This window comes from Vibrio ziniensis (assembly GCF_011064285.1).
Lineage (GTDB): Bacteria > Pseudomonadota > Gammaproteobacteria > Enterobacterales > Vibrionaceae > Vibrio > Vibrio ziniensis.
Map to the genome: position 1 here is coordinate 979,752 of NZ_CP049332.1, position 115,343 is coordinate 1,095,094.

The window sequence follows — 115,343 nt, forward strand, 5'->3', positions numbered from 1 at the left end:
TAATAATCCAGAAGATGGAAGTAACTGGGAGTTATTGTGTCTCTATTGTCACGATCATGAACATAGTAAGTACCTAGAACATGAACGTTACGGCAGCGAAATCAAGCCCGGTGAAGATGAACATCGAGGAGCTACATATAATCCGTTTGCTGACTTAGCGAAGATGATGAAGAAATAATTCAGGTTTTGCGGTGTTCAATAGCATATGCACTGCCTCAACACCCCAAAGTTTCATTAAGATATATATTGCCCTTAAAGGTTACTCAAGTCAGAAGACATAGCTTTGAAAGTAATGCTGCTAGTTTAGGGGAGGTTTACATTGTGATGTGGACTATGAGCAAAATCATGCAGTTAACAAAGGGCAATATAGTCCATCTAATAAATAACCTTCGATAGATTGTTTATAAGTATTTGTTGTTATATGCAGCTTTTATTTTGGAGGACTGTCAGTAACTCATCTAATGGAAGAGAACGATAGAAATACCAGCCTTGTACGTAGCCAGTGAAACAGTGCTCTTTGATCATGTTATATTCGCGCTCAGTCTCTACTCCTTCAAATACCACGTCTTTACCTAAACTAGCGACTAAGTCCATAATCGCACTAGCCATCCCTTTCTTAATGTCAAAATTTAACGCATTTACGAATACGCGATCGATTTTTATATAATCAAAGTTGACTTCCGTTAGCCAAACTAAGTTGGACACGCCAGTACCAAAATCATCGAGTACTACCATAAAGCCTAACGAGCGAGCTCGGTCTGAAAAATCAGCCAAAGAACAAAGGTCGACGTTAATTCTCTCTGTTATTTCTATTTTAATCTGGTTAGGATTAACGGCCGTCTTGGTCACTACGTGATCAAGAAAAGACAAGAATTCATCATCTAATATTTCGTAGCTGCCAATGTTAATACACAATGCGAATGTTGGATCCTTACGCAGTATTGGTGCGATCTCGTTTATTGAACGCTTAGCAGTGAAATGAGCCAAATCAGGATACAAAGACAATTTTTCTGCAATATTGATGAACAGATCCGGTGAAACGCGTCCGTATACTTCATCTGTCCATCTTACTAAACTTTCTACAGCTTCAATTTTTCCATTCTGTATGTTCACTATTGGCTGGTATTCCATAAAAAGAGAACCATCTACAAGCGCTTTTCTAAAGCGAGCTTCAATGGTTTGTCTGTTTGCCAGCACTAACTTAGCTAGATGGGTAATTAAGTAACAGAATGTGAGTACAATTAGAAATACGATGAGTTTGGTGCGGAGGCTGTAAAAGGTCAGTCCTGCATTTGAGTTTACTGTTTTTACGCAATACCCGTAATGGTCACTACAGATATTGGTTTCAAGAACTAAAGAAAGGAAACTACTTGAACTCACTTTGGGTGAGTAAGTATCAAACACAAAGTCTGAAACGCTGGAGTATATCTTAAAATGATACACAGGGAGTTTTTTTAACTGGAATGAGTAGGGGGTCGTAATGTTTACGGCAAAAAAATTGCCTTTTACTGTAATATTGTAGCGCTGGGTTATGTGGTACAAATTTGTTTCATCTGAGTAAAACTGATAACCATTCTGTTCACCTAAGCGTTGTGCTTGGATCTCCGTTGGTTCGATCGCTCCCCAGTTAGCGGTGCAATACACAGTATTATCGATAATGTATCCTGCATCGAAAATTTCAGTATTCTGTTGAACAAGTTCTCTCAATTTGTTGATGTTACTTTTTGTACATTGGAAATTTGGCAATTTATTGGAAGTAGAGAGTACGGTTACCAACTGAGAAGTAACAGTTTCAGCGCTTTCTAAGACCTCTGTGGCGAAATCTTCTTGTTCTAACTTTTGTAATTCGTAGGAAAACAGCGTTGCTATCAAAAGCGACACTATGAAAGACAATGTGAAAATACAGCACAGCACCAATCTCGTTTTCAATATGCTCACAAATCAATCTTCCTTGGAATAAATACTCGAATTCTTAACAGTAAATGTTTGAAGAACACTGTATGACATTAGCGCGAAGATATTCACTTAGTCTATGATTGGATGAAGTATTTCCGTGATGCTATTCAAATTAGAGCTTTTTAGTCTGAAAGTTCAGTGATAAGCAGGATCTTTATGACGTCGAATATGACAGGGTGGATAATATTTGAACATCAAGAGGTTTCGATTTGGCCTTAGCGTGAACTTATAATATTGAAATATTGGCTGGGAATGGCGGGTGACTCCTATTATGACAATCTTACTGTCAGTCAGTACTACTGTTGAATCATTCTCCCGCTAATTTCATCATTGAGCTAAGTTTGTTGCCTACATCCTCACCGTTTTTATTTCAGTCTGAAATCAAATCAAAACAAAATAAACGCGCATAAAATTGAGATAAATTTATGCGCGATTTAGAACGATAGCTTCTATCAGATTTTAAAGCGTCCGATTTGCGTTTCTAGCTGAACAACTAAGTCTCTTAAAGCGTGTGCTTCATTTTCGCCAGCTATTGCATCTTGGGCGAGGCCGTTGCTCAGCTCACGTACGGATTCCGTATTGGTATTAATTTCTGAGGTGACTAAAGACTGTTCCTCCGCAGCAGACGCAATTTGAGTCGCCATGTCACTAATCATGCTTATTGCTTTACTAATTTCCTGCAATTGATCTCCCATGTGTTGAACATCATTAACGCTGGTAGTGACTAATGAATGGCTGTGAGTCATGGCTGAAACTGCATCCCCCGTCACTCTCTGTAATCCTTCGATTTTTGATTGTATCTCTTCAGTAGATTGATGTGTTCTTTGCGACAGTACTCTTACTTCGTCTGCAACAACAGCAAAACCACGGCCATGCTCTCCGGCACGGGCGGCTTCTATGGCTGCGTTGAGGGCTAGTAAGTTTGTTTGTTCAGCAATCGAACGAATGGTAGAGAGGATAGTTGATATTTCATGGGTATGGTTTTCAAGGTCGCCGATAATTTTGGCAGAACTATTAAGTTCCGATGCCAACTGATTGATTGAACGAATGCTTTTTTGCATTTGTTCATAACCATGCTGACCAAGTGTAACGGATTGATTGGCACTTATGGCGGTATTCTCGGCGTTGTTTGCTATCTCGGCTGTTGCCGCTGCCATTTCGGTTACCGCGGTTGCGACCATTGTAATTTCGTCTTGTTGCATTCCCACTCGTGAGCTGCGTGTTGACGCAGATTTTGCTGAATGATCTGCATTTTTGTTGATGGATAACGTGATATCACGAACGTTCAACATAATGGTATGTAAACTGTCCACAAACTTATTGAATTTTTCCGCTAAAATACCCACTTCGTCTTTGCTGTTGACATCGAGTCGTTGAGTAAGGTCGCCATTCCCTTCTGCTATATCGGTCAAGGCAAGGGTAATTTGGGACAGCCCCTTGAGCTGCCTTGCAACAACCGTAGAGGCAATAAGTCCAAGTACGATTAAAATTCCTGCTGCTATTAACAACTGATGTAATAAGGTGGCTTGGATCGGTTCTTCTAAGGTTTTCTTATCCAGAACCATGACTAACACCCAGTTCGTATGAGCGATTGGTTCACTAACAAGGATCTTTGTTCGACCTTCTAGCTGAATTTCAAACTGTGAGCGGTTATCAATCGACTTTTTAAGTTCATCCCAAGTGAGATTCGGGTGGATATCCGTAATGGGTTTTAGAACCAATTTTGAATCATTGTGGGCAATAATATTACCTTTGGCATTGACTAAAAAAGCATAGCCATTACCCGGAACGGCAATTGATAGTATATCTGACGCCAGCTTATTTAGTGCCAAATTTGAGCCGACAACTCCTATGATTTTGCCATTAACTATGACTGGAGAAGCCAGAGTTACTACCAGTGACTTCATTGTAACGCTAACGTACGGTTCAGTAGTGACAGCTTGCTTTTCTTGCATTGCAAGTTTATACCAATCTCTAACTCGAGGATCATAACCAGCGGTGTTGAGTGAAGGATCTTGCCTAAACATTTCACCTTGTTCATTACCATAGTAGCTGAGACCAAATCCACCTGAAGTCATGAGTTGACGAAGATGAGGAACTAGCTCTATATCGGGGTTAGCGGTAATCTCATTTTTCATGCCTTCAACGGCCTGTTGTTTATCATTAAACCAATCACTGATTCCACCGCTATATGCCTTTAGTGTGTTGTGGCTTTCACTATAGATGCTTTTCCAACTCTCTTCTTTACTGGACTGAAAACTCACGATAACCAATGCTATTGCGGTAATGGCGATAGCAATGAGTGTAGATAATAAGACCTTTGTTTTAAGCGTCAGACTCATAGGTTTCATTCCTTACATTGCTTAGGATAAGTAATTATTTGTTTTAATGATTTATCACTCTATAACAATTATATGAATGATGTATGCCGTTTGTTTTTTTATTAGTGAGTTTTGTGCGTTTGGTTAACTCTCCATGCACCGGACATGGAAGCATTTTAGCCATATGTGTTGATAGAGTTTTTGTGATTCGATGATTCGTTAAAGGGGTTAATAAAAATAATATTAATTGTTATAGGCAATTGAGGTCTAAAATTAGAGAAATGGTTTGGAAGGTGGCTATAAAGCAATTATTTTATCGATGGTTTAATTTAATCTTCTGATAAATATATAAAATTTAACGCGTCAGTCTAGTGGTTAGCTCTTAATCGAGTATCTAAGGCAATATGTTAGGAGGTTGATATGGCAGAATATCGACATGCATTGCCTCAGCTTAAGAATGATTTCTTTATGACTGATGGCGGATTAGAAACCACACTTATTTATTTAGACAATTGCGATCTTCCTTATTTTGCAGCATTTCTGTTACTGCAGTCGGATGATGGAAGGCGAGCACTACGCAAATATTTTAACTCCTATGCAGAGATAGCAAGAAAGCACAAAGTTGGCCTTATTTTAGAAACACCTACATGGCGTTCTAATCCCTATTGGGGAGGTTTGCTAGGGTATGATTTGGCGCAACTTGAGAGGGAAAATAGAAAAGCAGTAAGTCTTTTGTTGGAAGTGCGTAAACAATATCAATCTGCAGATACTCCCATTGTCATCAGTGGCTGTATCGGCCCAAGAGGTGATGGTTACGTTGCTAATGAGTTGATGTCCTCTGAAGAGGCACAAGACTACCATGATTTCCAGATTCAAACTTTTTCTGAAGATCACGTAGATATGGTGACAGCTTTAACACTGACTTATTCGAAGGAAGCTATTGGGATTGCTAAGGCTGCTAAAAAGCGACGTATACCCGTAGCGATCTCTTTCACCGTAGAAACCGACGGATGTCTTCCATCTGGAGAGACGCTTTCTGAAGCTATCATGAAGGTTGATTCGTCTACGGATTCATATGTGGCTTATTACATGATTAACTGCGCTCATCCAGAACACTTCCAGTTTGCGGTGAATACGCAGGATACATGGGTTAATCGGATTCGAGGCTTACGAGCAAACGCATCGAAGCTGAGTCATGCAGAATTGAATGAGAGTGAAGATCTTGATGATGGGGACCCAATAGAATTGGCGAGAAATTATGCAGAATTGCTGAAAAATCAGCTTAGAGGTGTTAACGTTGTAGGTGGCTGTTGTGGAACTGATCATCGCCACATTGACCATATCGTCTCGACTTGCTTACCTATATTTCTCAATAGGTAATTAGGGTGGTTCCACCAGTGTTTCAATAAGCAAATATGTAAGGGTTTGCTTATTAACGCTCATTCACTGATCAGGAAATTTTCCAGAATGGTATTACACATACTCTAAAAGTAAAAAAGCGAACCCAAGGTTCGCTTTTTATCATTGAGTCATATCTAAGTTTGTTTCCGACTTGATATGACCTTTCAAAGTCAGATTTGATTACTCGTAGCTATCGATGCTCGGGCAAGAACAGATCAGGTTACGGTCGCCATACACGTTATCGACACGGTTTACTGTTGGCCAGTATTTAGAGTCTTTCGTTTGCTTGCTCGGGAAGCAAGCAACTTCACGTGAATAGGGGTGATCCCATTCTGTGCTTGATAGGTCAACTTGTGTGTGCGGAGCATTTACCAATGGGTTGTTTTCCAATGGCCAATTGCCAGCATGTACTTGATTGATCTCTTCACGAATAGCGATCATGGCATCACAGAAACGGTCTAGCTCTGCCAAATCTTCAGATTCAGTTGGCTCAACCATCAAAGTACCTGCAACTGGGAACGACATTGTTGGCGCGTGGAAACCGTAGTCCATTAAACGCTTCGCGATGTCTTCTTCGCTAATGCCTGTCTCTTCTTTTAGCGGACGAATATCGATAATACATTCATGCGCTACACGACCATTCGTACCACGGTAAAGAACTGGGTAGTGAGGGCGTAGACGTTCCATCACATAGTTAGCGTTTAGAATCGCTACTTTTGTTGCTTCTGTTAAACCTTCTGTACCCATCATAGCAATGTATGCCCATGAGATAGGAAGAATAGATGCACTGCCGATATCTGCTGCAGAAACCGCATAAGCTGTACCTTCAACGCCACCTTCAATATGACCTGGTAGGAATGGTGCTAAGTGAGACTTAACGCCAATTGGCCCCATGCCTGGACCGCCGCCGCCATGTGGAATACAGAACGTCTTGTGAAGGTTTAAGTGTGAAACGTCAGAACCGATGAAGCCCGGTGAAGTTAAACCAACTTGCGCGTTCATGTTTGCGCCATCTAGGTAAACTTGACCGCCTGCTGCGTGTACCATATCGCAAACTTCACGTACTTGCTCTTCATAAACACCGTGTGTCGAAGGGTAAGTGATCATGATGCTAGATAGACTGTCTTTGTGTTTTTCAATCTTATCCGCAAGATCCACTAAATCGATGTTTCCGTTGTCATCACATTTAACCACAACAACTTTCAAAGAAACCATTGAAGCAGTTGCTGGGTTAGTACCGTGTGCTGAGCTTGGGATCAAACACACATTGCGATGACCTTCACCACGGCTTTGGTGGTAACGTTGAATCGCTAGTAAGCCCGCATATTCGCCAGAAGCACCTGAGTTCGGTTGAAGAGAAAACGCATCGTAGCCCGTGATCTCACATAGCTTCTCTTTTAGATCCTTAGCTAAAGCTGTGTAACCGGCTGCTTGTGCTTTCGGTGCAAATGGGTGAAGAGCACCAAATTCTGGCCAAGTCACAGGAATCATTTCAGCTGCAGCGTTCAATTTCATTGTACAGCTGCCGAGCGGAATCATACCGTGGGTTAGTGAAAAGTCTTTATTTTCAAGCTTCTTCAAATAACGCATCATCTGAGTTTCACTGTGGTGTGTGTTAAACACTGGGTGAGTCAGATATTTAGAAGTACGGCGACAGTTCTCTGGGATTGCCGCGAATTCGTTATTTGCGATTGTGTTTGAAATCGCAGTGATGTCTTCTTTTACATCAAAGATAGCAAACAGTGCTTCAATATCGGCTAGAGTTGTTGTCTCGTCTAAGCTAATACCAAGCTGTGTTGACAATTTGCGTAAGTTGATATCAGCTTGTTGAGATTTCTGATAAAGCGCTTCAGTATTGCTAGCAGTGTTGATAGCGATGGTATCGAAAAAGCAATTGTGTGCTAACTCATAACCAGATTTTGTTAAACCTGCAGCTAAGATAGCGGTTAGGTGATGAGTACGACGAGCAATCTTCAATAGACCTTCTGCGCCATGATATACAGCGTAGAAAGAAGCCATGTTTGCTAATAGAGCCTGAGCAGTACAAATGTTCGATGTCGCTTTCTCGCGGCGAATGTGCTGTTCACGAGTTTGCATCGCCATACGAAGGGCTTGATTACCTTTGCTATCGATAGATACACCGATTACGCGACCTGGCATTGTACGCTTATAAGCTTCGCGAGTTGCCATGAATGCGGCGTGTGGACCACCGTAACCCATAGGGACACCAAAGCGTTGAGCCGAACCGATCACAACGTCAGCACCCATCTCACCCGCTGGTTTCAGTAGTGCGCTTGCAAGTAGATCCGTTGCTACAGTGACTAGCGTTTTGTTTACGTGAGCTTTTTCGATGATATCGGTTAAGTCACGAACTTCGCCTGTCGTGCTAGGGTACTGAAGTAGGGCACCGAACACATCTTGCTCAGAAAGGCAATCGATTGCGCCGATAATAACTTCAAAACCAAAGAATTCTGCGCGAGTCTTCACCACTTCGATAGTTTGCGGATGTACGTCATCTGCTACGAAGAAGCGGTTGCTTTTACTTTTACCCGCGCGTTGACATAGTGTCATTGCTTCTGCTGCCGCTGTTGCTTCGTCAAGTAGAGAAGCGTTCGCGATGTCCATAGCCGTTAGGTCCATCACCATTTGTTGGTAGTTCAACAATGACTCTAGGCGACCTTGCGAAATTTCTGGTTGGTATGGCGTGTAAGCAGTGTACCAGCCTGGGTTCTCAAGCACGTTACGTAGGATTACGTTTGGGGTGAACGTGTTGTAATAACCCTGACCGATGAATGTTCTTTTAACTTGGTTTTGCTCTGCGAATACACGCATTGCGGTAAGCATGTCTGCTTCACTTTTTGCTGGAGCAAGCTTAATTGGAGACTCAAGACGAATGCTTGCTGGAACAGTTTCTGCGATAAGTGCGTTTAAGCTTTCTGCTTTAATGGTTGCAAGCATTTTTGCTTGATCGTTAAGATTAGGACCATTGTGTCGAGCAACAAATTCATTTTGTGTGCTTAGGCTATGAAGTAATTCAGTCATTTTCCCTTTACCTTCTAAAACCACGAGACAACTCGATAACGTGGCTTTGAAAAAAGCTGCCCCAAATGGACAGCTTTCCTGTTGTATAAATTAGTCTTCTTCGATTGAGTTCAGATACTCTTCGGCATCTTTAAGGTCATCAAGTTCTGCTGGATCAGACATTTTTACTTTAACAATCCAGCCACCTTCATAAGACTCTTCGTTGATAAGCTCAGGGCTGTCTTGTAGCTCTTCGTTCACTTCTACGATAACACCTGAAACTGGTGCGTAGATGTCAGAAGCTGCTTTTACTGATTCAACAAGAGAAAAGCTGTCGCCAGCATCAATTTCAGTATCGACTTCTGGTAGTTCAACGAAAACGACATCACCCAACATTTCTTGAGCATGTTCAGAAATGCCGATAGTTACAGTGCCATCACCGTTGTCACGAACCCATTCATGGCTTTCTGTAAACTTCAGTGTATTGTCCATTGCTAATTCTCCAAAAAAATATCCAAACTGTTGCCGCTGATTGAATGTGTACTTACGATTTAGTGTCTCATCCAATCTCACAGCTTCATTCAATGTTTTGTTGCTGACAGACTTTTTAGATAGACCCAATCAACAACGATTTCAAATCCTAAACAGCTTAAACCTATTTATTACGACTGATGTATCAAATTCACATCAAAAGTAATGATAGGCATCTCTGGTGCAAATAGAGATTTTTACTATATCAATTTGGGCTAAAGGTATCGTCTAATCTCGTGCGCTCTTAGTTTTAGTTTATGCATTGAGATTTGCACTCCGAACTTGGATACCTAATTAGCCTTTCGTTAGTTAACAATCTTTAGTGCGACCACAATCTAATGATGATGCGAAAAGTAGTATGGCTAACAAGCCAGTAACATACTCTCTGGTGTGACAACAATCAATGAAAAATTTCCTATAGGAAACATAGGTAATGTTTTTGTTATCTAAAGCACGCTTTATTTCTGTACGTACTCTTTAAGGGGACGACATCTTTGTGCAACAATGATTTTCAAATACAGGAATGCTATTCATTAGAGGGAAAGCATGTCAGAAGACATTTATGATGAGTACCCATCAATGATACTTGCCAAAGAAGCAAGTGAACAAAATATAGAGCCGTTAAAGCTCGGACAACGTATTAAAGATATTCGTACTAAGTTAGGCATAACATTAGAAGAAGCAAGTAATAGAACTGGTCTAGCACGGTCTACTCTAAGCAAAATCGAAAACGAACAGATTTCACCGACGTTTCAGGCTATGCAAAAATTAGCGCATGGTCTGCAAATAGATATGCCACAATTATTTGAACCGCCTAAGAAAATTCTGGCAACTGGGCGAAGGGATATTACTAGAAACTCCGCGGGTAAACCGCACCCAACACAAACCTACGAGCATGAGCTATTAGCGACACAACTCTCAAATAAGAAAATGATGCCGTTTAAAAGCCGTGTTCGAGCTCGAGCTTTTGATGAGTATGGTGACTGGGTTCGCCACGATGGCGAAGAGTTTCTGCTCATCCTTGAAGGTGTCGTTATGTTCTACAGTGAGTTTTATGAACCAGTTCGCTTAGAAGAGGGTGATAGTGTTTATTACGATGCCAATATGGGACATATGTTAGTGTCACTGAGTGAAGAAGACGCACATATTCTTTGGGTAACCTCTAAATAAGTAAGTTTCCTATAGTGAAGGCAAACGTTTGCATTTTGTTTTTATTTGAAGAAAAATACGCCGCATTGATGTTTAATGACACAATGCGGCTTTTTTATTGAGTATGGATAATGTGATTGAGTTGTTAAGTTTGACTTTGGTCACTGTTTGAAACTTGTTAAACGGCTAAAACAGGCGCATTCTTGTTTATTATTGGAAACTTGGTTTCCGCTTGATGGAACTTTTGCTTTTGAGATGGCTAACTCTGGATATAAGAGCTTGGCAAAATGGAGAATAAAATGACTCAAGAACATGCGACTCAGGAACTTTTGGTTACACCTCTACACGCCCTACATATAGAAGTAGGCGCTAAGATGGTTCCTTTCGCAGGCTACGATATGCCTGTTCAATATTCGCTAGGCGTAAAGAAAGAGCACTTACATACTCGTGAAGCTGCGGGGCTGTTCGATGTATCTCACATGGGGCAGCTTCGCCTGCATGGTGAAGCCGCTGCACAAGCGCTAGAAACTTTAGTTCCTGTAGATGTTGTTGACCTACCAGTAGGCAAACAACGTTATGCCTTTTTTACTAACGAACAGGGCGGAATTTTAGACGACCTAATGGTTGCTAATTTGGGTGATCATTTGTTCGTTGTTGTTAACGCAGCATGTAAAGAACAGGATATCGATCATTTGCAAGCGCATCTACCATCAGGCGTCGAGCTTGAAATCATCGACGACAGAGCGCTATTAGCATTGCAGGGACCTAAAGCAGCTGAAGTTTTAGCTCGTCTACAGCCTGCTGTTGCTGACATGCTGTTTATGGATATTCAACAAATCATTATTGATGGTATTGAATGCATTGTTAGTCGCAGCGGATACACAGGTGAAGATGGTTACGAAATCTCTGTACCAGCGGATAAAGCTCAAGATTTAGCTCGCAAACTGACTTCGTTTGATGAAGTTGAATGGATTGGTTTGGGAGCGCGTGACTCGCTTCGATTAGAGTGCGGTTTATGTTTGTACGGACACGATTTGGATACAACGACCACGCCAGTTGAAGCAAGCTTATTATGGGCTATTCAGCCAGTACGTCGCACGGGTGGTGTTCGTGAAGGCGGTTTCCCTGGCGCCGATATTATTTTAAATCAGATAGTGACTAAGGATGTTGCTCGTAAACGTGTTGGGTTAGTGGGTCAAACCAAAGCCCCAGTACGAGAAGGCACTGAACTGTTTGATGCTGAAGGGCAACAAATTGGTATCGTTACTAGTGGTACGGCAGGACCAACTGCCGAAAAACCAGTATCTATGGCATATGTTCGTTCTGAATTCTCGGTAATAGGGACACAAGTATTTGCAGAGGTTCGTGGAAAAATGCTACCTATGCAGGTAGAGAAAATGCCGTTTGTGTCGCAAAGATATTACCGAGGCTAGGTAAAGTTAAGTAAATAGTTTTGTCTTAGAAGCTGTAAGTCTATTCTTACGGCTTTTTTTTATTTACAGTAATGGGCTTAAATTATTATGGATTAATGTAAATAACGGATTCTTGCTATGAAACGTAGATTTGCTTCGCTTTTAGCAATCATTGCTGCCAGTTATCAGGTGAGTGCTGCTGAAGACTACCAGTCCTATATCGTGAATGGTTCTTATGCCAATATTACGACTTTCTCTTCCTACGCTGCCCTGTTCATAGACCTTATTGATTACAATGGTACGTACTACGAAGGTAGCTATTGTGGCGGTACAATACTAGATTCTACCCATATCCTGACTGCTGCCCACTGTGTCTATACTAGCGATCCAGATAATAGTCTTTATTCACTATTTACAACTGTGGTTCCAAACTTGCAGTACGAAAGCTATTTTCCTTACAACATTCCTGAAAAGACACGCGTAGCAAAAATTTATTATCGAGATGACTATGATAGTTCAAGTTTAAACAATGACTTAGCTATTTTGGAGTTAGAATCAGAACTCTTAACTATTAGTGAAAGCAATTATTCAATTCGGCCTTCAACTGGCTCAGATTATCGAGACGTTAGTGAATCTTTTGTTGCTGTTGGGCATGGCAATACTGAAACCGGCGTCGATCAAGTGGATTATCTTCAGCGGGCTACGTTGTCATACGTTCCTAACAGTTCATGTGAATACGGCAACATAACTGACACTAAGCTATGTATGGAAGGGGCAGTAAGCTTATCTAATGGATTGGAAACCAGCACTTGTCAAGGTGATTCCGGCGGTCCGTTATATTGGTACAGTGGTGGAGAATACATTCAAGTTGGTTTGACTAGCTATGGCCCAGGAACATTTTGTGGTGATTCAAGATACAGTGCTACATCGGTTTTTACCGAAATATATAACTATGCAGACTGGATTGATAGTGTATTAGCAGGCGATGAGACTGCGAAATATGTTGTAACAGAAGCAACAAGATTAGCCTATGTGGGCATTAGTGACTCTTCTTCTAGCACTAGTGACAATGGTGGTTCATTGGGGTCATGGTTTCTAGTGTTTATGAGCTTATTTGTTGCCATTAGAAGAAACTACAACGCCTAAATTATCAGTTAATATTTTCCAATACTAAATGTCGTTATGATCTGTAGCTAAGGTTATAACGACATTTTTTTCACATCCCCTTTTTTATAGTTCCCTCTCTATCTAATTGTGCGGCCCAGTTCACTAGATGGTTTACTAGGTCTTGTGTAAGTCGCTGTGTCATGCACAATTTACATTATTATTGATATGTTAATATATTAATGTAACTGATATATAAGAGAAATAACTTGGTAAAACTTAAATATGTTTTGGGTCCAATTTACCCATTAGTTGCTACTGCATGTTTACTAATCGCATTGTTCATGATTAGTCGCGTCGGCCTTTCTCTATGGCATTTTGAGCGAGTAGTCGAAGCCCAAGGATGGTATGAAATACTCCTTAGTGGTTTGCGTGTTGATATTGCTTCGATATCTTATTTATTGATTCTTCCTGCACTATTGGCATCACTTATTTCAGGCGAACATTTTGTCGGGCGTATCTGGAATTGGGTGCTTCGCATATGGATTACAGCGGGTATTTGGTTTGTTGTTTACATGGAGGCTGTGACACCGCCGTTTATCATGGAATATGATCTGCGACCAAACCGTCTATTTGTTGAATATCTCATTTATCCTAAAGAAGTGTTCGGCATGCTTTGGTCTGGGTATAAATTCGAACTCTTTAGCTGTGTGATTATCACTTTTGTGGCGTTGCTATACGGTTGGAAGTGGAGTAAAAGAATTACGGCCAATATACACTATCCGCGTTGGTATTGGCGGCCTGTTACAGCCGTTTTTCTTGTTAGCTTGTGCTTGATTGGGGCAAGGTCGACGTTCGATCATCGCCCTCTTAATCCAGCGATGGTCGCTTTTTCTACTGATCCACTTATTAATGATTTAGCATTAAATTCCTCTTACTCAATGCTCTTTGCTGCTAAGCAGATGGGTTCAGAAGCGAGCGCATTTAAGTTTTACCCTCCAATGGATAAGAAAGACATCATTGCGCAAGTTCAATCGTCAATGAATGTCGTGCCAAGTGTCTTTCTTGACCCCAGCAAACCCACATTAGTTAACCATAATGCAATGTTTACAGGACGACACAAAAACATTGTCATTCTATTAATGGAAAGCCACGGCGCTCGGTATGTAAAAAGTCTTGGCGGTAGGGATTTGTCTCCAAACATAGATAAATTGATGAAGGAAGGCTGGGCGTTTACTCGTATGTATGCCAGTGGCACTCGTTCTGTTCGTGGTATTGAAGCCGTAACAACAGGCTTTTCTCCTACACCAGCACGTTCAGTGGTTAAACTTGGTAAAAGTCAGACGAACTTTTTTACTGTTGCGGATTTGCTAAAAGAAAGGAAGTACCATACACAATTTATTTATGGGGGAGAAAGTCATTTTGACAACATGAAGAGCTTCTTCTTGGGTAATGGTTTTGTCGATATGCAAGATTTTCCAACTTTTGTTTCTCCAAAATTTGTTGGTTCGTGGGGAGCATCTGATCAAGACCTTTTTAGCAAAGCAGATGAACAATTTGCTCTATTTTCGGCACAAAAGCAGCCGTTTTTTAGCCTAGTGTTTACTTCTTCTAATCATAGTCCCTTTGAATATCCAGATGGTGTTATTGAACCTAATGATGGACCAAAACAATCGGTGGAAAATGCAGTTAAATATGCTGATCATGCCTTAGGTGAATTTATAGAAAAGGCAAAAAAATCAACCTATTGGAATGATACTGTTTTTGCTGTTATTGCTGACCATGATGCACGAACATTTGGGTCATTACCTGTTCCGATTGGTCATTTTAGAATACCAGCGGTTATTTTTGGTGGAGGTATTGAAGCTCAGCTGGATACCCGATTAGTGAGCCAAATTGATTTAGTTCCGACACTGCTTTCTCTGGCAGGAATTGAAAGTAGAAATCCTATGATCGGTCATGATTTAACCAAGGTTGTGCCGAAAGAAAAGCAACGAGCAATTATGCAGAGAGATAAAAACTTCGCTTGGATGACGCAAGACAATCAGGTTGTCGTTATACAGCCTGAAAAGGGGATATCAACTTATTTGTATAATCCTAAAGAGGATTCATTAATTGCAGCACCAGTCAAAGAAGATGTTGTGTCTAAAGCACACGCTAACGCTATGTGGGGAAATTTAGCATTCGAGAATAACTACTACACTGCCCAGCAGAGCTATTTCATTAGCCAATAGCAATTTAAGTCGTTACTGTAGTTTTAGAGGGGATATTGGTGCTAAGTAACGTATAATGGCTAGCACTCGCTAGAGTTAATGGCTTAGAAAACCAATATCCCTGAAAGTAAGATGCTCCCATATCTTTATATTTTTTGTACATACTCTGGTCTTCAATTCCTTCAAAAACGATGTCTATCTCTTTTGAACGACACAAATAAGTAATGAACTGCAAGTACTGCTCGTAAGCTGCATTAGACATCGATTTTGTAGTCATAACTTTGTCCACTTTGATTTGTTTTAATGGCAAACTCAGAAGGCTGTGGATTGAGCTATAACCAGAACCAAAATCATCTAATGACAGAGAAAATCCCATACTGCTAAGTATGTAAATTTGGTTTATTGCGTGCTTATTTCCATCGAGCATAACCGTTTCTGTTAGCTCCAATATGACGGATTTAGGCGTGATCCCTGAACTTACCGCGAGTGTGTATAGATTTGATGGAAAGTTGGTATCTAAGAGTTGCAATACAGAAACGTTTACGTTCACGCGTATACTGGTATTGTTTGATTGGTTATATTGATAAATAAATTCACATGCTTTGCTGAAAACTAGATATCCAAGTTCGTTGATTAATCCTTTCTTCTCCGCGATTGGGATAAACTCATCGGGGTATATTTCTCCGTAACCTTTTGAGCGCCATCTGACGAGTGCTTCAAAACTAGCCACCATTCCATTGGAAGCATTGATTATCGGTTGGAATTTTACAGTAAGAGAGCGTGAGTGAACGGCTTCTTTAAGTTCCTTTTCTATAAAAAAGAAACGATCAACACTGTACTGAGTTTTACCAGCATAAATTTCGATACGCGAGCTTTTGTTTTCACTTGCAAACTGGCAAGTTCTAGACGCGATGGCAAGACATTCATTTGACGTTAACTGTGCATCGATATACGGATAAACACCAATACTGATTTTGTCGCCATACAATTTACCATACTCAAGAGTAGACTCGGCATAATGTTTGAGAATTTTCCGGCAAAGGTGTTGCAGTTCGCCGGTGGTATAGTTGCCGAACAATAGTACTGCAAAATCGTCTGTCCGGACTCTATAATGCTCACATGAACTGTCTGGAAGTACTCGAAGCGCATCCATCAAATGCTCTATAATTTGCTGAAGAACATCCGTGCCATATTGATTTAAATACGTTTTTATATCGTCGATTTGTATATAAATAAGAGTGGCTTGGTTTTTCTGCGTTTTTGATATGGTCTCGATATCGTGTAGCAGCTTAGCTTTATTTGAGAGTCCGGTAGCATTATCGAAAAATGCAGCCTGGTGTAAGTAGGACTCCATCAACTTTTGGTCTGAAACATCACGATGACAGCCAATCATAAACGTTTGTCCGCATATCGTTTTTGCGGTTGCGACACCTTCAACCCATATGTATTGTCCGTTGGCTTTTCTTAAGCGGTACTGAGTAACAAAGTTGCCACCTTCATCGATATGCTGTCCGATTCGACTGTCAAGTAAAGTTGCATCTAAGGGATGAACAATATCAAACCATTCTGTTAGCTCAATGGTTTTGCTTTCGAAACCGAATTGATGATAAAACTCAGGATTATAAAATGTCATTAAACCTTGTTCATCCATATAGAACACACCGTGTTTGAACACGTCGAAAATGTGAATCAAACGCTTCAAATAGGTGTCATCTAAGACATTTTCTATCACAGACAACTTATCTTGTGTTAACGACATAACCACATACCAACTCTACCTACCGTTATTAAAACAAAGAGAAATATTGGCGGAAGAAACTTAAATTCGAAATACATCAACAAAAGGCATTAGATCAATAAATCTAATGAATGGTTTAATGTAGAGTGATTTGAATTTTGATTCAATTATTGATAATAATGATTGTTGCTATTCGTGCTATAGCGCAAGTTTTGATGACAAATATGTCCATTTGTAATGGACAAAAGTCGTGATTATAGAGCTATAAAAAATGCGGCTATAAGAGCCGCATAATTATACCTACGAGAAGTGTGATTAACGTTCCCAGTAAGCTTCTTCTAGACTGTCTTCACGCTCAGGTAGAGAACGTGACAAACGTGGAGAATGTTGTGTTAATACCTCATAACTTACACGGTTTGCGTATTTACATACTTGAGACAAAGAAGAATAGGTTAAATATGGTTGGTCGTGCTTAACTGAATTAGGAACATTGACCAAATGGAAATTATTCGCTGCCATATCATGCAACAGTGCTGATAAAGCACCATCACCAGCGCCATTTGTATTCTTAATTTCTAATGGACCCCCAAGATATGGACCAATATGCGAATAAACTTTAACTGGACTTGCACAATCATTTTTACGCATTGCACGGCTAAATTCGTATTTATTGAATTCTGGAATATTGCCTGGAAGCAGAGGTAACTCAGTTTCTCTTTTACTTGATTCATCTGTATAACCAGCCATAAATAATCCAACAGGACCTGAGGTGCAAAGCACTAAATCAACCCATTGCAATGCTTTATCTGATGCTAGTAACGGATCCTTTTCACCTGTTAACGCTTCGCCTTCTTCTTCATTCATCGCAACAATAGTGACATTTTCTTTAAGAAATTCTTGCCACCATTTCTCGTTACCTTCAATTACGTATTTAGTACCTAGAGTCAAGACCACTGGAATGTTGTTTGCTTTTGCCAGTCCAATTGCGCGTTCAACCGCTTTTGGCATTGGGTCTTCAGGCTTGCCACGCATAAGATAAGAGGAAACCACAAGTGCGGATGCTTTTTCGAAGACTTGCTCTGGGATACTTTCCGGGCGTAGTTTATTCATATGCCCTTCATTGATAGCAAATGTACGTTCACCATCTTCAGTGATTAGCGTATAACAACGACCAATAGGACCATCAACAGTTTGAAGATGATTCAAGTTCACACGAGATGAAGTTCTGCATAGGTAACGGTAAGCAAATGATCCGACTTCGATATTTTTTGACATGACGCCGAGGAGTACGGATTTACTGTCTGCGAGTACGGAGTAGTTATGAAGGGTGTTACCAATAGTATCACCTGGGTGTTGATGGGTGATCAAATCAAATTCAACTAACTCCTTATACAAAGCATCCGCTTTGTTCTCTTCAAGAACAAGAGAGTGGCCTTTACTTAAGTCGTATTTGGCTAAGAAGTCATCGTTTACTCGAGCTTCAATATCAACAATTGTTTGACCTACACCGACGATAGTCGGTCTGTGTAGCTTTGGTGCTTGCTGAATATGATTAAGCAATGGATCTCGAGCATGTGTCGGAAAGTAGTGCTTAGATTTACGCTGTCCGGGAAACTTCATCTTTACTGTTAGGCAATAGAAATATTTCGTGCATAATATCACAAAATTATTTTGATATTTTCATTTTATTACACGAGAAATGGTTTTATTTTGGAACCATTTCTCGTGTGGCTTAGCTCTACTGGTCTGCAACTTGGTTCGATTGGAATGCGTTATATGCTTTTGTTCCCCATAGTGGCACTGTCGACAAGCTGTGTTTGAAACTGCCGTCAGTTTCTTTAGTTGTATATGACAAATAAAGAAGAGTTTGGTTTTCAGGATCAAAAATACGTCTTACTTTCATGGTTTTGAAAAAGATACTCTTTGATTGTTTGAAAACAACCTCACCAGATTTACTCTTATCAATCGCCGCAATCATCTCTGGCGTAATGTCACCTGTCTGTCTACATGAGATAGAACTATCACTAGGGTCTGAAAGGCTCAAATTTGCTTCTATGGAAGCAATATGGCAGGTAACACCTTCAATTTTGTCATCATGAAGCGAAGTTATTTTAATGTCTTTAAGAGTAAAAACACCCAGTGACACATCACCAACTTCGTTATCTGAACAACCGATTAGCAGCGTAGAAAGACCTACCGCCAAAAGTAATTTTCTCATTTTTCTTCCTATGGCGTTTCGTTCAAAACTATGCCCATCATATACCAACTTGAAAGCAGATACAGAAGCAAATCTCTGACTACAAACGCAGAAAGATCTATTAGATGAGACATCAAGACTTGTTAGATTGGTTCTAGCTAAGTATCCTTCGCTTATTCATTACGGCTAAACAAAGCATTAGCGTAAGCACTTCAATAGAAGAAAATTACATGACAGATTCCTATCTAAGCGTCGTAAAAGTTAAAAACCAGTGGTTGTTCGATCAAGTAGAAGTCGAGTTTCCTACGCCAGAAAGTTTAAAAGGGCGAGCTATCTACCAAGCGATTTGTGAAAGTAGCAAGATTACACCGATGGCTAGAAATATTGAAGGAATAGGCATTAATTCGGATGACATATATCTGGTTGATTTCCATCGTTTGACCGTCATGTTTTCACTACTTCAAGCTTCTCGTGGGTGTAATGAACAGGAGAAACATTATCTATTAGAGTTTTTTACTCAGATTATTTTCTCCGAACCTTGTTATCTTTATGTCGGTTTCAACCAATCTGAGCCAGTCGCCGCTGCGTTAGTAACACACTTTGAAAATGAATTATTGGTTTCGGACATTGTAATTAAAGATCCAAGCTACGGTTCCAACGAGCAATTCGCGCAAGCTGTAACCAATAAATGGTTAAAAAGTAATGAGTTTGCAGGATCGTTCTATATTGAGTTGTAATAAAAATCAGGGAATGCAGTAAGAAATTTCTGCGTTGATTTAAACAGTGACAATGCTACAAATTATGAACATTGCTCCATAAGCTCATTTCAAATTGTTAACTGAATCATTTTTCCTCTTTATTTTGTATTTAAACTGCAAGGAAAGGAGAAATATTATGGTTGGCAAAAAGACGAACTGCGTTATTTTTGATTGCGAAGGTACATTAGTCGATAGTGAGCGTTTGTGTTGTGAAGCCTTAGTACAGGTGTTTCATGAAATAGGGGCGGATCTATCTATTGAAGATATCATTGATAACTTTGAAGGTGGGAAAATAGCCGACATCATGCACTCAACTTTGCAACTTGCCGAAAAAACAGCAGATGTTGATGTTTTAGAACAAAGATATCGGGAAGTACTGGAGCCTCTTTTTTCACAGAAACTGATGCCAATGAGAGGAGCTGTTGAGCTTTTAGATTGGCTACGTGAAACAGAAACGGAATTTTGTGTTACGTCGAATGCTCCCAAAGAGCGAATAGAACTTGTTCTAAAATCAGCAGGGTTGTATAGCTATTTTCAAGGCAAAATTTTCTCAGCGTTTGAAGCAAATAGCTGGAAGCCCGAGCCAGATCTTATTCGTTATTGCGCTATGAATATGGGCTTTATGCTTGATGAATGTGTGTATGTGGATGATACTGAGAAAGGAATAAAAGCGGGACTCAATGCTGGAGTGAGTACATTTCAAATAACGCCTTTAACTTGGCAAAACCGAGTCTCTGATCCTAACGTAACGGTGCTAGATAGTTTAGAACAGTTGGCGCTCTATTTATCTTAACTCTGATTTCAATTTGCTAAACTAATGAAGTGTATTCTCTGACACATGGATGTATGGGGTTAACACTGTATTCGCAGATAAAATGGTTGGAATGACGTTGCTCAGTTCCAGAGTTTGGAATCCACATTTCCCACAAACAAACTTTTCGCCACTTTCGGATATCAGAAACTCATCGCCTTGGCATAGAGGGCAACACTCGATCATATTCATCACACATTCTCTTTAAACTGTTTTTTATTATGTAGTATTAGCTATTGCTTTATTTATGTTCAGAATAAACGGAATGTCGGTCGGTGATTGTTATAATTACACTATTCTTTCATTTTTTGAGATTCATTTCATAAATCTATGAATTGAGCTTATTGATGGTAGAGCCTTTATTAACGTAGATAGTGATTTTGATAGAAACTTATGAAAACGAAAAGAAAAATATTTAAGTGGAGTCGAATAAATGAATGATAAATTTTGTATTGTTTTAACCACAACAAACAGTCAAGAAGTTACCCAGCAATTGATTCGTAATTTACTATCAAATCAGTTGGCAGCCTGTATTCAAACATTACCGATTAATAGCCATTACATCTGGGAAGGGGAAGTGTGTAATGATGAAGAGATACTTCTAGTGATAAAAACACAAGCCCATTTATTTTCCCAAATCGAGGGAGTGATTGAACAAATTCATAACTATGAAGTCCCACAGCTTGTTCAGGTGCCGATAACTGACGGCTTCAATCCCTATTTAAAATGGATTGAAGCCAATACGCTTTAGGAATGGAATCGTTGGGGGTTGATGCGACGTTGTACATTAAGCAAAGTGAGTGAAGCCAACGCACCTAAGGTATCGCAAAGCATGTCTTTTTGCGCGTCCCAGATATCGCCTTGCGAGCCCAAAAATGCTATACCTTCGTCACCGCCCGCAAGGTCCGCATACCACCATTCAACTATTTCATAGCCAGCAGCAATACTCATAATACAAAAAAGTGCATAGCTTGCGGCTAGCCAAGGTTTCGCCAGTCGTTTTCGGATAAGTAGTTCAGCAATGGGGTAAGCGTATAACCCAATAGAAAAGTGAGCGACACGGTCAAAATTATTACGATCTGAAGCAATTAACTGGTTAAACCAATCAAATGGAACCTCGGCGAAAGTATATTTTGCTCCGACAGTGTGAAGCGTCAGCCAGATAAAGAACAGCACGTATGACGTTGTACTCAGCGTTTGTTTGATTGACACCCACCATACAATCATAAGTATCAATAGAGCTGGAATAATTTCAGCTATCCAGACAGCTCTAGAAGATGGACATATGGCTGAAAAAACAAAGACGCCAGAATACGCCACACTCAAAACTGATAGGCTTTTAGGTAGATTCATAAATCATCAATCCTTTACTCATTTTTCATGAGTATGTTTACATCATTAGAAACAGTGTTCAATTAAGTTTTGTGAAAAATTGAATAGAATAATCTTACACTCATTTATAATTTTACTTGTCGCTAGTGGTAAAAATTGAATAAAGGTCAAAGCCTTAATAGTTTCGTTCTAATCTTACTCGACAAAAAGGAACACATGGCTTTGAATAAAAGAAGGGAAGATTGAGAGAAACTATATGACTGAAGCACAGCAATTGTCCGCAACGTTTCAAAACTATGTTGAAAATCCTTTATTGTGGCCAATTTTGGAAGTGTTGAAACGTCAACCGTCAGGTTGGAAAGTTCATAAGCTAGCCGCGCATTTAATTGAACTAGAGTTGATGCCCACTTTAGATGAAGCACCAGAGAAAGATCTATTCAAACGAAACTTTCTCATTATGAATGCGCTCTACCAGTTGCAAGAGACATTGTATCCGAAGCAATGGCTCCAGGTCGAAGCGATGGATATCATCCTGATGCCCATGTTTCGTAATGCTTCACACTATATTGATGTAGACGATCCATTACGTGAGTATTATTGTCAGTGGGAACATTACGAAGCGAGTGAAGGGGAAGTGAAGCGCTTGCTCAATGAGTTCTGGACTCGTTATCGCAAGTTTGTGGGTGGCAGTAGTAAAGATCTCAATCGACAGCAAGCACTTAGATTGTTTGAGTTGAATGACAATGCCACGCATTTTGAGATTCGTAAAACATGGCGAAAGCTAGCGCTAAGATGGCACCCTGACCGCGATAACGGAAATGCTGAGAAGTTTAGGATTCTATGTGAAGCATGGAATATCCTTCGCCAAGAAGCTTAAGAAACGTAAGATGAAAAAACAGCGCGGTTATCGCGCTGTTTTTGTTTGAAGCGTAATGAACTATCAGTTCCTGAACTTAGCTTTACGGAAACGGTTAAGAGCTGCCATCGTATCTAAGACTCGTGGTTTAGCAAGGTCGCCATGGTTTGGCATATTCTCATGCCAATTATCTCCAAGCATTGCTACTAAATCTTGCGCTGGATTCTTTGACCATCCTGGTGTTTGTGCCAGTTGGAACCACAGCCAGCCGATAGCATTGATTTCAGACGGTGACTCAATCTGCTCTAAGGCTGATAACTCTGTAAACTCTTTACCAAAACGCAGTGAATCGGTGCCTTTTGCTGAAACTCGAAACTTACCCTCTGCCAGTATTGCTTGTAGAGCCATGCAATTTAATGAGCGAGGAGTAATGGTCTCCAGTGGCGTTTCACATTCATTTTTGCGCTCAGTAGGGTGAAGAACAATAACTTGCTGCGCTTTCTCTGTTACATCGATAGCTTGGAAATCATGCATTTGAATCACGGTGTCTGCGACATCCAGATAATCACCTGAACCTCCCATAACCACTAAACTTGAGATACCCATTTCATCGCGTAGTTGTCCAATACGATCAACTAAAGGTGTAATTGGCTCATCTCCTTTGCTGACCAGTGCTTGCATACGTTCGTCACGAATCATAAAGTTTGTTGCTGATGTATCTTCATCTATAAGCAGAGTTGTTACGCCTGCTTCAATTGATTCTTGAAGCCATGCCGCTTGAGAGGTTGAACCGGATGCATCTTGAGTGCTGAAATCACGGGTGTCTCTGCCTAATGGTAGATGGTTGATGTAGTTTGCGAGATTAAGGTTATGAACACAGCGTCCATCTTCGGCGCGAATTTTCATAGAATTGTAGTCTGAGACAATCCCTTCACGGCCATCGCCTGGAATATGGTTGTAGATCGAACGCTCTATCGCTGTAAGCAATGTGGATTTACCATGAAAACCGCCACCAACTATTAAAGTGATCCCTTTAGGAATACCAAGACCGCGAATCTCTCCTTTATTCGGTGCAACCATGGTGGTTTCCAGTTCTTTAGGTGACTGGAATTCTACGGCATCTTTCATGGGTAGATCGCAGTTACCTGCGATACGTGGCAATACGCTACCATTTGCGATGAATGCTACTAAATTTTTGTCTGAAAGCTGTGCACGCAATGCTTCTTGGTCTTCGACGATTTCACAGTGCTGAGCAAGTGCTTCCATATCTAGTTCACGTGAATTGGTTGCTTTACGAATGAACTTAGGCATATGAAAAGTCAGTGTGTTCAATGCTTTTTTAGCTAGAATGTCGCGGCCTTCAGCTGGGAGTGACATACGAAAACGTAGTTCAATACCGTGCTCAGTAAATAGTACCGAAGTACTATCCATAACAGTTTGACCGGTAACGTGGATAGTCACAGAGTTTTCCTGCTTAGCAAACTCGGCAAATGATCGTGCGATAAAGTCTCTCGCTGCCATTTGATAGGCAGCAGACTTGTCTTTCAGCCATGCTAGACCAGTTAGTGACCAGGCTCTTGTTGCGCGTAAGCGTGAAGCAGACGCGAATGGATCTGACTGAACATAATCGATATACAGATTGTAATCACCGAAGTCATATTCGCCTTTGATTTGCTGATATGCGCGATAATTCTGCTTCTCGAGTTTTTTCAGTTTTGCTGTTAATACGTCCATCACGACTGCTCTTGGAATAATAAAAAGGGGGCGATTATAGGTAGCCCTATCAAGGGAGTAAAGCCATGTGTTGCTTAATCCTTGTGGGATAAACAAAAACTGTACTCTATTTAGGAGTACAGTTTTAGTGGGAGTAGGGTATTTGTCAACACAGACAGTCTGTCTGCTAGTGGCTTAAAGACGAATGTCCTTTAAGTTCCGACTTCTATTATCAATTATCTTCAGTGACGAATTGTGTGAGATCAACCTGTTTGGAATAGTCGATATCTTCAAAACCAAAGCCGTTCAAATTTAGGAACTCTTGTTTGAATCCGTGGTAATCACCCAACTGCTTGAAATTGGATTCGTTCATTTCTTTTAGAAGTAATGACACTTTCGCTTGAGTCTCTTCATTTAGTTCTAAGTCATCCAGGCGAATTAGGCGTTCATTATCTACAGGTGTAGTAACGTCTTCTCCTAGATAGAGTTTCTCGCTGAATAAACGCTGCATTTGCTCAATGCATCCTTCATGCGTGCCTTTTTCTTTCATCACTTGATAAAGCGCCAAAATGTATGGGCTTAACCCTGGAATAAATACGCTCGCTTTGGTTACCAAAGCTTTACATACAGAGGCGTATGCGCCGCCATTGTAATTTGCCAATTTCAGGTTAAGCGAATGGCTAGTCTGGTGAAGATCTACTTTTGCGTAACCCAGAGTGCCATCTAGATAGATAGGATGTGTGATTTCAGGACCTATGTACGAGAAAGCCACAGTTTTACAGCCTTCAGCGATAGAATCAGCATTGATCAGAGTGTCAATCCAGTTTTCCCAATCTTCACCGCCCATTACTTTGATAGTGCTGGTGATTTCTTCGTCCGTTGCAGGTTCAAGCGTACTGTTTACCCAGCTATCGTTTTCGAGAAGGATAGTGGATCCTGATACAGCTTCGCCGATAGGCTTAATAGCTGAACGCCAAAACTCGTTGCTGTCGCCTTTACGTCTCATGCCGCTTGCAATGCTGTATACGACCAGATCTACTTCACCTTCGAAGTAGGTTTCGATCGCTTCGATCACTTGCTCGCGAATTTCTTTAGAAAACACATCGCCATCAATATTCACGGCAACATTGCCATTTTTTTCTGCGTGTTTCTTAAAGAAATGGTTGTTGTAGTAACCAGCGCTGCCTACACCTTTTTCAGATGGACCTCGTTCCATAGAAACGCCGATAGTATCTGCGTTTGCTCCGCCGAATGTTAATGCGATACGTGCAGCTAACCCAAAGCCGGATGATGAGCCAAGAATCAAAACACGTTTGGGGCCGTGTTCAATTGGTTTTGCTGATTTAACGTATTGAATTTGTTTTAAAATGGCTTGTTCGCAACCGAAAGGGTGTGCGGTACGTGCAACCACACCCTGTATTACGGGTTCTATGAGCATTATTGGTACCTTTTGGTGCTAGGGGGCAGTAACAATATCGTAAAGCTAAGTAAAGTTTATTGAGCTGAGGCAACAGACCTACATATTTTTAGTCATAATGTAGGAAATGCTTTAAAGCAAAGGTTCTAACTGTTCTGCCATAAAGTCCGCTATCCAAGGTTGAGCATCAGGTTTTGGGTGAAGCCCGTCTTGCATCATCCATTCTGGTTTGACAATGACCTGTTCTAGGAAAAAGGGAATAAGAGGAACCGATTTTTCACTGGCGATGGTTGGATAAAGTTGTGAAAACGCTTCGCTATAACGTTTCCCGTAATTTGGCGGAATGCGAATTTGCATCAGAATGACTTGGCTATTTTGTGCCTGTATGGTGTCGATCATCGTTTTCAGGTTGTTTTCAACCAGTTGTGGAGGAAATCCGCGTAGACCATCATTAGCACCAAGTTCAATTAAAACGGAGTCAGGATTGTGTTGTTTTAACAAAGAAGGTAAGCGTGAAAGGCCGTTGCCTGTCGTATCACCAGAGATACTTCCGTTAATTACTGTTACAGATTTACCTTTGTTTTTTAAAGCATCCCCAAGCAAATTAGGCCAAGCTTGTTCAATGGACATGTTATAGCCGGCGCTCAAACTATCACCCAACACTAAGAGTGTGTTACTACTAGCGTTGGCCGAGAAAAGTACAACAAGAAGCAAGGAAAGTAGTCTAGTCATGCAATCATCCGTTATTTCAGCTCAATCTTTATCAAAAGTAGTCTCCACCAATCAGGAGCAATTAACAATCCTCAAAGAAGTGAATCTTGATATTCACCAAGGTGAAAGTGTCGCTATCGTAGGAACATCCGGAGCTGGCAAATCTACCTTGATGACACTTCTTGCCGGTTTGGACACGCCAACCAGTGGAGAAGTTCATCTTTTGGGCAAATCACTGACTGAGTTAGATGATGAGGCGAGAGCAGCTATTCGAAGTCAATCTGTGGGGTTTGTGTTTCAAAGTTTCTTACTAATTCCAAGTTTATCCGCGTTAGAAAACGTCACTTTACCGTGTCTATTAAAAGGTGAACCTGAAGACAAGCAGCGGGCTGAAGCACTGTTAAGGTCGGTTGGTTTGGAGCATCGAATTCATCATTCACCAAGTCAGCTGTCTGGTGGGGAACAGCAGCGTGTCGCTTTAGCGCGAGCATTTATGATTGGACCGCAAGTGCTATTTGCCGATGAACCTACAGGAAATCTTGATCAAGAAACCGCAGCAAAAGTGATCGATTTACTTTTTGAGCTCAACTCTCAACACGGAACGACATTGGTTTTAGTAACCCATGACCCTGTACTCGCGGCAAGATGTCAAAGACGTTTTCATATGGCCGCTGGCATGTTGGAGGAAAGAGTATGACTGTTGCTCCATCACTCAATAAACGCTTATTACGATGGAGTTTTAGTGAAATACGCCATGGACAACTTTGGCCAATTTCGATTGCTCTAACCTTAATTATTGCTTGTGTTTTTGCGCTAACGGCATTGGCAGATCGAATGGAGCAGGTGATTGTTAAGCAGGGTAAAGATGCCCTAACAGCAGACAGCGTTTTCGTATCGGCAAACCCGTTACCAACGCCGTTGCTAGTGCTGACGCAGAAAGATAAATTGCCAACATCAACGATGACTCGCTTTTCAACCATGGCATTTAGTGACAACGGTATGAAGTTAGTGACTGTTAAGGCTGTTGATAGTCAATACCCTTTGCGTGGCGAACTCGAATTGTCGGACGGTCAAACTGTTACACATCAAATTGAACCAAATCAGCTGTGGCTTGATGAGAGAATTTTCAACGAGCTCAATGTTAATATAGGTGACAATGTCACTATCGGTGATGCTGACTTTATGGTATCAGGGCGAGTGCTACAAGAACCGGGTTTAAGCTTTAATCCCTTTCAACAAATGCCTTCGGTGTTTATTCATCTGTCTGATGTAGAACGCACGGGCGCGATTCAAATCGGTAGCCGAGTGCAATATCAGTTGTTCATTAATGCTGAAGAACCCACGATAGAAAAATTGAAGAACGCTATTACACTAACGCCGAGTGAACGTTGGAGAGATCAAGATAGCGGCAGTAGAACCAACGAGGTATTTGAAAGGACTCAGCAATATTTATCTTTAACGGTTGCTATCGTCATCATCATGGCTGCCACTACTTTGGTACTGACTTGCCAGCACTATGTTTCAACACGTCAGCGCACTATAGCAATGCTTAAAAGTTTGGGTGCAAGTAAACGATGGGTTGGGCGATGGTTGGCTATTCAGGTTGCTCTGCTACTTGGATTTGCAGCCGTTAGCGGTATTTTTATTGGTATGGGGCTGGAATATCTGCTCAGAGTTCCATTAGTCGATTTGTTACCTACGCCTCTACCGAGCTACGGTTTAAAACCTGCTCTGGTTGCACTTACATCAAGTATCCTGATTGCGGTCCCTGCTTTAGGTATCCCGCTTGGTCATCTGCTAAATGTCAATGCGGCTAGTGTTATGCAAGAGAGTCGAAAGCAGAACCGAATGCGTTGGAATATCGTATTAATTCTTGTGCCTCTAGTACCAATGCTCACTGTCTATTGGCAAAACAAATTAGTGTGGATAGTGTTTGCTGGCATTTCAGTACTGTTTTTGATTCTTGCAGTGATCAGCGTGGTGGTGACGCGCTCACTGGCAAAGCTGCCACTTAATACATCTATGAAGCTTGCTCTGAGCCGAATTAACCGTTCATCGGTTGCCACAGGTATTCAGTTTGGCGCCTTATCACTGTCATTGATGCTGCTCGCTGTAATGTGGTTAGTTCGCACAGATTTGCTTTCAGACTGGCAGAAGACTCTTCCTGCAAACGCAGCTAACGCCTTTGCATTCAACATTGCGACATATGAAAAAGATGTCTACTTGGCAACGCTGGACAAAGCCAATATTGAACGTTCAGAAGCGTATCCAATTATTCGTGGGCGTTTAACACAAATAAATGATGTTGAAGCTAAAACTTATGCACATGGAGAAGGGCGCAGTGACGCATTAAGACGCGAACTTAACTTTACATGGAGTGACACCCTACCGACTTACAACGATTTAATCGCTGGAGAGTGGAAGCATTCTAACGGTGTGTCTGTAGAACAAGACGTTGCGGAAGATCTTGGTCTGAAAATTGGAGATAAGCTGACTTTTGTTATCAACAGCCAATCGATAGAAGCAACCGTAAACACGGTTCGTCACGTTGAATGGCGAGCGATGAAACCTAACTTCTACTTTATTTTTACCCCTGATTTATTGAAAGATATCCCAAGTTCGTGGCTAGTCAGCTTCAGAATTGAACAGCAACATGACGGAATACTGACTGAACTTTCTCGTAACCATCCAACGGTAAGTTTGATGGATATTCGGGCTATGGGAGCGAAAATTCAGGATTTGCTGACTCAAATAGTCTGGTCGATAACGGTTCTTGCTTTAATGGGCGTAATTTCTGGTATACTCCTGATTTTTACGCTATTACGCTTGAGTTTGAGTCAACGTCAGCAAGAAATTAGGCTTTATAGAACATTAGGAGCAAGTCGTCGTAGAGTGACACAGACGATATGGTCTGAATTTGGCTTAATGGCTTTGGTTGCAGGAATGGTTGCTGCTCTTAGCGCGGATGTAGTGGTTGCGAGTGTCATGAAATTTGGTTTTCAATTGTCACCATCGTTGCATTTGAATATGTGGTTGGTGCTACCAATCATCACTTTTTGCACATTAGCCGCTGTAGTGAATAGTTTGATTAGACGTTTGTTAGTTCCTATAAATAAAGCATTTAATTAGTGATTCCTTGAGTAAGTGAGAGAGTTATCCACAAAAACAGTGGATAAATGCTGGGATAACTCAACTCGCTTATACTATGTATTACGTTGTTAGCCCCGTAGAACCGAAGACCGCAGACAGTTCGTTATGCACAAGGTTAAAAAAACACCGATCACGAGATAGTGAGTCAAGAGATTTATTTGATTTTTTTGTATTGCAACTTTCATTCAGTCGATCTATAGCCGCGTAAAAAATGTGATTTTAATAACGTTTTATAAGCTTTAGAATGGGTTCAGTTTGAATGACTATCGGTAGCGAAATGTCACAGAATACTCAAAACTTTCCGTCGCCTCGTGTTGCCATCATTGGTGGCGGAGTGGCAGGAGCAACAGCAGCCGTTCACTTGGGTGAACTCGGCATTAATGTGCTCCTTCTGGAAAAAGGGCCTAGCCTTGTTAATGGCCCGCCAATTTGCCATCTCCACGCTGGTGGCAATTTATACAGAGAAATTTCAGAACAGCAGTGTATTGAGTTATTACGTCAATCGGTTGAAACGATACGTCTTTATCCACATACTTTGAACAAACGTCCTACAGTGATTGCCATTCCTGATACCGATTCAGGTGAGCCACATGACATCATTCCTCGTTTGGAAAAGATACAGGCTTGTTATCAACAGTTGGTTGATGAAGATCCTCGAAACCAAATCATGGGTGAACCGAGGCAATACTATTCTCTCTATCAGAGAGAGCAGCTAGAACAGCTTTCTCTGTTAGCTCAGCCAAAAGAGCCAGTAACAAGCGAAGAGTGGTTAATTCCTTTTGCTAAATATGCTGATTTAGATTCCATCAAGTATCCGGTTGTCGTTGTTCAGGAGTATGGATGGAGTGTTTTCAGGCTCGCTGCGAGTGCAGAACTGGCGTTAGGTTCGATGAAAAATTGTCAGGTAATGACTCACGCAACCTTAGTGAGTGCTGAGTTCGTTGAGCAATGTTGGCAGCTTATATATGTCGATATTGTGGGCAAACGCCACCAAATCGAAATTGACTATTTGATTAATGCTTGTGGTTACGAAACAGGTAAAGTCGATGACATGGCTCACTATCAACGTAAGCGCATGGTAGAGTTTAAAGCCGCCTACGTGACTCACTGGCCTGAGTGTCAACACGAATGGCCTGAAGTCGTCTTTCATGGCGAACGTGGTACACCAAAAGGAATGGCTCAGTTTACACCTTATGCTGACGGTGTTTTCCAACTACATGGTATGACTGAAGATATCACTTTGTTTAAAGATGGCTTAGTTATATCTGCGGAAAATTCTTCTCAACCTGTCCTCCCTAAGTACCTAGAACAAAAGATTCTCGAAGGTTGGCAGAGTGATGCGCTAAATGAGAGAACACAAAAAGCCATTGCTCATATCAGTCAGTATATGCCGGAATTTAAAGGTGCGAAGGTGGGTGGAAAGCCTTTGTATGGTGCTCAACAAATTCCTGGTTATGACGCCACGTTGCGAGCTGCAGACGTGACATTTGAAGACAATAACTATGCGCGAATGGAAGTAGTCAAAGGCTCATCAGCGTTGGAAGCCGTAAGAAAGATTGCATCTACTTGGCATCTGACAGATATGCAAACTGGGTATTCTATTGAGGAACAGCATCCTATCAGTATGTCTCTTACCGCAAGTGATATTGAATATCGAGCGAAGCAGTTAGCTCAAGAACGTGGTTATCCACAGGCTTTGGCTAAGTTTGTTGGCATGAAATAGCAATGAAAAGCCTCAGTTTCTGAAAGAGATTCTGGGGCTTTCTCTATGAACTTAGTTTGGGCTGGTTAGGCATCTAACTGAGCGCGAATTTTGGCGATCAGTTCAATCGCCGCATCATTGTCACCGTGAACACAAATCGTATCGGCTTCTATTGGAATGATCACACCATCAGAAGTACTAACTCTACCATATTCAGCAATTTGTTTAATTTGACTCAAGATAGTATCTTCACTGGTTAACACTGCGTTTGGCATAGAACGAGGTGTTAACTGTCCATTAGCTAAATAGGTTCGGTCTGCAAATGCTTCAAACAGCAGAGGAACATCGTAGTTATCCGCAATATCCAAATAACGCTGATTGTTACCGGATGCCAATATCATTAATGGAATGTTGAAACAGGAAACGGCATCGGCAACCGCTCGAAAAACGTCTTCATTTGCCATCATATCGTTATATAAAGCACCATGAGGTTTCACATAACTGACGTCTGTGTTTTTACTTTCGCACAGAGCTTTCAGTGCCCCAATTTGATAGATCAGTATTTCGCAGATTTCCTCCTCAGTAAACGACATCGAACGTCGGCCGAAACCTTGCAAATCAGGGTAGCCGGGATGTGCACCGATCTGAACATCATGCTGAATAGCGAAATCAATCGTGCGACTCATAACATGAGGATCTGATGCATGAAAGCCGCAGGCAATGTTTGCCATATCAACCCAGGGCATAACAAGTTCATCGTTGCCCATACTCCAATGACCAAAACTTTCGCCCATGTCGCAGTTAAGCGTGATAGTCCGTTTCTTCACGTGAATCATCGTTCCTTAGTATTTAACTTATTATAAAATACAGAATTAATTATAGATGAACAACGACATAGCTCATCGTTTGTTGCAAGGTTTGGCGTGAGTAACTTACAGCAACTGAATATCTGTATACTCGGAAGAGATCGTGAAGGAAAAGCGACGTGTATTAATGTTACGTTAGTGGTTATGTCATCAATAGGATACGACGACAACATTTTTGAGAATCTTATGAGTCTTTCATTAGAAGAGCTTTCAATGTTGAATGTAGAGATGGAAACGGCCACTAAATCAGCTCGGAGGCTAACGGACACCCCATCATCCGTTACTTAATGATATCATTACGGAAAATAAGCTTCTGTTTCGCCTATTTTGTATTCGGTCACTCCGACGCTGATGAGGCTCGGAAGCCGGCATCTGAACGATTACTTTCTCTGGTGCACCAACAAGATATAGTGGCACGATTATCAGGCGACGGGTTTGTTATCGTGATCAACCGAGTGATAGACAGTGTGTGCTGTTAATCTCACAAAGGTAGATCAAAACGATTGGACAAGATATTCAATATAAACAGCATTGTGTCAATGTTGGGGCAAGCATTGGCGTATACTATTCTAGATATCAATGAAGATAACTTAGATGCAATGATTAAAGTTGCATAGAATGCCATGTATAAGGCCAAAAATTGGCATGGGGCGCTTCGCTCTCATAGAGCTTTGTTCTCACATCAGAATTAATTTAAGAAATAGTTCTAGCAACAACAGATGTAGTAAACGGTTAGGTAAGCGGTGTTCAACTGCTTTATGGAGAGAATAATGAACGTATTAGTAACTGGTGGCATGGGTTATATAGGTAGCCATACATGCATCCAGATGATTCATGCAGGTATGACTCCTGTAATCTTGGATAACTTATACAACAGTAAATCAACAGTACTTGATCGTATAGAGAAAGTGGTTGGCGTTAGACCTGAGTTTGTAGAGGGAGATATTCGCGACAAAGCTCTGATGGTTGAACTACTGACTAAGCACAAAATCGATGCTGTTATTCACTTTGCAGGTTTAAAAGCAGTAGGCGAATCGGTTCAAAAGCCTCTGGAATATTACGACAACAATGTTAATGGGACTTTAGTTCTAGTTGCTGCGATGCGTGAGGCAGGTGTTAAGTCGATTGTATTTAGCTCATCTGCAACAGTCTATGGTGACCCTGCTTCTGTACCAATCACAGAAGATTTTCCTACTAGTGCAACTAACCCTTATGGCCGTAGCAAATTAATGGTTGAAGAGTGTCTGACAGATTTTCAGAACGCTAACCCAGACTGGAGCATAACTCTGCTTCGCTACTTTAATCCGGTAGGTTCTCATCCTTCAGGTGAGTTGGGTGAAGACCCGCAAGGTATCCCAAACAACTTAATGCCATTTGTTTCCCAAGTTGCAGTCGGTCGTAGGGAGTTTCTTTCAGTGTTTGGCAGTGATTATCCGACTAAAGATGGTACAGGTGTACGTGATTATATTCACGTGATGGATCTAGCGGATGGACATATCGCGGCACTACAGAAAGTAGGGCAGAAATCTGGCTTACATGTTTATAACTTAGGTACAGGCACCGGTTATAGTGTGTTGGAAATGGTTAAAGCATTTGAACAAGCTTCGAATAAGCAAGTTCCATATAAGTTAGTGGAAAGACGCCCTGGTGACATTGCTGAGTGTTGGGCTGATCCAGCGAAAGCAGAAAAAGAACTGGGCTGGAAAGCCTCTCGTACGTTAGAAGAAATGACTCAGGATACTTGGCGTTGGCAAGCAAATAATCCACAAGGTTATCCATAGGTATAATTAGATGAGCAAATAAAAAGCGGCTAATTAAGCCGCTTTTTTACTAGTTTGTCTAATCAATTCGTCCTGTATCGGCTTAACGTTTCAACTAGGTTACGTGTCGCTTGGGCAATGTTGCGAATACCAATTGAGGATTGCTCTGCAACGCCACGGAGTGAGTTTGATTGATTGCGAATGTCGCTTAGTTCTGACGCAATATCATTCGCTACAGAGCTTTGTTCTTCAGCTGACGTTGCGATTTGCACACTAAGGTCGTTAATCAAACGAGCAGACTCTGCTATTTGGTTTACATCGCTACCAATCGACGTCACTAGTTGACTACTGGTTTGAGCTTGGCTAACTGTTTGATCAGTAATTTTAGCAATATTTTGGGTTTCAGTTTGCAGCTTGCCAATCATAGATTGAATTTCTACCGTTGCAGCTTGAGTGCGGCTTGCAAGAGTTCTTACCTCATCTGCAACAACGGCAAAGCCTCGACCTTGTTCACCAGCACGAGCTGCTTCAATTGCAGCGTTCAGAGCAAGTAAGTTTGTTTGCTCTGAAATCGCATTAATTGTAGTAATAACATCGTTAATCTTTATCGCGTTTTCATTTAACGTGGTCACTGACGAAGAAGTTTGAGCTATGTAACCCGTTAACTGTTCAATTTCATTGATAGCTTGTTGAACTCGGTTATGACTGCTTCTAACTTGCTGGGAATCACTCTCGGTTTGTTGCGTTGCTTTTAAAGCAATATTTGAAACCTCATTAGCAGATGCGGTCATCTCTTCCATAGCGGTCGCAACAGAATCAAGAGAAGAATACTGTCTTTGAATTTGCGTTTCACTTTCCTTCATCTCGTCCGCAAAAGAAGCTGACGTTTCGCTTAAGGTTGTGGAGTTTTCTTTCACAGCCACTACAAGGGCACTTAAAGTATCCATTGCATTGTCCATAGCACAACCAATCGTACCGAATTCGTCTCGGCCAGCGTGGAATCCTAAACGAGAAGTTAAGTCACCATCTGCGATTTTCTTTGTGGTTGTATAGAGCACCCACAGAGCGCCACCGATAAAAGTGGCTACCCAATAGATGAAAATGGCGAACGGAATCACCCACAAAAATGAAAGTAAGAATGTGTTGAATGCGTCCGTTCGAGCCTTTTGTTCTTGCTTCGCAAAATTGCTGGTGAGCGAGTATATCTTACCATCTGCTGCTTTCGCTGTAGCGGTAACAACGCCATTATAATACTGGGTTGCGCTTAAAGATGAACGAGTCTCTAAGCCTGCAATCGTATTGATGTTTGATTGAGAGACGATACCTTGCAGCTTGTATTCAACAGCAAGTTTTGATTGAGTTTGAATACTATTCAACATATCGAAATAACGAGCGCCAGATAGACTTGCGACTGCTAATAAAAATAGTGCGAATATTACCCACATTTTATCGTTAATAGACATCTTGATGAAGATTCGATCTATTGTTCGAAACTGAACTTCTTTCATTGGTACTCCGAAAAGCAACTTATAGTGATTCTGATGTAAGAAGCATCCTACTATTTGTGTGCTGTGTGTCGTATTTGTTTTTGCAATAATTGAAATTAAATTTACTAAAATGAGATATTGATCAATTCATTTATTATTGAACAAAAAAGGGCAAATACGTTGGTATTTGCCCTTTTACTTTTCAACCAGCTTAAATTATCCCAATGATGGAAGTACACCTGCTGTAATTAATAACTGTGAACCGATAATCACAATACCCACCGCACCCGTTGCGATAAGAGCGACGTTGCCACCTCCAACTTGATAATGCTCGTCTGTAGCCGTTTGACGCACACGTACAACCATAACCAAAGGGAGGAAAATTGCTAAAACTGCCAACGCGATAGCTGCGTAACCCAGTGCCATGATAAAACCTTGAGGGTAGTACAAAGCAAAGATCAAAGGTGGTGTGAAGGTTACAAGCGATGCTGCGACTCTGTTTATTCCGCCATTCTTCTTACTAATAGTGTCACCCATGAATTCAAACAAACCTAAACTTACACCTAAGAATGAAGTGAGCAATGCAAGGTCAGCGAAAATACCGATCACGTTACCAAGATTTGATTGATGTACTGTTTGAGAAAGTGTTGCGATTAATGCGCTAAGACCTGAGTTGTCGATAAGATCTGGCTGACTTACCACACCAAGCGTTACAACTTGCCAGAAAATATACACAATCAATGGAATTGCAGAGCCGACGATAATAGCTTTGCGTAGAGAAGGTGTGTGACCGTCCAAGTAGTTTACAATCGCGGGAATGCTGCCGTGGAATCCAAATGAGGTAAAAATCACAGGGATTGAAGCTACAACAAGACCTTGACCTACAGGCATACTCAGTAAATACGATTGAGTAACGTTTGGTGCAAGAAATGTAAGGACAACAACCATGGCAACAATTTTACCGGCAAATAGAAGACGGTTTACTTTGTCTACAGTGGCTGTACCGATAGTGACAATCGCTGCTACGATTAAAGTGAAAATCAAAGTACCAATTTGGCTGTTGATCTCAGTGCCAGTAAAACTTGCAATACGATGAGTGAATTGAGCACCACCTCCTGCGATGTAAGCTGCACACAAAGCGTAAAACAAAAACAGCATGGAAAATGTCGCCACCCACTTGCCTTTATCCCCTAAAATTTGCTTTGCAAGGGTATGCAATGTCGCATCTTTATCAGCGTATTGATGAATTTCTACCATCAGCAAAGCGGTAAAAGACATCAATGCCCAAAGACCAAGCATAATAACTAAAGAAGTCGAAAATCCAATTCCTGCGGATGCAAGTGGCAGAGCAAGCATACCTGCACCGATAGTGGTGCCCGCAATAATCAAAGTACTGCCTAAAAGCTTTGATTTCATCATCTGTAAACTTATTTTTACTCTAGTTGTGTTGTTTGAGATTTTGTTCGAATAATAATCAATTAATATGGTTTTATTCGCTAGTTTTGCGATATTCTGTAGAACTTAACTGTGAGCGTCAATTATTTTGTACATATTAAATTCCACTCATGTAAATAAAAGTGTACGAATATGACTTAAGTTAATGTGAGGGCTTATAATTTTGGAACTTAAATTGAACAGCTCATTATGTATGCACATATAATCAAGCAAACAAAGAAAGGAATAGTCTAAGTATTTTGGAATGAATTATCTCGCTCATTTACATATAGCTGAAGAATCTGACAGCAACTTACTCGGTAACCTGCTCGGCGATTTTGTCAAAGGTGATCCGAGTGAACAGTATTCGCATGAAATTGTGCAGGGCATTCGACTTCATCGATGGGTGGATGCTTACACAGATAGTCATGAGTTAATGCTAGAAGCTAAAACCTTGTTCCCCAAATCGACTCGTCGTTTTTCACCAATAGCATTGGACATGTTCTGGGATCATTGTTTAGCAAAAAACTGGCAACATTTTCATTTACTGTCTTTACGTGAGTTTGTTATTAGTGCAGAAGAGAGAGTAAGAGGCGATCACTCTTCTTTGTTACCTGAACAATATATTAAGGTAAGCAATAGAATGTGGCAGGGTAGATGGTTAGAATCTTACACCGATTTTGAAAACATTCGTTTTGCTTTGCAGAGAATGTCTACGAGAAGAGAAAGGCTGAAGCCTTTGGCAGAGTGTCACGAGAGTCTTGCGGACTCTTATCAGGATCTTGAAACACTTTTCTTTGCTCTATATCCACAAGTATTAGAGAAAGCAAAAACCATTCGCTTTTGATACAATCCGCCGCCCAAACTAAAAGCCATCATGTGGTAAGGTATAATTGCTCACAATTGGCTATTAGGGACTGAATCTTTTTCGCTGAATTTAAATGGTATCCAATGTCTGAACAGATCGCTAATTTTCAACAATTAGGTATTCAACCTGCCTTAGTCACAACGTTGTCCGCCATTGGTATTGAAGTACCTACAGCTATTCAAACGCATGCCATTCCACAAGTGTTGGATGGGCGAGACGTATTGGCTGGCGCTCAAACCGGTACGGGTAAAACAGCTGCGTTTGGTTTGCCACTAATACAACGCTTTATCGAAAATCCAAGTGATTTAGAACGAAAAGGCAAAGATATACGTTCATTGGTTTTGGTGCCAACTCGCGAGTTAGCGCAGCAAGTGTTTGATAATTTGACCGAATATGCCAAAGGTCAAAATCTCAAAATTGTCACGGCTTATGGAGGCACAAGTATGAAAGTGCAGGTGGACAATCTGCGAGGTGGTGCAGACATTTTAATTGCTACACCGGGGCGACTTTTAGACCATGCTCATGTCAAAACACTTTATTTAGGTACCGTAGAAGTTCTGGTTCTCGATGAAGCCGATCGCATGCTAGATATGGGGTTTATGCCCGATATTCAAAGAGTACTCCGAAAACTCAATCGTGCTCGCCAGACATTGTTTTTCTCTGCCACCTTTGATAAAAAAATCAAAGAGATCGCCTATAAAATGATGCTCGATCCAGTTGAAGTGCAGGTATCACCTAGCAATTCAACAGCGGCGACAGTTAGACAGATGATTTACCCCGTCAACAAAAAGCGCAAAAGAGAGCTGTTAGCGTATTTGATTGGTTCTAGAAACTGGCAACAAGTGTTGGTGTTTACCAAAACTAAGCAGGGCAGTGATGCCCTCGCAGCAGAGCTCAAATTGGATGGTATCAAAGCTGCCTCAATTAACGGGGATAAGAGCCAAGGAGCGAGACAAAAAGCGCTTGATGATTTTAAAGCGGGGAAAGTGAGAGCGCTTATTGCGACTGACGTGGCTGCACGTGGTTTGGATATCGAACAACTGGAACAAGTTGTTAACTACGATATGCCCTTTAAAGCTGAAGATTACGTACATAGAATTGGACGCACAGGCAGAGCTGGTAAAGAAGGCTTAGCTGTTTCATTGATGAGCCAAGATGAAGAGTCTTTATTGCATGCTATTGAACGCTTATTGGATCAACGACTGCCTCAAGAGTGGCTACAAGGGTTCGAGCCAACGATTGAACCCGTGTTTGATGATAGTCGACCAGTAAACCGAAATAGCCGATCTGCTGAAAAAAGAAAGATGAAAGCAAAACTAAAAATTCATGCTAGTCGTGGCAAGAAGAAATAGGTTTACGTAGGGTTTCCGATTTGAAAGGGCTGCATCTTGCAGCCCTTAGTCATGTTTAGACGCTATAGTTAAATTTTTATATATAACGAGTTACGTTTGTCACGTTAACGAATGTTAGCAAGCAGTTCATAAGAACGAAGTTTGCTTTGATGATCGAATATCATTGCATTTATCATAATTTCATCAGCCTGAGTTCGAGCAACTAAACTCATAATTCTCTCTTTCACGGTTTCTGGACTGCCGTGAATCGACTCGCGTAATTGGGTCTCAATATGATGTTTTTCATGTGGTAACCAAATAGGATCCATGCTTTGAACTGGAGGAGCAAGTTTGCTCCTTGAGCCTCTAATCATTGAAAGAAACTTCTGCTTTTCCGTTGTACCAAGGTACTTAGCTTCATCATTAGTTTCGGCCACTATTATGTTTACACCGATCATTACATACGGTTTATCGAATTGATCTGACGGTGTGAAATTGTCTCGGTAAATTTCCAAAGCGCGTGACATCGAATCTGGTGCAAAATGTGCTGCGAAAGCAAAAGGCAGACCTTTGATTCCTGCCAGGCGTGCGCTGTAGGTACTGGATCCCAATAACCAAATTGGTATTTGTGAGTTGTTGCCCGGATAAGCCTTCACGGGTTGATGAGTCGAGATAGGCCCCATAAAAAACTGCAGTTCTTCCAGTAACTCATCAAAATCTGGTTCCATTCGTTCTGGCTCTCTTCGAAGTGCGTGCATTGTCGAATGGTCTGTCCCTGGAGCTCGCCCCAGTCCCAAATCGATGCGATTAGGATAAAGGGCTTCTAAAGTACCAAATTGCTCTGCGATGACCAAAGGCGCGTGATTGGGGAGCATTATTCCACCAGACCCCAAGCGGATTGACTGAGTATGAGCGCCTACATGGCTTAATAGTACAGACGTTGCAGCACTAGCGATATCCGGCATGTTATGATGTTCAGCCATCCAGAATCTTTCATAACCCAGTTTTTCGGCGTGCTGGGCAAGTGAAACTGTATTCTTAAAGGTTGTATGAAAATCTGCACCTTCTGAGACAGGTGCCAAATCCAACACTGAAAACTTAGGTAGGAACATGATGTACTTTGTCTATCGATAATCATGCTGCCACTATGCATCTTTCCGTTGTTAATAAAAACCATGAGTTTTCGAAGGAAATACTCAAATAATGAAGTTCAGCTGGCATTTAATGAGTCAGATAAATCCGAGTTTAACGACTAACGACTTTGGTTATACGCTTATTCTACTGGCTAATTACGTTTATGTTTTTAGTTACCATATGAACCACACTGATTTATTGAATGTATTTTGACCATACAATACCGAGCGCATTGATCGTCAATTGTTCGTGTTGTTTATGTTATGAGCGCATCGGAGCGTTTATTAGTCATTCGATTGAAAAATAAAGATTTTGTTATTGACCCTTAATAAGAATGGGTTAAAGTAATCCTCGTTCGCACATGAAGCTGTGGGCAGATGGTGTCACCATCGCATTATGCGTTGCCCTGGTGGTGAAATTGGTAGACACAAGGGATTTAAAATCCCTCGACTTTCGAGTCGTGCCGGTTCAAGTCCGGCCCGGGGCACCATCGAATTTCTTATAAAGGCGCGTTAGCAGAGTGGTTATGCACCGGATTGCAAATCCGTGTACATCGGTTCGATTCCGGTACGCGCCTCCATTTCCTTTTTGTTTATTTTTCCTATCTTTTATAAATAACTACTTTTAAGAGAATAAGCATCAGTACCGACTGTATATTTAGCTAATTTTCTCTTTCCCTATACACATCTAAGCTGCGATTTATCTCGACAATTTTTAAAACTATGCACAATTTAATGGCAATTCTTTAGTTGACTCAGCTATGTATGATGGAATGTATTTTTTGTAGGAAACGGATTCTCCTAAATCGACAAATAAGTTTTTGTTTCACAAAAATATTCATATCACAAAAACGACAACTTGATAGTGTCAGCGATATAGTGAAAACGTTAAGACATATAGATAACGCTTGCCACAACGTCATTGCATGTATGTCGGAGATCCTGAAGGCATCGAGATTATATGAATTTGCACTGTAGGATAAATAAACAAACTGGTGTTCATCTGTACGCTAACGTTGGTTTATTCAGCAGTCGGTGAGTAAGTTGAAAGTTTTTTGTTGACCTCAGAGCTAATTTCGCTAAAGTACGCCTCGTTCACAAGATAAAGCTGTGAATAGATGGTGTCACCATCGCATTATGCGTTGCCCTGGTGGTGAAATTGGTAGACACAAGGGATTTAAAATCCCTCGACTTTCGAGTCGTGCCGGTTCAAGTCCGGCCCGGGGCACCATCGAATTTCTTATAAAGGCGCGTTAGCAGAGTGGTTATGCACCGGATTGCAAATCCGTGTACATCGGTTCGATTCCGGTACGCGCCTCCATTTCCTCTGCGCTTGCTCTCAGCTTTTACTCACACATACTTATTTTAATCCCATTTCACCAAATGTCTTAGTTACGATGTCACATATTCGTCTTTGTGAGAATTGAATGACTTTTCGTCGTCATGCTGTGGTATGGTCGCACATGAGTTTGGTTGTTTGTTTAAATCGTACACAAAGACCAAAAAAGCATGTCTACAAAGGTATTCACAGCAATATGGAAAAAATCGCCATTCTCGTAGATGTACAGAATGTCTACTACACCTGTAAAGAACGATATCAACTTAATTTCAATTACAACCAGTTTTGGGAAAAGGTGACCAATGGACGTACAGTGGTAAAAGCCAATGCTTACGCTATCGCCAGCAAAGATGTTGGTCAGCGTCAGTTTCACCATATATTGCGTGGTATTGGATTTGAAGTAATGTTAAAGCCATTTATTCAACGCCGTGACGGTAGCGCAAAGGGCGACTGGGATGTGGGTATTACTCTTGATGCTATAGAGTTAGCCGAGCAAGTTGACGTAGTGGTTTTGGTTTCAGGGGATGGAGATTTTGACTTACTTGCCAAACGCATTCAGCAAAGATTCGGCAAGCAAGTTGAAGTTTATGGAGTACCGGGTCTAACCGCCAATAGCTTGGTGGAAGCTGCTGACAAATACGTCGCTATTGATGATGAGCTATTACTCTGGTGATTGAGTTTCACCTTCAGCTGCGGTTTGTTGAGCTTCATCAGCCTCCAGCTTAGCACGCTCAGCTTTTGAAACGTAGCGAGGCTTATTGCTTTTATGTAGCTTCGCATTTTGTTGCTTCAGCTTCTTTTGTAAAATTTGATTGATTTTCTTTTTACGATTCATGATTTTCACATCTGAGGAACATGAGGGAGGGGAGCTTAATGGTTTTGACTAATAAGCTCAATAGTCAGAGAGAAATTAACTTAGCAGGTAATAATTAGGGGTGAGAATGACAAAACCTACAATGCTTTTGCTAGGTTCACTGCAAACTGAATTCAAAACAGTATCCGCAATGGTTCGAATTTATTGTCGTAAACATCACGCAAGCAAAACAGCTTTGTGCGAAGGGTGCAAGTCACTTCTTCACTATGCTGAAATACGGCTAGACAGATGCCCTTACGGACAGAATAAGCCAACTTGTAATCGATGCCCAATTCACTGCTATAAGCCAGAACCTAAAGAAAGCATGAGATTAGTCATGCGCTATTCTGGTCCAAGAATGCTGCTGGTCCATCCTATTCTTGCCATTCGTCATTTACTACACGAACGAAAAGAGCCTCCGCCACAGATAGAAAAAGACGCTTCTAATCGTCATCAGCGACTCAAAGCGTCCAAATATGAAAAGTAAAGGCAGAAATAATAAATTTATTCAGGGTTGACTATTCGCCAGCCACCCATTGGCGTTTTGTTTTGATACTGGATAACAACATGTAAAGACAGGTCGCCATCTGAATCACGAACAAATACCCCAGTAACCCTTGACCGCTCTCAAAGAACCAATCTGCAATCACAGGTCCCAATACTGATCCCACGCTATAGCTGAACAACATAACTTGGGTTGCAGAAACGATGTAACTGGCATCAAGTTTGTCACAGCCTAAATTGATTGCGATTGGATATAGAGCAAACGTTGCCATTCCTAATACAAATAAGCTTATTGCTAATATAGTGAGGCTCGCATTTAAGAAAGGCAAAATAGCGGCCGCTGAGCCGACTAAGCAGAACAATGCCATTAATAAGGTTCGCCCCAAGTATTTTGAAAGCCATGGAACACTAGGTTGAACCGCCATACCACCCAGAATAACCAACGCAAGTAGAGCGCCCATATTTGAATGATCTAAACCTCGGTTGTTCAATTCAACGGGCATAAGACCGTAAATGGCACCCAGAGTTAAGCCTGAAACAATACAACCCATAATTGCAGCATGGTTCAGTTTTGTTATTTGACGTAATGACAGGCTTGTTGCTTGTTGAGAAAGAGGTTGAGTTGATTTACCAAAGATCAAAACTACAGACGCAAGCAACAAAAGTGCTGATATGGTTAAAAATGGTACTGCGCCATTTATTCCTAGGTAACTAATACCTAATTGCCCAATGGCTGAGCCGCCATATAAAGCGGCCATATAGATGCCAAGGCGCTTCGCTCTACCAGCTTCATCACCATGTAGTAACCAAGATTCAACGACAACAAAGACTCCTGCTACCGCAATACCTGCAATAAAACGTGATACAAGCCAAACGGTTGAATGTGCAAATAATGGCAAAGTTACGATAGATATCAGTAGAACCATCAAAAATGCAATAAATGCATTCCTATGACCCAAACGATTTACCACAGGATCAACAAACATTGCACCGATGAGTAAACCGGCATAAAACACACTTGCTAACCAACTGGCTAAGCTCGTTTCCAACTGATAATGAGACAACATAAGAGGTATCAGGCTCATTAAGTAGCCTGACGCTACGGCATAGAAAGTCAACGCAATAACTGGAACAGAAATGCGCTGAGAAGAAGTTGATACCAACAAGTTGTCCAACGACGTCGCCTCAAAGTTATGGGGAAATAGAGAGAATTTGGGGCGAATATGGGACTTGAAATAGGAAAGGTAAAACTAAATTTTATGACCTTTACGATTAACAACTTTTATGAAGTCTCTAATCTATAAAAGTGTTAGTTAAGTTGGCATATTATCCTCAAATCTGCCAACTTAACTAGATATATTTCACAGTTCTTATTTTGATAAGGCTTGGCTCAACCATTGATTAAACTGAGACTTAGGCAGTGCACCATTAATAACATCGACTCTTTGACCGTTTTTGAACACCATAATGGTAGGAATGCTCCGAATTTGGAATTTAGCCGCAAGATTTTGCTGACTTTCGGTGTCTATTTTTACAAAGCGAACCTTTCCGCTTCTCTCACTAGCAATCTCTGAAAAAACTGGTGCGAAACCCACACAAGGGTTACACCAAGGTGCCCAAAAATCAACCACGACAGGTTGAGAGCTCTTCAAAATAGCGTTGAAGTTTGCTTCCGTTCCCTCTATTGGAGCGCCGTCAAGTAATGGTGTTTGACACTTGCCGCAATTTGGAATTTCTGAAACTCTTTCATTTGGAACACGGTTTAATCCGTGGCAGGATGGGCAGCGAGTATTGAAGGTTGACATAATTTCCTCTCAAATCGTGATTTGTATTTCAGGTCTTTACTTAACTCTATATGGTAAATAAGCGTATAATCCGCCCTTACGCCTAATGTTGGGGCAATTGATACAAATACAATAGACAATGGCATCAATGAATTAACCTTAGCTATTGGTTAGCTCATTACTGGCATTGCCATAACGATTATAGATTCGGAACGAGAATGACCAAGTTTTACGCTGAAATTATAGGTTGGGGTAAATGTTTACCACCAGCAATCCTATCAAACGAAGACCTAAGTACATTTTTAGACACTAATGACGAGTGGATTCGCACTCGTACAGGTATTGAAAACCGCCGTATTAGTCACGTTAACACTTCTGATTTAGCCACCGTTGCCGCTCAGAAAGCTTTGGCTTGTGCCGGTCTTGAAGCGAATGATCTTGATTTAATTATTGTCGCTACCTGTTCGCCAGATACTTTAATTCCAAACATTGCTTCTAAGGTGCAATTAAATCTTGGCAACAAAGGTGCCGCTGCATTTGATATGAATGCTGCATGTACGGGGTTTCTCTATGGTTTAGAAACAGCGACTCGTTTGATCCAAGCGGGTAATTACAAACATGCCCTTGTTATTGGTGCAGAACGTCTTACCTTCTATCTCGATTGGACAAAGCGTGATACCGCAGTTTTGTTTGGTGATGGAGCTGGAGCTGCAATACTAAGTCGTACAGAAGAGAAGTTAGGCTTACAAGACGCACAAATTGGTTGTGATGCCGAAGGTCGTGACATCTTAGCTGTTCCTAAATTCGGTACTGCGATGGATCGTTTCGCGGCTGACAACGGTCACTGGGACTTCAATTTTATTGGTAAAGATATCTTTAAACGAGCAGTTCGAGGTATGGGGGCTGCTTCTCAACAGGTACTTTATAGAAGTGGATTATCAAACGAAGACGTTGATGTTGTGATCCCACATCAAGCCAATATTCGCATTATTCAAACGTTATGCGATGTTTCTGGTATCAACCAAGATAAAGCATTTGTAAACATTCAAAACTATGGCAACACCTCTGCGGCTACCGTTCCGATTGCGCTATGTGAAGCTTTAGAACAAGGTAAAGTGAATCCTAACGACAATATTCTTGTCGCTGCATTTGGTGCAGGTTTAACTTGGGGTGCTGGCCATATTAAATGGGGACAGCGTGTTACACCTTTAAACTCTTGCGGTGCATCTTTACCTGCATGTGATAAAACTGCTTTAGAACTTCTGCATGATGCAATAGAGCACTGTAAAAATCACAACGCGTAACATTATGACCTATCTATCAAAGGGAGCTCAACGAGCTCCCTTTTTAATGTCACAGAAATGAGTCACAAATAAATTATCGCTAAGTTGTATTAAATATGAGAAAAGTCCTACTGGTGTCGGTGTGGCAATGTAGGACTTAAATATGGATAATCTATGCAAATGTTTGAATGTTCAGTAAAAACTGACTATATTTATATGCAATAGGTTTTCTAGTTACTTAGCATTTGTCTGACTATCCGTTGATAGTCCGTCGTTGTCTCATTCCGGAAACAGGTGCAATTAAAACAGTAATTTAATCGCGTTTAACTATTGTTATTCTAAAATTAAAAATAGTTTTATTAGACATTATTTACATTTAGAACAATGAGTAGACCACAGACACAAGGTCAGATATAGAACAATAAATTAGTGACGTTTAAGGCGGCTGGGATTATGACTCCAAGAAAAGTATTGAAGTTGGCGGATGATGGCTACGCAACACTATTAAAAATGGTCGACTTCCTTCTTATTAACCTTATGCTCACGAGTATCATCGAATCTCTAGGCGATCATGAGACAGCCATTGATATTCTTGCGGCGTTTATATTCTCTGTAATATTTTTGTTGGTTGGCGAGTACTGCAAACTGTATAGCTATCGAACTCTACGTCGTATAAGAGCTTCGTTATTTCGCCTAATAGCCACTTTAGCGATTTCTATTATAGTAATGGAAATTGTGAAGTATTTTTTCAAACATCTCGATGGTGTCACCATCAATAATTTAAACCCCACTGTTTTTGCTTCATGGTATTTGTTTGCGTGTGGTGTATTAATTGCCACTAGGGTAATTCCTATCATCTCTGTTCGAATATTCCGGCAAAAAATGAACCAAAAACAGCGTATTGCAATTATTGGTATGACACCTGCTGGTATTGCCATTTCACGTTCACTACTTAGTGAACACCACCTGAATGATATTGATGTTGCCTATTATGATGATCGAGGCGAGAAACGTTTTGGTTATCTGACCAAGATTCCCTACAAAGGCAAGGTTGATACTTTGTTAGAAAAAGCCCGTAAAGGCGAGATTGATGAAGTATATGTTGCTTTACCAATGGTGGCCAAAGACCGCATTCGTTACTACTTAGAACAGCTATCTGACAGTACTGTCGACACTTATCTTGTTCCTGATCTGTATACGTACAATATCAGTATTTCCAAGGTGAAGTCAGTCAATGGGGTACAGACTTTCAGCGTATTTGGGTCGCCGTTTGATGGTGTTGGCGCGGCAATAAAACGTGTGGAAGACATTATTATTGGCTCCATTATAACTCTGATGATCTCGCCAATTCTCTTGGCTGTTGCTATAGGTGTGAAAATGAGCTCACCCGGTCCAGTACTATTTAAACAGGATCGCTATGGCTTAGGTGGTAAAAAAATTAAAGTGTGGAAATTCCGTTCCATGAAAGTCATGGAAAATAGTGAAGTAGTGACACAAGCAACAAAAAATGACCCACGTGTAACCAAATTCGGTTCGTTTATTCGCAGAACATCATTGGATGAACTACCTCAATTCATCAACGTACTTCAAGGCTCAATGTCAATTGTTGGACCTAGGCCTCATGCGGTGGCTCACAATGAAGAGTACAGAAAGATAGTCGATAACTACATGATTCGACACAAAATCAAACCAGGTATAACAGGTTGGGCACAAATTAATGGTTATCGAGGAGAGACTGAAACCGTTGACAAGATGGAAAAGAGAATTCAGTTCGATATCCAGTACATGCAGAGCTGGACCTTATGGCTTGATTTTAAAATTATCTTTTTAACAATCTTCAAAGGTTTTGTGAGTGAAACTGCCTATTAGGTTACTGTTTTTTGGGACTTTGCTGGTTCATGTTTCTGCTCAGGCAGATTTGAAACCAAAGTCTCATATCGGTATCGGCGGAATCGATTTCCAGAGTAGTGTTGGCGCTACATATGGTGTTGATGACAACGTTACTTATCAAATTGATGATAAAGACAAAATAGAATCGAATTACTGGACGGTTTCGCCTGAATTAAAAGCTATCGGTCAAAGAGGCGAAGATCAGTATCTCTTAATGTATAAGGGAAGCTATAACCGCTATGAAGACTCACATGAAGACGATTCTGATAGCCATTTTATGATGTTCGATGGTTATTGGCGATATGGTTTAAAGCACGGGCTCAAATGGAATATTCAGCAGGGCTATGGTGTAGAGAAAAGAGGGCTTGGGTTAACCGAAGGTTTTGATGCGTCTCAGATGGAGCAATATGGTTTTGGTAATTCGGGTTTAAAGTTTTCTCAGTTTAACACTAGCCTTCGCTATAGTTATGGTGCCCCTAAAGGGCGTGGAAAGCTGGACGTAATGTTACAGACAAAGTCTTTTAACTATGAAGACAAAAATCATATTGAATCCGCAGATGCTGATTTTTATCAATATGTACTAGAACAAGAGTGGCAAGAGACAACAGGGCTTATTGAGTTATTTGATCAATACAGTGATGACAGTCGATTTCGATACAGCTTAATTACGAATCGACGGCACTATGAGTCCAATCAGAAAAAAAACAGTAACGAATACTACCTTCTGTTTGGTGTTAAGAGCGTCAGAAGTGGTAAAACAACGATAGAAGCGGATATCGCCGCTTTGTATAAAGCGTTTCCAGAAAACTCCAGTTCAGAAAGCTTTTTGGGTGTCAACTGGAATGCTTCGATGGAATGGAAGCCATATAGACATGATATTTGGACACTACACTCATCCCAACGAGTAAAGGATCCAAGGCAAGAAGGTGGCTATATCCTCGATGGGATATACAGCATTTCTTGGCAACATTATTGGTGGGTAGATCGATTTTCTACCACGCTTAGTTATGAATATGAGACGGAAGATTATCGTATGAAGGACAACAATCGATACGATAAAACCCAAACAGCGAAATTCGCGATTGGATACGATTTCAGACCGTCAATTCGTTTTGAAATGAACTATCAATGGAAGGAGTTTAGCTCAAACGAAGATATAGATGTACTTAACATCGGTGAGTTTGATCAGTACTCGATTATTCGACGATTAGGTTATGACCAATCGTATGTCGAGTTGCAGTTAAAGGTGCAAATATAGATGCGTACATGGTTGGTATTTCTTTTCGCTTTTGTTATGTCAGTACCACTAATGGCTGGTGAAGTGGCTAAGAATGGTACAAATGCAACAAGTGAACAACAGACAGATCCACAGCAAGCTGATTCCCAAGTCCATGAAAATTTGGACGATTATCTATTAGGAACAGGCGATAGAATTGAAATCATCGTTTACGGTGAGCCTGATATGTCGATGAAATTTAAGGTGAGTAAATCTGGCGTTGTGAACTTTCCTTATATTGGCGAAGTTGTGATAGCAGGGCGCCCACCAAGCGCGATAGAGACAGAGATTGAAGAGCGATTAAGAGGTGACTACCTGTTAAATCCTTCTGTGACTATTAACATGGAAGCATTTCGTCTGTTTTATATTTTTGGTGAAGTGACCTCTCCCAATGGTTACGAATTTCAGCCGAGACTAACCGTGGAACAAGCCATTGCGATTGCAGGTGGTTTTACCGACCGTGCTGACCGAGGTGATATCAGTATACGTTCAGGTACCACAAATGAAGTTATCGAGGATGTTGAGCTGACCCATCCTGTTCAGCCCGGCGATACCGTAATTGTAGAGCAGAGTTTTTTCTAATATGGCAGTTGGTATGATTGAAAGTGGTCAAAAGATGGAAAATAGCATCGATTTTGCACCATTCTTAAAAGCATTAAAGAAAAACTGGTGGAAAATACTGCTTTTCACTGTGGTAGTGACGGGCGCTTGCTTTCCGCTAATTTCAAAAATGACGTCTAAATATGTCTCTACTTCGACTGTACTTTTGAAAGCACAGGAAGATAATGCTACACCTATCGAAAATGTTGATGGCTATGACTCAACACGTTCACCTTACTACATTACTCAAGTTAACCTGATGGAATCTCGGGTTGTATTAGAAAAAGCGATTAAAGACCTTAAGCTGGATGATGATCCTCGTTATAACGGTGGCGTGACTGTTAATGACAACCTAAGAGAGTTGCCATTAACAGCGGTCGATCGAATGAAAACAACGCTTAAGAATATTCGTAAAAACCTCTCTATTTCAGAAGTTCGTTTAACCCAGCTTGTTCACGTTTCATTTGAAGCAGACGACGCAGAAGAAGCTGCTCGTATTGCCGACGGTATTGCTCAAGCGTTCATTGATTATACTGTTGATAATAAAATAGAAAAGGTCAAAGCGGCTCAGCAATGGAACGAAGAGCAGATGGAAGATCTGCGTAAACAAGTCGCGAATAAGAAAAAAGAAATGGAACAGTTTCTTAATAAAGAAGACTTAATTACGTTTAAAGGCATCGACGGCTTTGAAACCCAACAGCTAAGCATTATGACAGAGCGTTTAGCGAATGCCACAGAGCGTAGAATGCTCGCACAGTCTCAATACGAATTGGTGGTGCAGAATTTAGATGCACCGCTAGAAGATCTGGCTTCTATTCCTGAAATATCAAGCCATCCACAATTACAAGACTTACGTATTGCTATGATTCAGGCGAAGCGTACTCTGTTTGATCTGCAAAATCGATACGGGCCTAAACACAATAAAATTCTCGAAGCGGAAGCGCAAATTAAAGCGATTGAACTTCAATTTCGAAGATTGTTAGTAGAGCTGAAATTAGGTTTGTATAAAGAGTATCAAGCTCAGTTAGCGAAAGAAAATCGCTATAAAGCTCTGCTCAATGAACAGAAAAATGGTTTCAAATCGATGGTAGCAAAACGCGATACTTACGAAAGTATGCAGACCGATTTGCAAAAAACAGAAGAGCTTTATAAAGAGATGTTCTTACGCAATAAAGAACAAGAGCTTTCTTCTACATACCGTGAACCTGACGCCATACTATATGACCCTGCTTCGGTAGCGAGAACGCCCGCAAAACCTAATAAAGTTTTGTTGTTAGTAATGGTATTTATAATGTCATTCGCGTTATCGACTTTGTATGTAATTATTCGTGCCGCTATGGATCAGAAAATTTATAATCTGACCCATGTCCTTAAAAAATTAGGTCTGCGACCGTTAGCTGATATACCTGAAATGGATCTGGCGGAAGATCGAAACGAGTTAGTTAATTTGATTCGAAGTAATCAATATGCAATGGAATCGTTTCATGGGATAAAAACCGCAATTCAATTATCTTCTCCGACTGCGTATGTGCTTGGTGTTGTAGCAAGTACTGAAAATGAAGGTTCGACCTTAGTATCTCAGCTATTGGCAGACAGCTTGAGTTGTAACCATCGAACACTATTGTTAGATCTGGATTTTCGCAGTGCGTCGGGTTTATCGCTAATGCCTGAGTTTATGCCGCAAACCGACGTTGCTAACAGTAGAGCAACTGAAGCAAACGGAGCGGTTCAGTGGGATGCTGAAGGTGCTGATGAAGACAATAAACAGTTGATGATTGCGGTGAATGACAAACTTGATTTTCTTCCTCGAGGAATGTTGGAACAGTCCCCGTTGATCTATTTCTCAAGTGAGCAGTTTATACATATGATGCAGGAGCTGCCGGATATCTACGAACGTATCGTCGTGAACTTGCCAAGTTTGACTGACAATAAAGACACTCAGTTGATAGCTAAGACTCTCGATGGCGTCGTTGTCGTAATGCAAGCTGCACTACGTTCTGTTCCTGTGATTCGTCAAGACCTTCAGAAATTAAATCAACCGAATATTACGACCATTGGGGCTGTATTGAACCGAGTTCAAGCAGATAATTTGCAAAGTGAAGAGAGTAAGCAGTTTATTGCTCAAGGTAGTTTTTCAGCACTATTAGCTGAGGAGTAACTCCATGGGTCTAATCAAAAGTATTTCAACGATTGCCAGTTCATCAATGCTAACTCAAGTGATTGGTGCTTCATCTATTTGGTTTGTCTCCAATCGCTATGGCATGGATGAAGTTGGTATATATGCCATGGTGTACAGTATTGTACTTATTGGGGCACAGATATGTACGTTTGCATCGCAGCTTTTGATCCCTAAACAGAAAGATGAACACTTAGCTCAGAATATTGTTTTTTGTATTATCCAAACGGTCATTCTGGCTTTACCTTTCACTGGTGTCATTGTCTGGTTATTTCATAAACCGTTTATACTTTACTACCTGCTTACATTGGCTCACGCTTGGATTTTAATCTCCGAGAATCTTCTATTACGCGATGAAAAAATGAAACTGTTGGCGTTTCAGCGTCTATTAGCCTCCGGATTGGTTCTAGTGTGTGTGCTTGTTACACCAACGCCTGAGTTACTTTATTGGAGTTGGGCGATTGCACTGATTGTTATTGTATTTTTATGGTTGCTATATTCAATCCCATTTCGTTGTATGGCTTGGAAGCAATGGTCGTGGTCTTTAAATCGGGAATTCTACAAGAACAATAAGCAGCACATCATAAGTATTGGTAGTGCTGAAGTTTTGGCTATGGCAAACAGCAATTTGCCCACGGTATTAATTAATTACTGGTTTTCTGCGGTTACAGCGGGTTACTTTGCGATTGTTAGTCGGTTTTGTCTCTCGCCAGTTGTTATCGTTGGCAATGCCGTTAGAAATTCGATTTTCTCTAAATGGTCACTCGATTTTAGGCATCAGCGTTTTAATTACCCTGAGTTTAATAAGGTACGTAAACTCCTTTTCATACTTGGTCTTATCGCTACTGCTGGTGTATTTATTTTTTATCCTCTAGTAATGGAATTTGCTGCTGCTCAAAACTGGATTACTCATGAGTGGGTAGAATCGATTCCGACATCGCGTTATATGCTACCCTATTTGTTTCCTGCTCTTGCCATTTGCCCTCTGACCGTTATTGAGTTGGTGTTTGGTTCTCCCAAGTATTTTTTACGCATTCAATTTGAGCAATTAGCAGTTGTTATCGCTGCATTCGTTATCTTGCCGTATTTCTACAATGACTATGCGTATTCAGTGATGATTTATGCTGTGCTTTCGGCGGTTCGTTATGGATTCATTTACCTAAAAGTGAATCAAAGAGCGCGCTCCATGCGAGATGGAATGGAGGCGATGTGAACCTCAGTTTAAATAGTGGGCTGTATCTTCAGGTCGTCACATTAACAACATTGATTTTCTGTGGGATGGTTCAGTATTTCACAGGAATAGGTGCTGTGCTTTGGTTCCCATTTTTGATGACTTGTTTAATGGTTCTGTTTCTATTGATGCAAACCCGCTATAGCGCTTTTTACCTTGATAGTAAAGAGCGCGTGTTATTGGTTTTGTTTATCAGCTTGTTTGCTATAGCGATAGTTTCCACTGTATTGCAAAGCGGTATTAAAGTGATGATCGTTGGAATGAAAAACGAGCTCGCGATATCTCTGATAATGTTCTGCTTGTTGCTTGGCTTTGTTCGCGAATCACAGATCTACAGAATTACTAAAGCTCTGTACTGGGTTTTCTATGTTCAGTTCCCAGTCATCTTGTATCAGATTCTGATTGTTGTACCTAAACGTGTCGCTTTTCGTGGCGAATATGAAAAATGGGATGCGGTCGTTGGCACATTTGGTGGTGACCCGATGAAAGGCGGCAACACGGCCGCGATGGGGCTTTTTTGTTTGTTGATCATGCTACTTAAACTTTCTGAATATAAACATGGTCTTGCGTCGAAACTTAATACAGGCGTTCATATCGTTGCTGCGTTTTTTCTGTGCATACTCGGTGAAGTGAAATTTGTTATTTTGATATCTCCGTTTTTGCTCGCATTCGTCTGGTTTTCGCCAAGCTATCTTGCTGGTATGAAGCGACTAGATCTTAAAACTGCACTGATGATCATCGGTGGTCTGTTCGGGCTTATTTCCCTTGCCATTATGATACTGGCTGCGTCTTATGCGTCTGCATTTGCGGGAAGTTCTGATAAAGGTGCTCTGGATATATTTATCGACTCTCTTTCATACGTGTTCGACCCTAATTACATCATGGAAGAAACGGGTGAGCTAGGCAGGATGACGACAATATTCTTTTGGGGAGAGCACAGCGATTTATGGGGATTGCCTAGCCAACTATTTGGCTACGGGCTGAATGCAACAAACCGAGGTAGTACTGTAGCCCCTGGTTTTCTGAACATTATTTTTAATGTGTTCTTGGATTCAACATCTTTAAGCATGTTGCTTTGGGAGATGGGGCTGATAGGTACTTTGTTGTTTTTCGGTGTAATAGGATATGCACTACGCATCGTAATGCCTAAGCCTATGATCCCAAGAGACAGGATCAGCACAGAAGATGTGCGTCTGCTTTCTTTCCAGCCTGCGTTTATTGCGTTCGGTATGGCCGGTCTTTTGAGTCTTCCATACAGTCAAACACTAATGATAGTACCTATGCTGCAGTTTTTGTTTTATTTCTCAATAGGTGCAGCATTGGTTATCCGGAAGTCAGTGTTAACAATAAGTGAGCCTTCCTATGGGTGAAGAAATTAAAATTAGTGTCATTATCAAAACGTATAATGAACAGGCTGGGATTGCGAAAACTATAACGAGTATTCGTGAAAACTTAACCAATTACTCGCATGAGATTATTGTCGCCGACAGTCTGTCATCAGACGATACTCAATCTATTGCTATACAGCATGGAGCTAAGGTTGCCACTCTCGTACACGGTGACGAACGTTGTTGCGGTGTCGGACACCAATTGGGCTATCTTTATGCGCAAGGTGAGTTTCTTCTTCTCATGGATGGCGATATGGAACTGGCTCCAGGTTTCATCGAGCAGGGTATTGCTTATCTGGATGCACACCTCGATTATGCTGGCGTTGCAGGTATGGTTGAAATGGATGACGCTCAAAGCTACGAATTTAAATCTCGTAAGCAACGCATACACAAAATATATCCGGTTGGTGACACTTCTCATCTTGGTGGTGGAGGTCTTTATCGACGTTCTGCCATCGAGAAGATTGGCTATTTAACCAATCGCAATCTTCATGCTTATGAAGAGGCTGAACTAGGAATGCGTTTAAAACATGCTGGATATAAACTGCATAGGTTAGCAATACCATACTTTTCTCATACTTCTTATGACATGTCTTCGATCGAACTAATGAAATATCGATGGCGAAGTGGCTATTTGTTTGCCTCTGGCGAATTATTAAAAAGTTCGTGGGGAAAACCGCATTTTAAAGATGCACTTAATGTGGTTAAAAACGAAGCAGTTTTCACTATTTATTTAATTGTGTTGGCGGTGTCCATTTTGACGTTTCACCCCCAGATTATCGCAATTGCTTTGCTACCACTGGTCGCTTTTTTCTTGCTAAAAGCCATAAAAAACCGTTCGTTAAGAGACGCGTTGCAAAGTGTGATCAATTTAAGTGTGTTTTCTGCTGGGCTTGTTCGTGGGTTGAGTTGTCGTTTGAAAGATCCAAATCTGGCTCCGGATAACCAACTCATTAAAGGAGAAGAAAAATGAAAATACTGCTAGTAAATAAATTCTTCTTTATGAAAGGTGGCGCTGAAACGGTATTTTTTCAAGAACGCGACATGCTAAAACGCGCTGGAGCAACTATTGTTGATTTCTCTATGCAGCATGAGAAAAACATGGCTTCAGCGTACAGTGACTTTTTCGTTTCTAACGTTGATTATCATGGCGGCAAAACAGGTCCTTTGGGTAGCTTAAAGACAGCAATTAATTTTATACACAATAGCGAAGCCTGTGAAAAGCTGAAGAGTTTGATTACCAAAGAACGCCCTGAAATTGTTCACTTTCATAATATCTATCATCAGCTTACTCCATCGATTATTAAGGTGGCTAAATCACTCGGCTGTAAGACAGTATTGACAGTACATGATACTAAGATCGCTTGCCCAAGTTACACCATGTACCGTGATGGGCATACTTGTGAAGCATGTCTACAAGGTTCCGTTTGGAATGCGTTTAAAAACCGTTGTCAGGAAGGTTCACTGTTTAAGAGTGCGTTATTGTCTTTGGAAGCGACCTATCAGTCTCTAGCAAAAAATTACCAAGCGGTAGATGTCATTGTTTCTCCGAGTGAGTTTCTGGCGAACATCATACGTCAAAAGTTACCTCACAATCGTATAGATGTTGTTGTTAATGGTATTGATGAGCATGTTGACAGAAATGGTGTGAAAGACGGCAGATACTTTCTTTACTTGGGGCGTTTAAGTGTAGAAAAAGGCGTTGCAACCTTAGCGGAAGCGTATCAACGATCTGAGCAGCGCTTGCCTTTGAAAGTTGTAGGAGATGGGCCTCTTTATAATGAATTAACTTACCATTATGACAACATTGATTTTCTAGGTTTTCAAAGTGGGGATGCGTTACACAAGTTAATAAAAGAGTGTAGCGCGGTAGTTGTGCCTTCTGAATGCTATGAGAACTGTTCAATGTCGGTTATTGAAGCTATGGCTTATGGAAAACCGATTATTGGTGCCAACATAGGTGGTATTCCTGAACAAGTTAGAGAAGGTGTCGAAGGGCATTTATTTGAATCTGGCAACCCCGATTCTTTAGCGCAGGTGATGGATAACTTTGCCGGGCACCCAGAGCAGGTAGCGGAATTGGGGCATCGTGCTCGCCAGCGATTAGAAAACAAATATTCATTGGCTCGCCATGAAAACACGTTGATGAACTTGTACCAAGAATTATTGAGTGGGAATTAAGATGACAATGAAAATCACTGTGTTGGGTACTCGTGGAATTCCTGATGTGCTTGGTGGGGTGGAAACACACTGCCAGCATTTGTATCCTGAGATCGTTAAACAATCAGGTGCAGACATTTGTGTCATTGCTCGCTCGCCTTATGTTCCCTATCAAAGGTCTGAATATCAGGGCGTGAAAACCAAGGCGATTTGGGCCCCCAAGAAAAAGTCACTCGAAGCTATTCTTCATTCAACATTAGCAGCATTTTCAACTTTCACTGATGGTTCGGATGTCGTACATGTTCATGCAATTGGACCGGGTTTAGTTGTGCCTTTGCTGCGTCTAATGGGCAAGAAAGTTGTTTTTACTCATCATGGCCCTGACTATGACCGTCAGAAATGGGGGGGCTTTGCTAAGAAAATTCTGCAATTAGGTGAAAGGTTCGCTTCAAAGTGGGCGAGTGAAGTGATTGTTATATCCGAAGTGATCAATAATATTATTAAAGATAAGTACCAGCGTTATGATGCTAACTTAATTTACAATGGTGTGCTTGAAGCTCAGCCCCTAGAAGCCAGTTTAATAGATAAGTATTTGGTCAATCATGAGCTCACAGCTAAAAATTACATTGTGGCCGTTGGACGATTTGTCGAAGAAAAAGGCTTTCATGATCTTATTGATGCATACGCTAAGTCAGGACTTAAAATACCATTGGTGCTAGTAGGTGACACCGACCACGAAACGGTTTATAGCTCGGAATTAAAGGCTAAAGCTCGTATGACAAAAGGAGTCAAACTGACCGGCTTTGTCAAAGGAGATGAGCTGAAGGTTCTTTTCTCGCAAGCAAGATTGTTTGTTATGCCTTCTTATCATGAAGGATTACCAATAGCTCTTTTGGAAGCGATGTCGTTCTCGCTCCCTGCTATCGTGAGTGATATACCAGCAAACACCGAAGTAGGACTAGAGCAGCAAAGCTATTTTGCGGTCGGTGATGTAAATGCGCTAGCCAATAAACTGGCAAGTCTTCCTGATCAAACAGAGATGGATTATTCCACTTACTTAGAAAAGTATGATTGGAAGAAGATCGCTGCTCAAACTCTTGAAGTGTATAAAAAAGCGGTGGGTTCAAAGTAACTGGCGGGTAAGAAATCAGTGTCGTCTAAGAATTGGTCAGACAGGGTCATTAAGCAGTTCTATCATACTCTTGATAGTGATATCACGGAGAGTTTAAGCGATGAACAAAAACGAGGGATCGAAGATGCCGTAAAATCAATGGGGTTGGTCGCAAGGCACTCTATTGATATAAGAGAAACCGTACCTTGGTTTGGTAAACGTTTTTATTTTGTTTTCCTATGTGGAAGAGATCATCGAAAACAAGTTCGTGAACGTTCAAAACTTGTTCATTTCATTATAACGCTGTTGGTACTTGTCGGAGTGGTATCAATCTTCCTATTGGCAGTGCTAGCTTTGTACTTAATTAAGTCGGCGCTAGGCATTGATATTTTTAAGGGATTTTCATTCGGAATATGGGATTGGTTTAAAGGATTATTTATATAAATTAACCCCGAGGTATTTTATGAAAATACGGCCTTATAAAGCTGTTGTATTGGCAATTCTGACAATGTTGCCTCTTAGTTCTGGTTTAGCTAAAAAGCCTGCGAACAATCCGTCAAACAACAAACACAATCAAGAAACTGAATCTGAAACTGATAGTGGTGAAAACGAACTGGTGGATTTGAATAATCAGGTTTTTACTACTGTGTATCCAACTGCGCTTACTGGACCTGTAGCTAATCCAGGTATGGGGGTGGAAACTTTCCATGATAACTGGGGTTCTACTCTTAGCAGTGATGAATACCCTGATGCGGGCATCGACTACTACCGATTTTACTGGAATGAGATTGAACCAGAAGAAGGTAAATATGCCTTCGACATGCTGGATAAAATACTCAGTGAAAATCGCCATGAAACACCACCTAAAATGGTGGCGATACGTTTTATGACGGCAGATGAACCCGAAACAGGAAGTAAAGTTCCGCAATGGCTGATAGACAAAGGCATCAGTGGCTTTTGGACGGATGACCACAAAACCTTCGTGCCAAATATCAATGACAGCTTGTATCTCTACTATGGAGAAAAACTACTTAAGGCGTTTGGCAATCGTTATGACGGTAACTCCAACTTAAGCCATATTGATATTGGTATGGTGGGTTCATGGGGGGAATGGCACAACAGCAACTTCTCTGGTTTAGAACCTCTACACCAGAAATACAGTGACGATGAGTTAAATAAATGGGTGGATCTGCACTTCGAAGCGTTTCCTAAAACACCTAAAGTCATGCTCATTAGTGGCGGTAATAGCCTAGCTTATGCCACTGAAAAAGGGGCTGGCTGGCGAGCAGACTGTTGGGGCGATTGGCACCATTTTTCAACGTCTTGGAGCCATATGAGGGATGATTATCCGTACCGCATTGTTCAAGCGAAATACGAAGATACTAACTTCGAAACCAGTTGGCACCGTGGGCCCATCAGCCTTGAAACTTGCGGAACGATGCAAGATTGGAAAGAAATCCAAGAATATACTTACGATGAAGTAAAAGCGAGTTTGGATTGGGCAATTGAACATCACGCATCGACACTAAATCTGAAATCAAAGCCCATTCCAACTCAGTACCGTGATTTGCTTGATGATGCTCTAACCAAAATAGGGTATCGAATTCGCTTAGAAAAGCTCAATCATCAAGTGGAATTAAGTGCTGGAGGTATTCTTAACGTTAATGCAGTGTTTGTGAACGAGGGTGTTGCACCACCATATCAGGATCGTTACTTGGCGTATCGATTGCTGGACGAAAACGGTAATACAGCTTTCTTTGGGACATCCGATTATGACGTACGAACATGGCTACCAGGTGAGTACGAGACACATAGCAGTTTGACATTACCTAGCACGTTAGCGGCAGGGCATTATTATTTAGAGTTAGCCTTGGTCGACAGTCATGGAGATGCTCGCTTAAACTTTGCTAATGTTGGTAAGCAAGGATCTGGTTGGTATCGCTTTTCAGATCTAACTATATTGTAAGCGTTACAACGTAATGAATGTTGCGTTTGAGGTTTAATCCGATCCTATTTTTACCTAGGATGGTCTCATACCATCCTAGGTAAAAATAGGATCAGACTAAGCATCGGTAGAACAGCGAATAGGCGTCAAACGCAAACGCGCATTCATTCGTCCCTGAAGCTCCGTCGAGTCATCCATGGCTCGGAGGGTTTGCTTATCGACGCCTATTCACTGATCATGAAATTATCCAGAATGGTATCAGATATGAAAAAGCCCAAGTGATATAAACACTTGGGCTTTTCTTTTTAATCAGATTACAGCATGAATTACGCCGGGTTTTGAACCGCATCTGTTTCAGCCGCTTTTTTCTCTTGATACATCTTTGCTAGGAAGTATACGTTAACAACAGCAATGAAAGTGTTTGTAGCTACTACTGGCAGAGCATCGATCATTAGACCGTAAGCTGAGAATAGCGTACAACCGATAAAGTTCAGAATACGAAGCTTTACGATGTCTTTCATTGTTAGAGAAATAGCAACCATGATTGACGCTGCGTAACCCATGATTTCAATTGTTTGCATATCCATAATATAGACCCTCTTTATTTGCCGGACTTGGTATCTCCGGTACCAATCTTCTCGTCTTGAGATAAATGAGGGAGCTCCGTGCCTCGAATGGTCTAAGTTGATTAACGGGTGCTAATATAGCAAGAGTCAAAGTGTGATGAAAGCCTCCATATTTAGGAAATAGAAGGTTAGCGATTACGCAAACGTTTTACGAAATAAAAAACTACGTTAATGGAGATAGCGTACTTGGGGAAACAAATATTCTAATAGTTAAAAACCATGGTTAGTCAAACATGTCGATTTTCTTTCGAGTAAGAAGATACAATATAAGCGCTCCCATAAGACCAGGCGCTGCACCCAGCACACCAAAACCAAGATAGATATTAATGATAAAAATAACGACGACAATAGCGTATAGCCCGTTTATAGATTGTTTATTCCAGTGCCATACTCCAAAGGATAGTATGGTGTTTAATACCGATAACCAACCTAGAAAATAGATGATGGTTTTTGAGGCGTTTGGAATCATTTCAAGCATCAGGTCGACGGATGTAAAGTAGCTGAACGCGGTAATAGGGTTAGAAACCATCATCAGTATCAAAAACACACTTAGGGCGATGCCGCGTTTTTTCTCGTTTTCAGAATTCATCATTTTCATTGTATTGTTTATTCATTAATTTTTAGGGGATTGTCTTTGGGCGATAGGGTGATCTGGATTTAATTGCAGTAAATCCCATAGATTACCGTACAGGTCCTCAAATACAGCGACAGTGCCATACTCTTGTTCTTGTGGATCTCGAACGAATTTAATTCCAATGGACTTCATGCGTTCGTAGTCTCTCCAAAAATCATCAGTATTCAGAAATAAGAAAACCCTGCCGCCCGCTTGGTTCCCGATAAAGTTGTCTTGCTCAGGTTTTGAGGCTTTGGCTAATAGTAAAGTCACACCATGGGAATTGGGCGGTGCAACTACAACCCAGCGTTTATCTTGCTCAGGCTGATAAGTGTCTTCAATGAGCTCAAAATGGAGTTTATTCACATAGAAATCTATGGCTTCATCGTAATCTCGTACTACTAACGCAATGTGAACAATGTTTTGTTTCATTATAACTGCCCATATACATACTAAATCGGATGAAGACTACTTGATATGATATTTAATTCAACTATTAATTGGTAAAATGAGGATAGTTCTACAATAAATCGTATACGGCTATATTGGGGAAAGAAATAATGAAAGTTGAAGGGGACCATTTTGCAAATGATCATTAAGGAAACTAATATGTGAAATTTTACTATGTAAATATTTAAGATAATAGTATTGACTAATGTTTTGGTGGTTAGATAAGTCTTTGAAGGAAATTTCTGATTTTTCTGTAATTAGAAACCATTTTAGGTAACTCAATATCTGAATGAAGCATATCTATTTCTTTTAAAAGTTTTATGTCAGTTATAAGTGCTGCATTGAGCTTTTGATACTGGGTTAATTTATGATTAATGAGATTCTTTTGTTGCTCTATATAATTGATTCTTATTGATATATCATCAACAGATAAACGGCTCAGAACATTTTTCGAGTATTCGCTAATGTCTTGAAATTCATCCATTATTATCTGTTCACATATTTCAGTACGACAGGTAAGACTGCTTCGATACCTTAATACGGAATCCAAATAGCTAAGCTCTGCTTCATATTCTTTCAACTCAAATCTAAATTTCTCCGTACTTTCAGTTATTTTATTGATAGAATCTTCAGTGATTTTAATTACGAGTTTTATTTCATCATGACTGATTTTTCCTATTTTACATTCCATGATTTTCTCCTGATAATATAACTAAAGATAAATAATTAATATGTTTAACATTGTCTATATAGTATTGTGATGAACTGTTATCACTTTTAATAAATCAGATAGCTATAAGCAGTGTCTAGCGATCACATCTCTAAGTGCGAGCCAATTCATAGGACACTTACTCTTTGTTCATTAATGCTCATGAAAGTTTTAATGTTTATCGTTAATCGGAGATATGTAGAATATTGAAGAATTCGTTGTAATCAGTGGATTTTTAGAAATAAAAAACCCGCCAGAAGACGGGTCTTAGACAAAACTTTTTAACCTTATTTCTTCGGTTGGTATGCTTGCTTGTCTTGTTCAGTTAATTCGATAATACGGCGGCTAATGTCACGGCGTTCTTTTGAGATTTCTGCACTTTTGATGATGTGGTCATCTACTCGATCTTCGTAATCCGCTTTCATGTTTTTAACGATAGTCATGATCTCTTCTTGAGTCATTTCTGGCTTGATGTAATCAAGCAAGTTTTCTAATAGGTCAACACGTTTGCGGTTATCACGAACTTTTTTCTCGTTATCGATTAGTTCACGCTTTAGTTTGTTTTTACGACGAGCCAAGCTCACGATTTCAAATACGCTGTTCATAGGTCCCTTTTCCTATCTGAATGCAACTAGTAGTGATTAAAGCACATCGTTGCAACTCATAACAGACTTAAGATCAAACCTTACAGCAACTTGTCTAATTATTCGCCAGTTGAGTCTTTGCTTGATTGTACTTCATGTTACAAGCGCTATATGATGTGCCCAGTTAAATTCTAAGTATTGAAATGATCATGCAGCCCTCTGAAATTGTTGTTTCTAAACTCGATGCAGCACCAGTTGAAGACCACCACAACGTTAAACTTCGCCAAGCCTACCTTCGAGAACGTAAGGTTATGGAGCATGTTGATATAGAACTGAACCGTTCAAAAATCGTTATCATGGACGAGAATGGCAAGATTTTGAAATTTGCGATGATTCTGGAGCACTAAACTGTTAAAAAGGCGATGTCATTTCACAATAAAAGGAAAATTAAAATGAATATAGAATTGAGCCCTTTAGAAGCACGAGTTATTGGCTGTTTGATTGAAAAGGAAGTGACGACGCCAGATTATTATCCGCTAACCCTAAATAGTTTAACTGCTGCCGTTAACCAGAAAAGTAATCGCGAACCCGTACTGTCGCTTAGCGATGCTGAGGTTCAAGATGTAGTTTCAGAATTGATTTCTCGCCGTTTAGTTAGTGATGAAAGTGGTTTTAATAGCCGAGCGAGCAAATTCCAACACAGATTCTGTAATACCGAGTTTGGCGATTTAAAATTGAATGAAAAAGAACTTGGGATTGTTTGTTGTTTGTTGTTACGAGGTCCACAAACACCTGGAGAGTTAAGAACTCGCACCAATCGTTTATGCACATTTAACGATGTTAAAGAAACTGAAGCGGTATTAGAGCGCTTATCATCAAGAGAGTCTGGCGCACTTGTAGTGAAGTTACCGAGAGAACCAGGCAAGCGTGAGTCACGTTATCAGCATCTGTTTTCAGGAGAAGTGGACTTAGAAGCTTTGGCTACGGAAATCTCTTCAGCAGGTAATTATTCCACGAGCAAAATGGATATTCTTGAGGCGGAAGTTGCCGAACTCCGACAAGAAGTTGCAGATTTAAGAGCTATGCTAGAAAAGCTCATGTAATGACAACTTCAGGTAATACAGAAAAATTGTGGTGGGTGTATTTTGTGCGCACACCACAGAATTCCCTTTACTGTGGCATTACTACAAGTGTTGAGCGCCGCTTTAAACAGCATTGTTCTGGTACAGGTGCCAAGGCTCTTAGAGGAAAATCACCACTAGAGCTCGTGTGGTCATACCAAGTGGGTTCTAATAAAGGTGATGCCTTACGTTTGGAATGCATTATTAAACGCCTGCCAAAAGCTAAGAAAGAACAGCTGGTTATCAACCCCTCATACATAGATCTTTACCTGTAGTTCTACACATCTATGGCGGTAATCGCTAATTTCAGAGATTAAACTGCATTACTTATAGGTTCGAACTAAGACGCACTTTAGAGGAAGTTGCACAATAACTCAGCAATCTAAAATACCTAATCGGAATATTGGAGAGCAGTACTACCAATTGTGGAATATATGCATAATAATCCTTATAGACTCAATCGGCTGATTAACTCTTAGCTCGTGACATCACCGAATGCGTTTGGTGTTTTGCATCAATTGATTGATACAAGGCCGATAGCTTTCTTAATACACAAGTCGATGTTGGAATCGTAGGGCTTTTTGAGTGATTAATGAATTTCTAGCGTATAACATCAGTGCGAATAAAATGAAAAAAGCATTATTGCTATCTCTTATTTTTAGTGCAGTACCAGCTTCTTCGGCTCAAGTTTTAGATGGTTATTGGCACTATAAAGAATTTTTAAGTATCAACCCAGTTGAAAATGAATTAACTAATTTATTGTCAGAAACTGTTCGTAACAAACCTGTTTCGGTATCCGTTGTTCAAGAAAAGCCCGTCACAATCTCAGTTGTATACCCAGGCCAGCAAATCTCAGATTATTGGGTTCGTAATATCAAAGCTTTTGAAAGACGAATGGAAGAGTTAGGTATTAAATATCAGCTAAACCAAGTGTTCACTCGACCCAACGTGGATATGAGGCAGCAAAGTTTGTCTCTTATGGAAGCGATTAAAAACAATACGGGTTATTTAATTTTTACACTAGACACAACACGACATAGAAAGTTTATTGAACACGTATTGAACTCTTCGCAAACTAAACTCATTTTGCAGAATATCACAACGCCAGTCCAAGGTTGGGAAGGGCGTCAGCCTATGATGTATGTAGGTTTTGACCACGAGTTAGGCGCTCACCAAATTGCGGAGTATTACAAACAGCACATTCCTGAACAAAGCAAGTATTCGGTATTGTATTTTTCTGAGGGCTATATCAGCGATGCTCGAGGAAATAGCTTTATTCAAGTAATGGATGAAAGCAATAGTTACAAACTTTCTTCTTCATTCTATACAAAAACGACCGAACAAAGTGGCTATGAAGCTACCTTAAATATTGTAGAAAAAGATCCCGACATTAAATTTATTTATGCCTGTTCAACGGATGTTGCATTGGGCGCAGCCAAAGCACTTAAAGAATTAAATCGGCAGGATATTGAGATTAATGGTTGGGGTGGTGGATCCGCCGAGCTTGATGCAATCGCTAAAGGTGATCTTAACCTGACTATAATGCGTATGAATGATGATACGGGTATCGCGATGGCTGAAGCTATCAAGTGGGATATCGAGAAAAAGCCGGTGCCACTTGTTTATTCAGGGGATCTGGAACTTGTAACTCGAGATGATTCCCAAGAATCGATAGAAAAGCTAAAACAACGCGCTTTTCGCTATTCAGACAATTAATAGGAACTAATTAGTGGTCAGAAGTATCCATTCAATAAAGCCGAAGAAAAAAATTGCATCATTTATTAGCCATGCGATTGTTGTTGCTCTTGGTACTTTGATCATTATGGTGTTGTTTCAGAGCTACCAAATTAGTAGTCGTTTGATCTCACAGGAAGTGGTTAGAACTTCAAAACAGACTTCCAGTCTAATTCAGAGTCTTTTTGATTTTCGCTTGGCGACATTGCAGATACACCAAGATAGTAGTGCGAAAAACTCAACGTTAGTCCAAGCTATTCATAGTGGAAAAGAAGTAGAACTCGACCAGTATTTTTTAACGGTAGATCAACTTGAACTTTCAAATACGCCTGACATTCGTTTTATAACGAGTCAAAAAGATATGCTATGGGATGATGGCAATTCTCAGTTTTATGGGATTGAAACTAAAGAACTTGGAAAAATTGTTCGTCGTGTCTCAATTAGTAGTAATTGGCATCTGATTAAAAGCCCATCCCAACTTGGTCCTACTTATCTATTAGTCAGACGTTCTTCAATTGTTGATCCAGCCACAGGGGAAGTTCTTGGTTTCCTTTATGTGTCGATAGTACTTAATGATAATTACGCACTTATTGAAACTATTAAAGATAATAGTAATGCGCAGAATCTAGTGTTAGCGGTTGACGATAACGTTCTAGCTTCAACTCTTAATGGCAATGAGCTCTATACCACGCATGACATTATTCATAGCGTTGCGGGTGAGTCTTTAGACGATAAAAATATTGTCAGTAAAAACATGTTAGAAGTAGAAGGGGTTCCTACCTATCTTTCGGTATTTTCGGTACAGAGTAACCAGAATGCACTTAAGCTAAGAGACAGTTATTATTTTTGGATTGTCTTCGCATTAATTGCATTGTTAGCTGTAACTATCGTGACTCGCTGGTGGCTGCATAGAAACATTAAGCGTGAAATTGATCAGCTAATGTCTTATACCCACAAAGTTGCGGTACAAGGAAAAGAATACTTTTTCCCTGGTTCTGCTATTTATGAATTTGATCATTTTGGGCGTACATTAGAAAACACCTTCCAGCGCTTAGCTGAACAAGAGAAGCAGTTTGAAGACCTATTTAACTTCTCTCTTACCCCCATTATTTTATGGTCTACTGATGGGTACATCATTCGAATGAATCCCGCGGCTCAAAAAGAGTTCATAGGTTCAAAAGGCGAAAGTAAGAGATTATTTAGAGCGTTAGAAAAGCAATTAGTGCCAGATATTCAAACCGCAGCAACAGGTGATATTTCGAAAGAAGTCATGACTGAAATTGATAAGAAAGTATTCCGTTGGAGTATTTCACCAATTGTTATTGAAAACAAAATTGAATCTATTATCACACAAGGTCAGGACGTTACGAGCTTTGCCGAAGCGGAAAAGCAAAGCCGTATAGCAAGAAAAGAAGCCGAAGAGTCAGCAAGAGTTCGAGCAGACTTTTTAGCTAAAATGAGCCATGAATTACGTACACCGTTAAATGGTATTTTAGGCGTATCTCAATTACTTAAACGTTCAGTTACCAATCCGGAGCAGATAGATCAAATCAATGTGTTGTGCAGTAGTGGAGAACACTTACTCGCAGTACTTAACGATATTCTGGATTTTTCGAAAATTGAGCAAGGGCAATTCCGTATTGCGAATTCAGAATTTCCGTTAATCAATGTTGTTTGTGCTATTGAGCAAATATACAAACCAATGTGTGACGATAAGGGGCTAGAATTCAAACTAGAGTCAGATATTGATGCTGCAGTTGTCGTTAACAGTAATCAGGTTCGGTTAAACCAAATCTTATATAACATCATCAATAACGCTCTGAAGTTTACTTGCCAAGGAATGATTAGTGTTCGTCTATCGTTACAATATGGCGATCCAGACCAACTGCATGTCACAGTCAAAGATACTGGTATTGGCATAAAAGAATCGGATCTTAAAATTATATTTGAACCCTTTATGCAGGCAGAGCCAACGACTACACGTGAATATGGAGGTAGTGGGTTAGGTCTGACCATTGTTCATAGCTTGGTTGAAATGCTTGGCGGAACGATCAAAGTCAGTTCTGAGTTTGGTCAAGGAACTGAATTCAATATTTATTTACCACTAGAAGTGGTTTCGCGAAAAACGAATTTGGCCACTAAGCAAGAAGAAACGAAACGCTTTGCCTTGTTTAACAAAACCCTGAAAGTACTACTGGTTGAAGATAACCATACAAACGCCTTTATTGCTAAAGCATTCTGTGAAAAATATGGGATGAAAGTGGAATGGGTAAAAGATGGTATGCAAGCAATTGAGAAAGCAAAGTCTGAACAATATGATATTGTTTTAATGGACAATCAACTGCCGTTTCTTGACGGTGTCGATGCAACTAAAGTGCTAAAACAGGAAATGCAGCTAAGCACGCCAGTTTTTGCCTGTACTGCCGACGGTATGGAATCAACTCAGCAAGCATTTTTGGCTGCTGGTGCAGAGTATGTGATCGTTAAACCCATTCGAGAAGATAGCTTGTATCGAGCGTTGCTCCATTATAAAGAAAACTATTGCTAGCTTATCCTGTCAGCTCTTTTATATACAACCTGCGTTGAAAGCATGCTCAAGTACTTCTTTTCGCATTTCTTCTGACATATCAATGGTTTCATCAAACTTGATACCAATGGTATGTCCTTTAGGTTCCTTGCTTATTTTTACTATGTGACAGCAAATATTATCCGGCAATGTAGTAATCATTTCACAACGAACATCCACTCTAGTGTCCGTTATTAGCTCGTTTTCACCAGCAACGAAAATGCCACATCCAGATATGGACAGATCAACCATAATTCCAGACGTTTCGCTGTTTAAAGTATTGATACTAGCGGGTAGAGATATTGAATAACGTTCATGTTCACGAATAGTTTTGGTTGCAAAGTGTTTTGGAGGACGGAGAAAAAGAAGATTAAATGGCCTTCTAATCGACTGATAGGTCGATGTTTTAAAAGCGATAATATGGCCGAAGTCCTTGCTACAAATCCCTCTAACAACTGTCTGAACATTCGACAGTTTGCGCATGACTAAGAGTTCTAGTGCCTTGTTTGGCAGATCGATAATTAGGTATTGTTCGGTTTTATGTCCAACAAGAGATGTTGTGAAATCGTAGCTGTCGTTGGGACCGAATTGAAAACTGACGGACAGTTTCATTCCTATTTGAAGGTATTTATCGAGTTCAGATATATTGCTGGAACTTGATGTCGACATATTTGTTTTAGCCCTGCCTCGCAAATTTTGGATTAGTAACATACAAGGTGAGTATATGACAAAAAACTTCGAATTTTAGCTAAACCTAAATTAAATATGACGACATCTTCTAATTAGCGGCTGAGAAAGCTTATTTAATAGTTTAAGCGGATGCCCATCGAAAATTGAGGCCCCCAAAGACCAGCGTTTCTGGCTTCGGCTGAGAGAGAGAGCTGATCGGTAGAATGTATTCGTAGTCCTCCAATAAATACGCTGCTTTCATCTATTCGGCCAACTCTAACATGAGCTTCAATCTGATTCGTTAGCCATACACGTGATCCAACGTTAAGCTCATACATTCCTTTGATGTCGTCTTCTTCCTCTTCCTGTGGATAGGTAACAAAATGAAGCATCATTTGCCCATACACATCCATAAACTGATTTATGGGACCGTTGAATCCGATGCCAACTGCTCCATCCCAGCCTTGATCAAAACGGGTATCCGCACGCATGATGAAATGAGAGTTTTCGTTAATAGTGGTGTTAACTTCACCACCTAGTGTCTCTGGGCTGACGGCAGATCTAACTTCAAAAAAATTGTAGTTAAAGTTTGCTGCCCTAACCACCTGAGGATAAAGGAAACAGCAAGCGATAAAGCTAAAAACTGCGGCTTTTTTTAACATAAGAATATTCATCTTGAGTGAAATAAAAACTAACCATAATCCGATTTTAAGCAAATTACAGGCCGTTTTGAAAGATATTTACGTGCAATAGCTAAAGTTAAATTATATTTACCGTAAATATATTGCGTGAGTATTATCCATTTACTATTCAGTACATTAGAATGGTTTGAGATATAGTAAGTTAAAAAAGTTAAACAAGACACAAGATGAAATCAAAGACTCAAGCTTTAATGGTGCAAGGCACGACCTCTGATGCTGGAAAAAGTGTATTGGTGGCAGGAATATGCCGAGTGTTGGCAAGACGAGGTTGCAGAGTTGCGCCGTTCAAACCGCAAAATATGGCTCTCAATAGTGCTGTGACGGCAGATGGTGGTGAGATAGGTCGTGCGCAAGCAGTGCAGGCGCTCGCTTGTGGGATAGAAGCAAGCGTACATATGAATCCAGTGCTACTAAAACCGAATTCAGATACTGGTGCTCAAGTTATTTTGCAGGGTAGAGCCTTATCGAACATGGAAGCACAGAGCTACCATGACTACAAGAAAGTGGCTATGGATACGGTTCTTGATTCATTTGGCAGGTTACAGAACGACTATGACTATATCGTGGTTGAAGGTGCGGGTAGTCCTGCGGAAGTAAACCTTAGAGAAAATGACATTGCAAACATGGGCTTTGCGGAAGCTGCGGATGTGCCTGTAATCATTATTGCTGATATAGACAAAGGTGGTGTTTTTGCTCATCTATACGGGACGTTAGTCTTACTGTCTGAATCTGAACAATCCAGAGTGAAAGGATTTGTTATCAATCGCTTTCGTGGAGATATCGCTTTGTTGCAATCTGGGCTGGATTGGCTAGAGGAGAAAACAGGCAAACCTGTGCTAGGTGTGATTCCCTATTTACATGGGTTCGATCTAGAAGCGGAAGATGCAATTATGGCTAATCAAGTGAAAGCTGAACAAACAAAGCTGAAAGTCGTTGTCCCTGTATTTACACGTATAAGCAACCATACCGACTTTGACGCTTTGCGGCTTAATCCTGATATTGATTTACGTTATGCCGGCAAAGGTGAGAAGTTGCAGCATGCTGACCTCATTATTTTGCCAGGTAGCAAATCAACATGTGCAGATCTAGAGTATTTGCGTTCTCAAGGTTGGGATAAAGACATTCAACGTCACATACGTCTTGGCGGTAAAGTTATGGGTATCTGTGGCGGTTATCAGATGTTGGGGGATTGGATACATGATCCCGATGGTGTAGAAGGAAATCCAGGCAGTTCAAAAGGGCTTGGGTTGTTAAACATGGTAACTACGTTAACCTCACAAAAGCAGCTCACAAATGTGAAGGGTAATGTATATCTAAATGGTGACGTTGCAAGAGTTACTGGATATGAAATCCATGTTGGGGTGAGTACAGTAACAGAACACTCAGGTGCAGCACCTTTTATTGTTTTAGATAATGGATCTAAAGATGGTTTGGTGAGCGAATGTGGTCATATCCTTGGTACCTATCTTCATGGAATATTTGATGAATTTGACACAGCGAATTTAATTTGTCGCTGGGCTGGTGCACAAGGGTTACAGGAATATGATCATGTCGCTTCTAAAGAAAAAGCAATCAATAGAATTGCCGATGCAATAGAAGAGCATATGAATTTTGAACCCTTATGGGAAAATGCATTCAAGGTTAAATAAAATGAAGAAATACATATCGTTATTAGGAATACTCCTTTGTAGTCATTCAGTTTTTGCTAAAGATACAGTTACAATCTACGCAGCGTCTTCAATGACCAATGCTGTCGGCGATTTAGTAGAAGCCTACAAGAAACAGCATGATGTGAATATTGTTACTGTGTTCGGTGGCTCTTCATCGCTAGCCCGTCAGATTGAAAGTGGTGCTCCGGCAGATGTTTTTCTTTCTGCTAATGAGAAGTGGGTCAGTTACTTAATAGATAATGAAATGGTCGATGTGGGCAAGGTAAAGCTGATTGCTGGAAATCAGCTAGTTCTGATTAAACCTGTAAGTGCTGATATACAGCCATTCGACTTAACTCAAAAAGAGCAATGGAACACTGTCCTGGCAGGCTCAAGAATGGCCGTTGGAAATACAGATGCGGTACCAGTGGGGATTTATTCTAAAGAGGCGCTGACAAATCTTGGGGTCTGGGAAAGTGTTGAAGCTAAACTAGCTCAGACTAACAATGTGCGTAATGCGTTAGCATTAGTTGAGCGAGGTGAGTCAGCTTTGGGTATTGTGTATAAAACGGATGCTTTACTCACAGACCAAGTTTCTATTGTAACTGCATTTGATCCTTCGTTGCATGGGACGATCCATTATCCATTAGTTCAGCTTAACGATAAATTAAGTAGCAAACAGCTGGTAGACTTTGTGCTATCGGATGAAGCTAGAACCATTCTAAACAAATACGGGTTCCGTACAGACATGGGAAACGAAAAATTTGCTCAGTGACTATCTAACTGACTATGAATTAACCGCACTCCTGCTAAGTTTGAAAGTAGCCGCATACGCCGTAATGTGGCTACTTCCGATTGGTATCATGCTCGGATGGTTGTTTGCTCGCAAAGATTTTGTGGGCAAAAGTACTCTAGATAGCATTATTCATTTGCCACTTGTACTTCCTCCAGTCGTCATAGGTTATATCTTGTTGATCTCAATGGGAAAGCGTGGCGTTATTGGTAGTTGGTTATATGACTGGTTTGGCGTTTCGTTTAGCTTCAGTTGGCGTGGTGCTGTTTTAGCTTGTATTGTTGTTTCACTACCATTGATGGTTCGTTCCATTCGTTTAAGTATAGAAAGTATTGATCTTAAACTTGAACAAGCGGCTAAAACCCTTGGGGCTTCGTCTGTTAGGGTGTTTTTTACCATTACTTTGCCATTAACATTGCCAGGTGTTATCACCGGAGTGATGCTTGCTTTTGCAAGGAGCTTAGGCGAATTTGGTGCGACAATCAGTTTTGTTTCAAATATTCCGGCCGAAACTCAAACTATACCTTTGGCTATGTTCACATTTTTGGAAACTCCTGGTGAAGAGATGGCCGCGGCACGTCTGTGTGTCATTTCAATTGTTATTGCACTTTTATCTCTTCTCACTTCGGAATGGGTTAGTCGCCGGATAAGACGTCGTTTAGGAGTAAGTCAGTGAAGCAAGACATTGTCGTTAACTTTAAGAAACAACTTGAAAATGTCTATATGGATATTGACTTTGCCGCACCTAGTTATGGTATTACCGCAATTTTTGGACGTTCTGGTGCGGGAAAAACGTCGATTATCAACGCAGTAAGTGGCTTATTGAATCCTCAATGTGGTGTAATAATCGTCAACGGTCGTCATTTATTTGATAGCACGCAGAATATCGATGTCGCTGTTAATAAACGTAAGCTTGGATACGTATTTCAAGAGTCACGCCTTTTTCCACACTATACCGTTCGAGGTAATCTAAATTATGGTGTGAAAGAAACAGACTCTAGTTACTTTGAGGCTATTGTAGAACTTTTATCTCTTAAGCCTTTACTTTCACGTTACCCTAACGCACTTTCTGGTGGTGAGAAGCAACGCGTTGCTATTGGTCGTGCGTTATTGTCTAAACCTGATTTATTGTTAATGGATGAACCTTTGGCATCTTTAGATTTGCCAAGGAAACGTGAAGTAATGCCTTTTTTAGAAATGCTGTCTAAGAAGATAAAAATACCGATTTTTTATGTTTCGCATAGCTTGAACGAAATCCTTAGGTTAGCGGATCATTTGGTCGTAGTTGATCAAGGGCAAGTTGTGGCGGCAGGAAAAATTGAGGAAGTATGGTCATCACAGGTGATGAGGCCTTGGCAATCGTTCAGCGAGCAAAGTACTCTGTTTTCAGCTACGGTCTCCCAACATAATTTAGATTATGGGCTAACGCAGTTACGATTCGTTGAAGGTCTGACATTCTGGGTACAGCAGATCGACGCTCAAGAGGGGACTATTGTTCGTCTACAAATCAGGGCAAATGACGTTTCGATTGCTTTAGAAAAAAATGAAAAAACGTCTATTCGAAATATTTTGCCTGCGCGCGTTGTGAGTATTGAATACCAGCAGCATGGTGAGAGCAAAAAAAGCGTCTCGATAAAACTGGATTTGAATGATGGCTGCTATTTATGGGCGACGATTACTAAGTGGGCGCTAGACGATCTTCAGTTGAAGGAAGGTATGCAAGTCTATGCTCAGATTAAAGGGGTGAGTGTTTCACAACGTGATATTGCGATAGCGAATATTTGAGGGTCGTAACAACTTGTTCAAGTTAGATATGGATATCTAACAGACTACCAATCATAGCTTGTTCGCGTTGAATAACACTGGCACCGACGCGATTGTATTGACTAGCTTGATTAAGTTTCAACATCGGTTCGATGTCACTTTTGGAATGGTGTGCTTGTTTATTTTCTATTGCGTTGAATTTTAGCTCGTTACTACTCTTAAAGTCATTTTTAACAGACTCTGACTCTTGAATATCTATTGCTGCTTCATCAGCCAATTTGTATGACTGCTGTACAATAGGGTAACCAGATTGTAGAGATGAAATCGACATACGCTATTCCTTTCTAGTGGTAAAAGCTTATGCCTTGTTCATATATTATGCAAGTTAACGGGATTAAAAGCGCTACTACGAAAACAACTTAGAAATAAGTTCTAGTTCTTCAGAAGTAACCAATGCAGTTTGGTCGCTTTCTAGAGATTGCGAAATTTCGCCTTGAAGCGCACGCAACTGCTGGATAGTTAGCTGCTGAAGCTGTGATTTGTAATTATCAAACTGAACGCTGTTCATTCTAATATCCTGCATTAATCTGTTTTCACTTTTAACCATTGTCTTGTGGTTCATGAGTACCTAAACCTTACGCTGTAAGATAAGACTGATGCTAATGTTAGTATTCGTACAGGTGCTTATGTCCGAGTATTGTCATGTTATATGCTAGACATTGTAAAAATCTTATGTTGGTGCCAATTTATGCGTCGCACCTATGTAAGAAATGTTTACTTATTGTGTTTGCTAGGAGGAACACGAACAGCGAACTTAGCGGCCAATGAATGAAGCTCTGGCAGCATTCGGTAGATAAGGTGAAGCTGTTGAAGAACTAAACGAGCTGAGCTATTGTCCTCTTCTCGCCATTCACTCAGTCTTTCCTTTAAGCCTGAATCATCAATGTTGATAGCTTCTGTTTCTGTACAATGATTAAACAACTGCTGATAAAGCGCATCTAAATGTTGATGAATAACTCGATGTGACTGCAAAACTAATTGATGAACCGTTTCATCATCAATCCGAGTGCGGTGTGCACCTAGCGTAGATGTATAGCTTAACAACGCATGATTGAGAGTAAGAAAACGAAAGCTTTCATCTGTCGCTGCACGGTATTTACCGGGCTCAGCAAGCATGTTACTGACAGCTGCCGCCAGTGCGGCATCTTGGTTATGAGCCTGACGCCTAGCAATACGGTAACTCAAATTGTCTTTTTTACCAATTCGATATTGGCCAATGATTTGCCCTAAATACTGCTTGTTCGCTTCTATGGCATCGGCCATCACTTTGTGCAAACGTTTTGACTGCCAGTCAGGAAGAATGAAATAAACGGCAAACACTGCCAGTGCACAGCCTGTTAAGGTATCAGCTAGGCGAGGGAAGACAACGGCATAGCCTTCACCCAGTTGATTGAAACAAAAAAGAACGAGTACAGTAATAAAGCCCGTTGCATAACCATAGTTATTTATACGGAAGGCAAAGAACATGACGCCTGAAAAGACAATAAATACCAATTGGCTTTCAAGTGAAGGAAACAGAGTTAGCAGAGGCACTCCGATTAAAAGGCCGGAAAGAGTGCCGATGATCCGCGCTTTAAGTTTCTGGCGTGTAGCGGCAAAATTCGGCTGGCAGACAAATAATGTCGTTAACAGAATCCAGTAGCCACGTTCTATGCCTAAGCCTTGAATAATTCCATAACCCGCAGTTAACGCAAGCGACATTCGTACTGCATGGCGGAACAATAAAGAATCGGTATTCAGATTGGATTTGATTCGAAGCCATGCCGTTTTCAATGTATGTGCTTCTGTATCTTGAAGAATATTGTCTTCAGGTTTAGTTGTGTCAGGGTTACTGACATTGCACAACTGCTTTTCTACCGTTGCTAAGTTATTGAACAGATACCCTAACTGAGCAAGGGAGACCTTCCACTCTTTATTATTTTGTTCTTGAAGATAGTTGATAGACAGCTGAAGCTCGTCAAGAGCGATGATCGAATCGCTATCATGGTTATACGGTAATCCCAATTGGATTGACTGAGCTACCTGATGACAAGCTTGTGTTTGTTTTTGCAGAAGATGCTTAAATCGGAATAAAACATCTGAACGCTCAAACTGACCTGCGAGTTCTTGATAACGATAGTGAGTAGAACTAACACGTTCATGAATATCCTGAGCAAGGAAATAGATGTTTAGAAAACGGTCGCTCGCGCTATCCACATGGCCTCGTTTAGAGCGAGTTAAAAATACCGCTTTACATTGGTTCAACGCTGACACAGTTGCTGAGTTTAAATTGGCTTCCGTAATCCGATGAGGTTGTGGCAATAAATTGGCGACGGGATGAAACAGCTCTGCTTTAGCATCAAGATAATTTCCAAGCTGTACAAACACGGTGGCAAGGCTTTGTTGAACAGGCTGAAGAGGCCAAAATGCATGCCAAATCATCGATAAACAGAAATACCATGCAGTACCTGTCAATAGAAGCAGTGGTTGGAACCAGATGTTGATGCTTTGATGCGCCCCTAACATGGTGTAGATAGCAATAAGCAAAGAACCAAATGCAATACTTGCATATCGGCTACCGATAGCGCCAAGCATGATAAAGCCAAATGTTGATACAAATAGGCCAATCGCAAAAATAATGGGAGTTTTAAACAGCAGTTCAATGGAGAAAGCTGCTAATGCAAAGCAGAAAAATGTCAGGGTGATAGCTTTTAAACGGCCTGTGAAGCTGTCGTCGCGCTCAGCAAGCGCTGCAGCAATAACGCCTAGGATAAGTGGTGTTACCCAAGTATTTAAACTGTAGTGCCAAGTCGGAACAACAACACCAATCAATGCAATGAAAATGAGTACACTGTAATTGATGGTTTTATTAGCCCAAAGAACGCGAAGTCGTTTTAACGAATACACCATGATCCATCACTGTTTAAAATAAAAATTGAGTGTATCAGACTGAGTTGATAACTTTTTGATCAAATTAAATAAATATTGCCATATGAGTACAAAGTAAACATCAAACATTATTGACATTATTTTAGCTTCGCGCAAAGTGGTTAAGGTATGATGGTTGGCAACGAATTCGAAGAGCAAATATCAATGCAGCTGAAAGCAAATAAGACTGCACAGTTTTTTATTTCTGGTGAATACAACCAAGTTGATCTTGGTGACGAATGTGTGATTCTCTCATCTTTGATGAGTGAAGAGCACATTCCTTTTAATATTTGGAATGGCAAGGTAAAAATCGAACGTGGTGCCATTTGGGGATCATTGCAGTTTTTTGCTCACGAAGAGTACGGAAAACAACGAAGCTGGTTGGTTCAAGGTTTACCTTGGCCGGAGTGTCGTAAGTTCGCTCATAAAGCTGTAGCGATTTATCAAAATTGGCACAACCAACAGTGTGTTCAACTGAGCCAATATCTTCCCCGTTGGCAGCAAGAGTTAACCCGCTTAATTCGCTTGCCCTCATTCTTACCACATTCTCTAACAGATAGTTGGGTTAACCGTGTTTATGATGATCTCACGACTATGAGCATCTCTTTTGAAGAGGCCCATAAGCGTTTACCTGAACACATTTCCAGTTTGTCTCCGTGGATTCTCAATACGTCGGATCAACTCGCTGAGCGCAACAGTCGTTGGATTGAAAACGAGAGATTGAATTGGGAAGTATTGTTTAGCCAAATTGAATCCTCACCTCTCAATCTATCGCAACAATATGCAGTGTTACTTAATGATGACCACAACTTGGTGCTAGCTGGTGCTGGCTCAGGTAAGACAAGCGTGCTTACCGCGAGGGTTGCATATCTTTTGCAAAGCCATTTAGCACAAGCTGAAGATATCTTATTAGTTGCGTTCGGAAAGGACGCTGCAAGTGAAATGGAGTTGAGATTAAAGAACAAGATCGGCCTCGCGGCAGAGAACATTCGCGTGAACACGTTTCATCAGCTTGGTTTAAGTATTTTGAATCAAGTTGACGGGGGGAATGTGGTTATTTCTCCCATTGCTCTAGATGAAAAACTTAAGAAAGCGTGGTGCATTGATTGGCTTAAGCGTCACTGGATGACTCCCACTAATTTTAAACGTTGGCAAAAGCATTTAGCGCAGTGGCCAATAGCCTATTTAGCAGGTGATGATGAACTTGGAAGTCATGTTGAAAACCCTAAACTGATTGCATGGCTAGAAAAACAACTCGATCAACTGACTTTGTTAGCTATCCCCAAAAAATCAGTTCAGGAACGATTGGTAGAGTATCCTGATTACTCTCGTTTGAACAGCGAGCTTTCTTTGTGTTGGCCTTGCTATCAAGCATGGCAAGATATGTTAAAAGAGAACAATCACATCGATTTCAATATTATGATCAGTCGGGCGACAGATTATGTGACCAAGGGTAAGTTTTCATCTCCTTGGAAGTTCATAATGATCGACGAGTATCAGGATATTTCTCCACAGCGGTTAGCTCTTATTCAGGCATTATGTGAGCAAAAGTCCAACCAGTGTAATTTGTTTGCAGTGGGAGACGATTGGCAGTCGATTTACCAATTTGCAGGCTCTGATGTTGATTTGACTACAGGGTTCGAATCACGTATGCCGTATTCAACAGTACATCATTTAGATACAACTTATCGTTTTAACGACAAACTTGGAGAAGTCGCTAATCGATTTATTCAGCAAAATCCACAGCAGCGCCAAAAAACACTTAACAGTGTGAAATCTCAAAGTAGTAAAGCTGTGGTTCTTTCGCCGAGTACAAGTGTAGAAAAGATATTAGATGGCTTAAATCGAAGAGTTTCCGGTATCAAAACGGTATTGCTATTAGGCAGAAATCATTACCATAAACCCGAATTGTTACGTGATTGGCAAAACAGGTTTTTGTCGTTGAAATTGGAGTTTATGACATGCCATGCGAGTAAGGGAAAAGAAGCTGACTTTGTTATTATTCTTTCCGTCGATGAAGGACAATTCCCAGCGAAAGTGAAAGCGTTACATTTGGATAGCGCTTTGACAGAATCTAAAGACGATTATTCTTTCGCTGAAGAAAGACGATTATTTTATGTAGCGATGACTCGGGCACGTGAAAAAGTATGGGTTACATATTCAGGAAGTGGCTCAGTATTTGTGCAAGAGTTGTTGAATGGTGATTATCCAGTGACTAAGAAAAGTTAAAAGGATTCTATATGAGCCAAGCATTATTGTTAGTAGATGTGCAAAATGATTTCTCTCCTTCAGGCGCTTTGCCTGTAGCGGAGGGCGATAAAATCGTTCCAGTGATAAATCAATTAATTCCTCATTTTGACCATGTAATTGCAACAAAAGACTGGCATCCAGCAGGGCATTCAAGTTTCGCCTCGTCAAACAACCAAGCGGTTGGTGATGTGATTGTTTTAGATGGCACACCTCAAATAATGTGGCCAGATCACTGTGTTCAAGGTACTGAAGGGGCTGAATTTATCGATGGATTGAATGTTGGTGCTATTACACAAATTATTCATAAAGGGACCAACCCTAATATCGATAGTTACAGTGGATTCTTTGATAATCAAAGACTTCAAGCAACAGGCTTGGCAGAATATTTGAATGCTCAAGACATCAAAGAGTTAGTGATTGTTGGTCTTGCGACGGATTACTGTGTCAAGTTTACGGCTATCGATGCTGTGTCTTTGGGATTTAAAACATCCATTGTACAAGATGCATGTCGAGGAGTAGAAATGGCTACAGGTGATGTTGAAAGTGCTTGGAAGCAAATGAAGCAAGCAGGGTGTAAACTTGTCCAATCGCGTGACTTTGTTAATCAATAATCATCCGTTGAGTGTAAATAAAAAATCCCCTTTAACAGGGGATTTTTTATGCTTGCAGCTATAGACGTTCAGCCAGGTAAGATTCGTAATCAGGAATCTCTATATCTACCTGCTTATCAATAAATTCTGAACTAAATAAGAATTTTGCAGTTGCACGGTTGGTTGCCACAGGAATGTTCCATACGCCAGCAATACGAAGTAATGCTTTAACATCAGGATCGTGTGGAACGGCATTGAGTGGATCCCAGAAGAATATCAATACGTCAATTTTACCTTCAGAAATCAAAGCTCCTAATTGTTGGTCTCCCCCCATTGGGCCACTGATTAAACTCTTAATTGGCAGGCCTGTCTCTTTATTTAGCATGTTGCCAGTAGTGCCAGTTGCATATAAAAAGTGGCGCTGTAGCTTTTCTTTATTCTCTTTTACCCAGCGCAAAAGTTCAGGTTTGCAGTTGTCGTGCGCAACGAGTGCTACGTGTTTAGAAGCCGCCATTGTGCGAGTTGTTGCTTTCATTAATTCTTTCCCAACAAATAGATTTGTTATTTAAATAACGAAATAGACCAAGTAATTCAATCTCTTTTATTAAAAATGTTGTTCTGTATTCAATTCAGAACCCTAAAATCATGATACGTGTTTAAATTGGTTAATTTATGACAGACTCTGTAAGTATTGGCTAGGCATTGCATGTTTGAAAGGAAGGCTAAGCACAATAGGAATATAAGATGACAAGGAAGCTTTTAAAACTAGCTGGACATTGAGGAGTAATGACCAGCTAGCGCAGTGAGTTTAGAATACTTTGCTACTAAAATTTATAGCTTTCAGGGACAACAACGATGCCTTTTTCTGAAATTTTAAAACGTTTAGCGTCTTCAATCGCGTTCAGTCCAATCTGTGTATTAGGCGGAATTTTTACATGTTTATCAATGATACAGTTTACCAACTGGCAGCCTTCTCCAACTTCAACATCATCGAATAGAATACTATCAACGACAGTAGCACTATCATTGATCACCACACTCCCTGAAATGATCGAATGATGAACTGAGCCTCCAGAGTTAATGACTCCGTTGGAAATGATAGAATTAATAAAAATACCTTCGTTACCAGTCGCTGAGGACACTGTTCTAGCTGGTGGTAATTGAGGCTCATAAGTTCTAATCGCCCAGTTCTTTTGATACAGATTCATTGGAGGAACTGGCTCTAATAAATCCATGTTTGCTTCATAGAATGAGTCAATAGTACCAACATCTCTCCAATAGCAATCTCGATCAACACGACCTTTCTCATTGCAGAACTCATAGGCATAAACGCTACGGGTTTCAATAAGCTTAGGAATAATGTCTTTACCAAAATCGTGCGTTGATGTTTCTACCTCAGAATCCTCATGCAGCGCTTGCTGCAACACATCCATAGAGAATATATAGATCCCCATAGATACTAGACTTGAATTAGGACTATTTGGCATTGACGGTGGATCATTTGGCTTTTCAATAAACGAAGTGATGCGGTTCTCGTCGTCGACGCCCATTACTCCAAAGGCAGAGGCTTGAGCTCTCGGAACCTCCATACAAGCAATCGTCAGTTTTGCACCTGTTGCTTTGTGCTCCTCAAGCATTGCAGCATAGTCCATACGATAAATATGGTCACCGGAAAGAACCACTACATGCTTAGCATCACTACGTGAAAGTAGCCACATGTTATGAAATAAGGCATCTGCTGTACCTTCATACCATTTGCCGCCTTTACGCATTTGCGGAGGGACCACTGTGATGAATTCACCAAGTTCAGGGTTGAATATCGACCAGCCATCACGTAGATGTTTCTGCAAAGAGTGAGATTTGTATTGCGTTAGTACAAGTATTCGACGCAATCCGGAGTGTAGGCAATTGGTTAAGGTAAAATCAATAATGCGATATTTTCCGCCAAATGGTACAGCGGGTTTGGCCCGATCATCAGTGAGGGGGGATAATCGTGAACCCATACCGCCGGCTAATACTACCGCTAAGGTGTCTTGCATCTTATTTCTCCCTAAATATGTGCAATTCGTATTCACTTTTTAGAGAGTAGTACAAGTTTCGAGCCAAAATTGAAACCTATGTCATGTCTTGAATTATTAATATGAGAAATTTCTAATGCACCATATTGATGCGGATATGGTTCAAGTTGCGCAATAAAATAGTGCAACTACGCACGTATTGAAACGGTGGTATATGAGAGAACTTTTCCTACGGATGAACCGTTCAAGAAGACCTAAGTTTACAATGTAAATCTTATTCTTGATGCGGGATTAAAGCTTGTTGCGAGCTAATATTTTTCAAAGTGAAAATTTCGTTATCATAAGAACGTCTCATTATCTCAAGCTGCTTTTTTAAATGAGTAAAATCCTGTATTAGTTGCTGGTCTGATCTTATGTAGTGCCCTGCAGCAACTTCGTTGGCTATCAGTTTGTCGCTTCCACATGCCTCTTCAATATCACGCCAAGTTTGTAATTGCTCTAAAACCTCATCTGGGAGTCGATCTATGTATTGAATTAGGCTATTGAGTTGCTGGCGAGACTCCGATATCGCGAGAATTTGTTTGTTTACCTTATCTTGAAAATGATTCGTGTCCTTACTCCAAAGGTAAGATAACTCATTATTCGAGAATTCTACGTGTAGAAAAATGGATTGCTGAAAACTTGGTAGCCACTCGTTGTATTTGGATGCTAATAGATTGTACGTTTGATCCCAAACTCGTTGAGAAGCAAGTGCTTTGTTCCATTCTTGCTCGTTACATTGGCTAGCCTGGCTAAGCCAGGATAAAGTTATCAACATAACGGTCGATACAGAGCGTAAGTGTGTTTTCAAACTTTTCATTGTCGAAGGATATGTACGGTTTAGATTAATAATATTAATGCTGCTAACCCAACAATATAGTTAGTATTATTATAGTTAAAGAAAACAAAATATTGGTAATTCACTAGGCTCAAACCATAAGGTATGACACAAAACATGAAAAAATTTCTGATGGTTGTATTTTTGCTTATCGGGATTGTAGGTGCTGGTGCCGGTTACTACCTGTTTTACTATAAACCTAAACAAGAATTGGCTAACCAAGCGGCTAAAGTTGATGAGAAAAATGATGAGATCGAAGAGGGTGAGCCTCAAAGCATTGTTGAGATAAAACCAGAGAATATGGAATTTTACGTAGATGTTGAAAAGCTAGGAATCCGAGAAGCTGCCAATCTAGATACGTTTGTAGAACGCTATTTGTATAAAGGTGACAAAGTTCGTTTATTAGAAAAAAAGAATGGATGGGGACGTGTCTCAGCATATTTTGTATATGAGCAAGGTGGACCTGAAATTGCTGAATGGATTCCGTTAGAAGGGTTAGTGGAAGATGCACCGATTATTACACCTGAAGAGCGGAAAAAAACGGTACAGGGTTACATATCGGAGTCTGACGATCTCATACAGTTCGAAGAAATGTTCTTAAAAACGACGGACAAGCTTCTAAATGATGGTAGTTGTTCACCTGTAGATTTTGAAGAGCTTGGAGGCTGGGTTAAATCCACTAAATATGCTGGGCGAGATGTATATTTCATTTACTGTGGTGGCATGAAATTAGCTGACAAAATTTATCTAGATGTTCGCACTGGTGAAGTGTTTTACTGAAGAATCAGTTAATTGGCCAAATATTTTGGTCCAAGTCCTATAAGAAAACCACTTTTCATATACTGCTTAATTGAGCGTTAATTGCTGTTGATGTTTGATATCGTTTCGTCAAATAGTGATTTGCTCTCAATTCATATCATTTAATGTCAACTAATCTCTAAAGTGGCAAGCGTGGAGTGCGAGTTGTTGCATTTCTACACTTTTCCTAGATTCAATGTTTAGGAGGCACTATGAGTAATGAACGGCACGGCCTATCTATCGGCCTTGATAGAGTTGGTAATGAGTTTTTCGTATCAATCAAAGCAGTTGGTCGACTTACCCATGAAGATTATCAATTGATTACGCCAATGATCGATGCTGCATTGATCAAAGTAAACCAGCCCAAAGTAAAAGTTCTTTTCGATGCAACTGAGCTTAAGGGGTGGGAGCTTAGAGCAGCATGGGATGACTTCAAATTGGGACTAAAGCATGGCTCAGATTTTGACAAAATTGCCTTGTTCGGTAATCGCGATTGGCAAGAGGTTTCGGCAAAAATTGGGAATTGGTTTGTTTCAGGAGAAATTAAATATTTCGAAAGTTATAGCGATGCGATAACTTGGTTGAAAAACTAATACTGAAAAATTAGTCTAGATCAAAACCAATCAGAGTAAGGATACTTGGTTGCTATAGATAGGGAAAGTATGGATAAGTTAACGCCAATGACGTCGATGTACTTTGAACAATTGCTCAGTATTGCAAGACGTAAAAGTGTCATCGACACCGCTAGTGATTGGTTCGAAGGTTCGCAGACATACCTTAGCGAGATGCGAACTGAACTCGATGAAGTTCTTGAAGAAATTCCCCTCAACCGGCGTTGCTATCTGGAGCAGGAGTTGGGGGATTTACTTTGGGATTATCTAAACATTTTACTTGCTTTGGAATCTGAATCTGACATCAAGTTAGAGAGCGTACTAGAACGAGCATGTCTGAAATTTGAACAAAGAGTCAGCGGGCTAGAAAATGGGGTTTCATGGTGTGATATTAAAGCCAAGCAAAAGCTCTCATTAGCAGAAGAACAACTGAAATGGGAGCAGCAAAACTGCCTCATGCCTTCTTGTAACTTAAGTAAATAACTCACCTCTTACAAGAACGATAAGGTTTGTTAGTTCACACAAGATTTAATACTTATGAATAAAGGGCGGATAGCTATGTCTAAACATACTGCTAAAGTGTCGTGGTGTCGTAGGGACGGCGAAGTATTTAGCGATAACAAATATAGCCGTGCACACATATGGGAATTTGATGGTGGCGTCGTCGTTCCTGCCTCTCCTTCTCCCAGCGTTGTTCCTCTACCTTATTCCGTTGAAGCCAATGTAGATCCTGAGGAAGCATTTGTCGCAGCTCTGTCTAGTTGTCACATGCTTGTTTTTCTTTCTATCGCTGCGAAGAAACGCTATGTTGTTGACGGATATAGTGATGAAGCAGAAGGTTTGCTTGAGCTTGATGAGCAAAATAAAGAATCTATCACCAAAGTTGTGTTACGACCCAAAGTAACCTTTGTCGGGGAAAATAAACCAAGTATACAAATACTGGAAAAAATGCATCACCAAGCGCATGAAAACTGTTTTATTGCTAACTCAGTAAAAACGAAAGTTATTACAGAAATTGTTTATTAAGGATTAAGGGCTAACAATGAAAATAGGGATATTTGTTTATGACAACGCTGAAGTGTTGGATTTTGCTGGCCCCTTTGAAGTGTTCAGTACAGCTAAGAGGCTTGCAGGCAATGATTGGGAGGTACTACTTATTGCCGAACAGCAAACTTTGGTCAGGGCTCGTGGTGGGTTTGACGTTCAACCGCATTTCTCGTTCGATAGCACACCAAATATAGATGTTTTGATCATTGTTGGTGGTGTTCATAATGAAGAAGTGAAAAAGTCAAAAGTCATAGATTGGATTAAAAACTTGGTACCCAATACGAACATGGTAGCTTCAGTTTGTACTGGTGCATTTTTGTTAGCTAAAGCGGGTGTAATCACTGATCATTGTGTGACGACTCATTGGGAAGATATCGCTGATTTGAGAGCGGAATTTCCGTTGTTGGAGGTTAAGGAAAACGTACGATGGGTTAAACAAGGAAACATAGTTACTTCTGCTGGAATTTCCGCGGGCATCGATATGAGTTTATTTTTAGTATCTGAGATTGCTTCTATGGACTTAGCATTAAAGACAGCCAAACAAATGGATTATGATTGGCAGAAAAATTCTTAAAATATAATGGGTTAGAACACTACTTTATCGAGTCTAACCACATGCAAGCTGAACTCTTGGGATTACACGTTCAGGTGTACCAAGGAAATATCCTTGATACATATTTAGATTCAGTTCTTTCATAGCTTCAAACTGCTGCTCAGTTTCTATACCTTCGACAACCGTTTTTGCCTTGGCATTTTGGGCGACTGTGATTGCATCCAGTAAAGGAGTGGTATCACCACTCATATATTTATTTAACAGTGTGCGATCAAACTTGATAATATCTGGAGTTATAAGGTCAACTCGTTCTGAGGTAGAAGCGTGTGAACCGTAGTCATCGACGGCGATATGAAATCCATAGTTGGAAAGTGTTTGTGTCGCTTCTTTTAGCAGCTCATTGTCTTCGGAGTGTTGTTCTACTATCTCCATAACTATCTGGGGACGTCTAATATTAAGTTCGTTAATACGTGTTGATAAACGGGTTGAGAAGCTTTCGTTTTGTACCAAAAATTGGCCAACCGAAGGTAATAGATTTAAGAAAAGCCTAATATTTTTAAAAGGGGAGTTAGAAAAATTTCTAACATGAATAGCTCTGCTTAATAATTCGACATTAATTTGATCAATTTGATTAAATTGATCTGAGTGAAAGAACAAGTCAGGTCGGATTTGTCTTTGCCCATTTGTATATATTCTAACCAAAGCTTCTACACCAACGATTCGTTTTTCTCTCGAAAAGATTGGTTGGAAAACACTGCGTAGCGTCATCTGTTTATAATGAGCTATATATTGTCCCGCATTATCGATACTAATGTGTTTATCGAACTGGTGTCTCTGAGTAAGAATCATATAATCAGCTAAATCCCAAAAATAATATTTAATTTACGCATCCATACGTCAATTTGTTTTGATTCACGTCATAGTATTGACGATATTAATATTCTGTCAATAATTAATAAACGGATCATGAATTTCAGAAGATCTAAATAATGATCCTTGATGTGATCTGTATTTGTCTAGATCATGATCTAAAAATAAATAATTTTATCATATTGATAATGCTGAATTAAATTTATTAATAATTTGTTTTTTAATGATCTGATGACTGAAATTACAATACGATCACCTTTATTTAATTGAGTAATAAAATCTCTGAAAGTTGATATGCTTCAAGTTTATTTTTTAGCGATCGTCAAAAAAATCTTTATTTCTTATGTAGCGGCTCATTAAATGATATGAAAATGGTCTTATAGCCCATGAAACGATACTTTTGCCCAATCGAAGAAGCGTTGGTGTATTTTCATACACTCTTTCATTATGTAACCATAGCAATTTTCCAACATGCCAATAATAAAACGGTAAAGGTGGTAGAAAAGTAACAATATCAAGATCACAACATACACGATAAGTTTTATGAGCAAGTAAATATCGCTTTCTAAATTGGTATCCACCTATTGCAGGTTGGCCAAATGTCACGACTCTCTTAATTGATTTAGGATATTTCTTCTCAACTAAATCAGCGAGTACCGTACTAATTGCTCCTCCAGATGAATGACCCGTAAAAGTGATTTTCTTATTTAGTTCAATGTGAGGGACAATGTAGCTCAATAACCGCTCGTAAACGCTTAAACCTAGTTTGTCACTATTGTAGCCAGGGAGGCTTTCTTGCAATATCAACAATGAATAACCAGCATGAATAGGATAATTCGTACCCAGTGTTTTAGGTGTAATCTGCCACATACCAAGATTTAATAGCCAGTCCCAAAGAGAATGAGATCCTTTGATTACGACAATAACTTCATCACTCTTTTTGCTCCAAAGAATGCGCATCATCACTTTACCGAAACGGTTATAAACAATACGTTGTCCGTTAGGGTCAAATCCGTAGTTGGTTTGCTTAAACACTCTGGGATATGCGAGGTTACACAGCACGGCATATCTTTCGTATTGATAGCGCTTTAGGCTTTTCACATTCAAATTAACTGGTGGTTTTTACTTACTATGAGACAGAAATATGTAAGGAAAGTGACAGAAAAATAAAAATGGAAGCATATGAAAAAAGGGCTAGAGATCATTCACTACGCCCACTGTAAGACTGCGTATAGCTGGATATATTTTCTTACTAACTGTTGGTTTTTAGAATGTTTCAAAGGATGGCCGAATTTGATGTAACAAGGACTAATTTTATAACGCGCTTCTAAAGCTTGAGTTAATAGTGAGTCACTCTCGTAAAGAGTAATGCCTTGAGCATTGTATTCATCAATTTCATCCGGGAGTTGACCTGTCCACCAATGAAGCAGTTCACGGCTTTTCTGGCTTTTGCTTATCCAATGATCGGTGAGAAGAATAAGTAGATCGTTAGGTTGAATGGCAAATGCATACTCTTGTTTCCACTGTGAGATGTCACGCATCAGTTTGTCACGACATGTTTTACCTGCACTGACTAAATGATGAGTTAGTATCCAAACGGTACCCATCTCACTGGTTACTCGAAAATGATGTGGCATATCACCATCAAAAGTAGATTCGATGGAATCGTAATCACAGGCATGACCGAACTCAGTTAATGTTCGTGATAAGCGGCGAGCAAAAGCTAAACCTAAGTGATGTTCACTCATTCCTTTGTTGTGAATGGTAGGATAGTGCTTTTCACACAACCTCAAGCAATCGGTTTGGAATTCATTGACGCTTTGTGTGACCAAGTCCAGTAACAATTACTTATTCTCCATAATTTAAGCCTAGTTAGAGTATCACAGTTACATTTTCTCTCTAGTGCAAAATAGCCGTTTTAGGTCACCAATTCTTGAAATTTATATCTCTCTAAAGGTCTCGTTGAAAACTAGAAGTAAGTTGGCGTGAAATTCATGATTTTTATTGGCTATAATATCTCCCTAAATTTACTGGGGGATATTGCGATGAGTGACATTGAATTTACTCAACAACAAAAAGAAGGTTTGACTGCCGCTTTACAGAAATACTGTGCCGATGAGCTTGAAATCGAGATCGAGCAGTTCGATGCTTGGTTCTTGTTAGAATTTGTTACAAATAAGATAGGGCCAGTTTATTACAATAAAGGACTCTCAGATGCTCAATCTGTAGTGGAAAGAAAGATGCTAGATATTGCAGATGAACTCTATCAAATTGAAAAACAAAGTGAATTTTAAATCTATCTTCAAATCTATACTCAAATAAGTCATTCAATTTATTTGAACAAGTACTTCAATCTAAATGTATAGCTGCCTGGTAAATATTGGTAAATACTCTGTTAACACTATGTATCTAGTGATACTGTCTTGTTGATTAATGGTATCTAAATGGTTTTGAGAGAAGCTGACATGAGTTCCCAAGTTACACACTACAATGTTGTATCGCGATATATTCACTGGTTCTCGGCAGTTGTGATTGTTGGAATGTTCGCTGTTGGTCTTTGGATGACGGATCTTTCTTATTACAGCTCTTGGTATCAAACAGCTCCACATTGGCATAAGTCAGTTGGTTTGCTTTTAGCAGGCTTAACCGTCTTTCGCATCGTTTGGAAGTTGGTGACAGTGTCACCTGGAGTCGAAGGCTCTAAACTCGAACGCATACTGGCAAAGATTGTCCACCTGTTTATCTATTTCGATCTTTTTGTTTTGTTTGCCTCTGGTTACTTCATATCTACTGAAGATGGACGCGGTATTGATGTCTTTAACTGGTTTACCGTTCCTGGGGCAGGAGCTCTGTTTGAAGGACAAGCAGATCTAGCTGGCCTCATTCACTTATATGCTGCATGGACTTTGATTCTAGTTGCTGTGGTACATGCGCTTGCAGCATTTAAACACCACTTTGTTAATAAAGATAATACGCTACGCAAAATGATAGGAGTATAGTAATGAAGAAAACGTTATTGGCAGTTGGATTGACGGCAAGTATGATTGCATCTTTTGGTGCAAGTGCAGCAGACTACGCAATTGATTCTAAAGGTGCACACGCTTCTATCAACTTCAAAGTTAGTCATTTGGGTTATAGTTTTATTAAAGGACGCTTTAATAAGTTTGATGGTCAATTCTCTTTTGATGCGAACAGCATTAACACTTCTTCAGTACAAGTAAATGTGGATACAACAAGTCTTGATTCAAACCAAGCTGAACGTGATAAACACATTAGAAGTGCAGATTTTATTGATGCAGCGAAATTTAGCTCTGCTACTTTCAAGAGCACTAAAGTAGTGGATAAAGGCAACGGTAAACTTGATGTAATAGGGGATTTAACGCTGCACGGGCATACAAAGAGTATTACAATTGACGCAGAGTTTATTGGCGCTGGTAAGGACCCATGGGGTGGTCAAAGAGCTGGATTTACGGGAACAACTCGTCTAGAACTTAAAGATTTCGATATTGCAGTCATGGGACCCGCAAGCTATGTAGATATGGAACTTCATATCGAAGGCATTCAAAAGTAAATAGGTTTTGATAAGAAAAGCCCCTGTTACTTTTATACAGTAACTTAAAGGGGCTTTGTTTTATTAGCCAACTGATATGTTATTTTTAATATTCGCGGTTATGCGCTTTCAAGCTGTTTTTCTTCGACAATGCTTAAACGTTCACCATAGATTGAGCGAAGAGCTTGAAGTACATGATATCGTTCAACCATTCCAATAAAATGTCCGTCTTCAAGTACGGGTAATTGATGTGGTTTTTGAACTTTCATACTCTTGGCCCGTTCTTCTACCGATAAAGTGGTGAAGCGAGTAGCAATGCCCATACTGGTAGTCGGATAAAGTTGTTCTTTATCTATGCATAGGAATTCTGCTACATCGACAAGCTTGTCATTTACGTCTATAGCGATGACGTCTCGAGACATCAAGTCAACGACTTTTTGATCTTTAGTTGGAATGTAGTTTTGGCACCATAACTCAACCATAACGTCATGAGCAGAGAAAATACCAACTAGACGGTTATCCATGTTGACTACCGCTGCAACCGTCACGTGATTATCAAGAAGTTTATCGATAGCGGTTTGAACTGGCATATCTGCACTAATTCTAAGTGGGTTTGGATCCATAATGTCTTTCATTGTGATGGTATTGTTCATAGTTATATCCTTAACTGACGTTACTGGTGTTGTTTGAGTAATTGTTGATATTTGGGTTGAGATAAGCTTCGGACGGCTGTAAATAGACCAGTTTGCTAAACCAACTAAAACTGCACCGCCAACGATATTTCCGAATGTCACAGGTATTAAATTAGCTGTAACGAAATGAAATACGTTGAGGTCTGAATACGCCGAAGCGCTGGTGCCGATTTGCTGCCAGAAAGAATCTGGTGCAAAGTTTTGGATCACTATACCTAGTGGAACCATAAACATATTGGCTACACAGTGCTCAAAGCCACTTGATACAAACATTGCAACGGGCATAATGGTCATCACTGCCTTAGTCATTGCATTTGCAGAACTAAAAGTTAACCAGATTGCAAGGCACACCAATAAATTACAAAGAACGCCAAGAGCAAAAGCTTGCAAAGTAGTGTGGTGTAATTTGTGTTGAGCGATGTTTAGTGCATTTAAGCCCCATTGACCATGATCTAATTGATACAAGCCTGCCGCTGTAACCAGTAAAAGTAAAAACATTGCCCCAATAAAATTGCCGACATAAACCTTCCCCCAAACAGTAAGCATTTTTTTAAAGCTAATTTGCTTGTTTGCCCAAGAGATGCTGGACAATACTGAACTGGTAAATAGCTCTCCGCCACAAATGACAATTAGTATCAGACCCATGCTAAATGCTAATCCACCAACAAAACGATTAAGTCCCCATTCCGCATTTGCGTTACCGGTAGTCACTGTGATGTAAAACAGAAATGCTAACCCAATAAATGCTCCAGCCATGATGGCTAGGCTTATCGTCATACCGCTGGATTTTTGCGCTTTGCTGAGTGCGAATTTCTCAGCTTCCACCATCATCTCTTTTGGCGAAAAATAATGTTGATTGTAAGACTCAGCTGACGCCATATCTGGTCTCCATTTTGCTATTCATATTTATCTCCTTTTTTATAAAACAACACGTTATGTGTCATTTCGTAACTAGGTTAGCGTCCTACATTTGGCTAAGTAAAATTGATAATATTAAAAGACCCTATCAATTCTGTTGATATGCTCGGTCTAGTAGGTAGAATGGATATGTTGCTCAAAGAAGAGCAAGGCTTTGACTAATGGAGAGATGGTGCGATGAGATATTCACTGAAGCAACTGGCTGTATTTGATGCTATTGCAGATGTCGGTAGTGTCAGTGTTGCTGCTGAGAAATTATCTTTAACTCAATCAGCGACAAGTATGTCTTTAGCACAACTCGAAAAAATGTTAGGACGACCGCTTTTTGAACGTCAAGGTAAGCAAATGGCGTTAACTCATTGGGGAATGTGGCTTCGTCCAAAGGCTAAACGCCTATTACAAGACGCCCAACAAATCGAAATGGGTTTTTATGATCAGCATTTAGTCAGTGGTGAGATTTCTATAGGAGCAAGTCAAACTCCAGCAGAACATTTAGTGCCTGATCTTATCAGTATTCTTGATAATGACTTTCCTGAGATCCGAATTGATTTGAAAGTGAAAAGTACTCAAGCAGTAATAGAGGGCGTTTTGGACTACAAATTTGATTTGGGCATTATTGAGGGGCGTAGCGATGATAACCGAATTCATCAAGAAGAGTGGTGTCGTGATAATTTAACTGTTATTGCTTCAGCTCATCATCCTTTTGCTAAGCGTACCACGGTGAGTCTTGCCCAACTAGAGCAAGCGAAATGGGTATTGCGAGAAAGAGGTTCTGGCACAAGAAAGACTTTTGATAGTTCTATCCACCACCTGATAGAAGACTTGGATGTGTGGCGTGAGTATGAACATGTTCCTGTTTTGCGTACTCTCGTCGCGAATGGTCCTTATCTGACTTGCCTACCTTATTTAGATGTCGAACGTTTTATTGAAATAGGAAAATTGGTCGCATTAAATGTTCCAGAACTCAATATGGAACGAACGCTTTCATTTATTTGGCGAGCAGATATGGCCGAAAATCCTTTAGCAGAGTGCATTATGCGTGAAGGCTTTAGAATGATGAAAGGACGCTCTTTATTTTTATAAAGGTTTTGGTGACTGGCGTTACATCTGCAGTATGGATCAACGAGTTTTCTTAATTACTATTTATGTTGATTTATCATTTACGTCACTAGATTTCTGCAAATGCAATATTAATTACATTATCAATGTGATTTGTATCACATTAAAATAATTGAGCAATCATTAGTATCTCACCTCGATTCACTGTTGCGGCTTTTATTCACTAGAAGACGTTTCGTAGAGGGTATGATGAGTACACTTTTAGCTATAGCAATCACAACTGGAATTCTTTCTGGTATTTGGGGATGGGTGGCTATTTCATTTGGCTTGCTTTCGTGGGCTGGTTTTTTGGGCTGTACTAGCTATTTTGCCTCACCTAAAGATGGGGTTCGAGGCTTGTTGCAAAGCTATGCTACAAATTTGGCTGGCGTATTCTGGGCTGTGGTGATCATCAGCGGTTCACAATACATGTCTATCGAAATCTTTGGCTATGTATTAACGGGTATTGTCTCATTCTTAATGTGTATCCAAGCTAAAAAACAATGGCTGAGTTATATCCCAGGCACATTTATTGGGTGTTGTGCGACGTTTGCCGCTAATGGAGATTGGCAGATTGTTATTCCATCTCTGTTATTAGGTGGTGCTTTTGGTTACTCCATGAAAGCAAGTGGGTTATGGCTACATAAGCAGTCGAATATCGAAAAGAATGGCACTCAAGCATTGATGAAAGAACAAACTCCGTAACTCAGTTGTCGTATCAATATTTTTTATCCATCGATTCAATAGATATTTAATAGATTTATTAATCAAAAAGGGCGTACTGAAAAGTATGCCCTTTTTGTTGCTAAGCTTGAAGTGATTACACTCGTCATGTATTTCCATTTGCCATAGTGATAACTCGTTTTAACGTCCATCTAAGAAGTACGGGGATACATTCCACACCACCAGCTTCACAATGTGAAACGATGGCTAAGGCTAAATCAGGTTTAGCGTGTTTTTTTAGCACCCTTGTGACCACTTTTTTAGCTGGAATAGGTTGATCGTGGGGGATCTTAACCATGTCTTTAAAGAAAAACTCAAAACCGTGCGAATAAAGAAAATGTTCAATATCTTTATCAGGTAATTCTGTTAATCGGTGCCTTTGTTGATCATGTCCTAGCATATTAATGACAGTGGCTGAGTATTTTTTTCCCGCTGAATCACCATCTGTCACGACATGCCAATCGATACCAAATGACTTAGCGACTTTAATTAGAGATTTCAAGCCAGACTGAGCAAATTCGATGATCTGCACTCCTTCTGCGGCCAAGTTATAGCCGCATTGTCGTGCTAGTTCACTGAACAACCAAACTTCCGTCTCCCCTTCAACTAATAACCAACAACGTGCAAATAGGGCTCCAGTGCGGTGGAAACGGATATGAAATCCTATCCTTCTTAGCTCATCTTGACCAAATCCTTTGATTGGCATTGATGTTGCGATTGTTCTATCAGATTTTCGTACCAACCGACGAATAGAATGCATTGGTACTGCGCCTAAAAGTTCTCCACTGTTGGTCGTGAGTATTTTCTGCATTGGCAACAGTTCAAGCAAACTCCAAGCTCGTGCGAGATGCGTAGGATGTAAGCGACCTTCAGGGTCTTCAACAATCAGTATCGGCCTTGCGCAGCGGCGTATATCAGCAGGACCTTTGGCTTGCAAATAAGCGTTGAGTAATCCCAAAAAAAGCAGTCTTGTTTGTCTGTCTTTAGTTTCACCAACAATCTGTTTCAAACTCTTATCATTCGTAGGTGTAGCGTAAACGAGACTGTCTCTTTCTAAACGTGGGTTGTTGCGGCTTTGACTTTTGAAAGAGAAATAGTGATCAACCAATGCATTCATTGCGTTCAGGCTACTACGCATTTCTCCTTTATTGACGTGACCAGGGATCGCCATTAACCGACGACATGTATTATCAATCCGTTTTTCTACTCGTTCGTTTTCATTGCTAGTTTTACCAAATGGTCTTACAAATCGGCGTGAGTCTCGTAAACGGATAACAGGATGCAAACTCATCAACTCTCTAGCCAACTTTTCGCTGTGATGGACTGTAATAGGGTTACCTTCCAAATCTAAAAAGGTGTATGTAGTGGAAATGTCATATTTAACGCGCGAAGCACTAACTCTGTAAATGATGCGATGGGTGCCGTCTTCGTCTTCGCACCATATTGGCTTCAGCTTTCTATATCGTCCCGCTCTATGTTCATTTTTATCTGTAGTAACAAAACTTAATATGATTTGCAGATGCTGGGTTTGAGGGTGAGAAATAGAGTAGTCGACATGAAAATCTTGTAACTCAAATTGATAGGGTTCCGAAGACGTTGGAAGCATAACCGACAGCGCGTCGAGTAAGGAAGACTTCCCCCATGTGTTCTCGCCAATCAAAGCCGTCAGTTCATCAAATGAAAGTGATAAGCGACGAATACCGCGAAAGCCAGAAATTTCGATACGTTCTAATAGCATCGGCCAACTCCTCATGCCTCATATATCAACGAGGTCATTATCATTTTTCTTTAAGCATAATGTAAAACTGCAATGTAAGCAGATGGTTATCTCACATAAACTTTATAAGCTATATCAGTGACGATTAAACTAGTTGTCTCGATGATGTCAAACTGTCTAACTTTGTTTGCATTACCGTTTCATTACTATCACGATTCTGTCATGATCTGTACGCTAGAATTAGAGTGAAAGAAAAGAGAAAAGACAAATATGAAAAATATAAAAGACACTAAGAAAGTAACATCCATCACTCTGGCCCATATCAACGATACCCATTCTTACTTTGAACCAACGTCATTACAGCTAACTCTAGATATCAATGGTAAGACATTAACTCCTTTTGTCAGTGCAGGCGGTTTTGCTCGTATAGCAACTCGTGTACAACAGCTCAGAGAAGATGCTCGTCGTATGGATAAAGGTTTTATCTTCTTGCATGCAGGAGATTGTTTCCAAGGAACACTGTATTTCTCGTTATTTAAAGGAAAAGCGAACGCAGACATGCTTAATGCTATTGGTTTAGACGCAATGGCATTAGGTAATCACGAGCTCGATATGGGCAATGAACCTGTGGCTATCTTTGCTCAACGTGCCAATTTCCCATTGCTATGCGGTAACTGGGATCTTTCTAAAGAACGTTTGGATAAAAGACATCGCTTATCAGATAACGAGTCGGTTAAATCTTTTAATCCAATATTACGTTGTGCAAATTGGATTACCAAACATGTTGATGGTAGCGAAATCGCTATTTTTGGTCTCTCGTTAGACAAAATGGTTGATATTGCTAACCCTGATAGTGATACACCGTTTAGGAACGCTTTGGAAACGGCAAATCGAACCGTTGAGCAAATTCACAAGGCAGGAATAAACAAAATTATTCTTCTTAGCCATTTAGGCTATGAAGCAGATAAAGAGCTTGCACGACAAGTTAATGGCATCAGTGTGATTGTTGGTGGTCATAGTCATGTCCTTCAGGGTGACTTCAGTGCGCTGGGGTTAGAAACACAAGAAGAATATGGTCAGCGTATCAATAATACTTATGTTGTTCAGTCAGGCTTATATGCTCTAGCTCTTGGACATTGTCATATTGATTTTGATGATTATGGCAATGTTGTTGGTTTTGCAGGTAGAAATGAATTATTGCTTGGTCGCCGTCTATTTTTAGACGCAAGCATGAGTGAGACAGGTAGTGATTGTACGCATTTAGAAGCGTGCGAGTACGTAAACAATCATCCCAATGTTGTCGTATGTAAAAAAGATCCAGAAGTGCAGGGTATTTTGCTCAATAAGTACATACCGCGAGTAAGAGAGCTGCAATCTCAAATGATTGCCGAAGCTAAAGAGTCACTGAGACACGTTCGAGTACCTGATGAACAAGGACCAAGCGAACTGGCTCCGCTCGTTGCACAATCATTTGTGCATGCAATGCGTGAGCGTGGCCATGAAGTTCAATTTGCTATACACAATGCTGGTGGTGTACGAACTTCTATTCAACCCGGCAAGCTGTCCGTTGCCGATATCGCAGGTAACCTGTTGCCGTTTGCCGTTCCGATTGGTGTCTATTCGGTCAAAGGTGAAACCATAGCCTTGACGTTAGAAGGTGCAATCAATAATGCAACTAATAACGGTATCGAAGGGACTGGGTCTGGCAGTTATCCCTATACTCATAACTTGAGTTTCTGTTACAACGCAGATAAACCGATTGGTCAACGTATTACAGAACTCAAAATTAATATTAATAGCGAATGGCAACTTGTTGAATCAGAAGCTTTTTATTGTGGTACATCTTCAGCTTATACGATGAAAGGCAAAGAAGGTTATGATGCAATAACGGCAATGATTGGCGAGGGCTATGTAAGCAATGTATCGATGGCAGATGCGTTTATAAGCATGTTGATGGATCAGCCTGATATTCTTAATAATCGATCATTAAAACAACGTCATACTCATCAGATGTAAAACGGCATAATGTTTGCTCATTACGTTTCAGTCTTAATTTCTCAATAGACAGAGAGGGAAAGGGGGGAAACATGTGGGTTCAAGACTGGCTCGATGCAGCCGTTGTGGTTGGGTGGATTGGTGCGTGGTCAGCACTAGTTTATTTACTACCACTTGCTGGATTTTGAAATGTGCTTTGTAATCAAGGCAAGATGAAAAATGGAGCTAACAAAGGCTCCTTTTTTAATTAGAGATCTAGAGGATTTCGGATGTGTAGAATAGACTACCTCTGTTTTGGGGAGTAGTCGCCTCGAGTATATTTGTCGTCATCACGTTAAGTTATACTTATCCGGCAAGTATAAATATCTGTTCAACTGAGTAACGAATATTTCGACGAGACCAACGCATTCAGCACTGTGTAAGCAGTGGCTTTTTGGTATGCCGAAGGTTTCTAACTCATCTATTGATGTTCCTTCCGATTTAGGAGGAACGATGTCCGTATCGACCTATATTAGTTTTGCCGCGTTGACGGTAATACTTGTTTGCCTTGATATTTGGCAGACTCGAGGTAGTCACATCACTATTAGAAAAGCTGTATTGTGGAGCCTATTTTGGTTTTCTCTGGCTTTTGTGTTTGCTGTATCAATCTATCATTTGTGGGATATATATGCCCCTGATAGCAACTATACACCGCAGAAAGCAACAATATCTTTTATTACTGGATACTTATTAGAAAAATCTCTTAGCGTCGATAATCTCTTTATGTTTGCTGTAATTTTCCATCAGTATAATGTTCCAGAACATTTGCGCCCGAGAGCGTTATTATGGGGCGTTGTAGGCGCATTACTTCTTCGAGCAATCATGATTGTACTAGGTTCAGAGCTTTTGTCCCACTACCATTGGGTAATGTATCTTTTTGCAGCATTCTTGATATGGACGGGCTTCCAACTGATGGGGTCGTCGAATGAACAGGAAACTATTAATCCAATGCCTGAAAGACTAATGCGTAAAGTTATTCCAGTAACGAATGACTTTAAAGGGCAAATGTTATTTCATCAGTCTAAACAAGGATGGGTTGCTACACCGATGTTGGTTGTTATCGCTGTTATAGCATTCATGGATGTCATGTTTGCTTTGGATTCGATACCAGCAATATTTGCTGTAACACAAGAACCGTTTTTAGTGCTAGCCGCAAACGTTTTTGCATTACTAGGATTACGTTCATTGTACTTTGTTTTACAAGGTATGATGGATAAGTTTATTTATTTGAAGCCTGCTTTATCATTCATCATGCTGTTTATTGGTGTAAAAATGATATTGGTAGGTTCAGAGTGGGAAATTCCTACCTATATATCTTTGTTTGTACTATTAGGAACAATGACAGTAGCAGTAGTGTGTTCGCTACTTAAGCAGAGAATTATCCGTAAAAATAAACTAAATCAAATAAAATCAATAGAATAATTCATTTACCCAATGCTGTCTTCTCAGTAATTGAAGTTGAGATGGAGCTAACAAGTTATTAAAAAGGCTGCTGTTAATAAATTGTATGTGAATTATGTTTCGACTGGTTATCTTGAATTATTATGCGCTATTATGTTCATTTGTTGCTTTTTTAGTCGTGACTTCTGATTTGATATTTTAAGAGTTGTAAATGGGTTGTTTCATTAGTTTAACTTATCTGAATGTCCAATTTTTGTCATTTCTTAACTGGTGAATTATTACCTATCATTATTGCAAATACAGAAAGTTACCGATTTATTAAGAGAGGCTATCATGGCACAAGCAATGTATATGGGTAGTGTAGCAACGACCACCTCTATGGATAAGAAAACCTATGCGGTTAACTTCAAAGGATTGATAGCTCATTTGATTGACATTTTATTTGTAGATAACAAACCAGCAGCTAGCTACTACAGTGTTGATTTGTCAAACCATATTCAGCGTGATATTGGCTTGAATCGATAATCAAATGTGTAAGAATTAAAAAAGCCGAAGACTCTTAGAGTGTTCGGCTTTTTTGATCTCAGCAAAGAGATAAGTGGCTTGTGAAATGGCTGGATTAAGATCAACGATTTCATAAGCAACGCAAGTCACTATTTCTTACGACAATATTCAGCGATGATGTACATTGACTGACCGTTAGCTTTACCAGATATAAGTTTAGGATCATCCGCTAAGCTAATACCACGAACCACAGTACCTTGTTTAATTACTTGAGAAGAACCTTTGATCGGAAGGTCTTTAATGATGGTTACGTCGTCACCTTTTTTAAGTTCTACACCGTTTACATCACGTGGTTTCTCTGCGTCATCGTCCATACCGATTGCAGCCCAGTTTGCGATTTCTTCTTCCATGTACATCATGTCTAGAAGGTCATGAGCCCAACCTTCAGCCGCGCTCAGACGCTTAAGTTGACGCCATGCAAGAACTTGCACTGGTGGAACTTGGCTCCACATACTGTCATTCAAACAACGCCAGTGATTTGCATCTGCTGTTTCGGGATCTTCAATCTGACTTTTACATGTGTCACAAAGCATCGCAGAGTGATCTACGGTAACTAGAGTGTGTGGTGCAACCACATATGGAGTTAAAGACGCTTCAGCGGCGCAAAGCTCACATTTCGATTCGCAGCGTTCAAGCAAAGTTGCTTCAGTAGACATATTACCCACCTTTGTAAATTTCGTAAGCGCGTATTATCCACTTTATGCTCAGGATTTAAAGGGGTATTCATTCAAACCCTAAATATCAGACACATATATCGCATAGTTTTACGTTTATCTTACAAATGGCATAATCACGTTCCAAATTACAATAAGAGTAGAACAGATTTGTGGAACTATTAAGCACCGAATTATTCGGTAAACCTCTTCGTCTTGAGGGCTCAATGGCTGGTTGGCAGCAATTGTTCTGGAACAATACTTTGATTTCTCAAAGAGAAGCTCAAAACGATGACTCAAATGAAATTAGTCACCACTTTAAATTGCAAAAAGGTGAGCAGCTTATTGAGTGTCGACTTGAAGTTGATCTTACTTGGCAGCCATTTAGCCTTGCATATCGAATTGTTGTGGATGAGTTACTTGTCGAGGAAAACATCAGTACAGTAAAAGATATAGAGAGACAAGTTCCAGTTACTCCGCCACCCGTTGATAGACGTTTTAGTCTTATTGGTGTTGTATCCTTGGGAATGAAAGCGTTAAAAAGTGCTAAATTAATCAAAGTGCTGCTTGCTTCTGCAAGTCTCGCTGCATATTCGTGGTTGTTTTCGTACCAATTTGCGATCGCTTTAATACTTTGTTTAGTGTTTCATGAATATGGACACGTAAAGGCCATGAAGTATTTTGGTATGCGTACCAAAGGTATCTATTTGGTTCCGTTTTTAGGTGGACTCGCTCTTAGTGATGAAAAGATAAATACTCGTTGGCAAGACGTTGTTATTTCAATCATGGGACCTTGTTTCGGTTTTATTCTTTCTCTCGTTTTTGTGATGATTTATTGGATGACGGGAAGTCATTTATGGGCGGCGCTTGCGGCTTTTAATGCGTTCTTAAACTTATTTAATCTGTTACCTATCTTGCCATTAGATGGTGGTCATGTTCTAAAGAGTATCAGCTTTTCGATGAACAGCCGTCTAGGCATGATTATTTGTCTTGCCACCATTGTTGGTGGCATCGCACTAAGTTATTCACTCGGATTAACCTTATTAGGTTTCTTGTTGGTGATGGGGTCACTTGATTTAGTGTTTGAGTGGAAAAATAGGCATCACAGTCATTTGTTACCGTTGGATCGATATGGACAAGTGGTTTCGACAGTCTGGTATATTGGTCTGTTGGTCGGTCTCATTAGTATTATCGTTGGATTTGCGACAACAGGTGACACCTTATTGAGCTTGCCGCTGCTTATATTAGGTACGTAATTCTGTGAATTAAAAGGGAGCTTTCGCTCCCTTCATCGGTGGTTAAATTTGACAGCTCGGACGCGCTGCGGTGCTAGCTGGTAACTTACTTATTTTATTTGTAAGGTCTTGAATACGGGTGCTATGTGATGGGTGCGTTGAGAGCAACTCCGGTGGAGTATTACCACCTGAAGCTTTAGCCATATTTTTCCACAGGTCGATACTTTGTTTTGGAGCGAATCCCGCCTTTGCCATTAGTTCTAAACCAAGGATGTCGGCCTCAGATTCTTGGGTTCTGCCATAAGGCAGTAGAACTCCATATTGGACACCAACACCTAGTGCCGCCATGGTCAAGCCTCGATATTGTGAGTATTCAGAAGCACCAAGTGCGACGTCTGTTATCTGTAATCCTGCATTGGCTATCTGTGATTGAGACAGACGTTCATTGCTGTGATCTGCCAACACATGAGCTACTTCGTGTCCAATTACTGTTGCAAGTTGATCCTGATTGACAGCGACTTTTAATAGACCAGTGTAGACACCAATTTTACCGCCCGGCAGGGCAAAAGCATTGACTTGATCACTCTCGAAAACAACCACTTCCCATTGAGAGAAGCTTTGTTGTTTCGGTACGTATGCCGTAATGGCTGTAGCGACACATTGAACATAAGCATTGGTCTTTACATCTTTACTGATAGGGGTTTCGGTCTTCAACTGTTCAAATGAACTGTTACCCAAGCTACTCATGTCTTGATCAGAGAAAAGGATCAATTGATTTCGTCCTGTCGGGGAAGAGCTACACGCTGTCAAGCTAAGACAAGTTAAGATCAAAGAAGCTTTAATTTTGTTATTCATCGTTCGTTCCCAGTCTTAAATAATATGTTTATAGTATCATTCCATATAGGTACTTCGACAATAATAAATCTTCAACTCTATTAGGGCGTTACGATGGAAATATGGAAAAAATCAATAAGCTTAGACATCCTTAATGCTAGTAACAAAAATACGCTGATGGAGCATTTAAGTATTGTCTACACAGCATTTAGCGAGAACACAGTGACTGCGACAATGCCAGTATGCAATTTTACTCATCAGCCTTTAGGTATGTTGCATGGCGGTGCTTCTGTCGTGCTCGCTGAGACTTTAGGCTCTGTTGCAGCAAATTTTGCTGTTGATGAAGAAAGCTATTGCGTGGGTCTAGATATTAATGCTAACCATATTCGTTCGATGCGTTCTGGGTATGTGGTTGGAACTGCAAGCCCACTACACATAGGTGTGTCTACTCAGGTATGGCAGATCACTATTACTGACGAAAGAGATCGATTGGTCTGTACTAGCCGTTTAACGATTGCTGTTAAGAAAAAGCGCAACGACCGTCAGCAAATAAAAACTGAGGAATAAATGGTTATTGAATTCGAATACGGAAAAATAATCGCCACCCAACACGAAGTTGTGATTCGTTTGGAAGGAGAGCACCGAGCAACAATGCAAGCTGCCGCTGATGCTGTACAGCTAATGGGAAAAGGGGCAAACGTAGTCGTGGTAAATTGTAGTGAAGCAAAGTGGTCTATTAAATTAGACAACGAAACTCAACTACGACAGCTATCTCAAATCTTAGGTTGTTCTATTCACTAAAATTTTCATTAACTCACTTGCATGAATAAATAAAAATAGGGAAACTCACTGATAGTATGAATCATGTGAGATTTCCTCTTTATGAGCAGCCCCCGCTTAAGAGTCCAATTCGAAACTTTGTTCGAACACTTCAATGGTCAAGACGCTGATGCCCAGCTAGAAGATGTTGTTGATATTCTCTTCTGTACACGCCGAAATGCGCGAATTGTACTTAATAAAATGGAAGAAGAAGGCTGGATTGAATGGCATCCGGCGGCTGGTCGAGGAAAGCTATCCAAACTGATATTTAAGCGTAGTAGGGCTGATGTAAGTGAAAATTTAGCGAGACGTTATCTCGATGAGGGGAAAATTGGTCAAGCGCTTTCTGTACTTGATCATGATGCAAGCAAATTAACGCAAGTTATTCAGAGTTATCTTGGCGTACAGCACCAAGAAGGGCTTCAAGTTGTTCGCCTTCCGTATTACCGCCCCCTTTCTATGTTGAACCCATTAAAGCCAATGCGTCGTTCTGAGCAACATATTGCTCGTCAAATCTATAGTGGTTTAACTCGCTTTGATGAAGAAGAACAGCTTAAACCGGATCTCGCACATGCTTGGCAACTAATCACACCTCTACACTGGCGTTTTTACTTGCGTCCGGGTATCCGTTTTCATAATGGCAATTTACTTACCACAGAAACGGTTGTAGAAAGCTTATGGAATCTACGCTTCGTTAACTTGTTCTCTCACATAGACAAGGTGCAATCACCAGCGGACTGTATCGTTGATATATTTTTACAAAAACCAGATACCAGATTACCTCTATTGCTAGCAGAATGCTGCGCGAAGGTTTTATTGCCTGAAGCAGAACGTGGTGAAACATTTGATCTAATGCCAATTGGAACGGGTCCATACAAGGTTGTTCTAAATGATGAAAAGCGATTGGTTTTGCAAGCTTTTGATAGCTATTTTGGTTTCCGCTCATTGTTAGATCGAGTAGAAGTGTGGGTGATTGATGAAGCGCACTCTTCAATGGTATTTCCTAGCCTTTCTAGTCCGGTTAAAAACAAACGCGGCTCCTCTGCTGAAGATGTCGATCTTGATCCTGGCTGTACTTATTTATTACTTAACCGCCGTCATGGTGTTGCAGCAGACGAAACTTGGGCTGAGTATTTGTGTCACAAGCTCAGTGCAATGAACTTGTTTAAGTTGATGCCAGAGCAAAATATTGTCGAACTCGGAGTATTGCCTGCTCACGGTTTAAAGCCTGGTTGGTATCACCAGGTGCCAGTTAGTCACAGTGTCACGCCTAGTGCGCCTAAACGTCTTACCGTCGCATATCACGCACAGCATCCAACGTTTCCTATGATAGCAAAAGCGATTGAACAACTTCTGAAAGAAGATGGTATTGGTGTTGATTTTATCAAATATGAACTTACGGTAGAAAATGCCAGCGAAGTGGATATTTGGATTAAACCAATGGGAATCGCTAGTCATCGCGATGACGCATTAGCGGGGTGGTTGCTCAACGATTCGGATATTGAACATTTGAGTCGCCCTGATGATTTTCGTTTGTGGTCTGATTTGATTGATCAATGGCGTGCTGAAACTCAAGCGAACTTTCCAGGTAAAGAAATTGGCAAATGTCTAGTCGAATCACGACAAGTTATACCTATGTTTCATTGTTGGTTAGGTGTCAGTAAAGATCAGTGTGGTTCGTTACAGAATGCAAAATGCAATGCTTTAGGCTGGTTTGATTTTAGTCAGGTGTGGGTTAAACCTGAGTTTTAGTTTTAGTTTGGAGATAGTAATTAAGAAATGGCTTAACCAAACAAGAAACAACCAGAAAGACAATAGATATTTTTTGTAGTCAATGTCGTGTACAACTATTTAAGTATAAAAAAGGAGGAAAAGGAGCTTTAGTTAAATGCTTTAAAGAGAGGATTGTACAAAGCTATGTCTTAGAAGGCGCGAAATGTGCAAATTGCACCAGTGAGTTCGCTCGTGAAAGCATGATAATAGGAGTCCCTGCCTATAAAATCATTGGTTGAAAGGTACTAGTCAAATAGTTCATTCATATTAGTTATCTTTCACTTAGGAACCATAAAAGCTAACAAAAACTTAAAAATATTGGCTGAAATATTCTTAAATTGACCAAGCTCGATAAAATCGTTAATTTTTGTACTAATGAGTATCTTAAATTCGTAAAGATGTTAAAATCACGCCGTATAAATTTTTAAGCCAAATCATTCTCAATTTCTTGGAGTTGTCATGGAACTAGCGCTTATCATTACTTTTATCGTCGCGGCTTTGGTCATGGTGAAAAAAGAGATGGCAGAAAACAAATAATTTATCGCATTTAGTTCATTTTTATTTTCCTTTTTGAATGCAATGAATAATTATCATGAAGTCAGCTATAGCTGGCTTCATTTGTTTTTAGCCACAGGAAACCATTTCTTAAGTATAAATTCATATAAAATATCGTTAATATCGATTCGTCATTCATTTATCTAATCAATAACAAACCTGATGGCTTATTGTCTGAATGGTTTGGTGATTTACCTTTAGAATAAGGATATCGTCTTGCATAGCCCGATTACTCTTGAAGCACTGCATATTCTTGATGCTATTGATAGAAGAGGTAGTTTCGCATCTGCTGCTAACGAACTGAATAGAGCTCCCAGTTCTTTGAGCTACCAAATTCAAAAATTGGAGCAAGACTTAGACATCATGATCTTTGACCGTTCTGGTCATAAAGCTAATTTCACGGAGGCTGGTAAACTAATTCTTGATCGAGGCAGGGCAATTCTTTCAGCAACAGAAAAGTTGGTTAATGATGCGACGTTGCTTGCTAATGGTTGGGAACTTGATATTACGGTTGCTTTTGATGGCATCATTCCTGTTGCGTGTTTTTTCCCTTTGGTTGAAGAGCTGGGTAACGTAAGCAAGACCCGTATTAGGCTGCAAGAAGAGATCTTAGCGGGGTGTTGGGAATCACTCGCTACTGATCGTTCAGACTTATTAGTTTGTCCAAAAGTCGATACGCTACCTCAAGATGTTAAGTCAGAAGTATTAGGCACTATGTCTATGGTTTGGGTCGCGGCGACTAATCATTATGTTCACAAACGCAGTGGTGAGTTTAACGAAGAAGCGCGGCAAAAATACCGCGTGATTGCAATTGCTGATACAGCTCGAGATCAGCCTGCAATGAGTGTTAACATTCTTGAAAAACAGCCTCGCTTAACGGTTACGAATTTTAATGCAAAATGTCAGGCGCTAGTGGAAGGATTAGGTATTGGTTCTTTACCAAAACATGTCGCAGATCCATTGATAAAAGAAGGGAAGTTAAAAATAATCAGTGGTACTCAGGCGTGGGATATGGAGCTGATTATGGCATGGCGACGAAACAAGATTGGCGAAGCAAAATCTTGGTGTATTCAATATCTTAAGAAAAATTGGAGGTTGGTTTGAGATCAAATCGGGGCATAATGATCGTAAAGATCTTTATGCCCATTTAGCTATTAGGAATTAAGCGGCAATACCATATCCGCTGTACCATCCTCGAAATGAACATCTATTTCAAAGCCTAACCTTTGAGCTAATGTGAGCATTCCGCGATTTGTTGGCATTGTCATCCCTGACATTTGTTTAGTGCCTTTGGCTTTACAGTACTCAATAATTCTACTCATCAATATTTTACCCAACCCTTTACCTTTGACATCTGTACGTATAAGTATTGCGAACTCGGCATCGGTGTTCTCTGGGTTAATCAGTGCTCGTGAAACGCCAATAATTTCTTCTTTAGTTCCGTCGTTAGTTATCGCTACGAAGGCCATTTCTCTGTCGTAATCAATTTGAGTTAAATTGGCTAAAGCCTCATGGTTAAATTCACCAACATCTGAGAAGAACCGCTTATACAAATCTTCTTTACTGACTTTCTTTATGAATTCTGCGTGATGTGGTTCATCTTCAGGAAGGATAGGTCGTACGGTGATTATTTCGCCATCTTTCGCTGTACATTTTTCAACTAACTCAGTTGGGTATGGGCGTATTGCCAGACGGCTTTGTGTATCGCCCTTATATGTTTTTAAGGTTAAGTCGGCGTCAAGAACTGTAAACTGGTCTCCATTAACAAGTACTGGATGAATATCCAGTTCATAAACTTGAGGGCATTCGACGACCATTTGAGATATTCGCACGAGAAACTCTGACAAACCGTTTATATCAATAGGGACTGGCTGTTTTTGAAGGCGAATCTTCCCGCTACGAATAGCACGGACGATAAGATAACGTGCTAATGTTGTGTTGAGCGGAGGAAGTGCAGCCGCTGCATCTGAGGCTTCATTCCATTCTGAGCCTCCTTGACCAAGTAGAATTACGGGGCCAAATGTATTGTCGTGTTTAACTTTAATCCGAAGTTCTTCACCGCCAGCGAGTTTTGCCATGCCTTGAACTAATAATCCGTGGATATTTGCAGAAGGAAAATGCAGTTGTGCACGATCAAATATAGCATCCGCAGCGCTGGAGACTTCGTGTGAATTTCTTAAATTCAACATTACACCTTGAACATCGGATTTGTGGGCAATATCAGGTGACCTTAACTTAACAGCTACAGGGTAGCCGATAGTTTCTGCAATATGTACAGCTTCACTTGCATCTGAAGCAATCCAAGTAGGTAATAAATTGAAGCTGAAGCATTTCAAAAAGCTGCCAATTTGATGAGTATCCAAATGCAGTTGATCGTTTTCCGCTAGGTGTTCATCGATCCACAACTTTGCGGCATTGATCTCAGAAACATGAACTGCTTCTGCTGTTGTAGGCGTCTCCATTAATTGCTTCTGATTTCGTCTGTATTCGACCAAATGCATGAATGCGACTACAGCACTTTCTGGTGTTCTGTATGTTGGTATCCCAGCTTGATTAAACAGTTGTCTTGCTGGTCTTGCAGTAAGCTCACCGGACCAATTCGTTAATATATTGAAGCGTCGAGCACGGGGATGGGATTTGACGATATCAATAATTGCCTGTGCGGTTTGTTCTGATTGTGCTATCGCAGAAGGGCTATGCATTATCAAAATAGCATCGGCATTATCACTATCTAAAACAGCTTTTAATGCGTTGATGTAGCGGTTGTGGTCAGCATCTCCAACAATATCTATCGGATTACCGTGTGACCAACTCTGTGGCAAGCATTGATTTAGCGCTGCGAAAACAGATTCTTCAAGCTCAGCTAATCGTCCTCCATGATCTAGAAGGGTATCGGTGGCCATAATGGCGGGACCACCGCCGTTCGTAATAATAGCAAGACGTTCACCACGGAGCGGCACGGAATGGGTAAGTGTTTCCACGGCAGCAAATAGTTCGTGAGTATTATTTACTCGTAGCATACCTGTACGGCGAATTGCAGAATCGTAAATAATATCTAACGTATCATCTCCGCCTGTATGCATTTGAGCGGCTCTTTTCCCTGCTTTAGTTCGCCCACCTTTTAGCACCAGAATTCTTCTATTCCTTGAAGCTGCGCGAGCTGCAGACATAAATCGTCTTGCATCTCGTATGGTATCTACGTACAACAATATCGCATCGGTATGCTTATCTGTACTCAAGCAATCAAGCAAATCTGCAAAATCTATATCGGTTGCATTACCTAAAGAAACAAATGCTGAAAATCCAATTTGTTTGTCATTTGCCCAGTCTAAAATAGTCGTACATACGGCCGCAGATTGTGAAATGAAAGCGATATTGCCTTTAGTGGCAGTAACTGGCGAAAATGAGCCATTGAAATTCGCCCAGGGTAATATCAATCCTAAACTATTAGGCCCTAAGATACGCATTCCATATTGTTTGGCTATATCATTGCATTGTGCTTGTATCTCAAAACCTTGAGCATCAAGAGTGTACATGTCTGAAGACAAAATGATGGCATTTGCTACGCCAAGTTCTGCCAGCTGTTTGATAATGCTTAGGTTTCTGCTTGCATGGGTGCATAGAATAGCAATATCAGGTACTAATGGGAGTGAAGCAATAGTCTTGTACGCTAGGACACCACATACGGCAGGGTAATATGGTGTGACAGGCATTATGGCTCCATCGAACCCACCTTGAAGCAAATTCTTCATGACAATGTTGCCAGAACGGAAAGGGCGAATGGATGCGCCAATTACAGCGACTGATTGAGGTTTAAGCAACTGACTTAAATTGTTCATAATGATCATGCCATAAATTGACTGTGTTTATATCGTAACCAATTAATGCTGATTCTGGTTGCGTATTTACTGTCACTGTGATCATCACAGCACGTAACAACTGCGACTTTGTGTTCTAAATCACACCGTATCAATATATATTAATGGCTTAAGCTTGAATCTGTGTCTCTCTATCGGCATGATTTAAATTAATTATCACCAGAGCGTTTATATCAATGAATAAATTATTATTAGTAGGTTTGTCTGCACTTTTAGCTGCTTGTTCTTCTGGAACATATACCACAGATGTTAAATCAGAAAGTCATCGTGAAGAGTATAAGATGGCTACTATTCAACAACCTGTGGTGTCAGAGTCTGGTATGGATTCCAGTATCGTAGAAAAAAATGTTGAAGCATTAAATTCAGAGCAACAAGCTACTGAAATAAAAGCTGTAGCAACACAGGTGACAGAGGAGAAGAAAGCGACTGTAGCTACTTCGAATAATAATTTAGTCTCTATTATACCACCTACAGCAAAACAAGTTGCTATGAACCCGCGTTTTGGATACACGATTCAGGTAGTCGCTGTAGGCAGTCAAAGCAAAGTTGATCAATTTGCCAGCAAGTTACCAAAAAATGGGCAGCCTATTTGGGAAAACTACAAAGTTGTAAATGGCGTTAAATGGTACACGATCCTTTACGGTGATTACGCAACTCGTAAAGAGGCAACAAATGCTATCTCAAGACTTCCTGCAGATTTTAAGGACTTTAAACCATTTGCAAAAAGCATTGACGAAATTAAAAATTCGGAATTCCCAACTCTCAACAAGTTAAATTAAGTTTTTTAGAGTGGATTTAAGGGGCATTTTGCCCCTTTTGATTGTTATATGAGCAGTTAAACGAACTATTGCTAATCAACTGTGTAAGTTTGCTATGAATTTACTATGATAGAGGAGCAATTTACTTAAAAAGATGTCACGGATATATCAATGACAAAGACAACAATCCTTCTTTTATGCGGCGGTGGATCTTCTGAGCATGCTGTATCTCTTGTTTCTGCTAACTATTTGCAGCAGCAATTAGCCTTAACTAGCGAGTTTGAAGTCATTCGTGTAGAGATGAATAAAGATGGCTGGTTCACAGAAAAAAATGAACTGGTATATCTAGATACGAATACCGCTACGCTAAATAGCGAAAACTTCATGAAGAAAGTTGATTTTGTTGTGCCGTGTATACATGGATATCCGGGTGAGACCGGCGATATACAGTCAATGCTTGAGTTGGCCGGTATTCCTTATCTTGGCTGTGCGCCAGAAGCTAGTAGCAATAGTTTTAACAAAATCACGTCGAAGTTATGGTACGACGCTTTAGGTATCCCAAATACGCCTTATTTATTTCTAACCGAGAATAATGAATCATCGTATAAGCTTGCAAAAGACGCATTCCTTAAATGGGGTAAAGTCTTTATTAAAGCGGCTCGTCAAGGTTCATCAGTTGGTTGTTACAAGGTCACTAAAATTGACGATGTGGAAGGTGCTGTTGATGCTGCGTTTAGTTACTCAGAGCAAGTGTTGGTTGAAAAAGCAGTTAAGCCTCGTGAACTTGAGGTAGCAGCTTACGAAATGAATGGTGAACTTCAGATTTCTAAACCCGGTGAAATTATTGCACCTGAAGATGCGTTCTATAGCTACGAAGAAAAATACAGTGCTGATAGTCATTCAAGGACAGAGGTAGAAGCAAAAAATTTAACTGATGAGCAGCTAGAAACTATTCATCAAAGTGCGTTAAAAGTGTTTAAACATATGAAGTTAAGACATTTATCGCGTATTGATTTTTTCCTTACTTCTGAGGGGGATGTGTATTTGAATGAAGTAAATACATTCCCTGGTATGACCCCTATATCTATGTTTCCAAAAATGCTTGAACATAATGGACACAAGTTTTCAGAATTTTTGGCTCAGTGCGTAAACGACTCACTTATTCCCAAGGTTTAAATGAAAAAAACTTGAGTTTTTCTTTCTCAGCTGTGCCCTTGCAACCTATGTATTGATAGGGCATGGCTGGACTTAGCCATCTTCCAAACTCTTGAATTTCTTTTATTTTATATCCTTGTTCAGATAATTTATGAACTGCTCCCACTCTAGCTGATTGACCAGAAAACTTTAGCTCAGGCTTCCCTAACAGAGTTCCTGCATTGCGCAAAATTCGGAAAATTGACGAATCATTTAAGATGTTGTTTGCTACGTTTCCATGTTTATCAATAGATCTAAATACATAATTACTATCCCTAGGTACTAGGGTTAGCCATTTTCCTAAACAACTTACCGCATTTTTAGATAGCTGATACTGAGATTGCCCAAATGATAGGATTAAATGCTCACCAATAGTTTCAATTTGACTAAACAATAGATTTTTTAGTTCAGAACGTTTCAGTGCGCATTCAAACATCACATGGTAGATTGCTAAGTCTCGTATAACTTTAACTGATTTGCTTTTTGAATATTTTGAATACAATGCGCGTAAATGTGCATTGGTTAAACTGATAGCTTGAACCTCATCGCCTTTTTTATTTAGACGTAAAGTCATAAGAGCCTGTCGTACTTGAGGATTATCTGTAGGGTCTTTAATTGATAACAGACGATGCACCAAACTAATTGTTACACTGTATCGCCTTATCGAGCTATATTTACGTTTCTTTGATTCCATTTCTAGGAATAGGCGAGTGGCGGTAACTGACGCTGGAATTGCCTTAACAGATTTACTCTGGCAAAAACTAACGAATAGATTCCAATCATTCTTAAGAGCTAATAGGGAATTATGAGCATACGAATGCTGTGTTAAATCATCCATTTGTTCTAAGCTTATTAGCTCATTAAAATCAGTAACCTTTTGTTTTAGGATATGTTGATCTGTGACAAAAATTAGTTTTTTTTTCATTATAAGGCACTATAACTTATAGAATGGCTTAATAATATACTTGCTAACCATGCATATACAATTATTATTTAATAATACATTGATATGAGCAGATTAAAGTATGGCTAATGCGAGTTATCGTGGTTTCACACTACAAACAGCTAAACAATCACCTGATATTTGGCAGGTTCGAATTAAAACCCATGTTTTGTCAGGTAACTTAGCAGCAGTTAAGAAAAGTATCGATTGGTGGTGTGATACGGCTTCGTTAATCGATCCGAGCGAATTTGAATCTGTAGGTAAAGCACGAGAAGCTGCTAGTTCAGCAGCAGCTGAAGATCACTTTAACGGGTTTACGCTAAAGAATGACACTGGAGAGGCCAATGCATGGTATTGTTTTTTCAATGGTCGTTTAATTAAAGGTTCTAAGCTTGCATTGCAAAAACACATTGAAGCGTACCTTATAGCAAAACAACGAGCAGAAGCTCAGCAGAGAAAATAGTATGACTCTAGTATATTCAACAGAAACTGGCCGTATTAAGCAAGACGCAGAAAAAGTAGAAAGACCTAAAGGTGATGGCATTGTCCGTATTCATCGTGAGACTAAGGGGCGAAAAGGTAAAGGCGTTAGTATTGTAAAGGGCTTAGATCTTGACGATGCTCCGCTTAAACTTTTAGCCGCAGAGCTTAAGAAAGTCTGTGGCTGTGGTGGTTCAGTGAAAGATGGAGACATCGAAATTCAAGGTGATATGCGCGACAAAATTAAAGATCATCTCGAGAAGAAAGGAATGAAAGTAAAACTAGCAGGCAGTTGATCTTCTCGTATTTAGATTTAGCAAAGAAAGAGTCGTTATATTCTTTAACAGATGTCTTCAAACAGCAACCTAATAGTCAGTGATCCGCCCCAGCAGTTTTGGACACCGAGTTAAGTGAGTACAATCACTAACGAGGTGAACAATGACAACTAAGAAAACTAGAATTAAACATTCCCCTGAATTTAAGGCAGAAGCCCTGAAGTTAGCAGATAAAGTAGGAGTAGCTGCGACAGCAAGACAGCTTTCTTTACATGAATCTCAAATCTACGGGTGGCGGAAGAACTCGAAGAAAGACACCAATACTAGTCAGCGAGAGCAAGAGCTAGCCGCAGAGGTTGCCAAGCTCAAAAGGCAGTTGGCTGAGCAAGCAGAAGAGCTAGAAATTATAAAAAAGGCCGCCACCTACTTCGCGAAAAATCTAAAGTAAATTTCTATGAATTTATGCTCGAACACCTGCTGAGCTTCAGTATTGTGCGTATGGCTAAGGTGTTCGGGGTATCCCGAAGTGGGTTTTATTACTGGGTTAAGCATCGCCATAAGGCCATCCAACACGAGGTAATTCGCCAAAAGCTTGATACAAAAGTCAAAGAAGCTTTCGACAACAGCAAAGGCCGAGATGGCTCAAGGCGTATCCAAAAAGAACTGTCTGAGAGCGGTGATAACTACAATGTTAAAACCATTGCTGCCAGTATGAAGCGTCAAGATTTAACGCCGAAAGCTGCACGCAAGTTTAAGTGCACTACGGACAGCAAGCATCAAATGCCTGTTGCTCCAAACCTGTTGGCTCAGAACTTTAGCGCATCGGCTTCGAATGAAAAATGGGCTGGAGACATCACCTATATAGCGACAAGCGAAGGCTGGCTGTACTTGGCGGTAATTATTGACCTTTACTCAAGACAAGTAATTGGATGGTCTATGGATACCAGAATGACGGCTACGCTGGTCTGTGATGCGCTATCAATGGCGTTGTTCCGTCGCGGATTCCCCGAGCAAGTTATCGTTCATAGTGATCGAGGTAGTCAGTACTGCTCAAAAGATTATCGAGATCTCATAACTGCTTATAATCTAAAGCAAAGTATGAGTAGGAAAGGAAACTGCTGGGACAATGCTTGTGTTGAGAGCTTCTTCCATTCTATGAAAGTGGAAGCGATACAATATGAGCCAATTATGACGAGAGACCAGATGCGCCAAACGATCTTCGAGTACATAGAGGTTGATTATAATCGGACGAGAAGGCACAGTGCTCTTGGGTATCTAAGCCAAGTTAACTTTGAACAGCAAAATGTCGCTTAATGAAGTGTCCAGTCTGGCTGGTGCAGATCAGTTTGTTACGCAGGGTAATCCTAAGTCAGATGTTACGGTGCAACACGTCATCAATGAAAAGACTTCGAGATGGTCGGTCGGTTCCGTTGGTTAATATCCATATGAGTGAATCAGAATTAACTCATATGGATATTAGCTATTTTATGGTAAATCTCTTTATGTTTAATACGTTAGAGGGAAGAGTAGTCACTCAAATTAACAAATCTTAATAATTTGGGAATTACAGTAATAATAGTGAATATTCTCAAAAGTACCGGATCCAGTGTAAAAATGGCAATACACAATTAAGCATTAACTAATACAATGCTTAACATACTGAAATATTGCCTTAAATTTTTGACACCATAGACTGGATCAATCCAGTTTTAAATTGTCATTAACAAAAGAGATGAGTATAACTGTAGGCTCATAATAATATCATTTAACATAATACATATAATGCGCACTGGTTAATAACCTGTAAACTCGTAACACTTCCTATCATAATAGCTCCGTAACTCATTGATAACCTTTGCAATCCTTGCTTACTGTACTTTTTTGCAATGCGTTCCCACATGGCTTTTATGGTCACATTATCATTGCGATCAGCGTGTATTCCCAACAATGCTAACTCTGGTGGGATTCCTGCATTTTCCGCTAGAAAAACTGCTTCTGAATCAGAGATATAGCGAGTTCCTTTGCGCATTTCACTGATTCTAGACGGTTGCAGGTTTAAATCATGGGCAATTTGCTTGTCTTGTATGTAGTTTTGCGCCTTTTTATAGGCATCTAATAGCTGGCTTTGGTACATAGCGAGACTCCTTTTTTACCGATATTAGCTTATTTATTGCGCAATTGCGCATCTTGAACATCCGACAAAACGGAATTAGTCTTCCGGTAAATCGTATCTCAAATTGTCTCGATTATAGGCTGGTATTCGATAAATGCTCAAGCACGCTACCAAGATTTACTATGACTTACTGCCCGACTATTCGGTTTCTGTACTCGTGTACGGCTCGACCGAATGGGACGTTTTTCGCAGTATGAATCATCTGTACGCTTGGGCTGATGCGGAAATGACGCAGTATGAGTTGGTTGACATCACCAACACGACCGCTCAACAGCGGATGAACTTGGGGGTATTCGATGGCTGTCAGTATTGATTACCTCTGTTTCACCATGAAAGTCAAAGATTTACGCCACTGTGGACGCGCCACTTTCATGGATACTCATGAACACGATCCGAAAGTAATGAAAAAGTTACGGCGTAATACGGTAATGATGAATCCGTTAGCGCGCCTTTTTCCACAAGAGCCGGTATTTCTCACCGACTTTCGTGCGCACAGCGCCGACGACATTGAAACGTATCGTGAATTTTTCCGAGCGCAGTACACCGAGTATTTAGAACGTTGCCTTCGATTGTTTACCACGCACGTACTCGGTTTAACCATGAC

At 40.3% G+C, this 115,343-nt stretch carries 109 protein-coding genes, 4 tRNA genes and 3 pseudogenes (2 of these 116 cut by a window edge); 74 read left to right on the forward strand and 42 right to left on the reverse strand.

Annotation, left to right across the window (positions count from 1 at the left end; translation table 11 throughout):
- Window positions 1-178, forward strand: partial view of a YajD family HNH nuclease gene (locus tag G5S32_RS19315; RefSeq protein ID WP_165313780.1) — the 3' portion only. 167 nt of this gene lie to the left of the window's left edge; only the last 178 of its 345 coding nucleotides appear in the window; its start codon lies off the left edge, out of view; it ends in the stop codon at window positions 176-178.
- A 239-nt stretch (window positions 179-417) separates the two neighbouring features.
- Here G5S32_RS19315 and G5S32_RS19320 read toward each other — a convergent pair whose 3' ends face one another.
- A complete protein-coding gene (locus G5S32_RS19320; protein ID WP_165313781.1) occupies window positions 418-1,938 on the reverse strand; it encodes an EAL domain-containing protein in 1,521 nt (506 codons plus the stop codon).
- 470 nt (window positions 1,939-2,408) lie between these two features.
- Window positions 2,409-4,298, reverse strand: coding sequence for a methyl-accepting chemotaxis protein (locus G5S32_RS19325; RefSeq protein WP_165313782.1), 1,890 nt, complete (start codon window positions 4,296-4,298; stop codon window positions 2,409-2,411).
- Between the two features lie 399 nt (window positions 4,299-4,697).
- Between G5S32_RS19325 and G5S32_RS19330 the strand changes: the two genes are divergently transcribed.
- Entirely contained in the window at window positions 4,698-5,657 is a 960-nt protein-coding gene (locus G5S32_RS19330) for a homocysteine S-methyltransferase family protein (protein ID WP_165313783.1), read from the forward strand.
- A 201-nt stretch (window positions 5,658-5,858) separates the two neighbouring features.
- Here the strand turns inward: G5S32_RS19330 and gcvP are convergent, their stop codons facing one another.
- Together gcvP and gcvH are read right to left on the reverse strand one after the other, a co-directional pair.
- Window positions 5,859-8,720, reverse strand: a complete 2,862-nt coding sequence (gene gcvP / locus G5S32_RS19335; protein ID WP_165313784.1) for an aminomethyl-transferring glycine dehydrogenase — start codon at window positions 8,718-8,720, stop codon at window positions 5,859-5,861.
- A gap of 90 nt (window positions 8,721-8,810) precedes the next feature.
- Complete coding sequence (gcvH, locus tag G5S32_RS19340; RefSeq protein ID WP_165313785.1) at window positions 8,811-9,191, reverse strand: glycine cleavage system protein GcvH; 381 nt, start codon at window positions 9,189-9,191, stop codon at window positions 8,811-8,813.
- Between the two features lie 585 nt (window positions 9,192-9,776).
- Here gcvH and G5S32_RS19345 point away from each other — a divergent pair.
- The 4 genes from G5S32_RS19345 to G5S32_RS19360 all read left to right on the forward strand — a co-directional run bounded on the left by G5S32_RS19345 (window position 9,777) and on the right by G5S32_RS19360 (window position 15,129).
- The gene (locus tag G5S32_RS19345) at window positions 9,777-10,400 is read left to right on the forward strand and encodes a helix-turn-helix domain-containing protein (RefSeq protein ID WP_165313786.1); all 624 of its coding nucleotides are present in this window, start codon (window positions 9,777-9,779) and stop codon (window positions 10,398-10,400) included.
- A 278-nt stretch (window positions 10,401-10,678) separates the two neighbouring features.
- Window positions 10,679-11,812 (forward strand): glycine cleavage system aminomethyltransferase GcvT, encoded by a 1,134-nt coding sequence (gene gcvT, locus G5S32_RS19350; RefSeq protein WP_207621639.1) that lies wholly within the window; start codon window positions 10,679-10,681, stop codon window positions 11,810-11,812.
- Window positions 11,813-11,929: 117 nt separating this feature from the next.
- On the forward strand, window positions 11,930-12,937 hold the full coding sequence (locus tag G5S32_RS19355) for a S1 family peptidase (RefSeq protein WP_165313788.1): 1,008 nt from the start codon (window positions 11,930-11,932) through the stop codon (window positions 12,935-12,937).
- Between the two features lie 227 nt (window positions 12,938-13,164).
- Window positions 13,165-15,129, forward strand: a complete 1,965-nt coding sequence (locus G5S32_RS19360; RefSeq protein ID WP_207621640.1) for an LTA synthase family protein — start codon at window positions 13,165-13,167, stop codon at window positions 15,127-15,129.
- Window positions 15,130-15,133: 4 nt separating this feature from the next.
- On the opposite strand, the gene G5S32_RS19365 is transcribed toward G5S32_RS19360, so the two are convergent.
- The 3 genes from G5S32_RS19365 to G5S32_RS19375 all read right to left on the reverse strand — a co-directional run bounded on the left by G5S32_RS19365 (window position 15,134) and on the right by G5S32_RS19375 (window position 19,064).
- Window positions 15,134-16,867 (reverse strand): EAL domain-containing protein, encoded by a 1,734-nt coding sequence (locus G5S32_RS19365; RefSeq protein ID WP_165313789.1) that lies wholly within the window; start codon window positions 16,865-16,867, stop codon window positions 15,134-15,136.
- Between the two features lie 294 nt (window positions 16,868-17,161).
- On the reverse strand, window positions 17,162-18,466 hold the full coding sequence (locus G5S32_RS19370) for an inosine/guanosine kinase (protein WP_165313790.1): 1,305 nt from the start codon (window positions 18,464-18,466) through the stop codon (window positions 17,162-17,164).
- A gap of 118 nt (window positions 18,467-18,584) precedes the next feature.
- Complete coding sequence (locus G5S32_RS19375) at window positions 18,585-19,064, reverse strand: CreA family protein (protein ID WP_165313791.1); 480 nt, start codon at window positions 19,062-19,064, stop codon at window positions 18,585-18,587.
- 209 nt (window positions 19,065-19,273) lie between these two features.
- Here G5S32_RS19375 and G5S32_RS19380 point away from each other — a divergent pair, with 209 nt between their 5' ends.
- Window positions 19,274-19,780, forward strand: coding sequence for a hypothetical protein (locus G5S32_RS19380; RefSeq protein ID WP_165313792.1), 507 nt, complete (start codon window positions 19,274-19,276; stop codon window positions 19,778-19,780).
- Between the two features lie 157 nt (window positions 19,781-19,937).
- Window positions 19,938-20,594: an HAD family hydrolase gene (locus G5S32_RS19385; protein WP_165313793.1), complete on the forward strand. Its 657-nt coding sequence runs from the start codon at window positions 19,938-19,940 to the stop codon at window positions 20,592-20,594.
- 21 nt (window positions 20,595-20,615) lie between these two features.
- On the opposite strand, the gene G5S32_RS19390 is transcribed toward G5S32_RS19385, so the two are convergent.
- Entirely contained in the window at window positions 20,616-20,804 is a 189-nt protein-coding gene (locus tag G5S32_RS19390) for a transcription initiation factor TFIIIB (RefSeq protein WP_165314209.1), read from the reverse strand.
- A gap of 241 nt (window positions 20,805-21,045) precedes the next feature.
- Here G5S32_RS19390 and cutA point away from each other — a divergent pair, with 241 nt between their 5' ends.
- A complete protein-coding gene (gene cutA / locus G5S32_RS19395) occupies window positions 21,046-21,363 on the forward strand; it encodes a divalent-cation tolerance protein CutA (protein ID WP_165313794.1) in 318 nt (105 codons plus the stop codon).
- Here the strand turns inward: cutA and G5S32_RS19400 are convergent.
- Window positions 21,360-21,965, reverse strand: a complete 606-nt coding sequence (locus tag G5S32_RS19400; protein WP_165313795.1) for a DUF2238 domain-containing protein — start codon at window positions 21,963-21,965, stop codon at window positions 21,360-21,362. The genes cutA and G5S32_RS19400 overlap by 4 nt on opposite strands.
- A 235-nt stretch (window positions 21,966-22,200) precedes the next feature.
- Here G5S32_RS19400 and G5S32_RS19405 point away from each other — a divergent pair, with 235 nt between their 5' ends.
- Window positions 22,201-22,821 carry a DNA-J related domain-containing protein gene (locus G5S32_RS19405; RefSeq protein ID WP_165313796.1) on the forward strand — a complete coding sequence of 207 codons (621 nt, stop codon included), beginning with the start codon at window positions 22,201-22,203 and terminating at the stop codon, window positions 22,819-22,821.
- A gap of 63 nt (window positions 22,822-22,884) precedes the next feature.
- Here the strand turns inward: G5S32_RS19405 and G5S32_RS19410 are convergent, their stop codons facing one another.
- The 3 genes from G5S32_RS19410 to tesA all read right to left on the reverse strand — a co-directional run bounded on the left by G5S32_RS19410 (window position 22,885) and on the right by tesA (window position 26,662).
- Window positions 22,885-24,534, reverse strand: coding sequence for an ABC-ATPase domain-containing protein (locus G5S32_RS19410; RefSeq protein WP_165314210.1), 1,650 nt, complete (start codon window positions 24,532-24,534; stop codon window positions 22,885-22,887).
- Window positions 24,535-24,745: 211 nt separating this feature from the next.
- Window positions 24,746-25,951: an enoyl-ACP reductase FabV gene (gene fabV, locus G5S32_RS19415; protein WP_165313797.1), complete on the reverse strand. Its 1,206-nt coding sequence runs from the start codon at window positions 25,949-25,951 to the stop codon at window positions 24,746-24,748.
- A 111-nt stretch (window positions 25,952-26,062) separates the two neighbouring features.
- Window positions 26,063-26,662 (reverse strand): multifunctional acyl-CoA thioesterase I/protease I/lysophospholipase L1, encoded by a 600-nt coding sequence (tesA, locus tag G5S32_RS19420; protein WP_165313798.1) that lies wholly within the window; start codon window positions 26,660-26,662, stop codon window positions 26,063-26,065.
- Here tesA and G5S32_RS19425 point away from each other — a divergent pair.
- The 3 genes from G5S32_RS19425 to G5S32_RS19435 all read left to right on the forward strand — a co-directional run bounded on the left by G5S32_RS19425 (window position 26,661) and on the right by G5S32_RS19435 (window position 31,514).
- Window positions 26,661-27,338: an ABC transporter ATP-binding protein gene (locus G5S32_RS19425; RefSeq protein ID WP_165313799.1), complete on the forward strand. Its 678-nt coding sequence runs from the start codon at window positions 26,661-26,663 to the stop codon at window positions 27,336-27,338. The two genes, tesA and G5S32_RS19425, sit on opposite strands and share 2 nt — an antisense overlap.
- Window positions 27,335-29,770: an ABC transporter permease gene (locus tag G5S32_RS19430; protein WP_165313800.1), complete on the forward strand. Its 2,436-nt coding sequence runs from the start codon at window positions 27,335-27,337 to the stop codon at window positions 29,768-29,770. Before G5S32_RS19425 ends, G5S32_RS19430 begins: the two co-directional genes overlap by 4 nt.
- A 298-nt stretch (window positions 29,771-30,068) precedes the next feature.
- Window positions 30,069-31,514 carry an FAD-dependent oxidoreductase gene (locus G5S32_RS19435; protein ID WP_425509211.1) on the forward strand — a complete coding sequence of 482 codons (1,446 nt, stop codon included), beginning with the start codon at window positions 30,069-30,071 and terminating at the stop codon, window positions 31,512-31,514.
- A gap of 65 nt (window positions 31,515-31,579) precedes the next feature.
- Here G5S32_RS19435 and G5S32_RS19440 read toward each other — a convergent pair whose 3' ends face one another.
- Complete coding sequence (locus G5S32_RS19440) at window positions 31,580-32,320, reverse strand: 5-oxoprolinase subunit PxpA (RefSeq protein ID WP_207621642.1); 741 nt, start codon at window positions 32,318-32,320, stop codon at window positions 31,580-31,582.
- A 96-nt stretch (window positions 32,321-32,416) separates the two neighbouring features.
- Here G5S32_RS19440 and G5S32_RS19445 point away from each other — a divergent pair, with 96 nt between their 5' ends.
- The 3 genes from G5S32_RS19445 to galE all read left to right on the forward strand — a co-directional run bounded on the left by G5S32_RS19445 (window position 32,417) and on the right by galE (window position 34,140).
- On the forward strand, window positions 32,417-32,647 hold the full coding sequence (locus G5S32_RS19445; RefSeq protein ID WP_165313803.1) for a hypothetical protein: 231 nt from the start codon (window positions 32,417-32,419) through the stop codon (window positions 32,645-32,647).
- Entirely contained in the window at window positions 32,647-32,838 is a 192-nt protein-coding gene (locus G5S32_RS21735; protein WP_165313804.1) for a diguanylate cyclase domain-containing protein, read from the forward strand. The genes G5S32_RS19445 and G5S32_RS21735 overlap by 1 nt, the downstream gene beginning before the upstream one ends.
- A gap of 291 nt (window positions 32,839-33,129) precedes the next feature.
- A complete protein-coding gene (gene galE, locus G5S32_RS19455) occupies window positions 33,130-34,140 on the forward strand; it encodes a UDP-glucose 4-epimerase GalE (RefSeq protein WP_165313805.1) in 1,011 nt (336 codons plus the stop codon).
- A gap of 62 nt (window positions 34,141-34,202) precedes the next feature.
- On the opposite strand, the gene G5S32_RS19460 is transcribed toward galE, so the two are convergent.
- Window positions 34,203-35,627: a methyl-accepting chemotaxis protein gene (locus G5S32_RS19460; RefSeq protein WP_165313806.1), complete on the reverse strand. Its 1,425-nt coding sequence runs from the start codon at window positions 35,625-35,627 to the stop codon at window positions 34,203-34,205.
- Window positions 35,628-35,822: 195 nt separating this feature from the next.
- Window positions 35,823-37,025, reverse strand: a complete 1,203-nt coding sequence (locus G5S32_RS19465; protein WP_165313807.1) for an aromatic amino acid transport family protein — start codon at window positions 37,023-37,025, stop codon at window positions 35,823-35,825.
- A gap of 280 nt (window positions 37,026-37,305) precedes the next feature.
- On the opposite strand from G5S32_RS19465, the gene G5S32_RS19470 reads away from it, so the two are divergent.
- Both G5S32_RS19470 and G5S32_RS19475 read left to right on the forward strand, forming a co-directional pair.
- Window positions 37,306-37,887, forward strand: a complete 582-nt coding sequence (locus G5S32_RS19470) for an acyl carrier protein phosphodiesterase (RefSeq protein WP_165313808.1) — start codon at window positions 37,306-37,308, stop codon at window positions 37,885-37,887.
- 104 nt (window positions 37,888-37,991) lie between these two features.
- Window positions 37,992-39,260 carry a DEAD/DEAH box helicase gene (locus G5S32_RS19475; protein WP_165313809.1) on the forward strand — a complete coding sequence of 423 codons (1,269 nt, stop codon included), beginning with the start codon at window positions 37,992-37,994 and terminating at the stop codon, window positions 39,258-39,260.
- A gap of 104 nt (window positions 39,261-39,364) precedes the next feature.
- Here the strand turns inward: G5S32_RS19475 and G5S32_RS19480 are convergent, their stop codons facing one another.
- Window positions 39,365-40,351: an LLM class flavin-dependent oxidoreductase gene (locus G5S32_RS19480; RefSeq protein ID WP_165313810.1), complete on the reverse strand. Its 987-nt coding sequence runs from the start codon at window positions 40,349-40,351 to the stop codon at window positions 39,365-39,367.
- Window positions 40,352-40,776: 425 nt separating this feature from the next.
- Between G5S32_RS19480 and G5S32_RS19485 the strand changes: the two genes are divergently transcribed.
- The 5 genes from G5S32_RS19485 to G5S32_RS19505 all read left to right on the forward strand — a co-directional run bounded on the left by G5S32_RS19485 (window position 40,777) and on the right by G5S32_RS19505 (window position 42,384).
- A tRNA-Leu gene (locus G5S32_RS19485) sits at window positions 40,777-40,863 on the forward strand.
- A gap of 16 nt (window positions 40,864-40,879) precedes the next feature.
- A tRNA-Cys gene (locus tag G5S32_RS19490) sits at window positions 40,880-40,953 on the forward strand.
- Between the two features lie 563 nt (window positions 40,954-41,516).
- Window positions 41,517-41,603: transfer RNA gene (locus G5S32_RS19495), tRNA-Leu, on the forward strand.
- Between the two features lie 16 nt (window positions 41,604-41,619).
- Window positions 41,620-41,693: transfer RNA gene (locus tag G5S32_RS19500), tRNA-Cys, on the forward strand.
- A gap of 214 nt (window positions 41,694-41,907) precedes the next feature.
- On the forward strand, window positions 41,908-42,384 hold the full coding sequence (locus tag G5S32_RS19505) for a LabA-like NYN domain-containing protein (RefSeq protein ID WP_165314211.1): 477 nt from the start codon (window positions 41,908-41,910) through the stop codon (window positions 42,382-42,384).
- On the opposite strand, the gene G5S32_RS19510 is transcribed toward G5S32_RS19505, so the two are convergent.
- Window positions 42,373-42,546: a DUF2986 domain-containing protein gene (locus G5S32_RS19510; protein WP_165313811.1), complete on the reverse strand. Its 174-nt coding sequence runs from the start codon at window positions 42,544-42,546 to the stop codon at window positions 42,373-42,375. The genes G5S32_RS19505 and G5S32_RS19510 overlap by 12 nt on opposite strands.
- Window positions 42,547-42,652: 106 nt before the next feature.
- Between G5S32_RS19510 and G5S32_RS19515 the strand changes: the two genes are divergently transcribed.
- The gene (locus tag G5S32_RS19515; protein WP_165313812.1) at window positions 42,653-43,051 is read left to right on the forward strand and encodes a nitrous oxide-stimulated promoter family protein; all 399 of its coding nucleotides are present in this window, start codon (window positions 42,653-42,655) and stop codon (window positions 43,049-43,051) included.
- A 31-nt stretch (window positions 43,052-43,082) separates the two neighbouring features.
- Here the strand turns inward: G5S32_RS19515 and G5S32_RS19520 are convergent, their stop codons facing one another.
- The gene (locus G5S32_RS19520; RefSeq protein ID WP_165313813.1) at window positions 43,083-44,243 is read right to left on the reverse strand and encodes an MFS transporter; all 1,161 of its coding nucleotides are present in this window, start codon (window positions 44,241-44,243) and stop codon (window positions 43,083-43,085) included.
- A gap of 195 nt (window positions 44,244-44,438) precedes the next feature.
- A complete protein-coding gene (gene trxC / locus G5S32_RS19525) occupies window positions 44,439-44,873 on the reverse strand; it encodes a thioredoxin TrxC (RefSeq protein ID WP_165313814.1) in 435 nt (144 codons plus the stop codon).
- Window positions 44,874-45,070: 197 nt separating this feature from the next.
- Here trxC and G5S32_RS19530 point away from each other — a divergent pair, with 197 nt between their 5' ends.
- The 12 genes from G5S32_RS19530 to G5S32_RS19585 all read left to right on the forward strand — a co-directional run bounded on the left by G5S32_RS19530 (window position 45,071) and on the right by G5S32_RS19585 (window position 59,933).
- A complete protein-coding gene (locus G5S32_RS19530) occupies window positions 45,071-46,156 on the forward strand; it encodes a ketoacyl-ACP synthase III (protein WP_165313815.1) in 1,086 nt (361 codons plus the stop codon).
- A gap of 432 nt (window positions 46,157-46,588) precedes the next feature.
- Window positions 46,589-48,004 (forward strand): undecaprenyl-phosphate glucose phosphotransferase, encoded by a 1,416-nt coding sequence (locus G5S32_RS19535; protein ID WP_165313816.1) that lies wholly within the window; start codon window positions 46,589-46,591, stop codon window positions 48,002-48,004.
- Complete coding sequence (locus G5S32_RS19540) at window positions 47,988-49,283, forward strand: outer membrane beta-barrel protein (RefSeq protein ID WP_165313817.1); 1,296 nt, start codon at window positions 47,988-47,990, stop codon at window positions 49,281-49,283. Before G5S32_RS19535 ends, G5S32_RS19540 begins: the two co-directional genes overlap by 17 nt.
- Complete coding sequence (locus G5S32_RS19545; protein WP_246201129.1) at window positions 49,284-49,883, forward strand: polysaccharide biosynthesis/export family protein; 600 nt, start codon at window positions 49,284-49,286, stop codon at window positions 49,881-49,883.
- A gap of 13 nt (window positions 49,884-49,896) precedes the next feature.
- Window positions 49,897-52,059 carry a GumC family protein gene (locus G5S32_RS19550; RefSeq protein WP_246201130.1) on the forward strand — a complete coding sequence of 721 codons (2,163 nt, stop codon included), beginning with the start codon at window positions 49,897-49,899 and terminating at the stop codon, window positions 52,057-52,059.
- Window positions 52,060-52,063: 4 nt separating this feature from the next.
- A complete protein-coding gene (locus G5S32_RS19555; RefSeq protein WP_165313819.1) occupies window positions 52,064-53,290 on the forward strand; it encodes a lipopolysaccharide biosynthesis protein in 1,227 nt (408 codons plus the stop codon).
- The gene (locus G5S32_RS19560) at window positions 53,287-54,678 is read left to right on the forward strand and encodes a capsular biosynthesis protein (protein ID WP_165313820.1); all 1,392 of its coding nucleotides are present in this window, start codon (window positions 53,287-53,289) and stop codon (window positions 54,676-54,678) included. The genes G5S32_RS19555 and G5S32_RS19560 overlap by 4 nt, the downstream gene beginning before the upstream one ends.
- Window positions 54,671-55,669 (forward strand): glycosyltransferase family 2 protein, encoded by a 999-nt coding sequence (locus tag G5S32_RS19565; protein ID WP_165313821.1) that lies wholly within the window; start codon window positions 54,671-54,673, stop codon window positions 55,667-55,669. The genes G5S32_RS19560 and G5S32_RS19565 overlap by 8 nt, the downstream gene beginning before the upstream one ends.
- Entirely contained in the window at window positions 55,666-56,877 is a 1,212-nt protein-coding gene (locus G5S32_RS19570) for a glycosyltransferase family 4 protein (protein ID WP_165313822.1), read from the forward strand. Before G5S32_RS19565 ends, G5S32_RS19570 begins: the two co-directional genes overlap by 4 nt.
- Window position 56,878: 1 nt before the next feature.
- On the forward strand, window positions 56,879-57,988 hold the full coding sequence (locus tag G5S32_RS19575) for a glycosyltransferase family 4 protein (protein WP_165313823.1): 1,110 nt from the start codon (window positions 56,879-56,881) through the stop codon (window positions 57,986-57,988).
- Window positions 57,989-58,006: 18 nt separating this feature from the next.
- Entirely contained in the window at window positions 58,007-58,411 is a 405-nt protein-coding gene (locus G5S32_RS19580) for a hypothetical protein (protein WP_165313824.1), read from the forward strand.
- Between the two features lie 19 nt (window positions 58,412-58,430).
- Window positions 58,431-59,933, forward strand: coding sequence for a DUF4832 domain-containing protein (locus G5S32_RS19585; protein ID WP_165313825.1), 1,503 nt, complete (start codon window positions 58,431-58,433; stop codon window positions 59,931-59,933).
- Window positions 59,934-60,238: 305 nt separating this feature from the next.
- Here the strand turns inward: G5S32_RS19585 and G5S32_RS19590 are convergent, their stop codons facing one another.
- From G5S32_RS19590 to G5S32_RS19610, 5 genes are all read right to left on the reverse strand, one after another.
- Window positions 60,239-60,499: a YgjV family protein gene (locus G5S32_RS19590; protein ID WP_165313826.1), complete on the reverse strand. Its 261-nt coding sequence runs from the start codon at window positions 60,497-60,499 to the stop codon at window positions 60,239-60,241.
- Between the two features lie 262 nt (window positions 60,500-60,761).
- A complete protein-coding gene (locus G5S32_RS19595; protein ID WP_165313827.1) occupies window positions 60,762-61,136 on the reverse strand; it encodes a hypothetical protein in 375 nt (124 codons plus the stop codon).
- Window positions 61,137-61,151: 15 nt separating this feature from the next.
- Entirely contained in the window at window positions 61,152-61,583 is a 432-nt protein-coding gene (locus G5S32_RS19600) for a VOC family protein (protein ID WP_165313828.1), read from the reverse strand.
- 235 nt (window positions 61,584-61,818) lie between these two features.
- Window positions 61,819-62,292: a hypothetical protein gene (locus G5S32_RS19605; protein ID WP_165313829.1), complete on the reverse strand. Its 474-nt coding sequence runs from the start codon at window positions 62,290-62,292 to the stop codon at window positions 61,819-61,821.
- A 305-nt stretch (window positions 62,293-62,597) separates the two neighbouring features.
- On the reverse strand, window positions 62,598-62,915 hold the full coding sequence (locus G5S32_RS19610; protein WP_165313830.1) for a DUF496 family protein: 318 nt from the start codon (window positions 62,913-62,915) through the stop codon (window positions 62,598-62,600).
- 188 nt (window positions 62,916-63,103) lie between these two features.
- On the opposite strand from G5S32_RS19610, the gene G5S32_RS19615 reads away from it, so the two are divergent.
- The 5 genes from G5S32_RS19615 (at window position 63,104) to luxQ (ending at window position 68,297) form a co-directional block, all read left to right on the forward strand.
- A complete protein-coding gene (locus tag G5S32_RS19615; protein WP_165313831.1) occupies window positions 63,104-63,301 on the forward strand; it encodes a hypothetical protein in 198 nt (65 codons plus the stop codon).
- Window positions 63,302-63,346: 45 nt separating this feature from the next.
- The gene (locus G5S32_RS19620; protein WP_165313832.1) at window positions 63,347-63,997 is read left to right on the forward strand and encodes a YceH family protein; all 651 of its coding nucleotides are present in this window, start codon (window positions 63,347-63,349) and stop codon (window positions 63,995-63,997) included.
- Window positions 63,997-64,290 (forward strand): GIY-YIG nuclease family protein, encoded by a 294-nt coding sequence (locus tag G5S32_RS19625; protein WP_165313833.1) that lies wholly within the window; start codon window positions 63,997-63,999, stop codon window positions 64,288-64,290. Before G5S32_RS19620 ends, G5S32_RS19625 begins: the two co-directional genes overlap by 1 nt.
- 352 nt (window positions 64,291-64,642) lie before the next feature.
- Entirely contained in the window at window positions 64,643-65,731 is a 1,089-nt protein-coding gene (locus G5S32_RS19630; protein WP_165314213.1) for an autoinducer 2-binding periplasmic protein LuxP, read from the forward strand.
- Window positions 65,732-65,744: 13 nt separating this feature from the next.
- Window positions 65,745-68,297 (forward strand): quorum-sensing autoinducer 2 sensor kinase/phosphatase LuxQ, encoded by a 2,553-nt coding sequence (luxQ, locus tag G5S32_RS19635; protein ID WP_343033179.1) that lies wholly within the window; start codon window positions 65,745-65,747, stop codon window positions 68,295-68,297.
- Between the two features lie 18 nt (window positions 68,298-68,315).
- Here luxQ and G5S32_RS19640 read toward each other — a convergent pair whose 3' ends face one another.
- Together G5S32_RS19640 and G5S32_RS19645 are read right to left on the reverse strand one after the other, a co-directional pair.
- A complete protein-coding gene (locus G5S32_RS19640; protein ID WP_165313834.1) occupies window positions 68,316-68,984 on the reverse strand; it encodes a PilZ domain-containing protein in 669 nt (222 codons plus the stop codon).
- A gap of 134 nt (window positions 68,985-69,118) precedes the next feature.
- On the reverse strand, window positions 69,119-69,646 hold the full coding sequence (locus G5S32_RS19645; RefSeq protein WP_246201131.1) for a hypothetical protein: 528 nt from the start codon (window positions 69,644-69,646) through the stop codon (window positions 69,119-69,121).
- A gap of 206 nt (window positions 69,647-69,852) precedes the next feature.
- Here G5S32_RS19645 and G5S32_RS19650 point away from each other — a divergent pair, with 206 nt between their 5' ends.
- Genes G5S32_RS19650 through modC form a run of 4 tightly spaced genes read left to right on the forward strand, consistent with a single transcriptional unit; the run spans window position 69,853 to window position 73,912 of the window.
- Entirely contained in the window at window positions 69,853-71,334 is a 1,482-nt protein-coding gene (locus tag G5S32_RS19650) for a cobyric acid synthase (RefSeq protein ID WP_165313835.1), read from the forward strand.
- Window position 71,335: 1 nt separating this feature from the next.
- Window positions 71,336-72,109 carry a molybdate ABC transporter substrate-binding protein gene (modA, locus tag G5S32_RS19655; RefSeq protein ID WP_165313836.1) on the forward strand — a complete coding sequence of 258 codons (774 nt, stop codon included), beginning with the start codon at window positions 71,336-71,338 and terminating at the stop codon, window positions 72,107-72,109.
- Window positions 72,099-72,803: a molybdate ABC transporter permease subunit gene (modB, locus tag G5S32_RS19660; protein ID WP_165313837.1), complete on the forward strand. Its 705-nt coding sequence runs from the start codon at window positions 72,099-72,101 to the stop codon at window positions 72,801-72,803. Before modA ends, modB begins: the two co-directional genes overlap by 11 nt.
- Complete coding sequence (gene modC / locus G5S32_RS19665; RefSeq protein WP_165313838.1) at window positions 72,800-73,912, forward strand: molybdenum ABC transporter ATP-binding protein ModC; 1,113 nt, start codon at window positions 72,800-72,802, stop codon at window positions 73,910-73,912. Before modB ends, modC begins: the two co-directional genes overlap by 4 nt.
- A gap of 22 nt (window positions 73,913-73,934) precedes the next feature.
- Here modC and G5S32_RS19670 read toward each other — a convergent pair whose 3' ends face one another.
- The 3 genes from G5S32_RS19670 to yccS all read right to left on the reverse strand — a co-directional run bounded on the left by G5S32_RS19670 (window position 73,935) and on the right by yccS (window position 76,840).
- Complete coding sequence (locus tag G5S32_RS19670; RefSeq protein WP_165313839.1) at window positions 73,935-74,222, reverse strand: hypothetical protein; 288 nt, start codon at window positions 74,220-74,222, stop codon at window positions 73,935-73,937.
- A gap of 75 nt (window positions 74,223-74,297) precedes the next feature.
- Window positions 74,298-74,459 carry a hypothetical protein gene (locus tag G5S32_RS19675; RefSeq protein ID WP_165313840.1) on the reverse strand — a complete coding sequence of 54 codons (162 nt, stop codon included), beginning with the start codon at window positions 74,457-74,459 and terminating at the stop codon, window positions 74,298-74,300.
- 206 nt (window positions 74,460-74,665) lie between these two features.
- Window positions 74,666-76,840, reverse strand: coding sequence for a YccS family putative transporter (gene yccS, locus G5S32_RS19680; RefSeq protein ID WP_425509212.1), 2,175 nt, complete (start codon window positions 76,838-76,840; stop codon window positions 74,666-74,668).
- Window positions 76,841-77,023: 183 nt separating this feature from the next.
- Between yccS and helD the strand changes: the two genes are divergently transcribed.
- Both helD and pncA read left to right on the forward strand, forming a co-directional pair.
- Window positions 77,024-79,087: a DNA helicase IV gene (helD, locus tag G5S32_RS19685; RefSeq protein ID WP_165314217.1), complete on the forward strand. Its 2,064-nt coding sequence runs from the start codon at window positions 77,024-77,026 to the stop codon at window positions 79,085-79,087.
- Between the two features lie 11 nt (window positions 79,088-79,098).
- Entirely contained in the window at window positions 79,099-79,719 is a 621-nt protein-coding gene (gene pncA, locus G5S32_RS19690) for a bifunctional nicotinamidase/pyrazinamidase (protein ID WP_165313841.1), read from the forward strand.
- 58 nt (window positions 79,720-79,777) lie between these two features.
- Here the strand turns inward: pncA and G5S32_RS19695 are convergent, their stop codons facing one another.
- The 3 genes from G5S32_RS19695 to G5S32_RS19705 all read right to left on the reverse strand — a co-directional run bounded on the left by G5S32_RS19695 (window position 79,778) and on the right by G5S32_RS19705 (window position 82,566).
- Entirely contained in the window at window positions 79,778-80,233 is a 456-nt protein-coding gene (locus tag G5S32_RS19695) for a methylglyoxal synthase (protein ID WP_165313842.1), read from the reverse strand.
- Window positions 80,234-80,522: 289 nt separating this feature from the next.
- Window positions 80,523-81,773, reverse strand: a complete 1,251-nt coding sequence (gene glgC / locus G5S32_RS19700; protein WP_343033180.1) for a glucose-1-phosphate adenylyltransferase — start codon at window positions 81,771-81,773, stop codon at window positions 80,523-80,525.
- Between the two features lie 217 nt (window positions 81,774-81,990).
- Window positions 81,991-82,566, reverse strand: coding sequence for a hypothetical protein (locus tag G5S32_RS19705; protein WP_165313844.1), 576 nt, complete (start codon window positions 82,564-82,566; stop codon window positions 81,991-81,993).
- Window positions 82,567-82,710: 144 nt separating this feature from the next.
- On the opposite strand from G5S32_RS19705, the gene G5S32_RS19710 reads away from it, so the two are divergent.
- The 5 genes from G5S32_RS19710 to G5S32_RS19730 all read left to right on the forward strand — a co-directional run bounded on the left by G5S32_RS19710 (window position 82,711) and on the right by G5S32_RS19730 (window position 85,623).
- On the forward strand, window positions 82,711-83,373 hold the full coding sequence (locus tag G5S32_RS19710) for an SH3 domain-containing protein (protein WP_165313845.1): 663 nt from the start codon (window positions 82,711-82,713) through the stop codon (window positions 83,371-83,373).
- 230 nt (window positions 83,374-83,603) lie between these two features.
- Window positions 83,604-83,984, forward strand: coding sequence for a SpoIIAA family protein (locus G5S32_RS19715; protein ID WP_165313846.1), 381 nt, complete (start codon window positions 83,604-83,606; stop codon window positions 83,982-83,984).
- Window positions 83,985-84,053: 69 nt separating this feature from the next.
- Window positions 84,054-84,485, forward strand: a complete 432-nt coding sequence (locus tag G5S32_RS19720) for a MazG nucleotide pyrophosphohydrolase domain-containing protein (protein WP_246201132.1) — start codon at window positions 84,054-84,056, stop codon at window positions 84,483-84,485.
- Window positions 84,486-84,560: 75 nt separating this feature from the next.
- Window positions 84,561-85,028, forward strand: a complete 468-nt coding sequence (locus G5S32_RS19725; RefSeq protein ID WP_165313847.1) for an OsmC family protein — start codon at window positions 84,561-84,563, stop codon at window positions 85,026-85,028.
- A gap of 16 nt (window positions 85,029-85,044) precedes the next feature.
- The gene (locus G5S32_RS19730) at window positions 85,045-85,623 is read left to right on the forward strand and encodes a DJ-1/PfpI family protein (RefSeq protein WP_165313848.1); all 579 of its coding nucleotides are present in this window, start codon (window positions 85,045-85,047) and stop codon (window positions 85,621-85,623) included.
- Window positions 85,624-85,656: 33 nt separating this feature from the next.
- On the opposite strand, the gene G5S32_RS19735 is transcribed toward G5S32_RS19730, so the two are convergent.
- The 3 genes from G5S32_RS19735 to G5S32_RS19745 all read right to left on the reverse strand — a co-directional run bounded on the left by G5S32_RS19735 (window position 85,657) and on the right by G5S32_RS19745 (window position 88,316).
- Window positions 85,657-86,451, reverse strand: a complete 795-nt coding sequence (locus G5S32_RS19735) for an EAL domain-containing protein (RefSeq protein WP_165313849.1) — start codon at window positions 86,449-86,451, stop codon at window positions 85,657-85,659.
- A gap of 333 nt (window positions 86,452-86,784) precedes the next feature.
- Window positions 86,785-87,573, reverse strand: coding sequence for a lipase family protein (locus G5S32_RS19740; RefSeq protein WP_165313850.1), 789 nt, complete (start codon window positions 87,571-87,573; stop codon window positions 86,785-86,787).
- A 107-nt stretch (window positions 87,574-87,680) separates the two neighbouring features.
- Window positions 87,681-88,316, reverse strand: coding sequence for a hypothetical protein (locus tag G5S32_RS19745; protein ID WP_165313851.1), 636 nt, complete (start codon window positions 88,314-88,316; stop codon window positions 87,681-87,683).
- A 201-nt stretch (window positions 88,317-88,517) separates the two neighbouring features.
- Here G5S32_RS19745 and G5S32_RS19750 point away from each other — a divergent pair, with 201 nt between their 5' ends.
- The 3 genes from G5S32_RS19750 (at window position 88,518) to G5S32_RS19760 (ending at window position 90,043) form a co-directional block, all read left to right on the forward strand.
- A complete protein-coding gene (locus G5S32_RS19750; protein ID WP_165313852.1) occupies window positions 88,518-88,766 on the forward strand; it encodes a DUF2164 domain-containing protein in 249 nt (82 codons plus the stop codon).
- A gap of 171 nt (window positions 88,767-88,937) precedes the next feature.
- Window positions 88,938-89,471: a cytochrome b gene (locus G5S32_RS19755; protein ID WP_165313853.1), complete on the forward strand. Its 534-nt coding sequence runs from the start codon at window positions 88,938-88,940 to the stop codon at window positions 89,469-89,471.
- A 2-nt stretch (window positions 89,472-89,473) separates the two neighbouring features.
- Window positions 89,474-90,043, forward strand: coding sequence for a YceI family protein (locus tag G5S32_RS19760; protein ID WP_165313854.1), 570 nt, complete (start codon window positions 89,474-89,476; stop codon window positions 90,041-90,043).
- A 98-nt stretch (window positions 90,044-90,141) separates the two neighbouring features.
- Here G5S32_RS19760 and focA read toward each other — a convergent pair whose 3' ends face one another.
- The gene (focA, locus tag G5S32_RS19765) at window positions 90,142-91,593 is read right to left on the reverse strand and encodes a formate transporter FocA (protein ID WP_165313855.1); all 1,452 of its coding nucleotides are present in this window, start codon (window positions 91,591-91,593) and stop codon (window positions 90,142-90,144) included.
- A gap of 216 nt (window positions 91,594-91,809) precedes the next feature.
- Here focA and G5S32_RS19770 point away from each other — a divergent pair, with 216 nt between their 5' ends.
- Both G5S32_RS19770 and G5S32_RS19775 read left to right on the forward strand, forming a co-directional pair.
- Window positions 91,810-92,715, forward strand: a complete 906-nt coding sequence (locus G5S32_RS19770; RefSeq protein ID WP_165313856.1) for a LysR substrate-binding domain-containing protein — start codon at window positions 91,810-91,812, stop codon at window positions 92,713-92,715.
- Window positions 92,716-92,940: 225 nt separating this feature from the next.
- A complete protein-coding gene (locus G5S32_RS19775; RefSeq protein ID WP_165313857.1) occupies window positions 92,941-93,435 on the forward strand; it encodes a DUF1097 domain-containing protein in 495 nt (164 codons plus the stop codon).
- Window positions 93,436-93,559: 124 nt separating this feature from the next.
- On the opposite strand, the gene G5S32_RS19780 is transcribed toward G5S32_RS19775, so the two are convergent.
- Window positions 93,560-95,191 (reverse strand): ATP-dependent endonuclease, encoded by a 1,632-nt coding sequence (locus tag G5S32_RS19780; protein WP_165313858.1) that lies wholly within the window; start codon window positions 95,189-95,191, stop codon window positions 93,560-93,562.
- Window positions 95,192-95,440: 249 nt separating this feature from the next.
- Between G5S32_RS19780 and G5S32_RS19785 the strand changes: the two genes are divergently transcribed.
- The 3 genes from G5S32_RS19785 (at window position 95,441) to G5S32_RS19795 (ending at window position 99,130) form a co-directional block, all read left to right on the forward strand.
- Entirely contained in the window at window positions 95,441-97,186 is a 1,746-nt protein-coding gene (locus G5S32_RS19785; protein WP_165313859.1) for a bifunctional metallophosphatase/5'-nucleotidase, read from the forward strand.
- A gap of 471 nt (window positions 97,187-97,657) precedes the next feature.
- Entirely contained in the window at window positions 97,658-98,626 is a 969-nt protein-coding gene (locus G5S32_RS19790) for a TerC/Alx family metal homeostasis membrane protein (RefSeq protein WP_165314219.1), read from the forward strand.
- A 312-nt stretch (window positions 98,627-98,938) separates the two neighbouring features.
- Window positions 98,939-99,130: a hypothetical protein gene (locus G5S32_RS19795; RefSeq protein ID WP_165313860.1), complete on the forward strand. Its 192-nt coding sequence runs from the start codon at window positions 98,939-98,941 to the stop codon at window positions 99,128-99,130.
- A 128-nt stretch (window positions 99,131-99,258) separates the two neighbouring features.
- Here G5S32_RS19795 and G5S32_RS19800 read toward each other — a convergent pair whose 3' ends face one another.
- A complete protein-coding gene (locus G5S32_RS19800) occupies window positions 99,259-99,825 on the reverse strand; it encodes a PhnA domain-containing protein (RefSeq protein WP_165313861.1) in 567 nt (188 codons plus the stop codon).
- A gap of 170 nt (window positions 99,826-99,995) precedes the next feature.
- Between G5S32_RS19800 and G5S32_RS19805 the strand changes: the two genes are divergently transcribed.
- Window positions 99,996-101,078, forward strand: coding sequence for a site-2 protease family protein (locus tag G5S32_RS19805; RefSeq protein WP_165313862.1), 1,083 nt, complete (start codon window positions 99,996-99,998; stop codon window positions 101,076-101,078).
- 42 nt (window positions 101,079-101,120) lie between these two features.
- Here G5S32_RS19805 and G5S32_RS19810 read toward each other — a convergent pair whose 3' ends face one another.
- On the reverse strand, window positions 101,121-101,912 hold the full coding sequence (locus tag G5S32_RS19810; RefSeq protein WP_165313863.1) for a M48 family metallopeptidase: 792 nt from the start codon (window positions 101,910-101,912) through the stop codon (window positions 101,121-101,123).
- 93 nt (window positions 101,913-102,005) lie between these two features.
- Here G5S32_RS19810 and G5S32_RS19815 point away from each other — a divergent pair, with 93 nt between their 5' ends.
- The 5 genes and pseudogenes from G5S32_RS19815 to G5S32_RS19835 all read left to right on the forward strand — a co-directional run bounded on the left by G5S32_RS19815 (window position 102,006) and on the right by G5S32_RS19835 (window position 106,142).
- On the forward strand, window positions 102,006-102,458 hold the full coding sequence (locus G5S32_RS19815) for a hotdog fold thioesterase (protein WP_165313864.1): 453 nt from the start codon (window positions 102,006-102,008) through the stop codon (window positions 102,456-102,458).
- The gene (locus G5S32_RS19820) at window positions 102,459-102,692 is read left to right on the forward strand and encodes a DUF3389 domain-containing protein (protein ID WP_165313865.1); all 234 of its coding nucleotides are present in this window, start codon (window positions 102,459-102,461) and stop codon (window positions 102,690-102,692) included.
- Window positions 102,693-102,773: 81 nt separating this feature from the next.
- Window positions 102,774-104,462 (forward strand): SgrR family transcriptional regulator, encoded by a 1,689-nt coding sequence (locus tag G5S32_RS19825; protein WP_165313866.1) that lies wholly within the window; start codon window positions 102,774-102,776, stop codon window positions 104,460-104,462.
- Between the two features lie 36 nt (window positions 104,463-104,498).
- Window positions 104,499-104,722 (forward strand): annotated as a pseudogene (locus tag G5S32_RS19830) (hypothetical protein); the annotation flags it as partial.
- A gap of 532 nt (window positions 104,723-105,254) precedes the next feature.
- Window positions 105,255-106,142, forward strand: coding sequence for a LysR family transcriptional regulator (locus G5S32_RS19835; RefSeq protein ID WP_165313867.1), 888 nt, complete (start codon window positions 105,255-105,257; stop codon window positions 106,140-106,142).
- A gap of 50 nt (window positions 106,143-106,192) precedes the next feature.
- Here the strand turns inward: G5S32_RS19835 and G5S32_RS19840 are convergent, their stop codons facing one another.
- Entirely contained in the window at window positions 106,193-108,877 is a 2,685-nt protein-coding gene (locus G5S32_RS19840) for a bifunctional acetate--CoA ligase family protein/GNAT family N-acetyltransferase (RefSeq protein ID WP_165313868.1), read from the reverse strand.
- A 215-nt stretch (window positions 108,878-109,092) separates the two neighbouring features.
- Between G5S32_RS19840 and G5S32_RS21740 the strand changes: the two are divergent.
- The 3 genes and pseudogenes from G5S32_RS21740 to G5S32_RS19850 all read left to right on the forward strand — a co-directional run.
- Window positions 109,093-109,237: pseudogene (locus tag G5S32_RS21740) on the forward strand (SPOR domain-containing protein); the annotation flags it as partial.
- Window positions 109,238-109,365: 128 nt separating this feature from the next.
- Window positions 109,366-109,695: pseudogene (locus tag G5S32_RS21745) on the forward strand (SPOR domain-containing protein); the annotation flags it as partial.
- A gap of 150 nt (window positions 109,696-109,845) precedes the next feature.
- A complete protein-coding gene (locus G5S32_RS19850; RefSeq protein ID WP_165313870.1) occupies window positions 109,846-110,850 on the forward strand; it encodes a D-alanine--D-alanine ligase in 1,005 nt (334 codons plus the stop codon).
- Here G5S32_RS19850 and G5S32_RS19855 read toward each other — a convergent pair.
- Entirely contained in the window at window positions 110,834-111,793 is a 960-nt protein-coding gene (locus tag G5S32_RS19855; protein WP_165313871.1) for a tyrosine-type recombinase/integrase, read from the reverse strand. The genes G5S32_RS19850 and G5S32_RS19855 overlap by 17 nt on opposite strands.
- Before the next feature lie 100 nt (window positions 111,794-111,893).
- Here G5S32_RS19855 and G5S32_RS19860 point away from each other — a divergent pair, with 100 nt between their 5' ends.
- The 3 genes from G5S32_RS19860 (at window position 111,894) to G5S32_RS19870 (ending at window position 113,880) form a co-directional block, all read left to right on the forward strand.
- On the forward strand, window positions 111,894-112,274 hold the full coding sequence (locus G5S32_RS19860) for a DUF3319 domain-containing protein (RefSeq protein WP_165313872.1): 381 nt from the start codon (window positions 111,894-111,896) through the stop codon (window positions 112,272-112,274).
- A 1-nt stretch (window position 112,275) separates the two neighbouring features.
- Window positions 112,276-112,587, forward strand: a complete 312-nt coding sequence (gene yciH, locus G5S32_RS19865; protein ID WP_165313873.1) for a stress response translation initiation inhibitor YciH — start codon at window positions 112,276-112,278, stop codon at window positions 112,585-112,587.
- Window positions 112,588-112,729: 142 nt separating this feature from the next.
- Window positions 112,730-113,880 (forward strand): IS3 family transposase gene (locus tag G5S32_RS19870; RefSeq protein WP_165313874.1). Its coding sequence is split into 2 segments (ribosomal slippage): window positions 112,730-112,973 and window positions 112,973-113,880, totalling 1,152 coding nucleotides; the frame shifts between segments, so codons are not numbered across the junction.
- A 451-nt stretch (window positions 113,881-114,331) separates the two neighbouring features.
- On the opposite strand, the gene G5S32_RS19875 is transcribed toward G5S32_RS19870, so the two are convergent.
- A complete protein-coding gene (locus G5S32_RS19875; protein ID WP_165313875.1) occupies window positions 114,332-114,700 on the reverse strand; it encodes a DUF3693 domain-containing protein in 369 nt (122 codons plus the stop codon).
- Between the two features lie 133 nt (window positions 114,701-114,833).
- Between G5S32_RS19875 and G5S32_RS19880 the strand changes: the two genes are divergently transcribed.
- Window positions 114,834-115,052 (forward strand): hypothetical protein, encoded by a 219-nt coding sequence (locus tag G5S32_RS19880; protein WP_165313876.1) that lies wholly within the window; start codon window positions 114,834-114,836, stop codon window positions 115,050-115,052.
- Window positions 115,036-115,343: the start of a replication initiation factor domain-containing protein gene (locus tag G5S32_RS19885; protein WP_165313877.1), read on the forward strand. It continues 832 nt past the right edge of the window; 308 of the gene's 1,140 nt are visible here — the first part of the coding sequence; it begins with the start codon at window positions 115,036-115,038; its stop codon lies off the right edge, out of view. Before G5S32_RS19880 ends, G5S32_RS19885 begins: the two co-directional genes overlap by 17 nt.

Bases quoted from the DNA above. Each gene is read 5' to 3' on its own strand.
- G5S32_RS19780 (WP_165313858.1), bottom strand. From the start codon at position 95,191: ATGCTATTAGAACGTATCGAAATTTCTGGCTTTCGCGGTATTCGTCGC.
- G5S32_RS19645 (WP_246201131.1), bottom strand. From the start codon at position 69,646: ATGTTAAAAAAAGCCGCAGTTTTTAGCTTTATCGCTTGCTGTTTCCTT.
- G5S32_RS19365 (WP_165313789.1), bottom strand. From the start codon at position 16,867: ATGTCGTTAACACAAGATAAGTTGTCTGTGATAGAAAATGTCTTAGAT.
- G5S32_RS19410 (WP_165314210.1), bottom strand. From the start codon at position 24,534: ATGGACGTATTAACAGCAAAACTGAAAAAACTCGAGAAGCAGAATTAT.
- G5S32_RS19570 (WP_165313822.1), top strand. From the start codon at position 55,666: ATGAAAATACTGCTAGTAAATAAATTCTTCTTTATGAAAGGTGGCGCT.
- G5S32_RS19815 (WP_165313864.1), top strand. From the start codon at position 102,006: ATGGAAATATGGAAAAAATCAATAAGCTTAGACATCCTTAATGCTAGT.
- G5S32_RS19825 (WP_165313866.1), top strand. From the start codon at position 102,774: ATGAGCAGCCCCCGCTTAAGAGTCCAATTCGAAACTTTGTTCGAACAC.
- G5S32_RS19735 (WP_165313849.1), bottom strand. From the start codon at position 86,451: ATGATTCTTACTCAGAGACACCAGTTCGATAAACACATTAGTATCGAT.
- G5S32_RS19345 (WP_165313786.1), top strand. From the start codon at position 9,777: ATGTCAGAAGACATTTATGATGAGTACCCATCAATGATACTTGCCAAA.
- G5S32_RS19795 (WP_165313860.1), top strand. From the start codon at position 98,939: ATGGCACAAGCAATGTATATGGGTAGTGTAGCAACGACCACCTCTATG.
- G5S32_RS19405 (WP_165313796.1), top strand. From the start codon at position 22,201: ATGACTGAAGCACAGCAATTGTCCGCAACGTTTCAAAACTATGTTGAA.
- helD (WP_165314217.1), top strand. From the start codon at position 77,024: ATGCAGCTGAAAGCAAATAAGACTGCACAGTTTTTTATTTCTGGTGAA.
- G5S32_RS19325 (WP_165313782.1), bottom strand. From the start codon at position 4,298: ATGAGTCTGACGCTTAAAACAAAGGTCTTATTATCTACACTCATTGCT.
- G5S32_RS19675 (WP_165313840.1), bottom strand. From the start codon at position 74,459: ATGAACAGCGTTCAGTTTGATAATTACAAATCACAGCTTCAGCAGCTA.
- G5S32_RS19550 (WP_246201130.1), top strand. From the start codon at position 49,897: ATGATTGAAAGTGGTCAAAAGATGGAAAATAGCATCGATTTTGCACCA.
- G5S32_RS19855 (WP_165313871.1), bottom strand. From the start codon at position 111,793: ATGAAAAAAAAACTAATTTTTGTCACAGATCAACATATCCTAAAACAA.
- pncA (WP_165313841.1), top strand. From the start codon at position 79,099: ATGAGCCAAGCATTATTGTTAGTAGATGTGCAAAATGATTTCTCTCCT.
- G5S32_RS19725 (WP_165313847.1), top strand. From the start codon at position 84,561: ATGTCTAAACATACTGCTAAAGTGTCGTGGTGTCGTAGGGACGGCGAA.
- G5S32_RS19535 (WP_165313816.1), top strand. From the start codon at position 46,589: ATGACTCCAAGAAAAGTATTGAAGTTGGCGGATGATGGCTACGCAACA.
- G5S32_RS19820 (WP_165313865.1), top strand. From the start codon at position 102,459: ATGGTTATTGAATTCGAATACGGAAAAATAATCGCCACCCAACACGAA.
- G5S32_RS19785 (WP_165313859.1), top strand. From the start codon at position 95,441: ATGAAAAATATAAAAGACACTAAGAAAGTAACATCCATCACTCTGGCC.
- G5S32_RS19750 (WP_165313852.1), top strand. From the start codon at position 88,518: ATGAGTGACATTGAATTTACTCAACAACAAAAAGAAGGTTTGACTGCC.
- G5S32_RS19475 (WP_165313809.1), top strand. From the start codon at position 37,992: ATGTCTGAACAGATCGCTAATTTTCAACAATTAGGTATTCAACCTGCC.
- G5S32_RS19720 (WP_246201132.1), top strand. From the start codon at position 84,054: ATGGATAAGTTAACGCCAATGACGTCGATGTACTTTGAACAATTGCTC.
- G5S32_RS19330 (WP_165313783.1), top strand. From the start codon at position 4,698: ATGGCAGAATATCGACATGCATTGCCTCAGCTTAAGAATGATTTCTTT.
- yccS (WP_425509212.1), bottom strand. From the start codon at position 76,840: ATGGTGTATTCGTTAAAACGACTTCGCGTTCTTTGGGCTAATAAAACC.
- G5S32_RS19800 (WP_165313861.1), bottom strand. From the start codon at position 99,825: ATGTCTACTGAAGCAACTTTGCTTGAACGCTGCGAATCGAAATGTGAG.
- gcvT (WP_207621639.1), top strand. From the start codon at position 10,679: ATGACTCAAGAACATGCGACTCAGGAACTTTTGGTTACACCTCTACAC.
- G5S32_RS19470 (WP_165313808.1), top strand. From the start codon at position 37,306: ATGAATTATCTCGCTCATTTACATATAGCTGAAGAATCTGACAGCAAC.
- G5S32_RS19650 (WP_165313835.1), top strand. From the start codon at position 69,853: ATGAAATCAAAGACTCAAGCTTTAATGGTGCAAGGCACGACCTCTGAT.
- G5S32_RS19730 (WP_165313848.1), top strand. From the start codon at position 85,045: ATGAAAATAGGGATATTTGTTTATGACAACGCTGAAGTGTTGGATTTT.
- G5S32_RS19615 (WP_165313831.1), top strand. From the start codon at position 63,104: ATGCAGCCCTCTGAAATTGTTGTTTCTAAACTCGATGCAGCACCAGTT.
- G5S32_RS19545 (WP_246201129.1), top strand. From the start codon at position 49,284: ATGCGTACATGGTTGGTATTTCTTTTCGCTTTTGTTATGTCAGTACCA.
- G5S32_RS19565 (WP_165313821.1), top strand. From the start codon at position 54,671: ATGGGTGAAGAAATTAAAATTAGTGTCATTATCAAAACGTATAATGAA.
- G5S32_RS19355 (WP_165313788.1), top strand. From the start codon at position 11,930: ATGAAACGTAGATTTGCTTCGCTTTTAGCAATCATTGCTGCCAGTTAT.
- G5S32_RS19640 (WP_165313834.1), bottom strand. From the start codon at position 68,984: ATGTCGACATCAAGTTCCAGCAATATATCTGAACTCGATAAATACCTT.
- G5S32_RS19810 (WP_165313863.1), bottom strand. From the start codon at position 101,912: ATGAATAACAAAATTAAAGCTTCTTTGATCTTAACTTGTCTTAGCTTG.
- G5S32_RS19600 (WP_165313828.1), bottom strand. From the start codon at position 61,583: ATGAAACAAAACATTGTTCACATTGCGTTAGTAGTACGAGATTACGAT.
- G5S32_RS19760 (WP_165313854.1), top strand. From the start codon at position 89,474: ATGAAGAAAACGTTATTGGCAGTTGGATTGACGGCAAGTATGATTGCA.
- G5S32_RS19370 (WP_165313790.1), bottom strand. From the start codon at position 18,466: ATGAAGTTTCCCGGACAGCGTAAATCTAAGCACTACTTTCCGACACAT.
- G5S32_RS19555 (WP_165313819.1), top strand. From the start codon at position 52,064: ATGGGTCTAATCAAAAGTATTTCAACGATTGCCAGTTCATCAATGCTA.
- yciH (WP_165313873.1), top strand. From the start codon at position 112,276: ATGACTCTAGTATATTCAACAGAAACTGGCCGTATTAAGCAAGACGCA.
- G5S32_RS19530 (WP_165313815.1), top strand. From the start codon at position 45,071: ATGACCAAGTTTTACGCTGAAATTATAGGTTGGGGTAAATGTTTACCA.
- G5S32_RS19850 (WP_165313870.1), top strand. From the start codon at position 109,846: ATGACAAAGACAACAATCCTTCTTTTATGCGGCGGTGGATCTTCTGAG.
- G5S32_RS19510 (WP_165313811.1), bottom strand. From the start codon at position 42,546: ATGAATCGTAAAAAGAAAATCAATCAAATTTTACAAAAGAAGCTGAAG.
- G5S32_RS19880 (WP_165313876.1), top strand. From the start codon at position 114,834: ATGCTCAAGCACGCTACCAAGATTTACTATGACTTACTGCCCGACTAT.
- G5S32_RS19435 (WP_425509211.1), top strand. From the start codon at position 30,069: ATGTCACAGAATACTCAAAACTTTCCGTCGCCTCGTGTTGCCATCATT.
- G5S32_RS19610 (WP_165313830.1), bottom strand. From the start codon at position 62,915: ATGAACAGCGTATTTGAAATCGTGAGCTTGGCTCGTCGTAAAAACAAA.
- G5S32_RS19480 (WP_165313810.1), bottom strand. From the start codon at position 40,351: ATGTTCCTACCTAAGTTTTCAGTGTTGGATTTGGCACCTGTCTCAGAA.
- G5S32_RS19585 (WP_165313825.1), top strand. From the start codon at position 58,431: ATGAAAATACGGCCTTATAAAGCTGTTGTATTGGCAATTCTGACAATG.
- G5S32_RS19595 (WP_165313827.1), bottom strand. From the start codon at position 61,136: ATGAAAATGATGAATTCTGAAAACGAGAAAAAACGCGGCATCGCCCTA.
- fabV (WP_165313797.1), bottom strand. From the start codon at position 25,951: ATGCTCATAGAACCCGTAATACAGGGTGTGGTTGCACGTACCGCACAC.
- G5S32_RS19505 (WP_165314211.1), top strand. From the start codon at position 41,908: ATGGAAAAAATCGCCATTCTCGTAGATGTACAGAATGTCTACTACACC.
- focA (WP_165313855.1), bottom strand. From the start codon at position 91,593: ATGGCGTCAGCTGAGTCTTACAATCAACATTATTTTTCGCCAAAAGAG.
- G5S32_RS19380 (WP_165313792.1), top strand. From the start codon at position 19,274: ATGACAGATTCCTATCTAAGCGTCGTAAAAGTTAAAAACCAGTGGTTG.
- G5S32_RS19670 (WP_165313839.1), bottom strand. From the start codon at position 74,222: ATGTCGATTTCATCTCTACAATCTGGTTACCCTATTGTACAGCAGTCA.
- G5S32_RS19465 (WP_165313807.1), bottom strand. From the start codon at position 37,025: ATGATGAAATCAAAGCTTTTAGGCAGTACTTTGATTATTGCGGGCACC.
- trxC (WP_165313814.1), bottom strand. From the start codon at position 44,873: ATGTCAACCTTCAATACTCGCTGCCCATCCTGCCACGGATTAAACCGT.
- G5S32_RS19770 (WP_165313856.1), top strand. From the start codon at position 91,810: ATGAGATATTCACTGAAGCAACTGGCTGTATTTGATGCTATTGCAGAT.
- galE (WP_165313805.1), top strand. From the start codon at position 33,130: ATGAACGTATTAGTAACTGGTGGCATGGGTTATATAGGTAGCCATACA.
- gcvH (WP_165313785.1), bottom strand. From the start codon at position 9,191: ATGGACAATACACTGAAGTTTACAGAAAGCCATGAATGGGTTCGTGAC.
- G5S32_RS19620 (WP_165313832.1), top strand. From the start codon at position 63,347: ATGAATATAGAATTGAGCCCTTTAGAAGCACGAGTTATTGGCTGTTTG.
- G5S32_RS19425 (WP_165313799.1), top strand. From the start codon at position 26,661: ATGCAATCATCCGTTATTTCAGCTCAATCTTTATCAAAAGTAGTCTCC.
- G5S32_RS19575 (WP_165313823.1), top strand. From the start codon at position 56,879: ATGACAATGAAAATCACTGTGTTGGGTACTCGTGGAATTCCTGATGTG.
- modA (WP_165313836.1), top strand. From the start codon at position 71,336: ATGAAGAAATACATATCGTTATTAGGAATACTCCTTTGTAGTCATTCA.
- G5S32_RS19605 (WP_165313829.1), bottom strand. From the start codon at position 62,292: ATGGAATGTAAAATAGGAAAAATCAGTCATGATGAAATAAAACTCGTA.
- cutA (WP_165313794.1), top strand. From the start codon at position 21,046: ATGAATGATAAATTTTGTATTGTTTTAACCACAACAAACAGTCAAGAA.
- G5S32_RS19695 (WP_165313842.1), bottom strand. From the start codon at position 80,233: ATGAAAGCAACAACTCGCACAATGGCGGCTTCTAAACACGTAGCACTC.
- G5S32_RS19515 (WP_165313812.1), top strand. From the start codon at position 42,653: ATGACAAAACCTACAATGCTTTTGCTAGGTTCACTGCAAACTGAATTC.
- G5S32_RS19400 (WP_165313795.1), bottom strand. From the start codon at position 21,965: ATGAATCTACCTAAAAGCCTATCAGTTTTGAGTGTGGCGTATTCTGGC.
- G5S32_RS19710 (WP_165313845.1), top strand. From the start codon at position 82,711: ATGAAAAAATTTCTGATGGTTGTATTTTTGCTTATCGGGATTGTAGGT.
- G5S32_RS19715 (WP_165313846.1), top strand. From the start codon at position 83,604: ATGAGTAATGAACGGCACGGCCTATCTATCGGCCTTGATAGAGTTGGT.
- G5S32_RS19430 (WP_165313800.1), top strand. From the start codon at position 27,335: ATGACTGTTGCTCCATCACTCAATAAACGCTTATTACGATGGAGTTTT.
- G5S32_RS21735 (WP_165313804.1), top strand. From the start codon at position 32,647: ATGATATCATTACGGAAAATAAGCTTCTGTTTCGCCTATTTTGTATTC.
- G5S32_RS19790 (WP_165314219.1), top strand. From the start codon at position 97,658: ATGTCCGTATCGACCTATATTAGTTTTGCCGCGTTGACGGTAATACTT.
- G5S32_RS19775 (WP_165313857.1), top strand. From the start codon at position 92,941: ATGAGTACACTTTTAGCTATAGCAATCACAACTGGAATTCTTTCTGGT.
- G5S32_RS19875 (WP_165313875.1), bottom strand. From the start codon at position 114,700: ATGTACCAAAGCCAGCTATTAGATGCCTATAAAAAGGCGCAAAACTAC.
- G5S32_RS19755 (WP_165313853.1), top strand. From the start codon at position 88,938: ATGAGTTCCCAAGTTACACACTACAATGTTGTATCGCGATATATTCAC.
- G5S32_RS19375 (WP_165313791.1), bottom strand. From the start codon at position 19,064: ATGAGAAAATTACTTTTGGCGGTAGGTCTTTCTACGCTGCTAATCGGT.
- G5S32_RS19625 (WP_165313833.1), top strand. From the start codon at position 63,997: ATGACAACTTCAGGTAATACAGAAAAATTGTGGTGGGTGTATTTTGTG.
- G5S32_RS19390 (WP_165314209.1), bottom strand. From the start codon at position 20,804: ATGAATATGATCGAGTGTTGCCCTCTATGCCAAGGCGATGAGTTTCTG.
- G5S32_RS19590 (WP_165313826.1), bottom strand. From the start codon at position 60,499: ATGGATATGCAAACAATTGAAATCATGGGTTACGCAGCGTCAATCATG.
- tesA (WP_165313798.1), bottom strand. From the start codon at position 26,662: ATGACTAGACTACTTTCCTTGCTTCTTGTTGTACTTTTCTCGGCCAAC.
- G5S32_RS19860 (WP_165313872.1), top strand. From the start codon at position 111,894: ATGGCTAATGCGAGTTATCGTGGTTTCACACTACAAACAGCTAAACAA.
- G5S32_RS19840 (WP_165313868.1), bottom strand. From the start codon at position 108,877: ATGAACAATTTAAGTCAGTTGCTTAAACCTCAATCAGTCGCTGTAATT.
- G5S32_RS19460 (WP_165313806.1), bottom strand. From the start codon at position 35,627: ATGAAAGAAGTTCAGTTTCGAACAATAGATCGAATCTTCATCAAGATG.
- gcvP (WP_165313784.1), bottom strand. From the start codon at position 8,720: ATGACTGAATTACTTCATAGCCTAAGCACACAAAATGAATTTGTTGCT.
- G5S32_RS19630 (WP_165314213.1), top strand. From the start codon at position 64,643: ATGAAAAAAGCATTATTGCTATCTCTTATTTTTAGTGCAGTACCAGCT.
- G5S32_RS19385 (WP_165313793.1), top strand. From the start codon at position 19,938: ATGGTTGGCAAAAAGACGAACTGCGTTATTTTTGATTGCGAAGGTACA.